General features: G+C 62.1%; 101 protein-coding genes, 2 tRNA genes and 1 pseudogene (1 of these 104 only partly in view). 39 read left to right on the plus strand and 65 right to left on the minus strand.

Going from position 1 to position 105,302, the window contains the following annotated elements:
* From CHB75_RS13460 to CHB75_RS13475, 4 genes are all read right to left on the minus strand, one after another.
* Window positions 1–886, minus strand: partial view of an acyl CoA:acetate/3-ketoacid CoA transferase gene (locus CHB75_RS13460; RefSeq protein WP_089271317.1) — the 5' portion only. The gene continues 686 nt to the left of window position 1, outside the view; 886 of the gene's 1,572 nt are visible here — the first part of the coding sequence; it begins with the start codon at window positions 884–886; its stop codon lies beyond the left edge, outside the window.
* Window positions 887–889: 3 nt separating this feature from the next.
* The gene (locus CHB75_RS13465) at window positions 890–1,891 is read right to left on the minus strand and encodes a Gfo/Idh/MocA family protein (RefSeq protein WP_089271499.1); all 1,002 of its coding nucleotides are present in this window, start codon (window positions 1,889–1,891) and stop codon (window positions 890–892) included.
* Window positions 1,892–2,167: 276 nt separating this feature from the next.
* Entirely contained in the window at window positions 2,168–2,446 is a 279-nt protein-coding gene (locus CHB75_RS13470; RefSeq protein WP_089271319.1) for a hypothetical protein, read from the minus strand.
* Entirely contained in the window at window positions 2,443–5,226 is a 2,784-nt protein-coding gene (locus CHB75_RS13475; protein WP_089271321.1) for a bifunctional [glutamate--ammonia ligase]-adenylyl-L-tyrosine phosphorylase/[glutamate--ammonia-ligase] adenylyltransferase, read from the minus strand. Before CHB75_RS13475 ends, CHB75_RS13470 begins: the two co-directional genes overlap by 4 nt.
* A gap of 111 nt (window positions 5,227–5,337) precedes the next feature.
* Here CHB75_RS13475 and CHB75_RS13480 point away from each other — a divergent pair, with 111 nt between their 5' ends.
* From CHB75_RS13480 to CHB75_RS13495, 4 genes are all read left to right on the plus strand, one after another.
* Window positions 5,338–5,805 carry a YbaK/EbsC family protein gene (locus CHB75_RS13480; RefSeq protein ID WP_089271323.1) on the plus strand — a complete coding sequence of 156 codons (468 nt, stop codon included), beginning with the start codon at window positions 5,338–5,340 and terminating at the stop codon, window positions 5,803–5,805.
* 281 nt (window positions 5,806–6,086) lie between these two features.
* The gene (locus CHB75_RS13485) at window positions 6,087–6,506 is read left to right on the plus strand and encodes a DUF2852 domain-containing protein (protein ID WP_089271325.1); all 420 of its coding nucleotides are present in this window, start codon (window positions 6,087–6,089) and stop codon (window positions 6,504–6,506) included.
* A 62-nt stretch (window positions 6,507–6,568) separates the two neighbouring features.
* Window positions 6,569–7,012: an RDD family protein gene (locus CHB75_RS13490; RefSeq protein WP_089271327.1), complete on the plus strand. Its 444-nt coding sequence runs from the start codon at window positions 6,569–6,571 to the stop codon at window positions 7,010–7,012.
* An 89-nt stretch (window positions 7,013–7,101) separates the two neighbouring features.
* A complete protein-coding gene (locus tag CHB75_RS13495) occupies window positions 7,102–7,911 on the plus strand; it encodes an arginyltransferase (protein ID WP_089271329.1) in 810 nt (269 codons plus the stop codon).
* A gap of 18 nt (window positions 7,912–7,929) precedes the next feature.
* Here the strand turns inward: CHB75_RS13495 and CHB75_RS13500 are convergent, their stop codons facing one another.
* Complete coding sequence (locus CHB75_RS13500; RefSeq protein ID WP_089271331.1) at window positions 7,930–8,595, minus strand: HAD family hydrolase; 666 nt, start codon at window positions 8,593–8,595, stop codon at window positions 7,930–7,932.
* 120 nt (window positions 8,596–8,715) lie between these two features.
* Between CHB75_RS13500 and glmU the strand changes: the two genes are divergently transcribed.
* The 4 genes from glmU to CHB75_RS13520 are packed head-to-tail and all read left to right on the plus strand — an operon-like array spanning window position 8,716 to window position 13,126.
* The gene (gene glmU, locus CHB75_RS13505) at window positions 8,716–10,071 is read left to right on the plus strand and encodes a bifunctional UDP-N-acetylglucosamine diphosphorylase/glucosamine-1-phosphate N-acetyltransferase GlmU (protein WP_089271333.1); all 1,356 of its coding nucleotides are present in this window, start codon (window positions 8,716–8,718) and stop codon (window positions 10,069–10,071) included.
* Window positions 10,071–11,888, plus strand: a complete 1,818-nt coding sequence (gene glmS / locus CHB75_RS13510) for a glutamine--fructose-6-phosphate transaminase (isomerizing) (protein WP_089271335.1) — start codon at window positions 10,071–10,073, stop codon at window positions 11,886–11,888. The genes glmU and glmS overlap by 1 nt, the downstream gene beginning before the upstream one ends.
* A gap of 9 nt (window positions 11,889–11,897) precedes the next feature.
* Window positions 11,898–12,452, plus strand: coding sequence for a pyridoxamine 5'-phosphate oxidase family protein (locus CHB75_RS13515; protein ID WP_089271337.1), 555 nt, complete (start codon window positions 11,898–11,900; stop codon window positions 12,450–12,452).
* The gene (locus CHB75_RS13520) at window positions 12,449–13,126 is read left to right on the plus strand and encodes a DNA alkylation repair protein (RefSeq protein ID WP_089271339.1); all 678 of its coding nucleotides are present in this window, start codon (window positions 12,449–12,451) and stop codon (window positions 13,124–13,126) included. Before CHB75_RS13515 ends, CHB75_RS13520 begins: the two co-directional genes overlap by 4 nt.
* A gap of 46 nt (window positions 13,127–13,172) precedes the next feature.
* Here CHB75_RS13520 and CHB75_RS13525 read toward each other — a convergent pair whose 3' ends face one another.
* The gene (locus CHB75_RS13525) at window positions 13,173–13,661 is read right to left on the minus strand and encodes a hypothetical protein (RefSeq protein WP_245840969.1); all 489 of its coding nucleotides are present in this window, start codon (window positions 13,659–13,661) and stop codon (window positions 13,173–13,175) included.
* Between the two features lie 78 nt (window positions 13,662–13,739).
* On the opposite strand from CHB75_RS13525, the gene moaA reads away from it, so the two are divergent.
* Window positions 13,740–14,747: a GTP 3',8-cyclase MoaA gene (gene moaA / locus CHB75_RS13530; RefSeq protein ID WP_089271341.1), complete on the plus strand. Its 1,008-nt coding sequence runs from the start codon at window positions 13,740–13,742 to the stop codon at window positions 14,745–14,747.
* 477 nt (window positions 14,748–15,224) lie between these two features.
* On the opposite strand, the gene CHB75_RS13535 is transcribed toward moaA, so the two are convergent.
* On the minus strand, window positions 15,225–16,316 hold the full coding sequence (locus tag CHB75_RS13535; RefSeq protein WP_089271343.1) for an anhydro-N-acetylmuramic acid kinase: 1,092 nt from the start codon (window positions 16,314–16,316) through the stop codon (window positions 15,225–15,227).
* Window positions 16,317–16,535: 219 nt separating this feature from the next.
* Between CHB75_RS13535 and tyrS the strand changes: the two genes are divergently transcribed.
* On the plus strand, window positions 16,536–17,789 hold the full coding sequence (gene tyrS / locus CHB75_RS13540) for a tyrosine--tRNA ligase (RefSeq protein ID WP_089271345.1): 1,254 nt from the start codon (window positions 16,536–16,538) through the stop codon (window positions 17,787–17,789).
* A gap of 61 nt (window positions 17,790–17,850) precedes the next feature.
* On the opposite strand, the gene CHB75_RS22375 is transcribed toward tyrS, so the two are convergent.
* Window positions 17,851–17,979, minus strand: a complete 129-nt coding sequence (locus CHB75_RS22375; protein ID WP_281253219.1) for a hypothetical protein — start codon at window positions 17,977–17,979, stop codon at window positions 17,851–17,853.
* 44 nt (window positions 17,980–18,023) lie between these two features.
* Here CHB75_RS22375 and CHB75_RS13545 point away from each other — a divergent pair, with 44 nt between their 5' ends.
* On the plus strand, window positions 18,024–18,905 hold the full coding sequence (locus tag CHB75_RS13545) for a GNAT family N-acetyltransferase (RefSeq protein ID WP_089271347.1): 882 nt from the start codon (window positions 18,024–18,026) through the stop codon (window positions 18,903–18,905).
* Window positions 18,906–18,998: 93 nt separating this feature from the next.
* Here the strand turns inward: CHB75_RS13545 and CHB75_RS13550 are convergent, their stop codons facing one another.
* The 3 genes from CHB75_RS13550 to CHB75_RS13560 all read right to left on the minus strand — a co-directional run bounded on the left by CHB75_RS13550 (window position 18,999) and on the right by CHB75_RS13560 (window position 20,982).
* A complete protein-coding gene (locus CHB75_RS13550) occupies window positions 18,999–19,619 on the minus strand; it encodes a class I SAM-dependent methyltransferase (RefSeq protein ID WP_089271349.1) in 621 nt (206 codons plus the stop codon).
* Window positions 19,620–19,931: 312 nt separating this feature from the next.
* Window positions 19,932–20,477 carry a peptidylprolyl isomerase gene (locus tag CHB75_RS13555; RefSeq protein WP_089271503.1) on the minus strand — a complete coding sequence of 182 codons (546 nt, stop codon included), beginning with the start codon at window positions 20,475–20,477 and terminating at the stop codon, window positions 19,932–19,934.
* A complete protein-coding gene (locus CHB75_RS13560; RefSeq protein ID WP_089271351.1) occupies window positions 20,470–20,982 on the minus strand; it encodes a peptidylprolyl isomerase in 513 nt (170 codons plus the stop codon). Before CHB75_RS13560 ends, CHB75_RS13555 begins: the two co-directional genes overlap by 8 nt.
* A 125-nt stretch (window positions 20,983–21,107) precedes the next feature.
* On the opposite strand from CHB75_RS13560, the gene CHB75_RS13565 reads away from it, so the two are divergent.
* Together CHB75_RS13565 and CHB75_RS13570 are read left to right on the plus strand one after the other, a co-directional pair.
* The gene (locus tag CHB75_RS13565) at window positions 21,108–22,295 is read left to right on the plus strand and encodes a phosphoglycerate kinase (protein ID WP_089271353.1); all 1,188 of its coding nucleotides are present in this window, start codon (window positions 21,108–21,110) and stop codon (window positions 22,293–22,295) included.
* 99 nt (window positions 22,296–22,394) lie between these two features.
* On the plus strand, window positions 22,395–22,697 hold the full coding sequence (locus CHB75_RS13570; RefSeq protein WP_089271355.1) for an FtsB family cell division protein: 303 nt from the start codon (window positions 22,395–22,397) through the stop codon (window positions 22,695–22,697).
* A gap of 13 nt (window positions 22,698–22,710) precedes the next feature.
* Here the strand turns inward: CHB75_RS13570 and CHB75_RS13575 are convergent, their stop codons facing one another.
* On the minus strand, window positions 22,711–25,347 hold the full coding sequence (locus CHB75_RS13575; protein WP_089271357.1) for an AAA family ATPase: 2,637 nt from the start codon (window positions 25,345–25,347) through the stop codon (window positions 22,711–22,713).
* Window positions 25,344–26,453 carry a metallophosphoesterase family protein gene (locus CHB75_RS13580; protein WP_089271359.1) on the minus strand — a complete coding sequence of 370 codons (1,110 nt, stop codon included), beginning with the start codon at window positions 26,451–26,453 and terminating at the stop codon, window positions 25,344–25,346. Before CHB75_RS13580 ends, CHB75_RS13575 begins: the two co-directional genes overlap by 4 nt.
* 372 nt (window positions 26,454–26,825) lie before the next feature.
* Between CHB75_RS13580 and CHB75_RS13585 the strand changes: the two genes are divergently transcribed.
* A complete protein-coding gene (locus CHB75_RS13585) occupies window positions 26,826–27,515 on the plus strand; it encodes a GntR family transcriptional regulator (RefSeq protein WP_089271505.1) in 690 nt (229 codons plus the stop codon).
* A complete protein-coding gene (locus CHB75_RS13590; RefSeq protein WP_245840971.1) occupies window positions 27,512–28,159 on the plus strand; it encodes a flavin reductase family protein in 648 nt (215 codons plus the stop codon). Before CHB75_RS13585 ends, CHB75_RS13590 begins: the two co-directional genes overlap by 4 nt.
* Window positions 28,160–28,222: 63 nt before the next feature.
* Here CHB75_RS13590 and CHB75_RS13595 read toward each other — a convergent pair whose 3' ends face one another.
* Window positions 28,223–30,514: an arginine/lysine/ornithine decarboxylase gene (locus CHB75_RS13595; RefSeq protein ID WP_089271361.1), complete on the minus strand. Its 2,292-nt coding sequence runs from the start codon at window positions 30,512–30,514 to the stop codon at window positions 28,223–28,225.
* Between CHB75_RS13595 and CHB75_RS22380 the strand changes: the two genes are divergently transcribed.
* Entirely contained in the window at window positions 30,513–30,644 is a 132-nt protein-coding gene (locus tag CHB75_RS22380) for a hypothetical protein (RefSeq protein WP_281253220.1), read from the plus strand. The two genes, CHB75_RS13595 and CHB75_RS22380, sit on opposite strands and share 2 nt — an antisense overlap.
* Before the next feature lie 228 nt (window positions 30,645–30,872).
* Window positions 30,873–31,430 (plus strand): CHAP domain-containing protein, encoded by a 558-nt coding sequence (locus CHB75_RS13600; RefSeq protein ID WP_089271363.1) that lies wholly within the window; start codon window positions 30,873–30,875, stop codon window positions 31,428–31,430.
* Window positions 31,431–31,465: 35 nt separating this feature from the next.
* Here CHB75_RS13600 and CHB75_RS13605 read toward each other — a convergent pair whose 3' ends face one another.
* Genes CHB75_RS13605 through CHB75_RS13615 form a run of 3 tightly spaced genes read right to left on the minus strand, consistent with a single transcriptional unit; the run spans window position 31,466 to window position 34,103 of the window.
* Window positions 31,466–32,110: a class I SAM-dependent methyltransferase gene (locus CHB75_RS13605; RefSeq protein ID WP_089271365.1), complete on the minus strand. Its 645-nt coding sequence runs from the start codon at window positions 32,108–32,110 to the stop codon at window positions 31,466–31,468.
* Window positions 32,111–32,115: 5 nt separating this feature from the next.
* Window positions 32,116–33,339 carry a BtaA family protein gene (locus CHB75_RS13610; protein WP_089271509.1) on the minus strand — a complete coding sequence of 408 codons (1,224 nt, stop codon included), beginning with the start codon at window positions 33,337–33,339 and terminating at the stop codon, window positions 32,116–32,118.
* A gap of 5 nt (window positions 33,340–33,344) precedes the next feature.
* Complete coding sequence (locus CHB75_RS13615; protein WP_245840973.1) at window positions 33,345–34,103, minus strand: UDP-2,3-diacylglucosamine diphosphatase; 759 nt, start codon at window positions 34,101–34,103, stop codon at window positions 33,345–33,347.
* Between the two features lie 463 nt (window positions 34,104–34,566).
* Between CHB75_RS13615 and pdhA the strand changes: the two genes are divergently transcribed.
* From pdhA to CHB75_RS13635, 4 genes are read left to right on the plus strand one after another with little or no spacing between them, the layout of a single operon-like run.
* Entirely contained in the window at window positions 34,567–35,568 is a 1,002-nt protein-coding gene (gene pdhA, locus CHB75_RS13620; protein ID WP_089271367.1) for a pyruvate dehydrogenase (acetyl-transferring) E1 component subunit alpha, read from the plus strand.
* Between the two features lie 10 nt (window positions 35,569–35,578).
* Entirely contained in the window at window positions 35,579–36,937 is a 1,359-nt protein-coding gene (locus CHB75_RS13625) for a pyruvate dehydrogenase complex E1 component subunit beta (protein ID WP_089271369.1), read from the plus strand.
* Entirely contained in the window at window positions 36,934–37,206 is a 273-nt protein-coding gene (locus tag CHB75_RS13630) for a hypothetical protein (protein WP_089271371.1), read from the plus strand. Before CHB75_RS13625 ends, CHB75_RS13630 begins: the two co-directional genes overlap by 4 nt.
* Window positions 37,196–38,479 (plus strand): pyruvate dehydrogenase complex dihydrolipoamide acetyltransferase, encoded by a 1,284-nt coding sequence (locus tag CHB75_RS13635; protein WP_089271373.1) that lies wholly within the window; start codon window positions 37,196–37,198, stop codon window positions 38,477–38,479. Before CHB75_RS13630 ends, CHB75_RS13635 begins: the two co-directional genes overlap by 11 nt.
* Before the next feature lie 144 nt (window positions 38,480–38,623).
* On the opposite strand, the gene cysE is transcribed toward CHB75_RS13635, so the two are convergent.
* From cysE to CHB75_RS13720, 17 genes are all read right to left on the minus strand, one after another.
* On the minus strand, window positions 38,624–39,433 hold the full coding sequence (gene cysE, locus CHB75_RS13640; RefSeq protein ID WP_089271375.1) for a serine O-acetyltransferase: 810 nt from the start codon (window positions 39,431–39,433) through the stop codon (window positions 38,624–38,626).
* Between the two features lie 176 nt (window positions 39,434–39,609).
* On the minus strand, window positions 39,610–43,512 hold the full coding sequence (locus CHB75_RS13645) for a baseplate multidomain protein megatron (protein ID WP_089271377.1): 3,903 nt from the start codon (window positions 43,510–43,512) through the stop codon (window positions 39,610–39,612).
* A gap of 3 nt (window positions 43,513–43,515) precedes the next feature.
* The gene (locus CHB75_RS13650) at window positions 43,516–43,956 is read right to left on the minus strand and encodes an NlpC/P60 family protein (protein WP_089271379.1); all 441 of its coding nucleotides are present in this window, start codon (window positions 43,954–43,956) and stop codon (window positions 43,516–43,518) included.
* Entirely contained in the window at window positions 43,953–44,837 is an 885-nt protein-coding gene (locus tag CHB75_RS13655; protein ID WP_089271381.1) for a DUF2163 domain-containing protein, read from the minus strand. The genes CHB75_RS13650 and CHB75_RS13655 overlap by 4 nt, the downstream gene beginning before the upstream one ends.
* Entirely contained in the window at window positions 44,837–45,469 is a 633-nt protein-coding gene (locus CHB75_RS13660) for a DUF2460 domain-containing protein (protein WP_089271383.1), read from the minus strand. Before CHB75_RS13660 ends, CHB75_RS13655 begins: the two co-directional genes overlap by 1 nt.
* Before the next feature lie 13 nt (window positions 45,470–45,482).
* Window positions 45,483–46,136, minus strand: coding sequence for a phage tail tape measure protein (locus CHB75_RS13665; RefSeq protein ID WP_089271385.1), 654 nt, complete (start codon window positions 46,134–46,136; stop codon window positions 45,483–45,485).
* A complete protein-coding gene (locus CHB75_RS13670) occupies window positions 46,129–46,338 on the minus strand; it encodes a rcc01693 family protein (protein WP_089271387.1) in 210 nt (69 codons plus the stop codon). The genes CHB75_RS13665 and CHB75_RS13670 overlap by 8 nt, the downstream gene beginning before the upstream one ends.
* Window positions 46,331–46,663, minus strand: a complete 333-nt coding sequence (locus tag CHB75_RS13675; RefSeq protein WP_089271389.1) for a gene transfer agent family protein — start codon at window positions 46,661–46,663, stop codon at window positions 46,331–46,333. Before CHB75_RS13675 ends, CHB75_RS13670 begins: the two co-directional genes overlap by 8 nt.
* A 3-nt stretch (window positions 46,664–46,666) precedes the next feature.
* Window positions 46,667–47,083, minus strand: coding sequence for a phage major tail protein, TP901-1 family (locus tag CHB75_RS13680; RefSeq protein ID WP_089271391.1), 417 nt, complete (start codon window positions 47,081–47,083; stop codon window positions 46,667–46,669).
* A gap of 78 nt (window positions 47,084–47,161) precedes the next feature.
* Complete coding sequence (locus CHB75_RS13685; RefSeq protein WP_089271393.1) at window positions 47,162–47,569, minus strand: DUF3168 domain-containing protein; 408 nt, start codon at window positions 47,567–47,569, stop codon at window positions 47,162–47,164.
* On the minus strand, window positions 47,566–47,904 hold the full coding sequence (locus tag CHB75_RS13690; RefSeq protein WP_089271395.1) for a phage head closure protein: 339 nt from the start codon (window positions 47,902–47,904) through the stop codon (window positions 47,566–47,568). The genes CHB75_RS13685 and CHB75_RS13690 overlap by 4 nt, the downstream gene beginning before the upstream one ends.
* On the minus strand, window positions 47,901–48,539 hold the full coding sequence (locus CHB75_RS13695; protein ID WP_089271397.1) for a head-tail connector protein: 639 nt from the start codon (window positions 48,537–48,539) through the stop codon (window positions 47,901–47,903). The genes CHB75_RS13690 and CHB75_RS13695 overlap by 4 nt, the downstream gene beginning before the upstream one ends.
* A gap of 173 nt (window positions 48,540–48,712) precedes the next feature.
* Window positions 48,713–49,894: a phage major capsid protein gene (locus CHB75_RS13700; RefSeq protein ID WP_089271399.1), complete on the minus strand. Its 1,182-nt coding sequence runs from the start codon at window positions 49,892–49,894 to the stop codon at window positions 48,713–48,715.
* A gap of 31 nt (window positions 49,895–49,925) precedes the next feature.
* Window positions 49,926–50,468, minus strand: coding sequence for an HK97 family phage prohead protease (locus CHB75_RS13705; RefSeq protein ID WP_089271401.1), 543 nt, complete (start codon window positions 50,466–50,468; stop codon window positions 49,926–49,928).
* A 74-nt stretch (window positions 50,469–50,542) separates the two neighbouring features.
* Entirely contained in the window at window positions 50,543–50,770 is a 228-nt protein-coding gene (locus CHB75_RS13710; protein WP_089271403.1) for a GTA head formation protein, RCAP_rcc01685 family, read from the minus strand.
* Window positions 50,763–51,947, minus strand: a complete 1,185-nt coding sequence (locus CHB75_RS13715) for a phage portal protein (protein WP_089271405.1) — start codon at window positions 51,945–51,947, stop codon at window positions 50,763–50,765. The genes CHB75_RS13710 and CHB75_RS13715 overlap by 8 nt, the downstream gene beginning before the upstream one ends.
* A 177-nt stretch (window positions 51,948–52,124) precedes the next feature.
* Window positions 52,125–53,501 carry a DNA-packaging protein gene (locus tag CHB75_RS13720; RefSeq protein ID WP_176439141.1) on the minus strand — a complete coding sequence of 459 codons (1,377 nt, stop codon included), beginning with the start codon at window positions 53,499–53,501 and terminating at the stop codon, window positions 52,125–52,127.
* A 572-nt stretch (window positions 53,502–54,073) separates the two neighbouring features.
* Between CHB75_RS13720 and CHB75_RS13730 the strand changes: the two genes are divergently transcribed.
* The gene (locus CHB75_RS13730) at window positions 54,074–54,850 is read left to right on the plus strand and encodes a fumarylacetoacetate hydrolase family protein (protein WP_089271409.1); all 777 of its coding nucleotides are present in this window, start codon (window positions 54,074–54,076) and stop codon (window positions 54,848–54,850) included.
* Window positions 54,851–54,919: 69 nt separating this feature from the next.
* Here the strand turns inward: CHB75_RS13730 and mltG are convergent, their stop codons facing one another.
* The 3 genes from mltG to CHB75_RS13745 all read right to left on the minus strand — a co-directional run bounded on the left by mltG (window position 54,920) and on the right by CHB75_RS13745 (window position 58,266).
* Window positions 54,920–56,083 (minus strand): endolytic transglycosylase MltG, encoded by a 1,164-nt coding sequence (gene mltG / locus CHB75_RS13735; protein WP_089271411.1) that lies wholly within the window; start codon window positions 56,081–56,083, stop codon window positions 54,920–54,922.
* Window positions 56,084–57,343, minus strand: coding sequence for a beta-ketoacyl-ACP synthase II (gene fabF, locus CHB75_RS13740; RefSeq protein ID WP_089271413.1), 1,260 nt, complete (start codon window positions 57,341–57,343; stop codon window positions 56,084–56,086). It lies immediately after the preceding gene.
* Between the two features lie 128 nt (window positions 57,344–57,471).
* Window positions 57,472–58,266 (minus strand): glycosyl transferase, encoded by a 795-nt coding sequence (locus CHB75_RS13745; RefSeq protein WP_089271415.1) that lies wholly within the window; start codon window positions 58,264–58,266, stop codon window positions 57,472–57,474.
* 169 nt (window positions 58,267–58,435) lie between these two features.
* On the opposite strand from CHB75_RS13745, the gene CHB75_RS22510 reads away from it, so the two are divergent.
* Entirely contained in the window at window positions 58,436–58,765 is a 330-nt protein-coding gene (locus CHB75_RS22510) for a DUF2934 domain-containing protein (RefSeq protein WP_176439142.1), read from the plus strand.
* Here the strand turns inward: CHB75_RS22510 and CHB75_RS13755 are convergent.
* From CHB75_RS13755 to CHB75_RS13775, 5 genes are all read right to left on the minus strand, one after another.
* On the minus strand, window positions 58,675–59,838 hold the full coding sequence (locus CHB75_RS13755; protein WP_089271419.1) for a M20 aminoacylase family protein: 1,164 nt from the start codon (window positions 59,836–59,838) through the stop codon (window positions 58,675–58,677). The two genes, CHB75_RS22510 and CHB75_RS13755, sit on opposite strands and share 91 nt — an antisense overlap.
* A gap of 112 nt (window positions 59,839–59,950) precedes the next feature.
* On the minus strand, window positions 59,951–61,294 hold the full coding sequence (locus tag CHB75_RS13760) for an NAD(P)/FAD-dependent oxidoreductase (protein ID WP_089271421.1): 1,344 nt from the start codon (window positions 61,292–61,294) through the stop codon (window positions 59,951–59,953).
* A complete protein-coding gene (argE, locus tag CHB75_RS13765) occupies window positions 61,291–62,454 on the minus strand; it encodes an acetylornithine deacetylase (protein WP_089271423.1) in 1,164 nt (387 codons plus the stop codon). The genes CHB75_RS13760 and argE overlap by 4 nt, the downstream gene beginning before the upstream one ends.
* 185 nt (window positions 62,455–62,639) lie before the next feature.
* Window positions 62,640–63,566 (minus strand): endonuclease/exonuclease/phosphatase family protein, encoded by a 927-nt coding sequence (locus CHB75_RS13770; RefSeq protein ID WP_089271425.1) that lies wholly within the window; start codon window positions 63,564–63,566, stop codon window positions 62,640–62,642.
* 129 nt (window positions 63,567–63,695) lie between these two features.
* Window positions 63,696–65,516 (minus strand): ABC transporter ATP-binding protein, encoded by a 1,821-nt coding sequence (locus tag CHB75_RS13775; protein WP_089271427.1) that lies wholly within the window; start codon window positions 65,514–65,516, stop codon window positions 63,696–63,698.
* 276 nt (window positions 65,517–65,792) lie between these two features.
* Here CHB75_RS13775 and CHB75_RS13780 point away from each other — a divergent pair, with 276 nt between their 5' ends.
* The 3 genes from CHB75_RS13780 (at window position 65,793) to CHB75_RS13790 (ending at window position 69,654) form a co-directional block, all read left to right on the plus strand.
* Window positions 65,793–67,499 carry a peptide ABC transporter substrate-binding protein gene (locus CHB75_RS13780; protein ID WP_089271429.1) on the plus strand — a complete coding sequence of 569 codons (1,707 nt, stop codon included), beginning with the start codon at window positions 65,793–65,795 and terminating at the stop codon, window positions 67,497–67,499.
* Between the two features lie 183 nt (window positions 67,500–67,682).
* Window positions 67,683–68,690 carry an ABC transporter permease gene (locus CHB75_RS13785; RefSeq protein ID WP_089271431.1) on the plus strand — a complete coding sequence of 336 codons (1,008 nt, stop codon included), beginning with the start codon at window positions 67,683–67,685 and terminating at the stop codon, window positions 68,688–68,690.
* A complete protein-coding gene (locus tag CHB75_RS13790) occupies window positions 68,683–69,654 on the plus strand; it encodes an ABC transporter permease (protein ID WP_089271433.1) in 972 nt (323 codons plus the stop codon). The genes CHB75_RS13785 and CHB75_RS13790 overlap by 8 nt, the downstream gene beginning before the upstream one ends.
* Window positions 69,655–69,791: 137 nt before the next feature.
* Here the strand turns inward: CHB75_RS13790 and CHB75_RS13795 are convergent.
* A pseudogene (locus tag CHB75_RS13795) lies at window positions 69,792–69,923 on the minus strand (transposase); the annotation flags it as partial.
* A 267-nt stretch (window positions 69,924–70,190) separates the two neighbouring features.
* Here CHB75_RS13795 and dusA point away from each other — a divergent pair.
* Window positions 70,191–71,219, plus strand: coding sequence for a tRNA dihydrouridine(20/20a) synthase DusA (dusA, locus tag CHB75_RS13800; protein WP_089271435.1), 1,029 nt, complete (start codon window positions 70,191–70,193; stop codon window positions 71,217–71,219).
* An 81-nt stretch (window positions 71,220–71,300) separates the two neighbouring features.
* On the plus strand, window positions 71,301–72,125 hold the full coding sequence (locus tag CHB75_RS13805; RefSeq protein ID WP_089271437.1) for a sulfite exporter TauE/SafE family protein: 825 nt from the start codon (window positions 71,301–71,303) through the stop codon (window positions 72,123–72,125).
* A gap of 278 nt (window positions 72,126–72,403) precedes the next feature.
* Here CHB75_RS13805 and CHB75_RS13810 read toward each other — a convergent pair.
* A tRNA-Leu gene (locus tag CHB75_RS13810) sits at window positions 72,404–72,487 on the minus strand.
* A 153-nt stretch (window positions 72,488–72,640) separates the two neighbouring features.
* On the minus strand, window positions 72,641–74,239 hold the full coding sequence (locus CHB75_RS13815; protein WP_089271439.1) for an NAD(P)H-hydrate dehydratase: 1,599 nt from the start codon (window positions 74,237–74,239) through the stop codon (window positions 72,641–72,643).
* 433 nt (window positions 74,240–74,672) lie between these two features.
* Here CHB75_RS13815 and CHB75_RS13820 point away from each other — a divergent pair, with 433 nt between their 5' ends.
* The 3 genes from CHB75_RS13820 to CHB75_RS13830 all read left to right on the plus strand — a co-directional run bounded on the left by CHB75_RS13820 (window position 74,673) and on the right by CHB75_RS13830 (window position 77,473).
* The gene (locus CHB75_RS13820) at window positions 74,673–75,011 is read left to right on the plus strand and encodes a P-II family nitrogen regulator (RefSeq protein ID WP_089271441.1); all 339 of its coding nucleotides are present in this window, start codon (window positions 74,673–74,675) and stop codon (window positions 75,009–75,011) included.
* 54 nt (window positions 75,012–75,065) lie between these two features.
* Entirely contained in the window at window positions 75,066–76,472 is a 1,407-nt protein-coding gene (gene glnA / locus CHB75_RS13825) for a type I glutamate--ammonia ligase (protein WP_089271443.1), read from the plus strand.
* A gap of 209 nt (window positions 76,473–76,681) precedes the next feature.
* A complete protein-coding gene (locus tag CHB75_RS13830; RefSeq protein ID WP_089271445.1) occupies window positions 76,682–77,473 on the plus strand; it encodes a lytic murein transglycosylase in 792 nt (263 codons plus the stop codon).
* A 55-nt stretch (window positions 77,474–77,528) separates the two neighbouring features.
* Here the strand turns inward: CHB75_RS13830 and CHB75_RS13835 are convergent, their stop codons facing one another.
* The 4 genes from CHB75_RS13835 to CHB75_RS13850 all read right to left on the minus strand — a co-directional run bounded on the left by CHB75_RS13835 (window position 77,529) and on the right by CHB75_RS13850 (window position 83,797).
* Complete coding sequence (locus CHB75_RS13835; RefSeq protein WP_089271447.1) at window positions 77,529–78,257, minus strand: heme-dependent oxidative N-demethylase family protein; 729 nt, start codon at window positions 78,255–78,257, stop codon at window positions 77,529–77,531.
* Between the two features lie 94 nt (window positions 78,258–78,351).
* Window positions 78,352–79,587: a glycerophosphodiester phosphodiesterase family protein gene (locus CHB75_RS13840; RefSeq protein WP_089271449.1), complete on the minus strand. Its 1,236-nt coding sequence runs from the start codon at window positions 79,585–79,587 to the stop codon at window positions 78,352–78,354.
* 145 nt (window positions 79,588–79,732) lie between these two features.
* On the minus strand, window positions 79,733–83,239 hold the full coding sequence (mfd, locus tag CHB75_RS13845) for a transcription-repair coupling factor (RefSeq protein WP_089271451.1): 3,507 nt from the start codon (window positions 83,237–83,239) through the stop codon (window positions 79,733–79,735).
* A 33-nt stretch (window positions 83,240–83,272) separates the two neighbouring features.
* Entirely contained in the window at window positions 83,273–83,797 is a 525-nt protein-coding gene (locus CHB75_RS13850) for a component of SufBCD complex (protein WP_089271453.1), read from the minus strand.
* Window positions 83,798–83,931: 134 nt separating this feature from the next.
* On the opposite strand from CHB75_RS13850, the gene hemB reads away from it, so the two are divergent.
* Together hemB and CHB75_RS13860 are read left to right on the plus strand one after the other, a co-directional pair.
* A complete protein-coding gene (gene hemB / locus CHB75_RS13855; protein ID WP_089271455.1) occupies window positions 83,932–84,930 on the plus strand; it encodes a porphobilinogen synthase in 999 nt (332 codons plus the stop codon).
* A gap of 120 nt (window positions 84,931–85,050) precedes the next feature.
* Window positions 85,051–85,608 (plus strand): lipid-binding SYLF domain-containing protein, encoded by a 558-nt coding sequence (locus CHB75_RS13860; protein WP_089271515.1) that lies wholly within the window; start codon window positions 85,051–85,053, stop codon window positions 85,606–85,608.
* Between the two features lie 213 nt (window positions 85,609–85,821).
* Here the strand turns inward: CHB75_RS13860 and CHB75_RS13865 are convergent, their stop codons facing one another.
* Window positions 85,822–86,088 (minus strand): usg protein, encoded by a 267-nt coding sequence (locus tag CHB75_RS13865; RefSeq protein ID WP_089271457.1) that lies wholly within the window; start codon window positions 86,086–86,088, stop codon window positions 85,822–85,824.
* A 196-nt stretch (window positions 86,089–86,284) separates the two neighbouring features.
* Here CHB75_RS13865 and gyrA point away from each other — a divergent pair, with 196 nt between their 5' ends.
* Entirely contained in the window at window positions 86,285–89,050 is a 2,766-nt protein-coding gene (gene gyrA / locus CHB75_RS13870; RefSeq protein WP_089271459.1) for a DNA gyrase subunit A, read from the plus strand.
* A gap of 55 nt (window positions 89,051–89,105) precedes the next feature.
* Here gyrA and CHB75_RS13875 read toward each other — a convergent pair whose 3' ends face one another.
* Window positions 89,106–89,693 (minus strand): hypothetical protein, encoded by a 588-nt coding sequence (locus CHB75_RS13875; RefSeq protein WP_141135112.1) that lies wholly within the window; start codon window positions 89,691–89,693, stop codon window positions 89,106–89,108.
* A 186-nt stretch (window positions 89,694–89,879) separates the two neighbouring features.
* Between CHB75_RS13875 and CHB75_RS13880 the strand changes: the two genes are divergently transcribed.
* Both CHB75_RS13880 and CHB75_RS21695 read left to right on the plus strand, forming a co-directional pair.
* Complete coding sequence (locus CHB75_RS13880; RefSeq protein ID WP_089271463.1) at window positions 89,880–90,230, plus strand: DUF6614 family protein; 351 nt, start codon at window positions 89,880–89,882, stop codon at window positions 90,228–90,230.
* Between the two features lie 221 nt (window positions 90,231–90,451).
* Window positions 90,452–90,967 carry a hypothetical protein gene (locus tag CHB75_RS21695; protein ID WP_089271465.1) on the plus strand — a complete coding sequence of 172 codons (516 nt, stop codon included), beginning with the start codon at window positions 90,452–90,454 and terminating at the stop codon, window positions 90,965–90,967.
* Between the two features lie 60 nt (window positions 90,968–91,027).
* On the opposite strand, the gene CHB75_RS13890 is transcribed toward CHB75_RS21695, so the two are convergent.
* Genes CHB75_RS13890 through CHB75_RS13900 form a run of 3 tightly spaced genes read right to left on the minus strand, consistent with a single transcriptional unit; the run spans window position 91,028 to window position 94,455 of the window.
* Complete coding sequence (locus CHB75_RS13890; protein WP_089271467.1) at window positions 91,028–92,503, minus strand: carboxypeptidase M32; 1,476 nt, start codon at window positions 92,501–92,503, stop codon at window positions 91,028–91,030.
* Window positions 92,500–93,654: a heme A synthase gene (gene ctaA, locus CHB75_RS13895; protein WP_089271469.1), complete on the minus strand. Its 1,155-nt coding sequence runs from the start codon at window positions 93,652–93,654 to the stop codon at window positions 92,500–92,502. Before ctaA ends, CHB75_RS13890 begins: the two co-directional genes overlap by 4 nt.
* Before the next feature lie 54 nt (window positions 93,655–93,708).
* Window positions 93,709–94,455: an RNA methyltransferase gene (locus CHB75_RS13900; protein WP_089271471.1), complete on the minus strand. Its 747-nt coding sequence runs from the start codon at window positions 94,453–94,455 to the stop codon at window positions 93,709–93,711.
* 395 nt (window positions 94,456–94,850) lie between these two features.
* Here CHB75_RS13900 and CHB75_RS13905 point away from each other — a divergent pair, with 395 nt between their 5' ends.
* Window positions 94,851–95,474: a thiamine phosphate synthase gene (locus CHB75_RS13905; protein ID WP_089271473.1), complete on the plus strand. Its 624-nt coding sequence runs from the start codon at window positions 94,851–94,853 to the stop codon at window positions 95,472–95,474.
* Here the strand turns inward: CHB75_RS13905 and olsA are convergent.
* The 3 genes from olsA to CHB75_RS13920 form a co-directional block, all read right to left on the minus strand.
* Window positions 95,471–96,307: a lyso-ornithine lipid O-acyltransferase gene (gene olsA / locus CHB75_RS13910; RefSeq protein ID WP_425439503.1), complete on the minus strand. Its 837-nt coding sequence runs from the start codon at window positions 96,305–96,307 to the stop codon at window positions 95,471–95,473. The genes CHB75_RS13905 and olsA overlap by 4 nt on opposite strands.
* Window positions 96,304–97,065: an L-ornithine N(alpha)-acyltransferase gene (gene olsB / locus CHB75_RS13915; RefSeq protein ID WP_089271519.1), complete on the minus strand. Its 762-nt coding sequence runs from the start codon at window positions 97,063–97,065 to the stop codon at window positions 96,304–96,306. Before olsB ends, olsA begins: the two co-directional genes overlap by 4 nt.
* A gap of 112 nt (window positions 97,066–97,177) precedes the next feature.
* The gene (locus tag CHB75_RS13920) at window positions 97,178–97,357 is read right to left on the minus strand and encodes a DUF3553 domain-containing protein (protein WP_089271475.1); all 180 of its coding nucleotides are present in this window, start codon (window positions 97,355–97,357) and stop codon (window positions 97,178–97,180) included.
* 26 nt (window positions 97,358–97,383) lie between these two features.
* On the opposite strand from CHB75_RS13920, the gene CHB75_RS13925 reads away from it, so the two are divergent.
* Window positions 97,384–97,986 (plus strand): histidine phosphotransferase family protein, encoded by a 603-nt coding sequence (locus CHB75_RS13925; protein WP_089271477.1) that lies wholly within the window; start codon window positions 97,384–97,386, stop codon window positions 97,984–97,986.
* A gap of 20 nt (window positions 97,987–98,006) precedes the next feature.
* On the opposite strand, the gene CHB75_RS13930 is transcribed toward CHB75_RS13925, so the two are convergent.
* The 7 genes from CHB75_RS13930 to CHB75_RS13960 form a co-directional block, all read right to left on the minus strand.
* Complete coding sequence (locus tag CHB75_RS13930) at window positions 98,007–99,272, minus strand: glutamate-5-semialdehyde dehydrogenase (RefSeq protein WP_089271479.1); 1,266 nt, start codon at window positions 99,270–99,272, stop codon at window positions 98,007–98,009.
* 58 nt (window positions 99,273–99,330) lie between these two features.
* Window positions 99,331–100,437, minus strand: a complete 1,107-nt coding sequence (gene proB, locus CHB75_RS13935) for a glutamate 5-kinase (RefSeq protein WP_089271481.1) — start codon at window positions 100,435–100,437, stop codon at window positions 99,331–99,333.
* Window positions 100,425–101,465 carry a GTPase ObgE gene (obgE, locus tag CHB75_RS13940; RefSeq protein ID WP_089271483.1) on the minus strand — a complete coding sequence of 347 codons (1,041 nt, stop codon included), beginning with the start codon at window positions 101,463–101,465 and terminating at the stop codon, window positions 100,425–100,427. Before obgE ends, proB begins: the two co-directional genes overlap by 13 nt.
* A gap of 69 nt (window positions 101,466–101,534) precedes the next feature.
* Entirely contained in the window at window positions 101,535–102,074 is a 540-nt protein-coding gene (locus CHB75_RS13945; protein ID WP_089271485.1) for a GNAT family N-acetyltransferase, read from the minus strand.
* A gap of 159 nt (window positions 102,075–102,233) precedes the next feature.
* A complete protein-coding gene (gene rpmA, locus CHB75_RS13950) occupies window positions 102,234–102,503 on the minus strand; it encodes a 50S ribosomal protein L27 (RefSeq protein ID WP_089271487.1) in 270 nt (89 codons plus the stop codon).
* A gap of 12 nt (window positions 102,504–102,515) precedes the next feature.
* Window positions 102,516–103,151: a 50S ribosomal protein L21 gene (locus CHB75_RS13955; protein ID WP_089271489.1), complete on the minus strand. Its 636-nt coding sequence runs from the start codon at window positions 103,149–103,151 to the stop codon at window positions 102,516–102,518.
* A 217-nt stretch (window positions 103,152–103,368) separates the two neighbouring features.
* On the minus strand, window positions 103,369–104,178 hold the full coding sequence (locus CHB75_RS13960) for a DUF2059 domain-containing protein (protein ID WP_089271491.1): 810 nt from the start codon (window positions 104,176–104,178) through the stop codon (window positions 103,369–103,371).
* Between the two features lie 171 nt (window positions 104,179–104,349).
* On the opposite strand from CHB75_RS13960, the gene CHB75_RS13965 reads away from it, so the two are divergent.
* Window positions 104,350–104,439: transfer RNA gene (locus tag CHB75_RS13965), tRNA-Ser, on the plus strand.
* A 236-nt stretch (window positions 104,440–104,675) separates the two neighbouring features.
* Here the strand turns inward: CHB75_RS13965 and CHB75_RS13970 are convergent.
* The gene (locus CHB75_RS13970) at window positions 104,676–105,212 is read right to left on the minus strand and encodes a tyrosine-type recombinase/integrase (protein ID WP_089271493.1); all 537 of its coding nucleotides are present in this window, start codon (window positions 105,210–105,212) and stop codon (window positions 104,676–104,678) included.
* Between the last annotated feature and the right edge of the window lie 90 nt (window positions 105,213–105,302).

Raw genomic sequence — 105,302 nt, forward strand, 5'->3', positions numbered from 1 at the left:
GCTTCAGCTCCATCGCGGCACGCCGCGCAATGACCTTTTCAATGCCATGTTCCGCAAGTTCAAAGGAGGACCAGGGCCGCATCACCTCGCCCGAAATCGCCGGATCATATTGGGTTTCGGTTGTCTGCTTCTGGTCCGGATCGACGACGATCAGATCCACCAGATGCCCCGGCACATGCACGTCGTGCGGGCGCAGGGATCCGTTGGCCGTGACCCGTTTCACCTGAGCGATCACCAACCCGCGATGGTTGCGCGTGGCAATGGCCTGATCGAGCCCACCAAGGTAGGCGCCTTCGTGTTCGTAGGTCAGATTGCCATGTTCATCAGCAGTGGTCGCGCGCAGGATCGTGACGTCTGGAACGATATTGGGAAAGTGTAGCCAGGTGTCGCCGCCGAATTCGACGCGATGCACGATGGGTGTTTCAGCCGCGCGGTCGTTCATCGCGCAGCCCTGCAATTCGGGATCGACGAAAGTCTCCAACCCTACCTTGGTCAAAACCCCGGGGCGGCGGGCAGCAACATCGCGGTGCATGTCGAACAGGATGCCCGAAGGCACGTTGTAGGCAGCGACACGGTTGTCCACGACCATATGCCAGATCGCCGGCATGGGCAGCGACGACGGCCCCGAGGGGTAAGACCCCCCGATGATGGTCGACAGCAACCCGTCCTTTGCAATGTGGTCCACGCCCTTGATACCGTACATGTCCCCCGCGGCGATGGGGTGCAGCGTGGTCAGATTGCGCGGATGGCCTTCGGAATCGAAGCGTTCCCCGATGGCTTTCAGCACCGCATCGGGACAGCCAAGGCCAGAGGAGGAGGAGACCGAGACGACCGCATTATCGGCAATCCGCGCAGCAGCTTCGGCGCTGGTGACGATTTTCGACATGGCTCAGAGCCCCTTGAAATCGACGGCGGTGCGCTGACCGGATTTTGCCGCCTGCGCCACGGCTGCTGCCACGGCCAGCGACTTGATGCCGTCCACGCCATCGGCGCCCGGGCGGCCCTTGCCTGCAAGCGCCCCTTCGAAGAGTTTGACGGCGTGGTCATAAAGGCCGTGACCGGAAAACGGCAGCGCGGCGCGACCAGAGGCCGTCACGATCTCAATCTCGCCCATCGGTGCCGGGGTCATCACATTGCGTGCAAGGATCGCGCCCTCGGTGCCGTAGACTTCGAAAGCCGTCTTGGCATATTCGTGCGTAAAGCTTTCGTGCGTCTGGACCATCACACCCGAAGGCATGTGCCAGATCGACATGCAGCTGTCCTCGACCCCCTGCCCCAACCCGGATTCGGCGGACATGGCGACAACATCCACCGGGTATTCGCCCAGTTGAAAACCGACCGTGTCGGCGTCATGCACGACGATATCGGCGATCACGCCACCACCCGCTTCGGGGCTGGTCAGGCGCCAGCCCTGCAGGTGTTTCGGCAACAGGACGGCATGGTGTACGCGGACAGAAAGCACGCGACCGATTTTTCCGGCCTTGATCGCATCGCGGATGGCGATGTGCGACCCGGCGTTGCGCAGATGGTGGTTGGTGGCAAAGACCAGCCCCGCATCCTTTGCCGCCTGCACCATGGTCACGGCGTCGTCGATGTTGGTCGCCAGCGGCTTTTCGCAAAGCACATGCTTGCCTGCGGCAATGGCGGCCATCGCCTGAGCGAAATGTTTTTCGTTTGTGGTCGAAATATAGACAGCGTCGAGGTCCGGGTCCGCCAGCATTTCGTCCAGAGAGGTCACGCCTTTGGCAATGCCATGGGTGTCGGCGTAGCTTTGCGCCCGCGCCGAGTCAGAGCTGAGCACGGATTTGATCGTGCCGCCGTTGCTGCGAAAAGCGCCGATCATTTGTTCGGCCGCGATGCTGCTGGCCCCTATCAGTCCCCAGGTGGTCATGGCGGTATCCTCTTGGATCATAATTTCTGGAACGTTCTTTTATGGAATAGGAACGTTCCATTATCATGTCAAGCGGCAAGGGAAGGCTGCTGGAAAACTCTGTATTCCGCCTGAAAGGCATCCAAAGCGCGGCGCCGATGCGGGGCCAGGCGCGCATGTCCCCCGACCAATAGAACCGGCGAAAGCCGACGTTGGACGGGAAGGATCAAACCGATTTCATACCAGATCGGCCAATGCAGATGTGGATCGGTATCCCCGAGATGCCTGAATAATTGCCTAACGCGCGCGACTGCGCCATCCGCCGCGGCGGCGCGGTGCGGCCATGCCGGTCAGGCCCTCGTGCAGCACGGTTGTCATCGGGTGGCTGTCGGTCCCGTTGTCCGCCGCCGCGTGCCGTTCGATCAGGGCGCGGATCATCGTCGAGGTATCGGCATCCACCGGCACCGCAAGTGCCCAGTCCAGAAAGATCGACCGGCATTCCCCGTAGGTGATGCCGTCGATCCGATAGGCTTCGTTTATCAGACCCTTGGGGTCGGTCGCGTCGCCCTTGATCATTCCGCCTCTCCTGCCTGTGGCAATGCGGCGTCGAGTATTTCCGCAGCCTGCAGGGTACGCGCCTGCAGCGTCTCGGCAAGAGCCTTCATGCTGTCTAGACCCGTGACACGCTGCAGAAAGGCACATCCGCCAAGGCCAAGCTTGTCCGGGTCCAGCTGTGCATCGCTGATCAGACGCGCGCCGACCTGCAGGCCCCAGCACAGCGCGTGCGTCTGGGCGAGATGCTCTGCCTCTGTGGGGATCAGCCAACCCTGTATGACGGCGGCGGAAAGTCCCTCACTTAATCCCATCGAACCCGCGCACGACAGAAGGGCCCCGGCCTGCGCCGCCAATTCGATATCCTGCATCCGGCCGCGCCCCAGCTTTGGGTCCCAGAATGCACCCGGCCCCTTGGCCCCGGCAATCCGCGCCCGCATCACCGCCACATCGCCCAGTACCGTTTTCTGATCACGCGGGGCCGCCAGCAATTCGGCCCGGAAGGCCGTGACGTCGTCAACCAGATCCCTAGGGCCCGCCACGACACGGGCGCGGGTCAGGGCCAGATGCTCCCAGTTCCAGGCATCTTCGGTCTGATAGGCGCGAAAGGCGACCAGACTGGTCGCCACCGGCCCCTGATTGCCCGAAGGACGCAGGCGCATATCGACCTCGTAAAGTTTGCCCTGCGCCATCGGGGCGGTCAGCGCGGTGATCAGCGCCTGGGTGAGACGGGCGTAATAAACCCGGACTTGCAGGGGTTTGGCGCCTTCGGACATCTCTGCCCCGTCGGGATCATAGATCACGATCACGTCCAGATCCGACCGGGGGTGGAGCCGCCCGGCACCAAGCGATCCCATGCCCAGAACGATCGCACCACGCCCCGGGGGCGCGCCGTGCTTCAGCGCAAATTCCGCCTGCACCACCGGCCAGAGAGTCGCCAGCGTTGCCTCGGCCAGATCGGCGTATTGAACGCTCGCCTCATCTGCATCTGTCAGTCCGCGCAGCAGGTGGACGCCCACGCGGAAATGCCATTCGTTCTTCCACCGCCGCGCCGCATCCAGCTTGCGTTCGTAATCCGCCTCTCGGGCCAGTTTGGCAGTCAGCTCATCGGTCAGGGCCTTTTTCCCCGGCCAATCCGAGAAGAATCCGCCGCCGATGACCGCATCAAAAACGCGCGCGTTCCGCGACAGGTGACGGGCCAGATCCGGTGAGGTTCCGGTGATGTCGACCAGCAGGTCGATCAGTTGATGATTTGCCTCGAACAGGGAAAAAAGCTGCACGCCGGCAGGCAGCCCGGCCAGAAAGCCGTCAAAGGCCAGCAGCGCCTCTTCGGGTCTGGCGGTGCTTTCCAGACGGCTGAGGATTTCCGGGCGCAGCCGTTTGAAAATTTCGACTGCCCGGGCAGAGCGCAGCGCCGGATAGCGCGGCCAGCGCGCGATGATCGGGCTGTTTTCAAGGGGGGTCGGTTCCGGTGCGGGGCTTGAATCGCTTGCGAAAAACCCTTCGGTCAACTCATGCACGGCATTCAGCCGTTCGGTCAGGTCGCGCCGCCAGACGGTTTCGTCCACGTCCATGAGACAGGCCAGCCGGGCAAAGCCTTCGCGCTGGTCAGGCAGATCGTGGGTCTGCTGGTCGTTGATCATCTGCAACCGGTGTTCGACCTCGCGGTGGCTGCGATAATGGTCGGTCAGCGCGTCGGCCACATCCGCGGGGATCCAGCCCTTTTTCGCCAGGACGCCAAGCCCTGCAACCGTGCCGCGCACCCGCAGTTCGGGATCGCGCCCGCCGGCGATGATCTGCCGGGTCTGGGTGAAAAATTCAATCTCGCGGATGCCACCGCGGCCCAGCTTCATGTTGTGCCCCGGCAGGGTGATCGCCCCGCCAAGCCCCTTATGTTCGCGGATGCGCAGGCGCATGTCGTGAGCATCCTGAATGGCCGCAAAGTCCAGATGACGACGCCAGACAAAGGGGCGCAGGTCGGACAGGAACCTGTCGCCCGCAGCAATGTCACCGGCGCAGGGGCGCGCCTTGATATAGGCGGCGCGTTCCCAGGTACGCCCGAGGCTTTCATAGTACCGCTCTGCGGCCTCCAGACCCATGCAGACCGGGGTTACGCTGGGATCGGGGCGCAGGCGCAGATCGGTGCGAAAGACATAGCCTTCGCCGGTCAGATCGCCCAGCGTCGCAGCCATGCGGCGGGTGGCGCGGATGAAACCGGCGCGGGCCTCGTGGAAATCGTCGGCGCTGTAGCGGGATTCATCGAACAGGCAGATCAGGTCGATATCCGAGGAATAATTGAGCTCTCCGGCGCCCATCTTGCCCATGGCCAGCACCACCATGCCGCCTGCCGTATCCAGCTGATCCTCACCCAGCCCCGGCAGCTTGCCACGCCGGACCTCTTGCATCAGCGCAGCCCGCAGGGCGCGCGCACAGGCCAGATCGGCAAGGTCGCTGAGCGTGCCGGTGACGGTTTCCAGCGGCCAGACGCCGCCCAGATCCGCGAGTGCGGTCAGCAGTGCAATCCGGCGTTTGGCCTGCCGCAGATCGTTCGCCACCTGATCCAGCGCGCCGTTGCGCAGGTCGGAAAAGAGCGTCTTTACAGCAGCTTCGGGATCGTCCAGCGCGGCCTCAAGCCAGGTGCCTTCCTTTTCGATCAACCCGCGCAGGAACGGGCTGCACCCGGCGGTTCCGGCAATCACATCCGCAACGGGACCTTTGGCCCAAGGGAGCGCTGCGCGCACGTCCTGGGCCGCGTCGGCGGCAAAGGGGCGGGGTGAGCGGGTGATGCGGCTGGCAAAGGTCATGGGGGTAGATGGCCATGACTGGCCCCCAAGCGCAATGGTCTGCCGTCTTGTCCGCCACGGCTGGCTGGCCTAGCGTCCCGCTGACACTGCCAAGAACAGAAAGACAAGCCGATGAGCAAGAGCCTGACCCGTGTCCGAAACGCCCTGATCGCCGCCGGGATTGAACCCGATATTCGCGAGGTCGGACAGGCCCGCACCGCGCAGGAAGCGGCGGATTCGGTGGGTTGCGCGCTGGATCAGATCGCCAAGTCGATCATCTTTCGGGGCGAGGAGTCCGGCGAGGCGCTGCTGTTTCTGACCGCGGGCGGCAATCAGGTGAATGCGGCCAAGGCTTCGGCCATCGCGGGCGAGGCGTTGGGCAAGGCGGACGCGGCGCTGATTCGCTCGCAGACCGGTTTTGCCATTGGCGGTGTGGCACCCGTCGGGCACCTGAGCCCGATCCGCGCCTGGCTGGATCCGCGATTGCACGAATTTGACGTGATCTGGGCCGCTGCGGGCACGCCACGGCATGTGTTTGCGCTGGACCCGGGAACGCTATTGTCGCTGACCGGGGCCCTTGAGGGTGATTTTACGGATTAGCTTTGTGATGGTAAGATGGGATGCGCCCCAGTTTACCAATCAGAATTGAAGCCCGATTATGTCAGTGTTGAGACAGAAGCCGCGCAGAATGGGCCGGCGTGGACCTCTCATTTTCTGCAGGTAATACCCCAAAAACCCCTAATTTCACCCCACACAGACCGCCAAATTCGAAAAATGTAAAAAACCTTCACATCGCCCCTTGAAGACTGCGCCCTGCGTCCCGATCTATTCGATGTGAAAGACATTCACATTAAAACGCAACGCAGACAACGGAGACCAACATGACATCTGCAACTTATACCGCCACGCTTCCCGCCAACGCCGGTTGGTTTTCGCGCGCTGAAGCCTGGCTTGACCGAAAGGGCAAAGGCGCCTGGATCGCCGCAATGGTCCTCGGCTTCGTCTTCTTCTGGCCGGTTGGCCTCGCCCTTCTCTTCTATATGATCTGGAGCAAGAAAATGTTCAGCACCTCCTGCCGTAAATCCTTCAAGTCCAGCGGTTTCAGCACCATGAAATCCAGCGGCAATTCGGCCTTTGACGCCTACAAGGCCGACACCCTGCGTCGCCTGCAAGAAGAGCAGGCAAACTTTGAAGACTTCCTTAAGCGTCTGCGCGACGCCAAGGACAAGGCCGAGTTCGACCAGTTCATGGACGACCGCGCCTCGAAGGCCCGCACGACAAACGCGCCTGCCGAGGCCTGAAGCCAACCATAACGACAGCATGGCCCCCGTTCGGGGCCGTGCGCCATTTCAGAGGGGACAACATGTACAGCCAAGCCTCATATCTTCCTGATCCGGTGCAGAACCGGGAGTTTTATGCCGACGTGCCGGTGAAACGCGCGATTGCCTGGATCATCGACGTGATCGTCGTTGCGGCGCTTGTGGTGCCTGCGGTGGTGTTCACCGCCTTTATCGGCCTGTTCTTTCTGGTGCCGCTTTATCTGGTGCTGAGCTTTGCCTACCGCACGATCACCATCGCCAACGGATCGGCCACCTGGGGCATGCGCCTGATGGCGATCGAATTGCGTGACGCGCTGGGTCAGCGCCTGAACCTGGGTCAGGCCTTTCTGCACACGCTGGGGTATAGTCTGTCGCTTTCCTTTATGCCGGTGCAGCTGATTTCGGCCGTTTGCATGTGCGCGACGGAACGTGGTCAGGGCGTGACGGACATGGCTTTGGGCACGGTAATGATCAACCGGCGCAGCTAAGTCGGGCATCTAAGACCTCGGCGGGGCTTGGCTCTGCCCGGTTCTGTTGCTAAGTTTTTACAAAATATTTGCCGGGACGTTAAATTCTCATGCGCCACTCGCTGCCTCTTGCGCCGCAATTCTATGTGACCGCGCCTCAGCCCTGCCCGTATCTTGCGGGTCGGATGGAGAGGAAATTGTTCACTGCACTACAGGGCGATCAGGCCGAAAAGCTGAACGACAGTCTGTCCAAGCAGGGATTTCGGCGGTCGCAGAATGTGCTGTACCGGCCGTCCTGTTCGGATTGCTCGGCCTGCCTTTCGGCGCGGATCAACGTTGCCGAATTCGCGCCAAGCAAAAGCCAGCGCCGCACGATCAGCCGCAACGCCCATCTGAAACGCCACGCTGCCAGCCCCTGGGCGACCGAGGATCAGTACAGCCTGTTCCGCCGCTACCTTGACCACCGCCACGCGGATGGTGGCATGGCGGATATGGATGTGTTTGAATTTGCCGCGATGATCGAGGAGACGCCGATCCGCAGCCGTGTCGTCGAATATGCCGATGAGGCGGGCAAGCTGACGGCGGTCTGCCTGACGGATGTTCTCGATGACGGGCTGTCGATGGTCTATTCCTTCTTTGAACCGGACCTGCCGAAACAAAGCCTAGGGTCCTGGATGATTCTGGACCACGTGAACATCGCCCGCGAAACCAAGCTGCCCTATGTCTATCTGGGCTATTGGGTGCCCGGGTCGCCGAAGATGGGGTACAAGGCCACGTTTTCGGGGCTTGAGGTCTACCGTCACGGTCGCTGGCAGAAGATGAAGGGGCTCGAAGAGTACGCAGAGGACACGCATCCCCTGTCGACCGATCCGATTGCCGAACAGGTGGCGAATATATCCCTGCCGGATTCGCGGGGATAAGGCCTGCGTCTGGGCCCCCTACCCCAGCAATTGCCCGACCACCGGCAGCAGTTCGTCGAAATGGCCGATCAGGGCCTCGGGCTCCAGCGCCACCATTTCCGCAGCCCCCAGCGGGCCGAATGTCACCAGCACGCAGGGCACACCGGCGGCGGCGGCAGTCTTGCGGTCGGTGACGGTGTCGCCGATCAGGCAGCTTTGGCCCACGGCCCCGCCTGCGCCTGTCACGGCGGCAACATAGGGCGCGGGGTCGGGTTTGCGCACTGGCAGGGTATCGGCCCCGATCATTGAGCCGAACAGATCGCGCACCCCAAGACAGCGCAGCAGGATTTCGGCCAGTCCCGCAGGTTTGTTGGTGCAGACGCCGGTGCGATAGCCGTTATCCAGCAGCGCCTGCACGGCTGTTACCGCGCCGGGATACAGCACTGTATGCACGTCGATCGCATCTTCGTAGGCGCGCAGCAGTTCGGGATACCAGCGGTCGACCACAGCGTCGTCCATCCGGCCGATCCGCGTGAGGCCAAGGGTCAGCATCGCACGCCCGCCGCGCAGGGCCGTCCCCGCATCGGTCGCCGGATCGAGCACCGCGCCCGCCCCCATCGCATCAAAACAAAAGTTGGCCGCCGCGATCAGATCGCCGCTTGTGTCGGCCAATGTGCCGTCGAGGTCAAAGATCACCGTGCGCATATCGCTCCTGTCCGGGCCGTGGCCCTGTCATAACCCGCAATCCAACGTGATCCAGTGTCACCTTGCCCTGCGCCACAGGACCGATAAAACGGGGGCGCACAAATAACAAAGAGAAATGCCATGAGCATCGCACTGATCATCCTGGCCGCAGGCAAGGGCACACGGATGGAATCGGACCTGCCCAAGGTCCTTCACAAGATCGCCGGTGCGCCAATGCTGGTGCATGCGATGCAATCCGGCATCGCGCTGACGCCAGAACGGATCATCGTCGTGGCCGGCCACGGCGCGGATCTGGTGCAGGCCGCAGCCCAGGAGTACGACGCCGAGGCCGAGGTGGTGATCCAGTCCGAACAGCTGGGCACCGCCCATGCCGTAGCGCAGGCCAAGGCGGCGCTGGAGGATTTTGACGGCGATGCGCTGGTTCTATATGGCGACACGCCGTTCATCAGCCACGACACGCTTGAGGCGATGGCCGTCGCGCGCGCGCATCACGACGTGGTCGTTCTGGGGTTCGAGGCAGTTGATCCTGCCCGTTACGGCCGTCTGGTCATGCAGGGCGAGACGCTGGAACGGATTGTCGAGTTCAAGGACGCCTCGGAAGAAGAGCGGATGATCACCCTGTGCAATTCCGGCGTGATCTCGGCGGATGCGAAAACCCTTTTCGATCTGATCGACGCGGTGGGCAACGACAACGCCGGCGAGGAATATTACCTGACCGACATCATCGGCATCGCCCGCGCGCGCGGGTTGTCGGCCACCGCCGTCACCTGTGACGAATCCGAAACGCTGGGCATCAATTCCCGGGCCGATCTGGCCCGCGCCGAGGCATCGTTCCAGATACGCGCCCGCGCCACGCTGCTTGAGGATGGCGTGACGATGCAGGCCCCCGACACGGTGTTCCTGTCCTATGACACGGTGATCGGACGCGATGCCGAGATCGAGCCGAACGTGATCTTTGGCCCCGGTGCCACCATCGAATCCGGCGCGCGTATTCGGGCCTTCTCGCATCTTGAGGGCTGTCATGTGTCGCGCGGGTCGGTGGTTGGCCCCTTTGCCCGTCTGCGCCCCGGCGCGGAACTGGCCGAGGATGTGCATGTCGGCAACTTTGTCGAGGTGAAGAACGCCATGCTGGCCGAAGGGGTGAAGGCGAACCACCTGAGCTATATCGGCGATGCCGACATCGGCGAGCGGACCAATATCGGTGCCGGCACCATCACCTGCAATTATGACGGCGTGTTCAAGCACCGCACCACCATCGGCGCGGATGCCTTTATCGGGTCCAACACCATGCTGGTGGCCCCGGTCACCGTGGGCAATGGCGCGCTGACCGGCAGCGGTTCGGTCATCACCAAGAACGTTCCAGATGGCGCGCTGGCGCTGGGTCGTGCACCGCAGGTGACGAAAGAAGGCCATGGGCGTAAGCTGTTTGAAATGCTCAAGGCGCGCAAAGCGAAACTGACAAAGGGGACCAACTGATGTGCGGTATTGTAGGGGTCCTTGGGACCCATGAAGTGGCCCCGATCCTGATCGAGGCGCTGAAACGGCTGGAATATCGTGGCTATGACAGCGCCGGTATCGCCACGGTGAACGACGGCGTGCTGGATCGTCGCCGCGCGGTTGGCAAGCTGGTGAACCTGTCCGATCTGCTGGTGCATGACCCGCTGGCGGGCAAATCCGGGATCGGCCACACCCGCTGGGCCACCCATGGCGCCCCGACCACCAAGAACGCCCACCCGCACCAGTCCGGCCCGGTCGCCGTGGTGCACAACGGCATCATCGAGAATTTCCGCGAGTTGCGCGCCGAACTGGCAGCCCTTGGGATGACACCGGTCAGCGAAACCGACACCGAAACCATCGCCATGCTGACGCAGCATTACATGTCACAGGGGCTGGGCCCGATCGAGGCGGCGAACGAGACCATTGACCGGCTGAAAGGCGCCTTTGCGCTGGTGTTCCTGTTTCAGGGCGAGGGTGATCTGATGATTGCCGCGCGCAAGGGATCGCCGCTGGCTGTGGGGCATGGGGATGGTGAGATGTATGTCGGGTCAGACGCCATTGCGCTGGCCACGCTGACCGACCGGATCACCTATCTTGAGGAAGGCGACCGTGCCTTTGTCACACGTACTTCGGTCGAGATCCGCGACAGTGAGGGACGGCTGGTCAACCGGGCGATCAAGCAGATCCACATGGATGCCGCCCGCGTCGACAAGGCCGGTTACAAGCATTTCATGGCCAAGGAGATCGCAGAACAGCCCACCGTTCTGGCCGATGCCCTGCGCGGATACCTTGACGGTGACACCATCAGCCTGCCGGGCGAACCGCTTGATTTCACCAAGATCGAACGGCTGACACTGGTCGCCTGCGGTACGGCATTCTACGCCTGCCTGACGGCCAAATACTGGTTTGAACAGCTGGCCGGGCTGCCGGTCGAGGTCGATGTCGCGTCCGAATTCCGCTACCGCGAGCCGCCGATCACCGCCCACACTGTCGCGCTGTTTGTCAGCCAGTCGGGCGAGACGGCGGATACGCTGGCGGCCCTGCGTTACTGCAAGGACAAGGCCGACAAGATCGTGTCGGTGGTCAATGTCGCCGAATCCTCGATCGCGCGGGAAAGCGATCTGGCCCTGCCGATCCATGCCGGGGTCGAGGTTGGCGTCGCATCGACCAAGGCGTTCACCTGCCAGCTGAACGTGCTGCTGTTGCTGGCGCTAAAGGCGGCTGTCGACCGGGGCCGGATGACGCCAGAGGCGCTGGCCGAAACGCTGGCGTCTCTGCGCGCGCTGCCGGGGGTTCTGAACGCTGCGATGGACCGCAGCGACGACATCAATCAGGCGGCCCGCCAGATTGCCGAGGCGCGCGATGTGCTGTTCCTGGGCCGGGGCCTGATGTATCCGCTCGCCCTTGAAGGGGCATTGAAGCTGAAGGAAATCAGCTACATCCATGCCGAAGCTTATGCGTCGGGTGAACTCAAGCACGGCCCCATCGCCCTGATCGACAAGTCGGTGCCGGTGGTGGTCATGGCACCGCGCGACGCGCTGTTCGACAAGACCGTGTCGAACATGCAAGAGGTGCTGGCACGCGGCGGCAAGGTGCTGCTGATCACCGACGCGGCGGGGGCTGCCGAGGCCGGTCAGGACGTCTGGAAAACGATCATCCTGCCCGAGGTGCCATCCATCCTGAGCCCGCTGCTATACGCCATCCCGGCCCAGCTGCTGGCCTATCACACGGCCATCGCAAAGGGCACGGATGTGGACCAGCCGCGCAATCTGGCAAAGTCCGTGACGGTCGAGTAGGAAGGCCCCATGGCCAAGCAATTCGACCGGATCAGCCCGGAACACCGCGCCTTTATCGAGGCGCAGCATATCTTTTTCACCGGCACCGCCGGGCCTTCGGGGCGTGTGAACGTCTCGCCCAAGGGGATGGAGTCGCTGCGCGTCACTGAGGATAATCGCATCCTGTGGCTGAACCTGACCGGGTCGGGCAATGAAACCGCGGGGCATCTGACGCAGGATCCGCGGATGACCTTGATGTGGTGTTCTTTCACCCGGCGACCGATGATCCTGCGCGCCTATGGCACGGCGCGCACCCTGCACCGGGATCACCCGGACTGGGCCGAAACGGTTGCCCTGTTTGGCGACCCGCTGGGCGCCCGGCAGATCTATGATCTGAGCGTCGAGATGGTGCAGAGCTCTTGCGGCTATTCCATCCCCTTCTTTGACCATGTCGGTGAACGCGACACGCTGAAGGTCTGGGCCGAGGACAAGGGCGAAGACGGCATCGAAACTTACTGGGATACGCGCAACCGCACCACCATCGACGGTGCCCCCACCGGCATAGAGGCGAACCTGAACAAATGACCATGGACGAGGCGCTCGACGCCCTGAAAGCCGCCGCCGAACCGGGCCGCGCAGAACAGATGGCCGCCTATCACAAGGTGGACCGTCCCTATCTGGGCGTGCCCAATCCGGCGATCAACACCATCGTTTCCGAGTGGCGTCAGGAGATGGACATCGACGCGCGGGTCGCCTTGGCGGCGGCGCTGTGGGAAACCGATGTGTTTGAGGCACGTCTGGCGGCGGCCAAGCTGCTGACACAGGCCCGGATGCGCCCCGACGAGGCCGCCTGGGATCTGATCCAGTCCTGGGTGCCCGATTTCGACAGCTGGGCGATCGCCGATCACGCCTGCATGGCCGGGCAACGGCGGCTGGTGGCTGACCCTGCGCGGCTTGATCAGGTGGAGCTTTGGACACAGAGCGACAATATCTGGACCCGCCGTGCCGCGCTGGTGGTGACCCTGCCCTGGACCAAGCAGAATTTCCCCACGGAACAGGAACTTGCGGCGCGCGAACGTATCCTTGGCTGGGCCGCCGGGTATCTGGATCGCAAGAACGGCATCATCCAGAAGGCCGTCGCCTGGTGGCTGCGCGATCTGTCGAAACACGCCCCGGACCGCACCCGTGCGTTCCTGGAGGAGCACGGCGGGCGGATGAAGGCCTATGCCGTGAAAGAGGCGCGTCGGCACCTTTCATAGGGCTGGCGGCTTCCGGATACGCCGCAACCGATGGGCGTCGGGGCGATCAGCCCCCGGCGTAGACCTTGATTGTGGGCAGATCCGTCAGCGGTGCCCCAATCAGGCGCATCGCGGACAGGGACAGACGGCTGCCGGCGGTGGCAGGCCCGTCGATAGGGATCAGGTCCACATTCGCCGATTTGCCGGTGCCGGGGAACACCACGCGCCCCTTGCCCGGTTCGCTGATCAGTGGTGTTTCCAGCCAGAAGCCGACCCGGGTCGGATCACCCAGTGACGCGACCGTGGTGCCAAGGGAGCGTTCCCCGGCGGGCTGCACGGATGCAGCGGCGGCGCGTTCCTGCGGGGTGGTCACGTCGAATTGCGCGGCGGTGCGGGCCCCTTCGGGGGCGCTGCGAAGCACGGGGCGTTGCACGGCAATCTCTTGCGCGGCCTGCTCGACCGGCGGGGTCACAGCCTTGGATTTCCAAGACAATCCGTCGGTGCATCCTGCAATCAGCGGCGGCAGGGTTATCAGGAGGATCCACTTAATATTCATTATCCACGACCTTAGTCTCATCATCAACATTCTGCACAATACTTGCTCATTGATCCGGGGAATACTAGGTTCACAGACATGACAGCCCCATTGATTGACCCGTTCCAGCGTCCCATCAGCTATCTGCGCGTATCTGTTACGGACCGCTGCGATTTCCGATGTGTCTACTGCATGTCCGAAAACATGACTTTTCTGCCTAAGAAAGAGCTTTTGACGCTCGAAGAGCTGGATCGCATGTGTTCGACCTTTGTGGATCTGGGGGTGCAAAAGCTGCGCATCACCGGCGGGGAACCGCTGGTCCGGCGGGACATCATGACGTTCTTTCGCGCAATGACCCGGCATCTGGAGTCGGGCGCATTGAAGGAGTTGACGCTGACCACCAACGGATCGCAGCTGGAACGTTTTGCCGATGATCTGTTTGCGGCCGGTGTGCGGCGGGTGAATATCTCGCTCGACACGTTGGACGAGCAGAAATTCGCCGATATCACCCGCTGGGGTCGCCTGCCGCAGGTGCTGCGCGGGATCGACGCGGCGCAAAAGGCAGGTCTGCGGGTCAAGATCAACACCGTCGCGCTGAAGGATTTCAACGAGGACGAACTGATCACGCTGGCCGAATGGTGCCACAGCCGTGACATGGATCTGACCTGGATCGAAGTGATGCCGATGGGCGACATCGGCAACGAGGATCGCCTTGGCCAGTATTGGAAATTGTCCGAGTTGCGTCAGACACTTGGACAGCATTACACCCTGACCGACCTGCCCGAAAATTCCGGCGGTCCGGCGCGCTATGTGCGGCTGGAAGAGACCGGCCAGAAGATCGGATTCATCACGCCGCTGACGCATAATTTCTGCGAAAGCTGCAACCGGGTGCGTCTGACCTGCACCGGCGAATTGTTCATGTGCCTGGGGCAGGAAGACAACGCCGATCTGCGGTCGGCCCTGCGCAATCATCCCGGCAGCAATGCCGCGCTGGAAGACGCCATTCGTGCGGCGATCCGGCTAAAGCCCAAGGGGCACGATTTCGACTATTCCCGCCAGTCGGTGGATGGCCGCGTGTCCCGCCACATGAGCCACACCGGCGGCTGATTAACCTTTCCTGAGACAGCGTGCGCGCAACGGCTGGGGTGTTTTGTGCCTCTGGCCGCTGTATGACCTGTTCAACCTACTGAATTTCATCGCTTTTTCCGGATATACCGCTGTATGGAAGGCGTATGGTTTTCGTATGGAAAGCGTATGGGTGCAGTATGGCATCGCGGGGTTCTGGCGGTCTGACCAAGTGTGTGGCCCCTCAGGTTAATGATCCGTGAGATAAGCGCGCAGAGGCCCTGCGGGGGTCGACATGCCCATGGGGAAAGCCGAAGCACGCCCCGCCCGGAATCAAGCCAAAGGCGCCGGGCAGCGCCTGCCCGTCCGGGCGGGCTGGCGCTTTGGTGACGTCAGGGCCTATATCAAGGCAACGACTGACCTTGCAGACATAAAGTTCGCCGCACGACCGATGCACACGCCATCCCACGGGCCGACGCTGCCCGGCTCACGTCACGCTATAGTCTCTGCGGACCGGCTTCATGGCTGGCTGATCTGTCCGCCACTGACCGGCGCGCCCACGCCTGTCGTACTGGGACAGGATGTCGGCAGCCCCCGCGCCACGCGCACGGCGAGATAGGCAAAGGCCTGCGCCTCGAGCATGTCGCCGTCGAGCCCGACGGATTCGACCGGCAGAACCTCGCACTCCAGACCGGCGGCGAGCAGTCCCATCATCACCGGATTGTGCCGCCCGCCCCCCGTCACCAGAAGCCGTGTGGGGGGCGTCGGGCAATGGGCCATACCGCGGATCACCGACCCGGTCGCCATGGCCGTCAGGGTCGCGGCGGCATCGGCGTCAGACAGGTCGCGCACCAGTTCCGGGATCTGCGGGAAATCATCGCGGTCGAGGGATTTTGGCGGCATCCGGTCGAAATATTGCGTCTCAAGGAAGCTGTCGAGGGCCGGTTGATCCACCTGCCCAGTGGCCGCCAGCGCGCCGTCGCGGTCACAGTCCTGCCCACGGCGGCGCGTCATCAGATCATTGATCGGGGCGTTGGCAGGGCCGGTGTCAAAGGCCAGCAGCGCGCCCGGGTCTTCGGGGCGGGCCTTTGACGGATCGATCCAGGTCAGGTTCCCGACCCCGCCGAGGTTCAGAAAGGCGAGAGGTGCGTCGGCCCCGATCCACTTGGCACAGGCGAAGTGAAAGAACGGCGCCAGTGGTGCGCCCTGCCCGCCCTGCGCCACGTCAAGGCTGCGGAAATCCCAGACGACCGGCACCCCCAGCGCCCGGGCCAAAGCCTGACCATCGCCCAGCTGATGGGTGCCGCGCCCGCCGGGATCATGGGCCAGGGTCTGACCGTGAAAACCGGCGATGGCCGCGCCGGGAAACTGCCCCAACGCCTGAACATGCGCCGATTGCACCACGCTCAACGCCTGCTCCAGCCCCGGCCCGGGCCAGCGGCCAAGGGCGGCGCGCAGCACCTCGCGTTCGCCATCGCTATAGGCGCGATAGCCCGAGGTGCCGAAATCGGTGATCACCTCTCCGTCGGTGCGCAGCAGCGCCGCATCCACCCCGTCCAGCGAGGTGCCCGACATCGCCCCCAACGCCCAGACCGCATCCTTGCCCAACATGCCTATGCCCTTTGTATTTTTGGCGCGCGTTTTGGTCCGAAAACCGGTTCCCACTTTTCGGAACGCGCTTGTTTGTCTTAACGCGCGTTTTGTCCCGAAAACCGGTTCCCACTTTTCGGAACGCGCTTGTTTGTCTTAACGCGCGTTTTGGTCCGAAAACCGGTTCCCACTTTTCGGAACGCGCTTTATAGCTACCGCCAATCTTAAAGGGGACCAACCATGACCTACCATCCCAAATCGGACTTCATGCGTGTCATGATGGAGCGCGGCTTTCTGGCTGACTGCACCGATTATCAGGGCCTTGACGAGGCGCTGATCCAAGGGGTGGTGCCGGGCTATATCGGCTTTGATGCGACGGCAAAGTCGCTGCATGTCGGATCGCTGATCCAGATCATGATGCTGCGCTGGTTGCAGAAAACCGGCCACCAGCCGATCACCCTGATGGGCGGCGGCACGACCAAGGTGGGCGATCCGTCGTTCCGTTCCGATGAACGCCCGCTGCTGACGCCCGAGCAGATCGCCGACAACATCGACGGCATCAAACAGGTCTTCGCCAAATATCTTGACTATGATCGCGCCGAAACCCCGGCGCTGATGCTGAACAATGCCGAATGGCTGGACCAGCTGAACTACCTTGATTTTCTGCGCGACATCGGGCGGCATTTTTCGATCAACCGGATGCTGAGCTTTGAATCGGTCAAGTCGCGGCTGGACCGCGAACAGTCGCTGTCGTTCCTTGAATTCAACTACATGATCCTGCAAGCCTATGATTTCCTTGAACTGAACCGCCGCTATGGCTGTCTGGTGCAGTTCGGAGGATCGGATCAGTGGGGCAATATCGTCAATGGTATCGACCTGACGCGCCGGGTGCTGGATCATCAGATCTTTGGACTGACCACGCCGCTGCTGACCACCAGCGACGGCAAGAAGATGGGCAAATCGGCGGATGGGGCGGTCTGGCTGAATGCCGATATGCGTAGTCCTTATGAATTCTGGCAGTTCTGGCGCAACACCACCGATGCGGATGTGGGCCGGTTCCTGAAGCTGTACACCGAACTGCCGGTCGAAGACTGTGACCGGCTGGGTGCGCTGCAGGGGTCCGAGATCAACGAGGCCAAGATCGTGCTGGCCAATGAGGTCACCACCCTGTGCCACGGGGCCGAAGCCGCGGCCGCCGCCGAGGCGACATCGCGCGAGGTGTTCGAACACGGCGGCACCGGCGACGATCTGCCGACGTTGGAGCTGAGCGCCGGTGAGTTGTCGGAGGGCATTTCCATCGTGCAGGTGCTGGTGCGCGCGGGTCTGGCAAAGTCGGGCAAGGAGGCCAAGCGCCTGATTTCCGAGAATGGCGCGCGGCTGGATGATGAGCCGCTGACCGACGCGGGGATGATGCTGGACGCCGGTGCCCTGAGCCAGCCGCTGAAGCTGAGCGCGGGCAAGAAGCGTCACGCGCTGGTCAAGCTGGCCGACTGACACGGGCGGGGGCGTTTGCGCGCCCCCTGCTCTTGTCAGATACGCGAAATTGGCCGCCAGTTCAGAACAGCAGCTGCACCAGCGCAATCACCACAAATGGCAATGACAGAACCGAGGCCAGCAGCAGCGCGGCCCCGAGGGTATAGCGTGGGCGGCGCGCGGACGGCCCTTTGGCGGTGGATTCGGTCATCCGGGCATTAACCGGTAAGAAACTTGTCACATGGTTAATGAGGTATGGATGATCTGCCCCTGCCCCTGCCGCAATCCCCGGAATTCGCCCGCACCTGCGCGGCGCTTGGCCTGCCGCACCGATGCCACGATGAGGACGCAGCCGTCTGGCAGATCCAGTCGCGCCGCCTGCCGGTGCTGGGACAGGTCGATCTGCTGTCGCGCGGGCCGGTGTGGCGCGATCCGTCGGATACAGCGGGTTGGCTGCGCGGTGTTGGTGCGATGCAGCGTGGGCGGCCGCTGATCCTGAATGCTGACGGGCTGTCGGGAACTGAGCTGCGCGCGGCCGGGTTCTGGCCGCTGGTCACGCCGGTGACGCTGGCGATGCTGCGCCTTGGGCCGGAAGCCGCGATGCGGGCCGCGCTGCGGCAGAAATGGCGCAACCGGCTGAACCGGGCGGAACAGGCTGGGCTGAAGCTGGATTGGAGCGAGCTGGCGGGGGATCGTGATCACTGGCTGTTGCAGGCCGAAGAGGCGTTGCAGAAACACCGCGGCTATCGCGGATGGCCGCCGACCCTGTTGCGGGCATTCGGGGCGGCGAATCCGGGCAAGGCGCGCATCGTCACCGCGCGGCGGAACGGGCATCCTGTGGCGGCGGCGCTGTTCCTGTGTCACGGCGCGATGGCGACCTATCAGATCGGCCAGAGCCTGCCCGAAGGGCGGCGACTGAATGCCATGAACCTCGTGCTGTGGGAAGGTATGCGCGACCTTGCGGCGCGCGGCCACAGCCTGCTCGACCTTGGAACGCTCAATGCTGACGATGCGCCGGGCCTTGCGCATTTCAAGCTGGGGACCGGGGCCGATGCGGTGGTTCAGGGCGGCACATGGCTGTATCACCGGGCGCTTGCGCCAGTGGCCCGCCGTCTGCCGAAGTTTTTCGCCGCCTGAGCCGGAGATTGCCGGGAGTTGCGGTTCATCTGCCCGTGAATATCAGCCATGTCGTGAAACTGAGCCGGGTGTCGACCAGTGTCAGGCGCGCATTCAACAGGTTCGGCGGAAAAGGCTGAACTGGAAGGACTGAGTTTTGCCCCATGGGGTTTGATGCAGATGGGGGCGATGCGCCACAAGTTCGAAGCCTTCGCCAAGCACTTCAGCAAGGTCTGTCGGACTGTATCGGGCCACCGGAAAACCACTGCATGTCTCCGGCCCGTCTGGCGCAAAGGTGGCAATGATCGCATGGCCGCCGTTGCCCAAGCCCCGCGCAAGGCTGTCCAGATAGGCCGCGCGCTCGGGTGCATCGACGAGGAAATGGAACACTGCCCTGTCGTGCCACAGATCGTACTGGCGATCAGGGGTCCAGGAGGTGATGTCCGCCGGGATCCATGTCACTGACTGACCGGGCTGTCCCAGCTGATCCCGGGCTGTATTCAGGGCGACCTGCGACAGATCGAGAACTGTCACGTCGCGAAGCCCCATGGAAAGCAAGGCTGCCGCAAGTCGGGACGTCCCGCCGCCGATATCGATGACGGAAGACGCCGCAGTGACGCCAGCCATCGCGATCAGCTCAAGCGAGAGCTTTGCCTCAGCCTGATGCCAACTCAACTGGGCCTCGGACTTCTGGTCATAGACGGTGTCCCAGTGTGTCTTTCTGTCGACTGTCATGTCTGTGCGCTCTCTCAGATCATCGTGACGCATGGAACCTGGGACAGGACCGCATGACGTCAGCGTAACGACAGTGTACCGCGTTCATATTCATAAAGTGAAATGTTTTCTGCATGCGCCACTTGCACCGCTTGCGTGCCTCATTTTGCCGTTTTTGGTTCCGAAAAGGCACTATTGGCCGGTTTCGCCCAAAAACAGGCGACCAGCACAGTTTGGCGACATGGCGTAATCGTTGGGGGGGTCGTGTTCGACCAGAGGCCGCAAACGCGACGGGGGCAGCCCCCCATCGCGTCAGTATCATCCGCGCAGGCGTCAGTCGGTGACGCGCACTGCGGTCATGCGGTCGGGTGCGCCGATAACGGCGCCATTGGCACCGGTGCCGCGCTTGATTGCGTCGACCAAATCCATGCCCTCGGTCACTTCACCCACAACGGTGTACTGACCGTTGAGGAAATCGCCCGGGGCGAACATGATGAAGAACTGCGAATTGGCCGAATCCGGATTTTGCGAACGGGCCATGCCGATCACGCCCCGTGCAAAGGGGATATCCGAAAATTCCGCCGCGATGTCAGGCAGATCAGATCCGCCCATCCCGGCCATGCGGGCATCTTCGCCTTCCTTGCCGTACTGAACATCGCCAGTCTGGGCCATGAAGCCGTCGATCACGCGGTGAAAGGAGATGCCGTCATAGGCGCCCTGTTCGGCCAGCGTGGTGATCTGGGCGACGTGGTTGGGGGCGACATCCTCGAACAGATCGATGGTGATGGTGCCGTTCGCCTCGCCCGCGATGTCGATCTGAAGACCGGTGGCCAGCGCAGGGCTGGCAACCAGTGTCAGAGCCAGAGCGAGCTTATGCATCTGCATCTGCCGCCACCTTGACCGAAATCATGCGGTCGGGGTTCACGGGCGGTTCGCCCTTGGCGATGGCATCAACGTGTTCCATGCCCGAAATCACGCGGCCATAGACGGTGTACTGACCGTTGAGGAAGTTGTTGTCGCTGAAGTTGATGAAGAACTGCGAATTGGCGGAATTCGGGTTCTGGCTGCGCGCCGCACCAATGGTGCCACGGTCATGCGGCAGTTTGGAAAACTCGGCCGGCAGATCGGGGTGTTCGCTGCCGCCGGTGCCGGCTGCGCGCAGGTTGAAATCATTTTCCATGTTGCCGTTGGCCACATCGCCGGTCTGGGCCATGAAGCCCGGGATCACGCGGTGAAAGCAGACGTTGTCATAGGCACCGGCGCGGGCGAGGGTTTTCATCCGCTCGACGTGCTTGGGGGCGACGTCGGGCAGCAGTTCGATTGTGACGGTGCCGTCCTTCAGTTCCAGAAGGATGGTGTTTTCGGGGTCTTTGATATCGGCCATGTCATACTCCGTTGATTTGAACTTGGCCCACTAGGTAATGCGCGCGCCGCCGAATGCCAAGGTGGTGGATTGACCTCTCGGGCGGGGTCCGTCAAACCTGCGACCGAGAAATTTAGGAGGGTATCATGGCCTGGAAGACACTGGATCAGATGGAATTGAACGGCAAACGCGTGCTGGTGCGGGTCGATATCAACGTTCCGATGAAAGACGGGCAGGTCACCGATGCCACCCGGATTGAACGGATTGCCCCGACGATTGCGGATATTCTGGCCCATGGCGGGATGCCGGTGCTGCTGGCGCATTACGGTCGTCCCAAGGGACAGGTCGTCCCCGAAATGAGCCTGCAACAGCTGGTACCGGCGCTGGAAAGCGTATTGGGCGTGCCTGTTGTCTTTGTCGCCGATTGCGTGGGTCCTGCGGCCGAGGCGGCGGCGGGTGCCTTGCAGCCCGGTCAGGTGCTGCTGCTGGAAAACACGCGTTTCCATGCGGGCGAGGAAAAGAACGATCCAGATCTGGCCGCCGGCATGGCGACGCTGGGCGACATCTATTGCAACGACGCGTTTTCGGCGGCGCACCGGGCGCATGCCTCGACCGAGGCGCTGGCGCGGCTGCTGCCGTCCTGCGCGGGCCGTCTGATGCAGGCCGAGCTGAGCGCGCTGGAAAAGGCGCTGGGGAATCCGCAGCGCCCGGTTCTGGCGGTTGTGGGCGGTGCGAAGGTGTCGACCAAGCTGGAACTGCTGAGCAACCTTGTGGAAAAGGTCGACATTCTGGTGATCGGCGGCGGGATGGCGAATACCTTTCTTGCGGCGATGGGGCTGGATGTGGGCAAGTCGCTGTGTGAACACGACATGACCGACACCGCGAAAGAGATTGCCGACAAGGCGGTCAAATCCGGCTGCGAGATCCTGCTGCCGCGTGATGTGGTGGTGGCCTGGGAGTTCAAGGCAGGGGCCGAGAACAAGGTGGTCAAGGCCGAGGAATGCCCGGCGGATGCGATGATTCTGGATGCGGGTCCGGATTCGGTGTTCCATGTGGGTCAGGCGCTGGAACGTGCCAAGACGCTGATCTGGAACGGGCCGCTGGGGGCGTTCGAAATCGCGCCCTTCGATGCGGCGACCAATGCGGCTGCGGCCCATGCGGCCAAACTGTCGCGTGAAGGCAAGCTGGTGTCGGTTGCCGGTGGCGGTGACACGGTCGCGGCGCTGAACAAGGCGGATGCGGCCAAGGATTTCACCTATATCTCGACCGCCGGGGGTGCCTTCCTTGAGTGGATGGAGGGCAAGACCCTGCCGGGTGTTGCGGCCCTAAGCTAAGACCTGCGGGAATTCCCCTGCGGGGGGATTCCCACAGCGGCCCGGTTATGCCATACTGCGCGGGCGCGCCCGTCAGAGGCGCATCCGTGAGGCACGTTCATGAGCATTCTTCGTACCCCCCCGGCGCTTGGCGCGCTGGTGTTCTTTGCGATCACCTTCAGCCTTGGGGCCTATTTCACCTTTGCCGCCGTTCAGGGCGACTTTGGCGTGTTCCGGCGTGCCGAGATCACCGTGGAATCGCAGCATCTGGCCGAAGAATTGCGCGAGGTGCAGGCCGAAGTGGCGCGGATGGAGAACCTGACCACGCGACTGTCTGACGACTACCTCGACCTTGATCTGCTGGATCAGCAGGCGCGGGATGTGCTGGGCCTGATGCGCGCGGACGAGATTACCGTTCGCTAGATCGGTCGCGGCGTCAGTCGGCATCCTCGATCGAAATCTGCGGGCGTTCCCCGCCAAGGCCGGCAAAGGCCAGCTGGCGGCAGGAAAAGACGATGATCTGCTGGTCTGCCGCGACGCGGTTCAGGGCGGTGAACATCTTTACGATGCGGTCGTCGTCGGAATAGACCAGCGCATCATCCAGGATGATCGGCAGATGCTGGCCGCGCCGCGCGAACAGCCGGGCAAAGGCCAGCCGGGTCAAAATCGCGATCTGTTCCTGTGTGCCGCCCGAGAGGGTGTCAAAGGCCTCGACCTCGCCCCCCCGGCGCAGGGCACCGGGCATCAGGCTGTCGCTTTCCCAATCCAGTCCCGCGTCGTCGTGCAGGATGCGCAGCAGCGGGCGAAGTTCGGCCTGAACCGGTTCGAAATACGCCTCGCGCGCGCCGTCGCGGGCAGTTTCCAGCGCATCGCGCAGGCGGGTCAGGCCCGCGACTTCGGCCTCATACCTTGCGGCGGTGGCGCGGGCGGTTTCCAGCGCCTCTTTCACCTCGTCACGGCGTTCCTCGATCCCCTCATCGGCGCGGGTGTCGATGCGGGCCGACAGGTCAGCGCGACGTTCGGCCAGTTGCGCGCGGCGTTTGCGGGCGCCGTCAAAGGCGGCTTCGGCGCGTTTGAGATTGGCAAGGGCGGTGGCGGCGTCGGGGGCGTCTGTTTGCAGGGCGATGAGCGCGTCCGTGAGGGTCTGAACTGTGGACTGCGCCGCCGTGGCTGTCGCGGCCAGAGCCGTGGCGCGGTCTGTGCGGGTTTCCATCGGACCGGCCTGTGCGTCGGCGCGGTCCCTGTCGCTGCGCGCAGAGGTCAGCGATGCCTCGGCGGAGGCAAGGGTTTCGCGGGCGGTGGCGACCTTTTCGCTGCACTGGGTCAGGCGGGTGCGGGCCGTGGATTCGGTGGTCTGGGCGATGTCGAGTTCGGGCTGGATCGCGTCGCCCATGCGCGGGGGCGTTTCGGGGGCGGCGTCCAGAACGCCACGCGCGCGGGCCAGCGCCTGTTCCAGCGCATCGGTGCCCTGTGGTGCCAGCGTACGCAGCATTTCGTCGGCAAGATGCGCGGCGTTTTCATCGGTTTGACGCGTCTGGGCGTTTTGACGTGCCTCTGCCAGCGTCTGCGCGGCGCAAGCGTTCAGGGCGGTGGTTTCGGCAATGAGAGCCGCAGCCAGCGCGGTTTGGGCGTTTTCCCCGGTGCCGTCCGATGGCAGGTCGAACCTGAGCGATCCGATCCCCGGCATGGTGATTTCGGTGCCGTCTTGCAGGGGAATGGCCGTGTCGCCCGGCAGTGGTTCCCCGGCGATGGTCAGCTGCTGTGTGCCGCTGTAGCGGATCGTCACATGGGCGGCGCGGGCGGCGGCGGCGTGGCCTAGCTGGGCGGCTGTGGCCACGGCGGTTTCTGCCGCTGTGAGGTTTGCCGCTGTGGCGGGGTTGTCGGCGATGCGGGCCTGCGCCTGTGCCCGGGCGGTGGTGTGGGCGCGGGCCTGTTTCAGGGTCTGTTCGAGCCGGGCGATGTCATCCCGGGCGCGCTGTGCCCCGGCCGCGCGGTCGGCCAGTGCCAGCTCATCGCGCAGGTTCTTGGTGATGCCTTCGGCGGTGGTCAGCGCGGCGCGGGCCTGGGTTTCGGCCTCGCGTGCCTTGGTCAGTTGCGTGGCGGCGGCGGTGCGGCGGGTTTCTGCATCGGTGAGGGTCTGGGTTGCCGCCTTCGCCGCAGTCATGGCCTGTGTCAGGGTCGCGCTTGCGCGTGTCGCCTCGGTCAGTTGCAGGGTCGCGATGTCGCGTTCGCGTTGGGCGGCTGTCACCTTTTGCGCGTGGCTTTCGGCGGCCTGTGCGGCGGCGCGGGCGGTTGATACGTCGCGATCACGGCGGGCCTGTTCGGCGGGGTCGTCAAGGCGGCGAAGTTCATCCTCGGCCGCGCGGCGTTCGTTCAGCGCCCCGTCAAGTTCGGCGCACTGGCGTTCCAGCAGGTCGAGTTCGGTTTGCAGATCGCGGGCGGTATCGACCGCCTCTTTCCACGGGCCACGCGGGGCGAGGGTTTTTCCGGTGGCGATCTGGCCGAGATCGTCAAGGCAGCGGCGCAGGATACGGTCCATCGTGCGCCCGCCGGTGACCTGATCAATCTCGCCCGCGACGGAACTGAGCAGATCGCGGCGCACCTCGGTCAGGCGGTCGCGTTCGGTGGGTTTGGCATCGGCGGGTTCAAGGCCGACAACCCCCTGCCGGACCCAGAGCAGCCCGGTCGGCCCGTGATCGGCGGGGCCGATGTGGCGGGTCAGCCAATCTTCGGCCTCACCATCCCGGGCGATCACGGTGCCGTGGGACAGGTCGGTGACGCTGGCACCCTTTTGGGTCAGAAAGCGTTTTTCGATAGTATAGCGCGCGCCGTCCACGTCGATATCGGCGCTGATGCGCACGGCACCGCCGGCGTGGGGGCGCAGCGACTGGATGCCCTTTCCGGTGGCTGTGTGCTTTTCAAAGAACACGGCGTGCAGGGCGTCAAAGAAGGTGGATTTGCCGAATTCGTTGGCCTCGGAGACCACGGTGATGCCGTCGCCGATGTCGCGGATGGTGACGCGTTTGCCGCCGAATTTGCGCACGTTGTGCAGGGTAAGGGCGCGGATCTTCATTTCAGCTCCTGCGCATAGGAATAAAGCCGACGCAGCGCCATTGCGGCGGCGGGGTCGGTGTCGGCGGCTTTGGCCAGTGCTTCGGCGGCGTCGCGCACCGCGCCACGGTCGTCGATCTGCGACAGGTCGGTGAGGTCGTGGGTCACGGCAAGGGCGGTGAGGTCACTGTCGGCCCACAGGAAATCCGGGGTCACGTCAGTGATGGCCTGCACAAGGGCTGCATTGGCGGCCAGCCCTGTGTGGCCCGTGGGGCGGATGTCGATCAGCGTGCGGTCCCGCCGGGCAAGGTCCGGCAGGGTGTCAGCGAGCCGCTGGGCGGCGTCGTCACCATCGAGCAGGTCGAGCATCGGGCGGTGCCATGCGATCTCGCCGGTTTCGACCTCCTGCACCACGGGGCGGGCACCCTGCCCCGCGACCGTAACCAGCAGCGCGCCGGCCGGGCGGTGCGGTTTGAAGCTGTCGGGTTCCGGGGTGCCGGAATACCATGTGTTGGGCGTGACTTCGATGCGCCCGTGCCAGTCGCCAAAGCCGAGATAGTCGAGCCCTGCGCGCGCCGCCCGGTCGGGGGCGATGACGCCGCTGCCGGTATCGGACAAGTTGTCCGCCCCGGCGAATTCGCGGATCGAGCCATGGGCGAGGCCGATGCGGATGGCCGTGCCGGTGTCCGCGCTGTCCATCCATTCTGACAGGTCGCGGCCCGGTGCCTTGGCGGTGCAGGGCGCGGGCAGCAGCATCGCAGCGTCGCCCATGGGCATCGGGACCGGTTCCAGCGCCAGTATCACGTTCTGCGGGCGTTCGCGGGCCAGCACGGCCCAGATTTCGGACGCCTTGAGGTGGTCGTGGTTGCCGGGCATCAGCACCCAGGTCAGATCCGGGGCGGCGGCCATGGCGTTCATCGCCTGACGCAGGGTGCTGCGCTGGGGCGTTTCGGCATCAAAGGTGTCGCCTGCCAGCAGGATATGGGTCGCGCCCCCTGCCCGCGCCGCATCGGCAAGCCGGGCGATACAGTCCTGCCGGGCCTGACGCAGGCGGTGGCGGACATCCTCGGGGAAGCGGCCAAAGGGTTTGCCAAGGTGCAGGTCAGAGGCGTGGAGAAAGCGGATCATGCGCCAGTCTTTCGGTCGGGTGGGATAGGCATTGCCGCAGTGGCGGCCCTGCGGGGGGGTGATTGGAATTGGCATCTTAGGGCGCGCGGCGGGTCGGCGGAAGGCCATTTTCCGACGCGCTGTCCGGGGGCGGTATACAGGATGCGGGCGGCGCCGCGATGCCAATCGGGACGGATCTGGATCTGTGCGGGTTTGCGGGGCCGAAGCCGGGTGTCGGTGTCGTTGTCGGTGGTCAGCAGGCCTGTGGGTTGCCACTGTTATCGTATCCGATAATTGACAGTATTGGATACGATGTTATGAGAGCGAGGGATTGGATACGATTTTGCGTCACGACGGTATCCGATTGATAGAGGAATGCAGGCATTGAACGGCATGAGTGACAGCAAGACGACCCTGACCGACGCGGTGCATGATCTGCTGCGCCGGGCGATCATCGAACAGGCGCTGAAACCCGGCATGCGCCTGCCCGAGGACACTGTGGGCGAACAGTTCGGGGTCAGCCGTACCATCGTGCGACATGCCCTTGTGCGGCTGGAAAATGAGGGGCTTGTTGTGACCCGTCGAAACCGGGGGGCCTTTGTGGCTGAGCCGTCGCGCGAGGAGGCGCAGCAGATTTTCGAGGTGCGTCGCTGTCTGGAAAACGAAGTGATCCGAATGCTTTGCGCCCGGATGCCGGACAATGGATATGACCAGCTTGAGGCGCATGTCCGCCGTGAACTGGCGACGAAGGGCAAGGATGGGCCGGTGTCCATTCGTCTTGCCGGTGAATTCCACATTTTGCTGGCCGATCTGACCGGGAATGATGTGCTGGCGCGCTATGTGCGCGAGGTGGTGCTGCGCTGTTCGCTGATCATGTCGATGTATGCGCGCAGCCATTCGTCGGACTGCGCGGTGGATGAACATTCCCGGATCATCGAATCCATCCGCGCGGGGGACCACACCCGCGCCATCGAAATCATGGGTCATCATCTGGGCGCGGTCGCAGGCCGGGCCGATCTGATCCCCGCACCTGACAACATCCAGTCGATCCTGTCACATTACCGAAAGGAACTGCCCCTGTGAGCCGCAGCCACCACGAGCTTGATTTTTCCGCCCTTTCGCCGCGCGAGGCCTACAAGGTGATGATCGGCACCATCCTGCCCCGCCCGATCGCATGGGTCACGACGATTTCGCCGGATGGGGTGGTGAACGCCGCGCCCTATTCGTTTTTCAACTGCCTGTCGGCTGATCCGCCGATCCTGGCGCTGGGGGTCGAAAACAAACCGGACCGGAGCTTCAAGGACACGGCCTATAACATCCGCATGACCGAATGTTTTACCGTCAACATCGTGGACCGCGCCAATGTCGAGGCGATGGCGGCCACCGCCGCCGGGTTTGCGCCGGATGTGGACGAGTTGCAGATGGCCGGTCTGACAGCCAGTCCCGGCGTCAAGGTCGCCTGCCCGCGCATCGCCGAGGCACCGGTGGCCTTTGAATGCGAGCGTTACCTGGGGATCGAGGTCAGTTCCGCACGCGAAATCATTCTGGGACGGATCGTCATGGCGCATATCCGCGAGGATATTCTGGACCCGGCGACGCATTATTCCGATCACGCGCGGCTGGATGCCATCGGGCGGATGGGCGGCAATGGCTATGCGGGAACGCTGGATTATTTCGACCTGCCCACGCCCTCTGTCGATGAGGTGCTGAGCCGTCAGCCCAAGTGAGCAGCTGTCGGCGGTGGGCAGAGCAGGACCGTCGGCGGGGCGTACCCGCCGACGGGAGGCAGATCAGGAGGCGACGCAATCCGCGAAGTAATGGATCGTGCCGTCGGTGCCGACCTCTTGCACCAGACCGTGGATGTCGGTTTCAAACCCTGGGCATTCGTGGGCGAAGGCGCGGTTGAAACGCAGGTATTCGACGATCTTGCGGTTGAACACCTCGCCCGGGATCAGCAGGGGAATGCCCGGCGGATAGGGGGTGACGAGGCTGGTGGTGATACGGCCCTCAAGTTCGTCGATCGGCACGCGCTGGGTGGTGCGCTGCGCGATATGCGAAAACGCATCCGTAGGCTTCATCACCGGGGTATGATCGCTGAGGTACATGTCGGTGGACAGGCGGGCGACGTCATATTTGGCATAGAGCGTATGCACATGCTGGCAGAGGTCGCGCAGGCCCATGCCCTCATACCGGGGATGCTTGGCGCAGAATTCCGGCATGGTCCGCCACATCGGCTGGTTCTTGGCGTGGTCGTCCTTGAACTGCTGCAAGGCCGTCAGAAGCGAGTTCCAGCGGCCCTTGGTGATGCCGATGGTGAACATGATGAAGAAACTGTAGAGGCCGGTCTTTTCCACCACGACGCCGTGTTCGGCGAGGTATTTGGTGACGATCGACGCCGGGATGCCGTCGGTTTCAAACAAGCCGTCCATGTTCAGGCCGGGGGTGATGATCGTCGCCTTGATCGGGTCGAGCATGTTGAAGCCCGGCGCCATGTCGCCAAAGCCGTGCCATGCCTCCTTGTTGTCGAGCGGCTGCACGCCGTCGGCATCGGTGCGTTTCAGCACCCAGTCATCGGTGCTACCGACACCTTCTTCGGCGAGGTCATCCGGGCCCCAGACCTGAAACCACCAGTCGCCTTCGCCGTATTCTTCGTCGACCTTGCGCATGGCGCGGCGGAAATCGAGCGCCTCCATGATGCTTTCTTCGACCAGAGCCGTGCCGCCCGGAGGTTCCATCATCGCGGCCGCCACATCGCACGACGCGATGATCGAATATTGCGGGCTGGTCGAGGTGTGCATGAGGTAGGCTTCGTTGAACAGATGCCGGTCGAGTTTGGTGTCCTGGCTGTCCTGCACCAGAACGTGGCTGGCCTGCGAGATGCCTGCCAGCAGCTTGTGGATCGACTGGGTGGCATAGGTGACCGAATGCTTGGTCTTGTCCCGCTTGCGGCCCATGGCGTGGTAGGTGCCATAGAAGTTGTGGAACGCGGCGTGGGGCAGCCAGGCTTCGTCAAAGTGCAGGTTTTCCACATAGCCATCAAGCAGACCCTTGATGGTTTCGGTGTTGTAAAGCACGCCATCATAGGTCGATTGCGTCAGCGTCAGGATACGCGGCTTGACCGTATCGGCATCGATATGCGCCAGCAGCGGATTGGCACGGATCTTGTCGCGGATCGATTCAATGCTGAATTCGCTTTGGGGGATCGGGCCGATGATGCCGTAGTGGTTGCGCGTGGGTTTCAGGAACACCGGGATTGCGCCCGTCATGATGATGCTGTGCAGGATCGACTTGTGACAGTTGCGATCCACCACAACGACATCGCCGGGGGCGACGGTGTGGTGCCAGACCATCTTGTTGCTGGTCGAGGTGCCGTTGGTCACAAAGAAACAGTGATCCGCGTTGAAGATCCGCGCGGCGTTGCGTTCGGATGCGCCTATGGCGCCGTTGTGATCCAGCAGCTGGCCCAGTTCTTCGACGGAATTGCAGACATCGGCGCGTAGCATGTTTTCACCGTAGAACTGGTGATACATCTGCCCGATGGGCGATTTCAGGAAGGCGACGCCGCCCGAATGCCCCGGACAGTGCCAGGAGTAGGAGCCGTCTTCGGCATAGTTCAGCAGCGCCTTGAAGAACGGCGGCTTGATGCCCTCAAGATAGCTCTTGGCCTCGCGGATGATGTGGCGGGCGACGAATTCCGGCGTATCCTCGAACATGTGGATGAAGCCGTGCAGTTCGCGCAGGATGTCGTTGGGCAGATGGCGCGAAGTCTTGGTTTCGCCGTAGATGTAGATCGGCACATCTTCGTTCTTGCGCCGCACTTCCTGAATAAAGCTGCGCAGGTTGACGACGGCGGGGTCAAGGTCCGGCCCGGGGCTGAATTCTTCGTCATCGATCGAGAGGAGAAAGGCACTGGCGCGCGACTGCTGCTGGGCAAATTGCGAAAGATCGCCGTAGCTGGTCACGCCCAGCACTTCGAACCCTTCGCTTTCGATGGCCTCTGCCATCGCGCGGATCCCGAGGCCCGAGGAGTTCTCGGAACGGAAATCTTCATCGATGATGACGATGGGAAAGCGGAATTTCATGTCTTTTTCCTCCGGAGAGACAGTGACCGTGACAGCCCCGATGCGGGTTGGTCAGGTTCAGAATCCGAACCTGTTTGTTTCTGTTCAGGCGGGCGACGTCAAGGGCCGCCGACAGGACAGGGCCGTTTGACGCGCGGTGGCCCGCAGGCAAAACGCCGCTTTTGAAACTGATCTTGCCCGGGTTTTGGAGGGCCTTTTGCAGTTCCGTTTGTGACCGTTCAAGAGGCACTGGGCGCAGCTCTGGGCGGGTTTCTGCCGTCGTCCAAAAATATTTCTTGTTTTTTAACGAATATCGTCAAGAAATTGAGATGCTTTGATTGAAAATTGAAGCCCATGATAACAAAAAACCGAGGGACGCATGAGCGTGAAAAACGCCACACCGTCATTGCGCAAACTGAGCAGTCTTTGCGTTTTGCTACTACTCTGTGCCGCCTGTTCCGGGACGGCACCCACAGTTTCCACCCAGTCGTCGCGCGTCAGTCTTGATCCGGCGCGGCAGGCGATGGCGATTTCCGAGGCCAAGGCCCTGCGCGCCAAGGGCCAGCGCGTCTGGTGCGTGCCGTTTGCGCGCAACGTCAGCGGCGTCGAAATCCGTGGAAATGCCGAAACATGGTGGGCCAAGGCGCGCGGGTTGTACGACCGGGGTGACGAACCCGCAGTCGGCGCGGTGATGGCGTTCAAGCCGACCGGCGGTATGCCCATGGGCCATGTCGCCGTGGTGTCGCAGGTTGTCTCGCCCCGCGAAGTGCTGGTCGATCACGCCAACTGGAGCCGCAACGAAGTGTCCCTGAAGATGCCGGTGATCGATGTGTCCGAGCGCAATGACTGGTCGGCGGTGCGTCTGGCCAGCCAGCCCAGCGCATTCGGCAGCGTCTATCCGGTCAACGGTTTCATCTATCCCGCCAGCAAGAGCTGAGTGTTCTTCCCCGGGTGCCAGCCGCGTCCGGGGAGTCAGATCGCCGGACGGGTCAGGACGCCATAGCGCGCATAGTCCCGGTAGAGCGGGCGAAATGTCAGCGCCATCCCCTGCTCCTGCGCAATATCCTGCATACGCTCCAGCAGATCGCGGCGTGGCGTGACATGGAAGCGCGACAGCCAGTGGTGCAGGCCCCGGCGGAACCAGCGCGGCAGTTTGTCCTGATCCCCGAAATCAACCACATGCAGTTCCCCGCCCGGGCGCAGTTGCTGCGCCGCGTGACGCAGGGCGCGGCCCCAGTCTGGGATCATCGACAGGCTGTAGGACATCACCACACGGTCAAACCCGCCTGCCCCGAACAGCGCATCCCCGTCAAAATCACAGGCATCGGCCCGGGCCAGAACCGCCTGCCCGCCCAGTTTGGAATGGGCCGAGCGCAGCATTTCGTGGGAGATATCAAGGCCGAACAGCGCACAGCCGGGATAGTGCCGCGCGATCCGTTCCAGATTGCGCCCGGTCCCGCAGGCGATTTCAAGCACGCGCGCGCCCGACGGTGGTGCCAGATCTGCCACCAGCCGGTCCCGGCCCAAAAGGTAGTATCGCCGCGTGATGTCATAGAACAGCCGCTGATAGCGGTAAGTGCTGTCCATCAGCGCCGCATGAGCGCGGGTGTCGGTCATCTGCGCTATCCCTGAAACCGGTAGAGGTGGAAGCCGCCATAGATCGCCGAGCGGTCATTCACGAACCCGGTCTGCGAGGCCTTGGCGTCATAGGCCCAGCGGTCCAGCAGCGCGGGCGACAGCCGGCCCGGCAGGATATCGTCGGCCCCGCCGGTGCGAAAGATCACCCGTGCACCGGGGCGTGCGGTGCGGCTGATCTGTTGCCAAAGCGCGTTCAGCTGGGCGTCGTTCATCCAGTCCTGCGCATCCAGCAGCACGTAGGCATCCAGCGATCCGGCGTTTCGTTCACCCAGCAGGTCGGTCATCGAGCGGTTCAGCACGGCGACATTGGCAGCACCCGCCCGGATGGCGGCAAAGTTCTGCGGTTCAAGATAGGGCGGCAGAGATCCGGGACCTATGGGCGCATATTTGCGGCCAAAGGCCTGCCAGGCAAAGTAATTTTCGGCAATCGGGAAATCGCAGGCCAGTTTGCGCACACGTTCCTTGAGCACCGGCAGCACCGCGCCGCCGCCATCAGCGGCCAGCTTGTCATATTGCGCGGGCGGAATCCCGAGACCAAAGAGCGAGGCACGCCGCCGCGCCATCCAGCGCACGGGGCGTGAATCAAGCACCGGCAGGATGCGGTCCTCATAGAACTGCTTCTGCTCATCAAGGCTCTGAGCGTTCAGCAGCGGCGCATATGTCAGCCCGCCCAAGCGCGAAACGACATGCAGCGTGCCGATGAAACGGCCCAGCAGGCCGAAGCGGTGGAACCCGCGTGCAAACAGGGTGATGCGGCGGCGGCCCATGGACCGCCCCTCCCAATAGGCGCGGCTGTCGGCGTCCAGATGCGGCGCGATCAGCAGGTCATAGACGCCGACGTTTGCAGCGCTGTCCGCGCCACCGAAGAAGGCCAGGAAATCCGCCTGGGTGAGGTGCTGCGCCGCCGTGACCTTGAGCCTGCCCAGCGCCACATGCGCGGGTGACAGATCGACCGCCGTGACCGAACCGGGCCGCGCCGTAAGATAGGACATGGCGTTGCATCCACCCGAGGCGATGCAGAACAGGTGTTCGCCTGGCCGCAGGTTCAGCGCGGCCATGTCGACCACGGGATCCTCCCATATCTGGGGATAGACCAGCCCGTGAAACAGGCGGGAAAACAGACGTTCCAGCAGGCCCGTGCGGTTCAACGCGCTGTTCTGGTGCACGGCGGCACCAAGCTGGCGGGGGATGTCGGGGGTATGGATCATGTTATTCACGCCACTTCCTTGTGCTTTGATCTGCCCGCTGGCTGTTTCGGTCTGCTTGCCGCGCCGCGCCGCGCGGTCGGTGCCTGGCGCGCGCGCATTTCGGCGGCCCAGTCGATCAGATGCAGGGTACCGTCCATGGATTCGACCACGGCCGTGCAGCTTTCGACCCAGTCGCCGGTATTGATGTAGTCGAGCCCGTCGATCTGCCGGATGCAGGCGCTGTGGATATGGCCGCAGACGATACCGTCGAACCCCTTGCGGCGCGCCTCATCGGCCAGCACCGCCTCGTATTCACTGATGAAGCTCACGGCCTGCTTGACCTGCTGCTTGGCCCAGTTGGACAGCGACCAATACTGCCCGCCCCAGAGCCGCCTGCCCCGGTTCAGCCAGGTGTTCAGCCAGAGCGCGAATTCATAGGCCCGGTCGCCCAGATGGGCGAGCCATTTGGCATTGACCACAATCGAATCGAACTGGTCGCCATGGGTAATCAGCAGACGGCGCCCATCGGCGGTGACGTGGGGTGCGGTATCCATCACCTCGACCCCGCCGAAATGGGTGCCAAAGTAGTTGCGCAACACCTCGTCATGGTTGCCGGGGATATAGCAGATCCTGACCCCGTCATGGGCGCGCGCCAGCAGGTCCTGCACCACGTCGTCATGGGCCTGCGGCCAGAACCAGCCGCGCCGCAGCCGCCATGCATCGACGACGTCGCCGATCAGGTAGATCGTATCGGCCCGGTTGTGCGACAGGAAGTCCAGCAGCATGCCCGCCTGGCACCCCGATGTACCAAGGTGAACGTCGGAAAGGAATATTGTCCGGTGCTGCACAGATCCGTCCACGCTTTTGCCCTCTTGCCTGAGGTCTTAGCGGGCGCAGGACTCGGAATTGTGACAGGTGTGCATTTCAGGACAGGGCGAGCCGAGCCGGGGGCCCGTGCGCATGTCTGGATTGGGGCCTGCCTGACCGGGATCGGGCGGCGATCATCTTTCTCTAGCGTGCGGATTACACGGACTTTTCACTGACACGGATGGGCCGGGGCCAAAGCATTTTCTTAGATAAGAAAATGCAGCGGAAAATTATGAATTTTCCGGACAAAATTCTTGGAAAGAATTTTTCGCCGCGCCCGGTTCCGACGTTCGGCGCGCTTTACTCGGGCGCGCGGTGGTTTTAGCCTGCAACTGGTTTAACGCTAAACCATCTGACACACCCCGGGGGAGGAACCTGCGCATGGCGGTCCGCAAAAGCACCACGCCAACAGATGTCCCGGCCAAGGTCCTGACTGCCTATTACCGCGACATGCTGATGATCCGGCGGTTCGAAGAGAAGGCTGGCCAGCTCTATGGCATGGGTCTGGTTGGCGGCTTCTGTCATCTCTACATCGGACAGGAGGCGGTCGTCGTCGGGCTTGAGGCCACAGCCAAGGAGGGTGACAAGCGCATAACCTCCTATCGCGATCACGGGCATATGCTGGCCTGCGGGATGGATCCGAACAGGGTGATGGCCGAACTGACGGGACGCGCGGGCGGCTATTCGGGTGGCAAGGGCGGCTCGATGCACATGTTCTCAAAGGACAAGCATTTCTACGGCGGCCACGGCATCGTCGGCGCGCAGGTGCCGATCGGCGCGGGGCTGGCCTTTGCGGACAAATACAAGGGCAACGATAACGTCACATTCGCCTATTTCGGCGATGGCGCGGCCAATCGGGGCCAGGTCTATGAGACCTACAACATGGCCAACCTCTGGGACCTGCCGGTGATCTTCGTGATCGAGAACAACCAGTATGCCATGGGCACCAGTGTCAGTCGCTCCGCCCATGCGCCCTCGCTCTGGGAACGGGGTGCCGCCTATGGCATCAAGGGAGAAGAGGTGGACGGCATGGATGTGCTGGCGGTCAAGGCCGCCGGGGACAAGGCGGTCGCCCACTGCCGGGCTGGCAAGGGGCCCTATATCCTTGAGGTCAAGACCTACCGCTATCGCGGCCATTCGATGTCCGATCCGGCCAAGTACCGCACCCGCGAAGAGGTCCAGAAGATGCGCAGCGAACGTGACCCCATCGATCATGTGCGCGACCTGCTGCTGGGCGGAAAACACGCCAGCGAAGAGGACCTCAAGGCCATCGACAAGGAAATCAAGGGCATCGTCAACGCCAGCGCCGAATTCGCCCGTGAAAGCCCCGAGCCGGATGCAGCCGCGCTCTGGACCGATATCACCGCCGAAGCACAGGCCTGAGGAGAGCGCGATGCCTACAGAGATCCTCATGCCCGCCCTGTCCCCGACGATGGAAGAAGGCACGCTGGCCAAATGGCTGGTCAAGGAAGGCGATGCCGTCACCTCTGGTGACATCCTGGCCGAGATCGAGACGGACAAGGCGACGATGGAATTCGAAGCCGTGGATGACGGTGTGATGGGCACGATCCTGATCCCCGAGGGGACCACCGGGATCAAGGTCAACACCCCTATCGCGGTGCTCAAATCCGGCAGCGACGACAGCGCGAAACCTGGCGGCCGGGCGCCGGCGACCGCCAAGGTCGCCGCGGCTGCCGAGGCGGCCCTGAAAGGGGCCCCCGAGAAGGCCGCCCCCCCGGCCCTTCAGCCCGACTGGCCCGAAGGCACCAGGGTCAAGAGCCAGACCGTCCGCGAGGCCCTGCGCGATGCCATGGCCGAAGAGATGCGCCGCGACGACACGGTTTTCCTGATGGGCGAAGAGGTCGGTGAATATCAGGGCGCCTACAAGATCAGCCAGAACCTGCTCGAGGAATTCGGCTCCAAACGCGTGATCGACACGCCGATCACCGAACACGGGTTTGCTGGTATCGCGGTCGGCGCGGCCTTTGGCGGTTTGCGCCCCATCGTCGAATTCATGACCTTCAACTTTGCCATGCAGGCGATGGACCAGATCATCAACTCTGCGGCCAAGACGCTGTACATGTCCGGTGGCCAGATGGGGGCGCCCATGGTGTTTCGCGGACCCAACGGTGCCGCGGCCCGCGTCGGTGCCCAGCACAGTCAGGATTACGCCGCCTGGTATGCGCATATTCCGGGGCTGAAGGTGGCGATGCCCTATTCCGCATCCGACGCCAAGGGGCTGCTCAAATCCGCGATCCGTGATCCGAACCCGGTGATCTTTCTGGAGAACGAAAACCTGTACGGCCGTGCCTTTGATGTGCCGGTGATGGATGATTTTACCGTCCCCTTTGGCAAGGCGCGGATCTGGCGCGAAGGGTCGGACGTGACTCTGGTGAGTTTCGGCATCGGCATGAGTTATGCCCTGGAGGCCGCTGAAACCCTCGCACAGGATGGTATCAGCGCCGAGGTGATCGACCTGCGCACCCTGCGCCCGATGGACCTGCCCACGGTGATCAGATCGGTGCAAAAGACCAACCGCCTGGTCACCGTCGAAGAGGGCTGGCCGCAGGGGTCCATCGGCAGCTACATCGCCTCCGAGGTGATGCAGCAGGCGTTCGACTATCTTGATGCGCCGGTCATCACCTGCACCGGCAAGGACGTGCCGATGCCCTATGCGGCCAATCTGGAAAAGCTGGCGCTGCTCAGCGCGGATGAGGTGGTCGCTGCCGCGAAAAAGGTCTGTTACCGATGACTGGGGTCGAGGTTCTGGGCCGGGACGTGGCGAGCGAGGCCTACCGGGTGCGCGTCGACATGGCCCCGGGCGGTGTCACGGCGCAGGTGCCCGAGGTGCTGATGGAGGGCCTGCGCCCCGGTGACCGGCCCACGCATCAGGAAGCCTATGAATGGATCGCCCGCCATGGTCGCCAGATACAGGCAGCCATTACAGCGTTGCGTGCGGGCCGCACGCCGCGCCTGCCGATGGATCTGATCACGCTGGAGGCGTTCACCGATGCCCGTTGAAATCCTGATGCCGACCCTGTCCCCGACGATGGAGGAAGGCACCCTTGCCAAGTGGCTGGTGAAGGAGGGCGATAGGGTGACGTCTGGCGACGTGATCGCCGAGATCGAGACCGACAAGGCGACGATGGAATTTGAGGCTGTGGATGAGGGCATCCTGGGCGCGCTGCTGGTGAGCGAGGGCACATCGGGCATCAAGGTCAACACCCCCATCGCCACCCTTTTGCAGGAAGGCGAAAGCGCCGCGCAGCCCCCTGTTGCCAAAAAGCCCGTGCCGGAAGCGCCACCCGCCGCAGCCGTTGCGCAGGCCCAGACCGAGGCACCAGTGCCCCGTGCCGAAGGCGAGCGGATCCTGGCATCCCCCCTCGCCCGCCGCATTGCTGCGAAACGCGGGATTGACCTTGGGCAGATCACCGGCAGCGGGCCAAGCGGCCGCATCGTTCGGGCCGATGTGACCGGTGCAGAGGCGACGGAGCGGCCAAACACGACAACACCAGAGGAAGAGGCCCGCGTTGCCATGCCCATGCCCCCACCCGCGCCGACGGGCGCGAGTTTTGACAGCGTCGCGAGGCTTTACGTCGACCGCGCCTATACCGAGGTCACGCTCGACGGGATGCGCAAGGTGATCGCCGCCCGCCTGACCGAGGCCAAGCAGACCATCCCGCATTTCTATCTGCGCCGGAGCATCCGTCTGGACGCGCTGCTGGACCTGCGCAAAGAGATAAATACTCAGCTTGCCGCCCGTGGCATCAAGCTGTCGGTGAATGACTTCATCATCAAGGCCTGCGCGCTGGCGCTGCAACAGGCGCCTGCCGCCAATGCCGTCTGGGCCGGTGATCGCATCCTGCAGCTGGAGCCGTCGGATGTGGCCGTCGCCGTCGCGGTCAGGGGCGGCCTGTTCACCCCTGTGCTACGCGATGCGAATACCAAGAGCCTCTCGACCCTCTCGGCCGAGATGAAGGACCTCGCCTCTCGTGCGCGCGACCGAAAGCTTGCGCCGCACGAATATCAGGGCGGCAGCTTTGCGATCTCAAACCTTGGCATGTACGGGATTGAAAGTTTCGACGCGGTGATCAATCCGCCCCATGGCGCAATCCTCGCCGTGGGCGCGGGCATCCGCAAGCCGGTGGTGTCAGTCGCAGGCGAGATCGAGGTGGCCACTGTCATGTCTGTCACGCTCAGCGTTGATCACCGGGTCATCGACGGCGCGCTTGGTGCCCAGCTGCTCAAGGCGATCGTGCGGAATCTGGAACACCCGGTCACGATGCTGGTCTGAGGCCTGCACTTCATCTGCCGATAAATATTCTGGGGTGAATGGGGGTCCTTCCCTGCAGGACCCCCAAAGGGGCAAAGCCCCTGAATCTGAGCATAAAGCGCGCCCCCAAAGGGGGCGCTCCGCTGGATCAAACCAGTTGGGCGGTCAGGTTTCGCTGTGCAGGATCTGGTCCATGCTGACCGAAGGCTGCGCGCAGCCCGCTTCGCCCACGATCCGGGCAGGCACACCTGCGACGGTTTTGCAGGGCGGGACTTCTTCGAGCACGACAGAACCGGCCGCGATGCGCGAGCAGTTGCCGACCTTGATATTGCCCAGCACCTTGGCACCCGCACCGATCAGGACGCCATTGCCGATCTTGGGGTGGCGGTCCTCTTCTTCCTTGCCGGTGCCGCCCAGCGTGACCGAATGCAGCATCGACACATTGTCGCCCACCACGGCAGTTTCACCGATGACGATGGAATGGGCGTGGTCGATCATGATGCCCCGGCCCAGACGGGCGGCGGGGTGAATGTCGACGCCGAAAACTTCGGAACAGCGCATCTGGAACAGATAGGCCAGATCGCGACGACCCTCGCGCCAGAGCCAGTTGGCGACGCGGTAGGACTGGAGCGCCTGAAAGCCCTTGAAGAACAGCAGCGGCTGCAGGAACCGGTGGCAGGCCGGATCACGTTCATACACCGCAACGATATCGGCGCGTGCGGCCATGGCCAGTTCGGGATCGGATTGATAGGCCTCATCGCAGATTTCGCGCAGGATCTGTTCGGACATCTCGCCCGAAGCGAGCTTGAGCGAGGTGCGATAGGCCAGCGCCCGTTCGATCGTTGGGTGGTGCAGCACCGAATAGTGCACAAGCCCCCCGAGCAGCGGCTCTGCGGCCACGGCATCTTCGGCCTCGTGCATGATGCGGGCCCATACCGGATCGAGTGCGGCGATTTTTGCGCGTGTCTCAGCCATGGCGTCTCTCCTTTGACCCTCAGGTTATAGCAGATAGAGTCGCGACTGGAAAACGCAAAGGGGTGATAGGGATAATCAGCGCGCTGAATGGCCCGAACCGCCAGCCCCGAGTGATGTCGCACATCCCCGGCGTGGCGCGTCGCGTCAATTTGCAAATCACCGCCAATGGCCCGGCTTCAGACCGTCACGGGAACCGAAGTGAACGGCCCCGCCCCGAACCGGGCCGACATCTGGGCCACGGCAATGCTATAGTCGCTGCCCGGTTCGTCCATCGCCTGCATCGCGGCGGTGTAGGTCCAGGCCGGGGTCGTGGTCTGAGCCTCGCGCAGGATCGTGTCGTCGCGCAGCACCCGGATCAGATAGCGTTCGCTTTCCTCACCAAGGGGCACCTCTTCCAGATCCCAGCTGTCGCCTTCGATCCGGGTGCGCCGGATCCAGCTGACGGCCAGATCGCCATCAAGGCGGCGCGCCGTCAAAGACACGGGGCTGTAGGGCCGCAGGCCGATGCCGTCAAAGGCGTGCGTTTCGTACAGATAGGCCGGATCATCAATGGCGCGCTGCGCCGGACCAATGCGGAAATGCCGGGACAGGCGGCGGTTCGACGCCGCAAGCGCGATTTGCTGCGGCACGCCGTCCAGCAACACCACCTGCGACCCTGCGGGCCACACCGGGGGCTGAATGCCGTCGGTGCCAAGCTGACCCCGCAGCCGGTGGCTGAGCAGCCAGGTATCCGCGCCGGTCATCACCGCATCGCGAAACTGGAACAGCTCCCAGTTTCCCGGTGTGCCGTCGCCGATGGCCATGAGGTTTCCCCCCGCGAGCAGTGCGGCATCACTGATTGATTCCAACGTGCCGTGGGCCATCTTGACCTGCAGCGCATCGCCCCGGTCAATCTTTCCCGAACGCATGGCCGTCAGCGGCGTTTCGGTTGTGCCGATGGTCGCCCGGGCGGCAATGATTTCGTTCAGGGCATAGTCGGCATCAATGGTCGAATCGTAGACCGCGACGCTACCCGGCCACGGTTTGGCATAGACGGCAATGTGGGGCGCGTGCGGCACCTCTTCGCCGGTCAAAAGCGGCAGATCTAGGAAGAGCGGCAGAACCGGCCCTGCAGAAGTGACGGGCCGCATGCTGACCGGTTGGTCGGGAAACTGCGAAGGTTCATAGAGGCCCGGGTCGATGCGCACCGCTTCGATCATCTGGTGCGAGGTCACCTCGACCCGGTCGATCCGCGCCAGGGTCGGCCCAGAGGGCGACGGCAGCGAAACGATGTCACCCGCGCCCAGCGCCAGTCTTGATGGCGGCAGCGCAAAGCGCAGTGTATCGCGGGCAAGGCGTGCTTCGGCCAGCCAGCGTTCAAGCGTCTGGCGCCCCTCGGCCCGGGTCAGCGAAAGATCCAGATCGCTTTCTGCGACGGCGTGGGTTTCATCGGTGGGCAGAACGGTTTCTTCGGCAACGATCTGGTGATCCCCATCGGCCTGAACAAAGCGCAGGCGGATACGTCCGGCCATTTCTACGGTGGGGCTGCGGGTTTCCTGTAGATCGCCGTCGATTTCGTGGGTGACGGCAAGGTCGTCGCGCGTCAGGGCAATGGGATTCAGACCATTGCGCATACGAAATTCCAGCGTGCCGCCGCGTTCGATCGCATCAAACCCATAGGCCAGCATCAGCGGCTGTAGCGCACGCCGTCCATCGGCGACGTTGGACACGGTGTAGCCACGCACAAAGCCGAACAGTCGCGAGGTGTCATAGGCATGAAGCCCGGCGCGTTCGCAGATTTCACCCACGACCGAAGCGAGTGTGCGCGCGGATACACGCCCGTTCATCCAGTGCCCGCGGCGGTAGTTCGGCCCGTCCGACCACAGCGTTTCGTTGCCAGGGAACCACGGATAGGGCCGTGCATCCCAAGCCCAGACAAAGGCACGGGACATGTCGATCATGCGGCCATCATAGACGCCGGATTCCGGGTTGTTCGCCGGATCGTTCCAGTAGCCGTGCACCGCGCGCAGATACTGGCGCTGGATCAACTCGTCCCGCAGCCCGTTGCTGAACTTTGGCAGGGTTGATTCCGAGGATTTCGCGTCGATGAACTTGTTCGGCTGGTTGGTGGCCTTGTTGACAGCAGCGCACCCCAGTTCGGTAAACCAGACCGGTTTCGACCCCGGGATCCAGCTGGTGGGTTGGGCCTGACGCAGCCCGCCCAACCGTTCGTGATGGGGCTGGGACCACCAGTTGCGGATGTCCTTGTAGCGGAACACCCATGGTTCGCCATAAGCGCCATCGGTGATCGGTGCGCGGTTCTGTGCCTCTTCGTCGGCGGGCGAAGGATAGTACCAGTCGTACCCCTGACCACCCGCCACATTGGCGCGCAGATAGTCGAGGTTATAGATTGCCCCGGCCCCTGCATCGGCATGTTCGTCGCCGTCCCGCCAGTCCGACAGAGGCATGTAGTTGTCGATGCCGATGAAATCGATTTCATCGTCGCTCCAGAGCGGATCGAGGTGAAAAAACACATCGTCGCTGCCGTCCTGCGGCTGATGGCCAAAGTATTCCGACCAGTCGGCGGCATAGCCAAGCTTGACGTCCGGCCCCAGCAAAAGGCGGACTTCGGCCGTCAGGGCGCGCAGGGCTGCGACTGCCGGATAGCCCGCATGGTCGCGGATCTGGGTCAGGCCACGCATTTCCGAGCCGATGCAAAAGGCATCAACCCCGCCGGCCGCCGCGCACAGGGCAGCATTGTGCAGCACGAAGCGGCTGTAGGACCAGTCATCGGGCCCAGAGTATGTGACGGTGCCATCGCCCACGGTAAAATCCGCCGCAGTGACGTTGCCGAAAAAATCCGCGACCTCGGCCTGCGCTGCGGTTGTGCTGTCAGACGACCCGGCGCGCCCCGGCGCGATGTCGAGCGTGATGCGTCCGCGCCATGGCAAGGCAGACTGATCGGCGGCATCGGAATAGGGATCCGGCAGGCCGTTGCCCACCAGCTGGTCCATCAGGATGAAGGGATAGAACATCACCGACAGGCCGTCTGCGTTCATCCTGCGGATCGACTGGATGACCGACCCGTCTGCGGGCGTACCGCCATAGATCGGGCGTCCTGCTTCCTGCGGCACCAGTGTGGCCGCGCTCCGGTTCAACCCTGAAACCTGCCATGGCATGTCCCTCGCGTCGAATTCGGATTGTTCGACCTTTGGCACGATCTCGCACCGGCCACAGCGCAGGTCCGACCCGAACCAGCTGACGACCAGCGACACCGCCTTGCAGTTGGGCAATTCGTCTTCGAGCGATTTGAGCGATGTGTTGAAGTCCGGCTGAGCCGAGGGAGAATTGACGTTCTGGACCCCATAGTTGCCGCTGCCGTAGCGCAGGAACTGCGGCGATGTGGACAGAGCGTATTCACCCGTTCCGGGGATCATCGCGACGCCCTGAATCGCCAGCGGCACATCGTCGGCATCGCCCAATTCGGGTCGGGTGACTTCGAAATTGAACTGCGGGACGCGGTTGCCGAAAGCGGTCAACACCAGATCCTCGATCACCACATAGGCGGTGCCGCGATAGGCGGGCACCTGGCCCACGCCTTCGACCGCCTCGATACGCGGATCGGGCAGCTGATCGGCGCTGCCGGAATAGACCCGCATGTTCAGATCCTTTAGCGGCAGCTCGACCCCATCGGCCCAGACGCGGTTGACGCCGGTGATTTCGCCTTCACACAAGGCGAGCGCGAGGCTGACCTTGTAGCTGAAGCTCTTGACCTTCGGCTGAGGCGCGCCGCCCTTTCCGCCACCGCTTTTCTTGACGATCTCGGAAAACTCGGTGGCCCAGATCACATGTCCCCCGACCCGCATACGGCCATAGACCTGTGCAATCGGCGCACCTTCGCCCGCGCCGGTCAGACGAAACCGGTCGACCCGGCCAGTTTCGACCGTTTCGGCCCCCTGCCCCATAAGCCGCTGATCCAGCGCACGACCCAAGGTGGCACCGGCAAAGCGCCCGATGGCCGCCGCCGACAGCCCCATGACAGACCCGCCGATGGAACCGCCGATGGCCGCCCCGGCCACGGAAAGAACAAGTGTTGCCATCAGTCAGACCTCCTGCGGAAAGGCAAAGCGCGCCACGATGCGTCTTTGCCAGGGAGCGCTAAGCGCGCTTTCGATTACGCCATGCCCGGAATAGGCATGGATAAAGGCAGCTTGGGCACCGATGCGCGACTGCAGGCCAAGGTGTTTGGCGACCGAACCGTCGCGCATCCGAAACAGCAGCACATCGCCCTCTGCGGCCTGCGCCAGCGGTTTGGGCGTAAAGTGCCGGTGCCCCGCGCGCAAAAGCGCCTCGTCACCCTGCGGTTCGGACCAGTCCATGGAATAGGCCGGGATCGGTTCGGGTTCGCAGCCGTAAAGTTCGCGCCAGATCCCGCGCAGTAGACCAAGGCAATCACATCCCGCGCCACGGCAAGAGGCCTGATGCACGTAAGGCGTGCCGATCCAGCTACGAGCCCGGGTGATGATGCGTTCGCCCGCCGTCATCTGCGGCTGCCGCTGTCGGTGGCGCTGACACGACTGGGGGTAGCCATCTGCCAGTCATCTTCGGGAAGATCCGGAAAGCCTTGGAAATTCAAAACATTGTGGAATTTTTTTCGGCAGGTATCGAACCGTTTGTCGCAGCCGGCTTCCAACCGTACGAGATCGCCTGCCACAAGATCGGCACGCAGCGGTTCCCAGAGTTCGATACGGCGCTGGCCGTCTTTGACGTGGTCCCGCTTGATCGGGCTGCTCAGCCCCTGGGCGGTACCGCTTTGCACCATAACGCGCCCACGCAGGAACCAGTCTGGCGAAAATTCTTCGAGCAGATCAAAGATCAGCGTGGTCTTGCCCTCGACCGCCACGACAGCACCCGCATGAAAATATCCAGGGTCGGCCAAATCCAGACCGCAGGAGGAATCGCCCAGAACAGCGGTGCAGGGTTTCTGGAAAACCCGGCCATTGGGACGGTTGAGGGCCTCGGATAGACCGCGCAGTTCCGCCTGAAACGCGCCGCCAGAGCGGCGGATTTCACCAATCGTGCCGCGAAACTGGATCTCGCGTTGCGCCACGTCCGCCCAGTTGACCAGCCAGGCGACCACCTCGGCGTTGTCATATCGCCCGGCAGCAATGTCTGCCTCGGTGATGGCATCGGCGCACAGGGCACCCATGGCTTCGGTATTGTCCACCGACAGGCCTGTGCCCTGCTCAAGCGCCATGGCCGAGAGGCCCGTATCCGCGCGAAAGGTCAGCCCGTCGAAGGCCAGATCGACGTCGTGATCGGTAAAGCCGAACTTTGCCCCGTCGGTGCGAGATACCGACCAAGCGCGCGCGACCGTGGTCAGACCACTGGCAAGATGTGCCGCGAATTCAGGTGAAAGCGCCATCAGATCCGCACCTCGACCACCGGCACATCCGGCACCTCGCCAGCCTGAAAGCTGGCCACGCTGGTCAGGATCCGATCAGCATCGAACCGCACGGGCACGTCGAATTCATAGCCTGCGCTGATTTCGGCACCGAACTGCGGCGGTACAGTAAAAGTGACGACACCCGACGCGGGATCGACGGTGAAATCCGTACCTTCAGTCTGAGCAAGCCCCTGAATGGCGGTTCGCACTGTCCCGGCGACCGGCTTTTTGATCGGGCGTTCATAGCTGCTGGCCCCCGACTGGTAGGTCTTGGTCAGTTGAAAACTGGAGGTGGCACCATCGCCGATGGCGATAATCTGGTCGTCAGGGCTCGGCGTGGAGGAGGGTACGCAGGATTTATAATCCGCCCAGTCCTTCCAGCGAAAACCGAAGAGTTGCCCGCGTCGTGCCTCGAAAAAGGCAGTCAGCATCGCGATATCGTCAAGGGATCGCAGGCCCATTCCGGCGTCGTAGCGGCGGCGGGAATGCGCCCAGGGCGTGTTGCGTTCCTCGTGCCCGCTGGCGAGCGTTACGACGTCAGTACGCCGCTCGGGTCCACCGACAGACCCAAAGCTGAGGGTTGCCGGAAATCGTATCTCGTGAAAGCTCATTTGAAGCACTCCCTTAGCGATTGCGCTGGCCACGGCCCAAAGCGCGACCCATCTGGGCGGCGATCTGGCTCTGACTGCGCTTGAAACCCTGCGCGTCCGGGGTCGAGATGTTCATCACCACCGTGACAGGCGCACTGCCGCCCCCGGCGCGGACGCCCAGCTTGCCATCCGGGCCGCGCGCCAAGGGCATGATCGCCTCGGGTCCCGCCTCGCCCATCAGGCCCATGCCGCCGCGCATGGGAAAATGCGTCGCACCCGACACGACACCGCCGGTCGCAAATGGCATCACCCGGCCTTGGGAAAAGCTCGCGCCATTCGCAAAAGGCGACAGGCCCCCGGCAAGACTGCCCAGACCCGCTGTAATCATGCCGCTGAAGTGATCCGTCACCGGTTTCACGGCAGCCCGATAGGCGGCCGTGATCATGCCATTGGCAACGGTCTGCAAAGCACCGGACAGCTTCATCCCGTCCAGCACGACACCGTCGATTGCCTTGGAAAGGCCACGGCTCAGCGTTGTCTCAAATCGACCAGCGCTGCGGCCCGTATCCGCAAAGGTCTGGTGTATCCGGATCATTTCGGCGTTGAACCCCGCCGCCATGCCGCCTGCCCCCTGTAGCGAGGTTTCCAGGGCATCCAGCTGCTCTTCCAACGTCTCTCTATCACTCATCGTTCGATCCTCTTTTGTCCGGGTAAGCGGCGGCCAGTTCTTCCAGCCGCGCCCGCCCCATGGGCTCAGAACCCGTGCTGTCACCCAGCAGCACCTGCAATTCCGCTGGCGTCAGCGCCCAGAACTGATCGGGTGTCAAACCGAGACCGCGCAGGCCCGCACGCAACAATGCAGCCCAGTCAAAGGGCCGGGATTCAGCCATTTCCGGCTGCTTCTGTTGGCAACATGAACGCTCGGGCCAGCAACTCCGCGGCCCCCCGCGCCGCCGCCATCGGCCCGCCTTCGATCTCTGCTGCCATCAGGTCGGCAGCGCGGCCCTGCCAGCCGCCGCCCCTCAGGCCCGCCACAATCAGCGCCAGGACATCACGCGTTGTGAAATTTCCGGCCTCAAACCGCTCGACCAGAGCCACGAGTGACTTGCTTTCCAGCCCGGCCTCAAGCTCGGCCAACGCCCCGAGGGTCAGCCGCATGACATGCGGGGTCCCGTCAATGACAATCCCCACCTCTCCCCTCCATGGATTGGCCATGGCTCAGACCACCGCTACAAAGCTGAGGCTACCGGCCGATGCGAGCGACATCTCATAAGTCGCCTCGCCGTTGTGCGACCCGGCATATTCCAGGCTTGTCACCTGAAATGCACCCTCGACGACGCCGAAATCCGGGATCACGACCTGAAAATTCGGAGTTTCGCCATCAAAGAAGATCTGCCGGGCGCGTTCGTCCGTGCTCGCATCCTTGAAAACACCCGAACCCGAGATGGCGGCCGTCTTGACCCCGGCTCCGGCGAGCAGTTCGCGCCAGCCTCCCTGGCTTTCCAATGATGTCACATCCACCGTATCGGCGTTGAAACTCACCCGCGTCGCCCGCAGGCCGGCGATTGTCTGGAACTGACCGTTACCGGTCAGATCCACCTTGATCAGAAGATCCTTGCCATTCTGGGCACCCATATCCGTCACTCCTTTTTACTGAATTGGTTGGCCGGGGCTCACCCCGCCATCTATGCAAGAACGTTCCGACGCCGCCGATCACGCATCTTCGACACGTGCGCGAAAGGTCATTTCGACACGGCGCAATCCGCCGCTTTGCCTTCGTGCCTGTGCGCGCGAAAAACGCATGCTGACCAGTCGCCCCCGGGAAAGCGTCAAATCAGCGTCATGAAGCGCATCGCTGATTGCCACCCCGACCTCTTTGGCCGCGTGGAAACCTGACTGATCAGTGACCACCGCAACAATCAGGTCGTGCCACGCACCACTGCCGGACACATCAGAGGCGTCGCGCACCTTTTCCGATCCCAAGGTCACGTAAAGCGCTGGCAACTCACCCGATGGAAACGAGTCAAAGATATTGCTGCCCACCTGAGCGTAGACAGCGACGTCGGCGAGCAGATGTTGATAGACTGCCGCCTGCAATGCTGCTGAATTCGCATAACTCATACCGCCAGCTCCTCTTCCGCAAGGCAGGTCAGGTAACGGCCCCGGACATCGGCTTCGGTCACGGCCAGAATGCGAAACCTGCGTGCGCCCAAAAGCATGCGCTGCCCCGGAACGGGACGTTTAGACTGCCCGGGCGGCGCGTCCCGTACCGTGATCCGATAGCTCGCAGTGGACAGAGGGCCAGCCGCACCCGTCGTTTCACGGCCTGAACGCGGTTTCAGTTCACCCCAGAGCGTTCCCAGAACAATCCAGCTGGCAATCTGGCCACCCGCACCGTCCGATGCAGACACAGATGCTTCGAGCACCAGCCTGCGGTTCAGGTTCGGCGGCTTCATGAGCTGAACCCGATCCGCATCGGGCAATATCGCGCAATCAGACTGGTCACGCCAAACGGCATGCAGCCCTGGCTCAGCCCGACATCGTTGCGGTATTCGTCATAGTGCCCGGCCAGCATCAGCACCGCCTGAGCCATGTCCGCCGGAAGGTCCTGAAACGTTGGCGCGAGACCCCCGGAAAAACGGATCACAGCCATCCCGTCATTGGGAATCGTGGGAAAACAGCCAGAGCGCATTCGCAAGCATGGAACATGGGTATCAAGTTCGAGACGATAACGCATCGGATCCAAAATCTGCGACGTGCCCTGCTCTGATATGATGTTCAACTGCTCCAGATCCGTATCCGGCAGGATCGGTCGACACAGGCTGACCTGACCCACCGCAAGCACCGGTGCCACCGGCAGCGGCTGTCGGTCCACGCTGGCCCATTCTGTCAGGAGCAACTGAAAGCTACGCTGCAACAGTACCTTTCCGGTTCGCGCCTCGATTGCAGCCATTGCCGCGCGAAGGAATGAGGCCAGCAATTCATCCTGGGAACCATCTTCAGCAAAGCCTGTGCCCATCCGCATGTGCCGCTTCAATGCATCGACAGGCAGTGCCGCGTCGGGCAAAGAAGTCTCTTCAATTAACATCATGATCTTTCTCCGCATACCTCTCAGGTCCCCCCCCGGAACCGGAGGAAAGGTGGGCGCGCACCACTCACGTTGCTCGGACGGAGGGGAGCAGCTAGACAACGCAAGCTCTCTCACGGATGCGCGCCCCATGTGACCGGACCTTTCGGCCCGATCACATGTTCAGGCGATCAGGCTCAGGCTACGGCGCACCGCAGCAGCTTGATCGCGGCAAAGTCGCTGACATCCCCGCCCACACGCTTGGTCGCGTAGAACAGGACGTGCGGCTTTGCACTGAAGGGGTCGCGCAGAACACGCAGGTCGGGGCGTTCCGCGATGGTGTAGCCGACCGAGAAGTCTCCGAAGGCGATGGGGAAGCTGTTGCTTTCGATCTCTGGCATGTCTTCTGCGATCAGCACTGGGTAACCCAGCAGGCGCGCAGGCTCTCCGGCGCTGAACCCATCCGACCACAGGTGCCGCCCGTCACCGTCCTTCAGCTTGCGCAGACTTCCGGCCGTCTTGGAGTTCATCACGAAACTCGCACCGGCGCGGTACTGTGCCCCGAGGCTATAGACGAGGTCGATGATCGCATCGCCATCGCCGATGCCGCCCGCGGTGCCGGTGGGCACATAGCCCAGATTGCCCCACGTCCAGACGTCATTGTCAACCGTGGCGTGGCTCAAAAAACCGCGGGGCTTGTCGATCCCATCGCCCGCCACAAAGGCTGCCGCTTCTGATCGCGCAAACTTGTCGGCAATCCGGCCCGCCAGCCAGGCCTCGATATCAAAGGCGGAATCATCCAGAAGACGCTGGCTTGCCTTCGGCAACGCATTGAGCTCGAACAGCGGGATCGAAATGCGCTCGATCTGAGGCGTCCCGGTTTCGGTGGTCGAAGAAGTCTCGTTCGCCCAGCCGGCACCGGCATCGTTGCGGTCGATCAACACATCAAAGGACGACGCTTCGACATTGACCACATTGGCAATTGCCCGGATTGATGCGGTTGACGCCAGCACTGATTTCACCGTCTCCGAGGTCGCCGGATCGACCAGATAGCCGCCGTCGCTGTTTACGGCGGTCGACATCGCCTTACTCTCGATCTCAAGGCCGCGCAGCCCGTCATCGTCACCCGAACGCAGATAGGCATTGAACGCCTTCTGGTGCGGTGCCGACACGTCGGCAGAGGAGGCCAGCGCAGGGCGGGCAGAACGGAGGGATTTTCGATCAAGCATGGTCAGTCGCTCTTCCTGTTGTTGAAGTCTTCCGTAAAGTTCGGTTTTCAAACCTTTGATATCCCCGATAAGTCCCGTGATTGCGGCGCTTACCCGGGTGGCCGAGGACAGATCTTCCCCGGTCCGAGAATTGGTCTCGGCTGTTGTCATCTCAGTGTTGTCCTTTGCTAAAAGGCTGGCGTCAGGTGCCGGCCATTTCCCGGCGCGCACCTTCGAGCGCGATCGCCAACTTGCACAGGGCGGCGTCGTTCAGGGTCTCCCCTTTGGATGCTACCCGGGCACTGGGAAGCATCGGGAAGGTCACCAGCGACACCTCCCAAAGCTCCAGTTCGGTCAAGAGCCGTTGGCCCTTGTCATTTTTCGCGGCCCGCACGGTCCGATACCCGATCGAAAGACCATCGATCGCCCCTGCCGCGATCAACGCCGCGGCCTCGCGGCCCTTTTCGACGCTGTCCAGCAGTCGACCTTTGACGTAAAGGCCGCGCGAATCTTCGTGTACCTCGTCCCAGATCCCGATCGGCTGAGCCGGATCGTGCTGCCAAAGCATCTTCACCGCCCGTCCTTCGCTCTTGAGCCGTTTCAGTGAAGAGAGATAAGCCCCAGCCGCCACAACGTCATTGCCCTGATCACAAGCACCGAACAGCGACGCGTAGCCTTCGATCTTAGTTCCCTCGATCACCGTCACCTCAGCGTCGAAGCGACAGAATTTGTGTTCCAGATCCATGACCCAGCCTTTCCAGCTCTGATGCCCAAAACTTTCTCAAAGTTCTGGCCGATGTTTCGATAAAATCTTGCCTGTCAGGGGACCGCATCAAGCAAACCCTGAAAGGCCTGCGCCATGATCACGCCCACCACGCCGTAAACCGTCAGCCACAACCGCCGCTCCAGCCGCTCCATGATTACGGCAATGCGGTCCAGCCGCGCGTTCAACGTTTCGTAATGTAGCGCCGACAATCTCTCATGCGCCTCAAGACGGAGCCCCGGGGCACAGTCGAACGACTCGAACCCGACCCGACGCTCAGACATCCTGCGCCTCGTCCAATGCCGGAAGCCCCAGAAGCCTGCGTTTCTCTGCCGACGTCAGGAAGTCGGCACCTGAGACACGCGCCCATTGCGCATCGCGTTCTGACGACAAGGCGGGGACCTGATCCAGATCCGGCTTCAACTCGAAATCCTCTCCGGCATAGGCCGACAGCCAGGCCGAAACAGACGCTGCCACCCGTGTCGCCAGTGGCAGCACCGTCAGACGATAGAACGCCCTGTGCGCCTCTTGATAATTGGCGAACGTCGCCTCACCAGGAATCCCCAGCAGCATCGGAGGCACGCCAAAGGCCACGGCAATTTCTCGGGCTGCGGCTTCCTTGGTCTTTTGGAACTCCATGTCGGCGGGCGAAAACCCCATCGGCTTCCAATCAAGGCCGCCCTCGAGCAACATCGGCCGCCCCGCATTGCGCGCCCCCTGATGATGGGTCTCCATCTCAGATACCAACCGTTCGTACTGATCCCGGCTCATGGCACCGGCCCCGTCCGTCGACTTGTAGACAATGGCGCCAGACGGACGTGCCGCATTGTCCAGCAAACCCTTGGACCAGCGGCTGGCTGAATTATGCACATCCAGCGCCGAGGCCGCCGCCTGCATCGGCGAAAGACCATAGTGGTCATCCTGCGGGTGAAAGCTTTTGATGTGGCAAATGGGCGAGGTCTCACCAGTCACATCGAACCGGTGTTTGCGGCCACCCACCGCATATTCGTAGGCCACCGGCCAACCGTCCGACCCAGGCACCAGCCGCATCCGGTCGCTGCGCAGCACGTGTAGTTCCAGAGGGACCTGCTGATCCCCCATCACCGCCTCAAGATAGCCATCCCCGGACAACAGCAGCTGACCGTACAATGCCTCGAACAGTTCGGCCCGTCCCTGCGCCCCATTCGGGTGGCGCACCAGCGACATCACCGGATGATCCTCATAGCGACGCTGGCGATCCTGCAGAACCAGCGGCAACGCTGCCGCTGCTTCGGCGATCAGCTTGACCGCTCGAAATCCCACCGGATTGCCGACAAAGCCCGTTCGGGTCAGCGTTACAGTATCACGCGGGCTCCAGGCCACGCGTCCGGCGCTCAGATGCGCCACCACTGGCCCGGTTGCGCTTGCCTTCACCTCCGGCACATCTGCCTCGGCGCTACGTCGCAGGAATTGAAAGACCATTCGTGTCGCTCCTCAGGTTCCGGTGTCCTCGGGGCACACATTCGCCCCGCCGGGGCCATCACAGGCCCCCGCCCGATCCACATACTCTCTTGGTGAAATGCCCTGTTCGGGCTGTATGACAGGTCTAGCTGCCAACCTCTGAAATCAAGTTAAATTCAGTTAGTTAACAACGATTTATCATAGCGTACGCACCTGCGGCCGGCGCCAACTTGCCGCCGGCACAATCAGAAGATCGCTCAGTGCCCAGACCAACGCATCAACCCGATCAGGGCTACCCTTGCCAGCATAACCCTGCTGACTCATACGGCACATCTGGTCCTCAAGCAGCCCCAGGCCGCGCAAATGTCCGACCCGCCCCTGCTCGTAAAGCGCGGCAACTGGTTCGGCACGTGCGACCTTGCCCTTGGCCGCATGCACCTTCGTCACCGGAAGCATGGCATCCACCTGCCGCAGAACGGTCTCGACCATATCGCCGCCTTGGTTGACCTCAGCCACGAGGCGATCCGCCCCCCATTTTTCCATGGCCCGCACCGCTGCATGGGCCCAGCCCAGTGGCCCCACCCCCTGCACACTACAATCATCAAGCACGACGGCCCGCCAATCCTGCGGCGGCCCGTTCGTCTGTGCGCCGACCACGATGATCCCACACTCATCCGACCCCACCTTGCCCGTTACAGGCGGGTCAACGGCCACGACGATACGGTCGAACTCGGGCAAATCCTCCACACGCAGCGCCTCCAGGCTCGCGCGCGTCCACATCGCACCCTCGACATCCTCCATCAGTATGCCGTCCAGTTCCTGCCGGCCCAGACGTGTACCGTCATAGCGCGCGCGCACCTCTTCCATAAAGGACTCCGCCAGATTGGCTTTGTTCGCTTCGGTGCTGGCACGGGTCACCACTGTCGATGGCGATGCAAGAAGCGCCTTTAGTACACCGACATTTCGTGGTGTCGTCGTCGCGCAAACCTGGGGGCTTTCCCCCAGTCGCAGACCGAATTGCAGCATGTCCCAGGTGTCCTGCCCCTTTTTCCACTTGGCCAGTTCGTCCACCCATGCCGCATCAAACTGCGGTCCGCGCAGAGCTTCAGGATCATGCGCCGAAAACGCCATTGCTTCGGCACCATTCGGCCAGCGCAGTGTCTTGCGGGTTGCTGACCAGACCGGGCGCCGATCCGGAGGTGAACACGCCAGAATTCCGCTCTCGCCAAAAATCATGACTTCGCGCACCTGGGCCAGCGTTTCGCCAACCAGTGCCACGCGTTTGCAACGCCCGGCATCCAGAGGCCGCGACCCTTCGACTTGCGCGCGCACCCATTCGGCTCCGGCGCGGGTTTTACCCGCGCCACGTCCGCCCAGGATGACCCAGGACCGCCAGTCGCCTTCTGGCGAAAGTTGATGGTCCATCGCCCAGAACTCGAACAGAAAGGGAAGAGCCAGCAGCTCTCCCTCGCTTAATTCGGATATGAACTCATCCCTCACCGCAGCATCTGCGGAGGCGAGCCAGGCGGCACCCGACCTCAGATCGTGCAGTTTCAAGGTCAAGCCCGTAGTCATGGACAATACCTGCCCGTTGCTTTTCGACATGATTAATCTCAGCCTCTGTTTCCCTGGCCGCCCTCAGCCAATATCGAGTGTCGGACAAAAGTTGCCCGACCTCCTTTGTCTGCCCCACATTGCCCGCTTCGGCCCGGGATCTCAGTTCGACGATCTGAACAGTTATGCTCTTCAGCGTGTCCGCAATATGAGACCGGGTATTCTCCAGCTCCGAGAGCCGTATTTCAGGCGATATTAACGTCATGGTCTGCTCGATGCCTTCTCTCGTGGTTCTCCGCCCTCGAGTGAAACAAAAAAGCGGCCTCCGGGGGGATGACCCCGGGACCGCTTGCTCGCCTCTTCCAGCATGTCCAATGTGTACCGCCCAGCGTTCGAAAAGTCAATCAAATTTGACAGCGCTCTATGAGTTAAGTATTTGTTTTATATATATTATCAACGTGTAAACGCACCGCACTCAGCATCAAACCGATCAGATATTCCGCCACAGAAGCCTCGTCCCAGACCTAAGTCTGCTTTCGCTCTCGGGCGTTATCTGAAATTGTCTGCCCCAAACAAGAAGGAGGGAAAACACCATGGAATGGGCCCGCGCAACATGTGCCGACGGACGGATTGTAACCGGAGTAATCAGCGAAGGGATGCTTCACCCACGCCTGTACCTCGGCTCTGACGAGGCAACCGATATGCCCGAGGATCTCGCCGCCGTGACGCTTCTCCCCCCCTGCGTGCCGGGCAAGTTCATCGGCCTCTGGAACAACTTCCACGCCGCCGCCACCCGCAACAACTGGACGCCCCCCGAACATCCGCTCTATTTTCTCAAGCCCGACACATCCCTGTCCGGCCCCGCAGCAACCGTGACCATTCCTGCAACCGCAGGCCGCATCCTGTTCGAGGGAGAGTTGGGCATTGTCATCGGCCAGACCTGCCGCAACATCAGTGCCGAAGATGCCGCAGCGGCGATCATGGGCTATACCTGCGTCAATGATCTGACCTCGATCGACATACTGAACGCCGACCCGTCTTTTCCGCAATGGACTCGTGCCAAGGGGTTTGACGGATTCGGCGTCATCGGCCCGGTCATCGCCACCGGCCTCGACTGGCAGGACCTGACCATCAAGGTGCTGGTGAACGGCCGCGAGAGGCAGTCCTATCCGGCCGCAGACATGATCATCCCCCCCTCCCAGATCGTCAGCGCACTGTCGCAGGACATGACCCTGAACCCCTGCGATGTCATCGCCTGCGGCACATCCGTCGGCGCCCGCCCGGTAAAGGCTGGCGATCAGGTCGATGTAGTGATCGAAGGCATCGGAACGCTGGGCGTGACCATGGCGGCAGAAGAAACGCAGGGTTGAGCTGCCCCCATGAACGAAAAGGCGGGCTTCACTCGAAGCCCGCCTGATATCCGTCCAATCGGGATCAGCCTACTGATTGGCGCGCTGCGCCTCCAGCCGACGGTACGCCGCTACGTTGGAGTTATGCTCATCCAAAGTCGTCGCAAAGACATGACCATCCTTGGGGTCCAGCGTCTTGGCCACAAAATACACGTAGTCCGCGGTGTCAGGATTCAGCGCCGCCTCGATGCTCGCCCTCCCCGGGTTCGCGATCGGCGTCGGCGGCAGCCCCGGAATGACATAGGTGTTATATGGCGTCGCGGCATCCAGTTCGGACCGGCGCAGACCACGCCCCAGAATGCCTTCGCCCTTGGTGATGCCATAGATCACCGTTGGGTCAGTCTGCAACCGCATCCCGGCGTTCAGCCGGTTGACGAACACCGCAGCCACCTGCTCCCGCTCGGTTGGGATGCCGGTCTCTTTCTCGACGATCGAGGCCAGAATCAACGCTTCTTCGGGCGTCTTCAGTGGCAGATCGGACGCCCGGTTCTGCCAGGCGGTCGCAAGGATCAGCTCCTGCGCGCTCTGCATCCGGCTCAGGACCGACTCAAGCGTGTCCCCCGGCCGCACCTCATAGCTGTCCGGCGCCAGCGACCCTTCGGGCGGCACCTCGGTCACATCACCTTCAAGCACATCAACTTGCCGCAGCTCGTTGACCACTTGCCAGCTGGTCACACCCTCTGCCAGCGCCACGCGAAACCGCGTATCCGCCTTCTGCTTCACACTTGTGTATTCTTCAGGTGCCTCGCCCTGTGCAGGGTCAAACTCGGCCACTTCCTCGAACCGACCCGTCACCGGGTCCAGTTCGCGCACCTGCACCATTGCCTGATTGATGCCGACGCGAAAGACCACCTCTGTTCCGCAGGTGCTCGCGCCGCCGCGGGTCACGATATCCACGATCTCGGACATGGAAGACCCTTCGGGCACCAGATAGCTCCCTGCCTTCAGCTGCCCTGCCTTGTCTGTGTAATCCGCCCCCATGCGGAACAGCGCCCCACTGCTCACTGCGCCCTGGCTCACCAGTTCATCCGACACACGCCGCATGTTCGACCCGCTCTGCACGCTCAGGCAGATCGGCACGGCCAACGGACCGGCATCAGAATATTCCTGTTTTGCCCAGATCAATGCTCCGCCGGCAAGAAAGACCAGAACAACAAGGAATGTCATCGCGTTAGAAGCGATATTACGCCACATTCAGTCGACCTTTCCGAATAGAACGGACGCATTTGTGCCACCAAACCCGAACGAGTTCGACAGAGCATAGCGCACCTTCCGCTCGCGTTTTACATTCGGTGCCAGATCGACCTTGCTCACGACTTCGGGATTGTCGAGGTTGATCGTCGGCGGTGCCACCTGATCGCGGATCGCAAGGATGGAAAAAATCGCCTCAATTGCGCCGGCAGCACCCAGCAGGTGTCCGGTCGCCGATTTGGTCGACGACATGGTCACATTGGGCGCCGCATCGCCCAGCATACGTTCGACTGCGGCCAACTCGATAGTATCAGCCATTGTCGACGTACCATGCGCGTTGATGTAATCCAGATCGGAGGGTTGCAGGCCCGCCTTCTTCAGCGCCATGCGCATCGACCGTTCGGCACCGTCGCCGTCCGATGCAGGTGCCGTGATGTGATAGGCGTCGCCTGACAGACCATAGCCCAGCACTTCGGCATAGATATGCGCGCCACGGGCCTTGGCGTGTTCATATTCCTCCAGCACAACGATCCCCGCACCTTCGCCCATGACGAAACCGTCGCGATCGCGGTCATAGGGACGGCTCGCTGTTTTCGGGTCGTCTGCGCGCCCCGTGCTCAGCGCCTTGCAGGCGTTGAAACCGGCAATGCCAATCTCGCAAATCGCGCCTTCGGCACCACCGGCGATCATCACGTCCGCATCATCGTCACGAATGATGCGCGCCGCATCGCCAATGGCATGGGCACCTGTGGAACAGGCCGTCACAACCGAATGGTTCGGCCCGCGGAATCCAAAGCGGATCGACACCTGACCCGAGATCAGATTGATCAGCGCCCCGGGAATAAAGAACGGGCTGACGCGGCGCGGGCCCTTTTCCTTGATCAGCAGCGCCGTTTCCGCAATCGAATTCAGCCCGCCGATACCCGAGCCGATCATGACACCGGTGCGGTCCAGGCTCTCGCGATCCTCGGGGGACCAACCGGAATCCTTGACGGCCTGCACCGCCGCTGCAATCCCGAACAGAATAAAATCATCGACCTTGCGGCGTTCTTTGGGCGCCATCCAGTCATCGGCGTTGAACGTGCCGTCGCTGCCGTCACCCAACGGGACTTCGCAGGCATAGGTGGTGGCCAGCTTGCTCGCATCAAACCGGGTGATCGGCCCTGCCCCGGATTGCCCGTCCAGCAGACGGCTCCAGCTCTCTTCGACCCCGCAGGCCAAAGGAGTCACAAGACCCAGGCCCGTTACCACTACTCGACGCATGCCTATGCCCCTTCCTTTAAGTTGCTCTTGATCCCGCTCTTACCCTGCCAACGGGTTATGGGGCAAGACCGCGCAGGCGTCGCGTGGCCAAGTTCCGCCCGTGGCAAACCTGTGCAACCGCAGCAATTTCAGGCGTAAGAAGGGCCCAGATCGGCAGTTGCCCTCTCGACCCAATGCTCCTGCAACCAGTCGCAGGGTTTGGAATAGCGGATCAGCGACCCGGTATAGCCCGCGATGGCCTCGGGCATCTTTGGATGACCGTGGAAACAAACGACCCGCGCATCTTCGGGTAAACGCGGTTTGTGGAAGTAATTACCGGGGAACGGGTTGCAGTCATATTTGAAACTCACCACCCAGGGTTCGGGAATATAGACAAACTGCCCGCGATCCATCGCCTTGTGGCTGGTATAGCGCTGTTCCGACCCACGTGCGATTTCGACCTCTCTGTAGGGGTCCTTCGCCAATTCCTCGTATAGGTAGCCGTGCAGCTTCGGATCATACCGAAACACGGACCCGTGCCCGGTCGGCCTTCCCTTGCGCTTTTCCGTCCAGTCGTGACGCATGGCCACTTTGCCCGGTTCCAGCGCCAGCAGCGGATCTAGCGGCCCGGTGATCACCACATCAAGGTCAAAACCCAGAAACGGTCCCTCCAGATCCGGCACCAGCCCGGGGCGGAACAAAGAGGTCTTGCGCATCGCGCCCTGCCGGTTGGCCACAGCAAGCGCCGCGTTCATCTGTTGCTGATAGGGTTCGACCGGCAGGGGCAGCACCTCGATATCCGGGTGAAATCCGTCGCTGTTTTCGGTCATGCAGAAGAACCGCACAGGAACCGACAGGTTCCTCCGCACACCGGAATAGAGGCGGTTCACATATTCCGGGCCGAACAGCGTGCCCCATTTGATGCAGATGATATTGGCAACCACTGGCGATCCCTCCGAATTGCCTTGGACCTATCGCGGAACGAACAGGCACACCACCCCCGGAACGGCTGGCAAGAACGTTCCTATGCCATGGATTATTGCGCGCCCGCGCCGCTTGGCCCTACGCCCGACACCATCGACTATCTCTTTCACACAGAGCCAGAGGAAAGATATGCCACGGCCAGACGACACCAAGATCGCTCAAGCCGCCCATCAGATCTGGCTTGATGAAAACCAATCCGAAGGGCGCGATGAAGAACACTGGCATCGGGCCAAGCTGGCGCTGACCGGGAAAAGCACCCGCAAGCGCGCCCCGAAAGCTGCGCCCATAGCCTCTGGAAAACCTGCGGCGACGAAAACCCGGGCAACGTCCAAATCGAAATTGCCCGGGCAAAGCTCTGTGGCCTGCACTCAGGCGGCGGGCATACGCCGTTCGACAATCTCTGCCCACCAGCTGCAGCCGGCCGGGATCGCCTCATCGTTGAAATTGTATTCGGGGTGATGGACCGAGGCCGTATCGCCATTGCCCACAAGGATGTAGGCTCCGGGCCGCTCTTCCAGCATAAAGGCGAAATCCTCGCCGCCCATGACCAGCGGCGCCTCGGCGCAGTCCCCGGACACGGCGCGTGCCACATCGGCGGCGAATTCAGTCTGCTCGTCGCTGTTCACCATGACCGGATAGTTGCGCACATAGTTGACGGTCGCAGTCGCCCCCATCGCCTCAGCCACGCCGTTGCAGATCTTGGCGATCCGCTCTTCGGCCAAATCGCGGTTCTCGTTTGCCAGCGTCCGTACCGTACCCTTGAGCATGACGCGCTGCGGGATCACGTTATAGGCCTTGGAGGAGGATTCGATCGAAGTGACCGACACCACCAGCTGACTCACCGGGTCGGCGTTGCGGCTGGTAATGCTCTGCAGCGCCGTCACCACATGGGCGGCAACAAGGGTACTGTCGATGGTCTCATGCGGCTTGGCGGCATGACCGCCTTTGCCTTCGATCGTGATGTCGAAAAGGTCAGTCGCCGCAAAGAACGGGCCGGGCCGGATAGCAAAGCTGCCCAGCGGCTGCCCGGGCCAGTTGTGCATGCCATAGACTTCCTGGATGCCGAACCGCTCCATCATCCCGTCGTTGCACATCTCACGACCGCCGCCGCCGCCCTCTTCTGCGGGCTGAAAGATCACGGCGACGCTGCCGTCAAAGTTCCGCGTCTCTGCCAGATACTGCGCCGCGCCCAGAAGCATGGCCGTGTGCCCGTCATGCCCACAGGCGTGCATCGCGCCGGGGTTGGTCGAGGCGTATTCCACCCCGGTCTGTTCGGTAATCGGCAGGGCATCCATATCGGCGCGCAGGCCAAGAACGCGGCCCTTGGTGTCAGTCTTGCCCTTGATGACCCCGACGACGCCTGTACGTCCGATGCCCTCGACAACCTCGTCGCAGCCAAAGGCCCGTAGTTTGTCAGCAACCAGCGCGCTGGTGCGGTGTGTGTCGAAAAGCACCTCGGGGTGGGCGTGAATATCACGGCGCCATTCGGTGATATCGGAATGCAGTTCGGCAAAGCGGTTCTTGACCGGCATGAAAAGTCTCCTGAGTCTGAATTTGGCGCCAAGTTGCATGAGCACCGGGGTGCCCGCAAGGCGACAAGGCAGTTCCATAGGGTTGTTGTTCGAACACAAATTGGCGTGGTGCCTAAATATTTGGCCCCGGCACCATCCGGCTGCCGTCAGAAAACCGTGACATCCGGAAACGCGACAGGTCATGCCCCGGCGCGGTGCCCTGCACCAATGCGGCGGCGATGCGCCCAAAGGCCGGGCCGATCCCGAATCCATGCCCGCACATCCCCGTCGCCACCGTCAGCCCAGGCAGCGCCGCCACCCGATCAACCAGCGGGACAACATCCGGCAACACGTCAATCATCCCCGCCCAGACCCGGCGCGGCTTGACCGGGCCAACCTCGGGAAAGGCTGCGGCAAAGGCATCACAGGCGGCCTGCGCCTTGGCCACATTCGGTGGCGGGTTCAGGATACGCATCCGTTCGAACGGTGTTTCCTCGTCGTCTGCCCATTTGCGCGGCGTGCCCCAGGCATCGGGATACCCGGCCGGTGCACGCGGAAGAAGACGCACATCAAATCCGCCCGATTTCAGCACCACAAGGTACTTGGCCAATGCACGCACCGCATCCGGCCCGACATATAGCTCGGACAGGGTCGAAGGGGCCACGGTATATCCCCCATCGGCCCGCGGGCGGAACGCAGTGCGATGGTCCACGCCTGCTCCGTCTGTCACCGGCGGTAAGGGCCCGGTTTCCAGCACGGTAGAGCCGACCGAGAGTTGCGGAATGTTCACGCCGTGGCGGCGCAGGAAAAGCGATGACCATGCCCCCCCGGCCAGCAGCACTTCTGCGGTCCGGATCCGGCCCTTTTCGGTCTGCACCCCGGCCACGCGGCCCGCTTCCATGTCCAGGCCGCGTACGGCGCAGTCCTCGACGATCACCGCACCTGCATCACGCGCAAGCCGCGCCAGTTCCGGCACGGCGACCCAGGGTTCGCCCTTCATGTCCGATGGCGTGTGCAATGCACCGGGCCAACTGCCCTTGATCCCCGGCAGCAGCTGACTCAGCTCGGCACGGGACACCATGTGACTGTCCAGCCCAAATCCCGCAGCGGAACCAAGCCAGTCCTCATAGGCCGCAAGATCCGATTCGCGTCGCGCAAGGTAGGTCACACCAACCGTGCGCACCCCAAGCCGCCCCTGACATTCGCGGTCGAGATCCCGCCACAGCCCCCGCGCTTCCAGCGCGATGGGAATTTCGGCCACGTCGCGGCCCTGCGTCCGGATCCACCCCCAGTTGCGCGAACTTTGCTCTGCCGCGACCCGGCCCTTCTCAAGCAATGTCACCTGCACGCCCTGACGCGCCAGAAACAGAGCCGCCGACACGCCAATGACGCCGCCGCCGATCACCACGACTTCGGATGCCCCCGGCAGGTCCGCGACGTGTTCGGGGGCGCCATCCCGAGTAAAGGGAAATGTCATGCAGAAAGATGCGCCAGAAGCCGCTCCATGAACGCCTGCCCGGCCTGAAACTGTGCCACGGTGATGTATTCATCGGGCTGATGCGCCTGCGCGATATCACCCGGTCCACAGACCACGGCAGAATAACCGGCGCGCTGGAACTGGCCCGCTTCGGTCCCGTAGGAAACGACATTTGTCGTATTGTCTCCGGTCAGCTTTCTGACCAGCATCTCGGCCTCGCCGTCCGCTTCGGGGACAAGGGCGGGCACGTCGAAACGTTGTTCGACGTCGATCCTCGCGTCGGGGTGGACGGCTTGCATCTCTGCCTCAACCGCGCGCAGTTCGGCGAAATAAGCGTCGCGCCAGTCCTCAAGGCGTTCGCCCGGCACCGCCCGAAAATCCATGCTGAACCGGCAATCCTTGGCGGTGATGTTATGCGCTGTCCCGCCCGAAATCGTGCCGACATGCGCCGTCGTCCAGGGCGGCACAAAGGCGGCGGCCAGATCGCTGGGGGTAGCGGCCCGGCTTTCCGCGTTGCGCACGTTCGCCCAGTCGATCAGCTTGGCCGACCACATGATCGCGTTGACCCCGGTATGCATGAGCGACGAGTGCACCTCGAACCCGACCACATGGGTCCAGAACCCTGCCCCGCCCTTGTGACCTGTCACCGCCTTCATCATCGACGGCTCGCCAACGATCACGGCGGATGCCTTGGGCAGCGGCCCCTGCATCGCTTCGATCATCGGCGGAGCACCCGTGCAGCCGATTTCCTCGTCATAGCTCAGCGCAATCTGCAATGGGCGTTTCACCCCGCGGTAGTGCGCCTCGACCATGGCCCAGATCGCCAAGGCATCGAAACCTTTCATATCCGTGGTGCCGCGCCCATAAAGTCTGCCATCCCGCTCCTCGACCACATAGGGGTCCGAGGCCCAGGGCTGACCGTCCACCGGCACCACATCCGTATGACCCGACAGCACCAAACCACCTGCAACATCAGGTCCAACATGGGCAAACAGCGCAGCCTTTTCACCAGTCTCGTCATAGTGGCGGTGGGCAGTGATTCCGTGGCCCGCAAGATACTCCTCGACCCAGTCGATCAATGGCAGATTGCTGTCGCGGCTCACGGTCGGAAAAGACACAAGCTTGTCGAGTAGATCGCGCGGAGTCAGACGAGGGTGCATTGGGGGCCTTTCTGCATTATCTGCGCTGCAGCATAGCCCCATAAAATGCAGAGTCACAGGGGTACAGGCGGCGAAATGCAGGCCTTGTGCCGATCGCGATTCATCTTGCACGCTAAACTTTTGCCGACGTGAATTTTGCGCGTCCAATCGCGCTGCAACCACTCACCAGAGGTTGGATATCCGGGCTATTTCAATGGCAGCACAAAGTCAGAAACCACCGGATAATGATCGCTTGGCCATTCCCCGTCGAACTGCCGACGCAAAACGACAGGCTGACCCACAGGCCGAATGTCCGGCGTCGCCCCAATGTGATCGATCGCACCAAACAGGTTGAATCCACGGTCAAAATGATAGGTCGCCCCCTCGACCGGGACAAAATCCACACCGGCCCGCGACAGGATTTCATAGGCCTCGCCGCCCACCCGCGCGTTTAGATCACCAACCAGAAATACCGGCTCTGCGGCATCGATCCGGGCCCTCATCCGCTCAGCCACCAGTGCTGCGGACAGCCGCCGGTTGGACCCGCTCTTGTATTCGAAGTGCACATTGTAAACCGTGAAGGGCCTGCCACCCTCCCGGTGCTGAAACCGTACCCAGGAACAAAAGGCCGGATAGGAACCATTGAAGGTGCGCGAATAGATCACATCCGGGGTGTCAGAGAAAAAGAACCAGCCCTGATCCAGTACATCCAACCGGTCGGTCCGATAGAAAACCGGCTGGGTAGAGGGAAAATCACGCCAGTCGCCACTTGCCGCGGCCCGGTACGCGGGGTTCTGTTCAAGCAGATAATCCCGCGCCAGATTGACCGAACCATCGTCACCGCGCTGAAAGCTCTCCAGCTCCTGAAACGCCACGACATCCGCGCCAAGCGCCTTGAAGGTCGCGTCAAAGGCACCCTTGCGCTGATTCCAATTACCCAGGGACCAGGCGCCCGTCTGCTGACCCAGATTGATGTAGTGAGAGTTGAAGGTCGCCACGCGCAGCGCCCCATCTGGACGGGGCGGGACCGCAACCCGTTCAGAGTTGGACAGATGCATCGCGCAGGCGACAAGGGTCAGCGCCGCGATTAGCCCCAGCAGACCCTTGATCAACACAACCGTCACACGCCGCATCGCACCCTCCAGACCAACGTCAACACGCTTAAACGCAGCAACCTTCGGGTTCCGTCTGCTCAGTATCGTCCGGGGGCCTCTGAGAAAATCAGAATGTCCAGCGCGTGACGGCCTGCGCCCTGCCCCGGATCAGTACCCGCTGTCAGAGGTCAGAACGTAATGCCCCGGGCTGGCTTCGGAAAAGACCGACGGCCCGGGTTCATACCCGACGGGGTGGATCGGTGACGGGATCGGCTTGAAATTCAGGTCCTTCTCGGATTTGCGCCGACGTGGATCGGCAATCGGAACGGCCTTCATCAGCGCCTGAGTGTAGGGATGCTGAGGGTTTTCGAACACTGCGGCCCGCGGCCCCAGTTCAACGATCCGGCCCAGATACATCACGCCAACCTTGTGGCTGACCCGTTCGACCACGGCCATGTCATGGCTGATGAACAGGAACGACAGCCCCAGATCGGCCTGCAACTCCATCATCAGGTTGACCACCTGCGCCTGCACCGACACGTCCAGCGCCGATACCGCTTCGTCCGCGATGATCAGCTTGGGATTCAGCGCCAGCGCACGGGCAATCGCGACCCGCTGGCGCTGCCCGCCAGACAGTTCGTGCGGAAAGCGGCGCAGGAAAGAGCGCGGCAGTTCGACCCGATCGAACAGCATCGCGATTCGGTCGTCCATTTCCGACCCCTTGTGGGTGCCGAAATTCCGCATCGGCTCGGCCACCTGATCGCTCAGGTTCATCTGCGGATTGAGCGATGCGAACGGATCCTGAAAGATCATCTGCATGTCCAGCCGCGCCGTGCGCAGATCATGCTGGTTCAAGGCCATGATGTCCTTGCCGCCCAGCTCGATACTGCCCGACAGCGGCTCGATCAGGCGCAGGATTGAACGCCCCGCCGTCGATTTGCCACAGCCGGATTCGCCAACCAGCGACAGCGTCTGACCCTTCTGGATATCAAAGGACAGATCCTCGACCGCATGCACATTCGCCACCGTGCGACGGAAAAAACCGCCCTTGACCGGGAATCGTGTCGTAAGGTTGCGCACCTTCAGCAGAACATCGTCCGAGCCGCGAATGGGCTTTGGTTCATGCGCATCCGAACCCAGCAGTTTCATCGGTTCGGGAAATGCCTTGCCCGTCATCTCGCCCAGCTTTGGAACGGCAGCCAGCAGCGCCTGAGTATAGGGATGCTGCGGGTTCTCGAATATCTCCTCGACCGTGCCTTCCTCGACCTTGTTGCCGCGGAACATCACCACCACGCGGTCCGCCATCTGCGCCACCACGGCCATATCGTGGGTGATGAACATCACCGCCGTGCCGGTTTCACGTTTCAGCCGGTCGATCAGCGCAAGGATCTCGGCCTGAATGGTCACGTCCAGCGCCGTTGTCGGCTCATCCGCGATCAGCAGGCGGGGCTTGCAGGCCAGCGCCATGGCGATCACCACCCGCTGACGCATGCCGCCAGAAAGCTCGTGCGGATACTGCTTCAGCCGCCGTTCGGGTTCAGGAATACGAACCTGCTGCATCAATTCTAGCGCGCGGGCCTCTGCCTGTTCGCGATCCATGCCGCGATGCACCCGCAGCCCTTCGGTCAATTGCTTGCCGACGGTGAACACCGGGTTCAGCGCCGTCATCGGTTCCTGAAAGATCATGCCGATCTCGTTGCCGCGAATCGTGCGCATCAGATCCTGACTGGTCTGCGCCAGGTCGATCTCTCCGCCTTCCTTGCGGTCGAACAAAAGTCGGCCGTTCGCGATATCACCGCCGCCATATTCGATCAGCCGCATCAGCGACAGCGACGAAACCGACTTGCCCGACCCCGATTCCCCGACCACACAGACCGTCTCTCCCGGGCCGATCTCAAAGGATACATCCTCGACCCCCACCACCGGGCCATCTTTGGTTTCGAATTCGACGCGCAGATTTTCGATCCGGGCGATGGCGTGGTCCAGCATGCAGGTCCCCTTGGACTGAGAGATTGCGCCGGGAACTCCGGCGGTTGCCAAAGGTAAAGGCACTGTCGGAGCAGTGTCAAACCCATCCGGCCTGTTTCCGTTAGGCAAAGCCTTGCAATTTCCGCAAAGTCTGTTTCGATGGCGCCACCGTGTGGGGATAACGGTTTAGGATCATCCAGTTCCACGTCCAATGGCCGTGAACAGGGATGGTGCCGTGATTCCCGCACAACTAACAGTGGCCCCGGGCTAACCGGACGCCCAACAGGGAGTATTGATATGAAAATGAAAACCCTTTTGCTGGGGGCCGCGGCGTGTTTTGCCATGGCGCCCGCAGCGATGGCCGAACGCGGAGAAGACGGCAACGTCAACATCATCTATTGGCAAGCACCGTCGATCATGAACCCGTTCCTTTCGGGCGGCACCAAGGATATCGAGGCGGCCAGCCTCGTGATCGAACCGCTGGGTCGCTATGACCCGACCGGCGCTCTCGTGCCCTTCCTCGCCGAGGAAATTCCGACAGTCGAAAATGGCGGCGTGTCCGAAGACCTGACTTCGATCACATGGAAGATCAAAGCTGGCCTCAAGTGGTCTGACGGCACAGACTTTACCGCCGAGGACGTCAAATTCACTGGCGACTACTGCATGAACCCCGAAGGCGGCTGCGCGCAGCTGGCCAAGTTCACGGGCGTTGAAGTGATCGAAGTGATTGATCCGCTCACCGTCAAGGTTACTTTCGGCGCGCCCACGCCGAACCCCTATGGCCCCTTCATGGGCGGCCAATCGCCGATCCTGCAAAAGGCTCAGTTCGAAAACTGCACCGGTGCCGCAGCATCGACCTGCACGGACCAGAACTTTGCGCCCATCGGCACGGGCCCGTTCGTGGTGAAAGATTTCCGTCCCAACGACGTGATCTCGCTCGAAGCGAACCCCAACTATCGTGACCCAGCCAAACCTGCCTTTGCCACGGTCAACTTCAAAGGCGGCGGCGATGCTAATGCTGCTGGCCGTGCAGTGATGGAAACGGGCGAATTCGACTACGCCTGGAACCTGCAGCTGGCGCCCGACGTGCTGGCGCAGATGGCCAAAGGCGGCAAGGGCGTAGCTGTTGCAGCATTCGGCACACTGGTCGAGCGGATCGAGATGAACATGACCGATCCGTCGCCCGAGCTGCCCGAGGGCGAGCGGGCAACCGTTGCACACCCGCACCCGATCCTGTCCGATTTCAACGTACGCAAGGCGCTATCGATGGCGATCGATCGTGAACTGCTTGTCGAAATCGGCTATGGTCAGGCCGGCCGTGCGACCTGCAACCTGGTCCCTGCTCCTGATCTTTATGCTTCGGAGTCCAACACCGACTGTCTGGTTCAGGATATCGACGGCGCCAAGGCTCTGCTGGAAGGCGCCGGCTGGACCGACACCGACGGTGACGGCATCCGCGACAAGGATGGCATGAAGCTCTCGCTGCTTTATCAGTCCTCGACCAACGCTGTCCGTCAGGATTTTCAGGCACTGATCAAGGATTGGTGGAGCCAGATCGGGGTTGAAACCGAACTGCGTAACGTCGATTCGTCGGTCTTCTTCGGTGGTGATGCCGGTTCGCCCGACACCTTCCAGAAGTTCTATGCCGACGTGGAAATGTACGCCAACAACTTCGACGGCACCGATCCGCAGTCGTACCTGTCGATGTACCGCTGTGGCAACGAACCCAAGCCGTCTTCGCAGTGGCAGGGTGAGAACATCAACCGCTTCTGCAACGAAGAGTATGACGCCCTGCTGGACGAACTCGCCAAGACAGGCGAACTCGGCAAGCGTGGCGAAATTGCCAAGCGCCTGAACGACATCATCACCAAGGAAACGATGACCATCGTTCCGCTGGTTGATCGCGGTCGTGTCTCGGCACATTCCAACTCGCTCGGTGGTGTTGCGCTCAACACCTGGGATTCCGAGCTTTGGAACGTTGCCGACTGGTATCGTATCGACTAAAAAAACAGCACTTTGGACGCGGCGGGCCTTGCCCTGCCGCGTCTGCGCTGTCAACTGGGGCGCAATCAGCCTAGTCTGACAAATCCACGCGTCCGCGCCATGCGATCCGGACGCCCATAATAACGCCGCTCAAGCGCAGGAACTGATGCCCATACTCCCCAAACTCATGACCCGAGGCGCCGCATGCTGACCTTTGCAATCCGACGACTGGCCCTCTCCGTCCCGACGCTTCTGTTCATCAGTTTCGCGATCTTCATGCTGCTGCAACTCGCCCCCGGCGATCCGATGTCGCAGGTCCCCCTGACCGTCCCGCCCGAGGTCAAGGAAAAGATGCGCCAGGCCCTTGGTCTGGGTGAACCGCCTCTGATCCAGTACTGGAAATGGCTGGTCCAGATGTTCTGGATCGAACCGCAGGTTCTCTGGGACCACATGTTCGGCACCTCGTTTGCCGAAGGTAAGCTGCGCGTCATCTCCTGGCAGACCCGGTCCCCGGTGATGGACATCGTGCTACAGCGTATTCCGCAGACGCTCTGGGTCGTTGGCCTGTCCTACGTGGTCGGCGTGCTGATCGCCCTGCCCATCGGCATCTATTCCGCCTACCGGCAGTATTCGGTTTTCGACCAGTCGGGCACATTCATCACGATGATCGGCTTTTCGATCCCGCCGTTCTTCACCGGACCGCTGCTGATCGTGGTCTTTTCGGTGCAACTTGGCTGGTTCCCGTCGATCTACGACACGACGCTTGTGGTCGACAGCTGGGCGAACTTCAAAATCCAGCTACAGCAGATGATCATGCCCGTGATGGTGCTGGCCCTGCAAACCACAGCACAGCTCAGCCGCTACATGCGTGCCTCCATGCTCGACAACCTCAATCAGGACTACGTGCGCACCGCCCGCGCCAAGGGCCTGTCCGAGGCGGTCGTCGTCATGGTGCATGTGCTGCGCAACTCGATGATCCCGGTGGTCACGGTGATTGCGCTTGGGGTGCCCGCGATCTTTGGTGGCGCCATCATCACCGAGAACGTGTTCAAGGTGAACGGTATCGGCCAGTTGCTGATCACCGCGCTCTTTGCCAATGACCTGCCGATGGTGATGACGCTGACCTTCATCTTTGCCTTCCTCATCGTCATGTTCAACCTTATTGCCGATATCCTCTACGGCGTCCTCGACCCAAGGATCCGCTATGACTAATCCCACTCCCGCCCCCATCGGCGCCCTCACAGACACCATTCCCGGCAAGCCGCCCCGCTCCAAATGGGTTGATGTCTGGCATCAGTTTTCCAAGCACAAAGGCGCGCTCATGGGCGCGGGCTTTCTGATCTTCATCACCCTTGCGGTGATCTTCGGGTCATGGATCTGGTCGCTGGACCCGCAGAAGCTGGACATCCGCAACAAGGATCTGCGCCCGATCTACACCGCCCTCTGGGACAGCTCGGCCAAGGTTGATATCGGCCATCCCCTGGGCACCGACAATCTGGGCCGTGACGGGCTGGCAAACCTCATCGCCGGTGGTCGCGCCTCAATGGCCGTGGGTTGGGCTGCAATGCTGCTGTCGCTGTTCATCGGCACCGCCGTGGGCGTGATTTCGGGCTATTTCAAGAAAATCGACGGGCCGCTCATGCGCCTGACGGACCTCTTCCTGTCCCTGCCGATCCTGCCGCTGCTGCTGGTCGCCGTGACCCTGTTCCGCCAGCCCCTGCGCGCCAACTTCGGCCCCGAAGGTGGTATGTTCATCCTGATCGTTGCCGTCATCGGCGTGACCTCGTGGATGCCCACGGCGCGCATCGTGCGCGGCGATGTTCTCGCGTTGAAAGAGCGGGAATTCATCCTCGCCGCGCGCTCCATCGGCACCACGCCGTTCAAGATCATCCAGCGTCACCTGCTGCCCAACGTGCTCTCACCCATCATGGTTTCGGCCACTCTGGGTCTCGCCACGGCTATCATCACCGAAAGCGCGCTGTCCTTCCTCGGCGTCGGATTTCCGTCCGACTTCCCCACATGGGGCAAGATGCTGGCCGATGCCGTGCCACGCATGAACGACTTCCCCGAACGTGTGCTGCTGCCCGGCATCATGATCTCGCTCACCGTGCTGGGTGTGAACTACCTCGGCGACGGGTTGCGCGACGCATTGGATCCCCGCATCCGCGGCCGCTAAGGTCGCGGGAGGCGGAGCCAGAGCTTTGATCCCACGGCTTGATGGCCTGAACCAGTCCCGCTCGCGGTGCTCGTTCAGGCCACCTTCGGTTCGAATGCTTTTAGCCACTTTCCGCCGCTGACATCTATGCCGCCTTACCCGGCCTTCCATTTGCGGACCATCGCATCGCTGGCACCATGCGTCCGGTACAAATCAGCGACGGAAATCCCCGCCTCCTGCTCTTTCAGCACCCCAATAATCTGCTCTACGGTAAACCTGCTGCGCATCATCTCTGATCCTTTCGATAGGACCAGAGGCGGCATCAAACTGGATTGGGTGCCCGGGGCAATGTCAGACCCGCGCGCAAGGTTCAATTTCTCATCATCAATGCGTTAACGGAACGGGGTTCGGCAGGGGGACGTGGCCTTTTCCAACCGGGAAAACGGCTGAAAGGACCCCGCATTCCCGATGCAACATTCCGGGTTCAATGCAACAAATTGTTGCACTCAGGGCAAGAACAGGGGCAAACGGGCCCGAAATCGAGGAAGACGGAAAAGATGGCCGAGCAGAGGAACCTGATAAAACAACGGAATTCGGATGTTGTCCGTGCCGCTCGCCTATCCGTTGCCCCGATGATGGATTGGACTGACCGCCATTGCCGGTATCTGCACCGGCTGCTGTCTCGAAATGCGCTGCTTTATACAGAAATGGTGACGTCGCCCGCTTTGGTACGTGGAGGAGCGCTTCATCTCCTGGACTTTCATGCCGAGGAGCATCCCGTGGCGCTCCAGCTCGGGGGCTCTGATCCAAAAGAACTGGCTCAGGCGGCGCGATTGGGCGCAGACGCGGGCTATGACGAGATCAACCTTAATGTCGGCTGTCCATCCGACCGGGTGCAGTCGGGCACGTTCGGCGCAATCCTGATGAAGCAGCCGGGGCTCGTGGCGGAATGTGTCGCGGCGATGCAAGCGGTCGTGAATGTCCCGGTGACCGTCAAATGCCGTATCGGGGTCGATGATCAGGACGCGACCGAGGTACTGCCCGAATTCATTGCGCGCGTGGCCGCCGCCGGGTGCGAACGGTTCACCATCCATGCCCGCAAGGCCTGGCTGCAGGGGCTCAGCCCCAAGGAGAACCGCGATATCCCGCCGCTGGACTATGATCTGGTGATGCAGATGAAGGGTCTTTTCCCGGCCCTGCATCTGTCGGTCAATGGCGGCATCACGTCGCTTGAGCAGGCAAAGGCGTTCCACGATGCGGGGATGGACGGCGTCATGGTGGGCCGGGCGGCCTATCATCAGCCATGGGATATTCTGGCCGGGGCGGATGCCCTGATCTTTGGTGCTGATACCGCCGCGCCCGATCCGGTTGAGATCTCTCTGGCGATGATCCCCTATATCGACGCCCACCTGAGTACCGGCGGCCGTCTGCATCAGATCACCCGCCACATGCTGGGCCTGTTCGCGGGACGCCCCGGGGCACGCGTCTGGCGGCGTGTGCTGTCCGAAGGCGCATCGCGAAAAGGTGCCGGTCCGGAGCTGATCCATGAATCACTGGCACAGATGCAGGCGGCGCAACCGGTCTGATTGCGGGCTGTCCCGCCTTTCAACTTGCCATCCCCAGCACGAGCCTGTCTACAAAAGGCGAAATCTCAGACGGATTTGATCATGCCCGATATCGCCACGCTGTTGCCGCTGATTGCCTTGCTCATGCTGGCCGGCGCCTTTGCCGGGTTGCTGGCAGGGATGCTGGGGGTCGGGGGCGGCATCGTGCACGTTCCGGCGTTTTTCTACGTCTTCCAGACGCTGGGATATGACAGTCCGCACCTCATGCGCATCTGTCTGGCTACATCGCTTTCGGCAATCATCGTGACTTCGGCCCGCTCTGTGATGGCGCATCAGAAACGCAAGGCGGTCGATTGGTCGATCCTGCGCACATGGGCACCGGGCATCGCTGCCGGTGCGCTGTTCGGGGTGTTGATCGCCTCTGCGCTGCGCACGACCACGCTGCAGGTGATCTTTGGCGTTACGGCGTTCATCGTGGGGATTTATCTGGCCTTTGGACGGCAGCACTGGCGGTTGGGATCGCAAATGCCGCGTGGGTTGGCGCGTGCCGCGCTGTCGCCTGCGGTCGGGTTCCTGTCTGTGCTGATGGGCATCGGCGGTGGCAGCTTTGGCGTCCCGCTGATGTCACTGTTCGGGGTGCCGATGCACCGCGCGGTGGCGACGGCTGCGGGCTTTGGTGTGCTGATCGCAGTACCCTCGGTCGCGGCCTTTCTGCTGGTCGGCGTGCCCGAAGCCGCACGACCGCCCTTCATGCTCGGATCAGTCAACCTTGCCGCCTTTGCCGTTGCAGTGTCGATGACGCTGATAACGGCCCCACTGGGCGCGCGGCTGGCGCATGCGATGGATGCACTCGTGCTGCGCCGGGTCTTTGCCGTCTTCATCCTGTTCGTCGCCCTGAACATGCTGCGCAAGGCGCTCTGGGGGTAAACGGCTGTCCCGGGATTACGTTTGATCCCGCCACGCTATCCTGCGCCAAGCCCCCGCAGCGCGTCGGTCTGGCAATGGCACAAGATCCAAAGATACAGGCCCGGCGCACCGCACCGGATGCCCCGTGCCGCACGGCTGGCGCTACATTGCAGCTGCCAAGGCCGGGTGCCGCGCGCGCAACGGGAAAGAATCGTGTAAATGCAAAACAAGTTGCACAACTCAGACGCCAAACGATATGGCCGCCCCGCAAATTCCATAATTTTCAAACAATTTCAAAGTGGTGCGGGTGAAGGGACTCGAACCCCCACGCCATAGGCGCCAGAACCTAAATCTGGTGCGTCTACCAATTCCGCCACACCCGCACTTGACCTCAGGCATCGCTGCCCGGGTCCGGCGTTCTCTAGCAAAGGTTGAAACCGGATGCGAGCAGAATTTCCATGCTGACGTCATGACAGGTCAGGGTGCGGTTTCCACGATCTGCTCCATGCAACTGAAACAGATCGCCCGGCCCCGGCTCAGGCACCAAGGGCGCGCAGTACCTTGGGCAATTCTTCGGGCAGATCCTCGGCGATCAGACCGGGGCCCAAGCTGCGGGCGCATTCTACGTGCAGCCAGACCGCAACCTCGACCAGATCGCGCAAATCCCCCGCATCCTGCGGTGCGGCAAGGCCCGCAATCAGACCGGCCAGCACATCGCCAGCGCCCGCCGTCGCCAGCCAGGGCACACTGCGCCCATAGACCGCCGCATGGATCGAAGCCCCGCCATCAGGCCCGGCAATCACCGTATCCGCGCCCTTGAGCAGAACGATACATCCCGCCCTTGCCGCAGCCATGCGCACCACGTCCACCTTCGAAAGCTCCCCCCGGACTCCAGCCGCAAGATCGGGAAACAGCCGGGCGAATTCACCTTCGTGCGGGGTCAGCACCACCCGTTCGTGGGTTGCGGCAAACAGCGTCGCGGGGTCACCGGCAAAGCTGCTGAGCGCATCGGCGTCCAGAACCACCACCGGATCACGCCGCGCCAGTACCGCCTGCACCATGTCGCGGGTCCGATCGGACACGCCCATGCCGGGGCCAAGGCAGAAGGCGCTGACCCGCTCATCCGCGACATCCTCCAGCGCCTCGGGCCCGCGCACCGCGCGCAGCATGATGGCATTCAGCTGGCAGGCATTTTCCTGCAACGCCGCAGGCGGGCACAGCAGCGTGACCAGCCCCGCCCCGCTGCGCAGGGCCGCACGTGCCGCCAGCCGCCCTGCACCGCCGCGCCCCACGCCACCGGCAAAGACCATAACGTGACCGTGGTCGAACTTGTGCCCGCCGCGCCGCGTCTTGCTGATCAGATCCAGCGGCCAGTTCGGGGATGGCATCGAGTCACGTGTCACATGCCGGATCCGCCCGCCGTCCCGGCCTGCACCGCCCTGCGCGTCGCCAGCCAGACCGATATCGACAACCCGCACCGCACCGCACAGCCCCGGTCCCGACCCAAGGTAATGCCCCGGCTTGGCGCCATGAAAGGTGACGGTCAGATCCACCGCATTCATTGCCCCCGCAGTACCCTCTGTCGCATCCCCCTGCGGCACCATCCCGGAATCAAGGTTCAGCCCCGAGGGGCAATCGACCGCCACGGCAAAGACGGTCGGCCCATCCCCCCAACTCTGGAATCGCCCGACCGTCAGCACCTGCGCAACAGCCTCGGGCAATGGCCGTGTCAGCCCGATCCCGAACACCGCATCGACGATCAGATCGGGCCGCGGACCCGACAGGATCGCCGCACTATCCCAGGTCTGGATCGTTCCAATTCCGCACCACACGTCGTGATTGCGTCGCGCATCGACAGGTAGCTTTGTCCCATCACCGTATAGCCAGACATCCACGTCCCAGCCCCGCGCCTGCAACCGCCGCGCGATGACAAAACCGTCGCCGCCATTATTGCCCGGTCCGCAAAGCACCAGCGCCCGGTGCGCGCCGGTGGCAAATTGCGGCCATTCAGCCAGCACAGCATCCACCACACCCCGCCCGGCCCGTTCCATAAGTTCAAGCCCGGTCACGTTGCCGCTGTCGATTGCGTCACGTTCAAGCACGCGCATCTGTGCCGCTGTCAGAAGGTCACTCATCCGGGGCTCTTTCCTGTGCTCGATACATTGCTACACCGCCCACAAAGCTATCGGCAGCCTCCGGCGATTACCACCTTGATGGGTCGGATCGCCCAAGACGGTATCACCCATTTGGCTGTTCGGGTCTAAATACCAGCGCCCCGTTCCGCGAAAGACCTCCGCCAGTCCCGTCATCGTGTTCGACGCCCCTTGCCCGAGGACCAGCTGGTGATTTCCACCCTGCCCGGCACCCGATTCCGCCCCTATCACCCGGCCCGTCAGCGACACCGGAATACCGACTCCAAATCGCACACTATTTAATCACATCGCATAAAATTTGAACTTGGCGCGCGAATTGCATTGCGCTTGGCGGTGCAACCACGGTCTATCGAATTGTGACCCCAGACCCGAGATGGTCTGAGCGTCATCCAACGGATTTGCGAGGAGACGGGCGATGAAAAAGATCGAAGCGATCATTAAGCCTTTCAAGCTGGACGAGGTCAAGGAAGCCCTGCAAGAGGCTGGCATCCAGGGCCTGAGCGTGATCGAAGTCAAAGGTTTTGGCCGCCAGAAGGGCCATACCGAGCTTTATCGCGGCGCCGAATATGTTGTCGATTTTTTGCCCAAGGTCAAAATCGAGGTTGTTCTTGATGATGATCAGGTTGATGGGGCCATCGCGGCCATCATTCAGGCGGCGAAAACCGACAAGATCGGCGACGGCAAGATCTTTGTCACGACCGTAGAACAGGCAATCCGCATCCGCACCGGTGAATTCGGCTCGGACGCGCTATAAACCACATTCAAAAAACGTACCAAGTACGAACCAAGACAGAAAGGGAGCCAGGGAATGAGCGTAGAAGCAGTTCTTAAGATGATGAAGGACGAGGAGGTCGCTTACGTCGACATCCGTTTCACCGACCCGCGCGGCAAGCTGCAGCACGTCACGCTGTGCGAAGACCAGGTCGATGCCGATTTCCTCGAAGAAGGCTTCATGTTCGACGGTTCTTCGATCGCCGGCTGGAAATCGATCGAAGCGTCCGACATGAAACTGATTCCGGACACCAACAGCATTTATATCGACCCCTTCTATGCGGAAAAGACCCTGTGCGTACACTGCACCGTGGTCGAGCCCGACACGTTGGAAAAGTATGACCGTGACCCGCGCGGCACCGCGATCAAGGCCGAGGAATACCTCAAGGCCTCCGGTATCGGTGACGTTTCCTACTGGGGTCCCGAGGCCGAATTCTTCCTGTTCGACGACGTGCGCTATTCCAACACGATCAACAAGGTGTCCTACGAAGTCGACGCACTCGACGCATCCTGGAACACCGACACATCCTACGAGATGGGCAACACTGGCCACCGTCCGGGTCTCAAGGGCGGCTATTTCCCCGTCAACCCGATCGACGACGCGCAAGATATCCGTGGCGAGATGCTCTCGACCATGAAGCGGATGGGCATGAAGGTCGACAAACACCACCACGAAGTCGCCTCCTGCCAGCACGAACTTGGCCTGATCTTCGGCTCGCTGACCCATCAGGCGGACGAAATCCAGAAGTACAAGTACGTCATCCACAACGTCGCTCAGGCGTATGGCAAGTCGGCAACCTTCATGCCAAAGCCGATCTATGGCGACAACGGGTCCGGCATGCACTGCAACATGTCGATCTGGAAGGACGGCAAGCCGCTCTTCGCAGGCGACAAATACGCTGACCTGTCCCAGGAAGCCCTGTGGTACATCGGCGGCATCCTGACCCACGCCAAGTCGCTGAACGCCTTCACCAACCCGGGCACCAACAGCTACAAGCGTCTGATCCCCGGCTTCGAAGCACCCGTTCTGCGCGCCTATTCCGCACGCAACCGCTCGGGCTGCGTCCGGATCCCGTGGACAGATTCGCCCAAGGCCAAGCGCGTCGAAGCACGTTTCCCCGATCCTTCGGCAAACCCGTATCTGTGCTTTGCCGCACTCCTGATGGCCGGCCTTGACGGCATCAAGAACAAGATCGATCCGGGCGAAGCCATGGACAAGAACCTCTATGACCTGCCGCCCGAAGAGCTGGCCGGCATCCCCACGGTCTGCGGTTCGCTGCGCGAGGCCCTCGAAGAGCTTCAGAAGGACCACGATTACCTGCTCGCAGGCGACGTGTTCACCAAGAGCCAGATCGAAGGCTATATCGAGTTGAAGACCGAAGAGATGCAGAAGTACGAGCACACGCCGCACCCGGTCGAATTCGGCATGTACTACAGCTGCTGATCCCAACGGATCACGGCAAGCATTGGGCGTCCCCTGTTGGGGGCGCCTTTTTTGTTCCAGCATCACACCTACCCGCACGGGCCTGCCCCCCATGATCACGCGGACGTGAATCACAACCGGCAAAACGACTACAAGTCGCGGGAATCCCGACTTTCCGGCGCAGCCATATCCCGCTACCGTCTCCTCCAGTCCGAATTCAGGAGAACCCAATGCGCCGTATTCTGTCGATCCTCTTTGCAACCTGTCTGGCAGCGCCGGTCCTTGCCGCCCCCTGCGGCAATTCCGGCGGGGGATTTGAGGCATGGAAAACCAGTTTTGCCCGCGAAGCGCAAAGCGCCGGCGTCGGTCAGCGCGGCTTGCAGGCTCTGGCCAATGCCACCTACGCGCAGGGCACGATCAACGCCGACCGCAATCAGAAAAGCTTCAAATACACCTTCGAAAAATTCATGCAGATACGCGGTGCCGACACGATCGTCGCACAGGGGCGCAAGCGCAAGGCGCGCAATCCGGCGTTTTATGCCTCGCTTGAACAGCACTACGGTGTGCCCGCAGGCATCCTGATCGCGATTCACGGCATGGAAACCGCCTTTGGCGGCTTCATGGGTGACAGTTCGGTCGTCTCGGCCATCACGACGCTGGCCTATGACTGCCGCCGCACGGATTTCTTTGTCCCCCACGCCATCGGTGCGCTGAAACTGGTGGATCACGGATCAATCACCCCCGCGACGCGCGGCGCGAAACACGGTGAACTCGGCCACACGCAGTTCCTGCCGGGCAATGCGCTGGCCTTTGGCGTTGACGGCAACGGCGACGGGGTCGTGGATTTCTACAATGAAACCGACGCGCTAGCCTCGACCGCGAACTTCCTGCGGCAAAAGGGATGGCGTCCCGGTGTCGGCTACCTCGAAGGGCAGCCGAATTTCCAGGTGATCCAGCAATGGAACGCCGCCGGCGTCTATCAAAAGGCGATTGCGAACATGGCGTCGCGCATCGACGGCTGAGAAAACTTCGGTTTCGGGGTCAGCGCAGGGCCCCGAAACCAATCACTGGAACGTTCTAATTCACCTCGACCACCGCGCGCTCCACCACATAGGTGTGGATCGAAAACACCACGGCCCGGGTCAGCGGCAGGCGCAGCAGGCACTGCCGCTCAGAGCGGAAATATGGCGCCACCTGAGCGGCTGCGCTTGATCGCTCGGGCCGCGGCCCCGGCTGGTGCAGCGTCGGATCATCATCCCAAAGCGTGTTGAAACGCCAGATCGGCCGCCCCACCTGCAAACCGTCGAACAACCGCTGCACCCGCTTGGCAATATCCGCATCATAAGACGGCACCGGGTCATGGATCGCCACCATGGGACGCATGAATTTGTCCGCCAGACGCCAGCGCGCCGGAAAACACAGGATCGCCCCCGCAAGCACATGCACGCCGTCCCGTGGCAGCATCAGGCACAGATCCTCCTGCACCAGATGCCCTAAGGTGATCAGCGGATTGGAACGATCCAGCGTCACGCTCACCCCATCGGGCCGCGTGACCCGCGCACCGTCCCGCACAAACCCGGCAGGCAGTGCCGTCAGCACCGTATCGAACAACTCTTCTGCAGCAGGTCGGGCGCTGTCATCCAGTGCATGTACGGCGGCGCTGTCCCGCGCGATCAGACGCGCACGCTCGGCCATCTGGGCGCCATAGGCATCGTCCACCAGCAGCCAGTCACCCTCCAGCGGGCGCACCCCCGGCAAGCGGCGCTCATGGCTCACATCATAAGGAATTTCGGTTTGCAAAATCATGCCCCCCGCATAGCGAAAGGCGCGCCCCCGGAAAAGGGCCGCGCCTCCAATTATCTACAGATAGGACAAGGCAACCGCCCTGCCCCGGATCAGGTCACAGACCCATGCAGTTCGCGTAGTAGGTGACGGTTGCAGGCCAGTCACTGAACACACCAGCAACCTTGGCTTCGGTGTGCAGGGCGTCCAGCAGGGTAAAGTAATCACCGTCGGTATCGACCACATCGTTGACCGACTGGAAATACCAGCCACCACCGTTGTTCAGCGGCCCGGAACGTTCCAGCGACCAGGCGATCAGCTTCAAACCGGCCTCGTTCGCCGCATCCGCATAGGGCGACGCAACCATCTTGCCGTCTTTGACCGTCAGCATCATCCACAGCGGCGGCGCGATATAGTTCACGCCCATGTCCGCCAACTCCTGCATCGTCGGCTTGAAGGTCGCGGGATCCATCGGATCAAGCAGACCTTCATCCTCGTCCGACGCCTCGTAACGGTCGTCCAGATACACCGCCTGCGCACCAAATTCCGGCTCGTTCGCGATCCAGTATTGAATGTCAGACAAATCGAATGACTGCGCCCAGACGTCCGACGCGGGCACACCGGCGGCCTTGTATTCGTCCACCAGTTTCTGCGCGTACATTTCCTGGGTGAAGCCATCAAAAGGCATCTCGACCGAAGCATTCTTCAGCTCGGGGGTGAACTTTGCCCCCAGATCACGGAACAGCTTGATCGATTCCGCATGTGTCATGATCTGCGCGGGCTGCTGGGCGTATTCAGTGCTGCGGAACGATGCAACGCCGCCCTGAAACTCCTCGGCTGTCGTGGCCGTGGCATCCGACGAATCCATCTTCGGTGTCAGCGACTTGTACTGCTCCAGCGTGATCTCAGAGGTGCGGCACTCGGCCTTTGCCTTTTCATCACCCGACGCCGCAGCGAATGGTGTGACGCAAGTCTCGCTCAGATCGCTGACCAGAATGTTGGTCGTCGTCGCCAGATCGTTCTGCGCGTGACGGCAGACCAGTTCCTTGTCCTTGGTAAAGGTCACGTCGCATTCAAGGATGCCCGCCCCCATATGCGCCGCCGCAACATTGGATTCGACCGTGTGTTCGGGAAAGAACAGCGGCGCGCCGCGGTGACCGATGGAAAACAGCGTCCGTTCGGGCGCCTGCCCGCGGCAGGACATCAGCTTGTCCTTCAGCGCGCCGTCGTCCATTTTGTCCATCAGGTAAAAGGGCCGCACGCCGTAGGTCAGCCCCTGCTCATTCGCCTGCACCGGCATAGCCGCCGCCAGCGCCCAAAGCGCCCCACATCCCAGAACAGTAAGTTTTTGCATTTTCGTCTCCAGCAGGTTTGATCTGCTGGGGGCCTATCCCGCCGCGACACACAGTTTGATGACAGCGGGACGACAGTTCGCTGACAGTCATCCCGGCCCCCGGTTTCATCTGTTCGAAAATGCTCCGGGGGCCTTGCGCCTGCCCTTACCCTTTGGCGCGGCGCTTCTTTTCTTCCGCCAGCTTCTCGGCCAGATCTTTAGCGATGCCAAAGGCGCCCTGAATCTTGTCCTTTTCGCGCGACCAGTCGCGAAGCAGCACGATCTTGTTGTCCTTGACCTTGGCCTTGCCGTTTTCGGCCTGGATGAACTCGACCAGCCCCTGGGGCGATGCGAACTTGTCGTTGTAAAACTGCACCGTCGCCCCCTTGGGCCCGGCGTCCAGCTTGGCGATCCCGGCGCGCTTGCACATCGCCTTGATCCGGACCACCAGCAGCAGGGTGTTGACCTCGCGCGGCAGCTTGCCGAACCGGTCGATCAGCTCGGCGGCAAAGCCTTCCAGCTCGACCTTGGTGGTCAGGGCCGACAGCCTGCGATACAGCCCCAGCCGCACATCCAGATCGGGCACGTACTCCTCGGGGATCAGCACCGGAACACCCAGATTGATCTGCGGCGCCCACTGGCCCTCATCCTCGGTCAGGCCTTCCATCTCGCCGGACCGGATCTTGGCAATCGCCTCTTCCAGCATCGACTGGTACAACTCATAGCCCACATCGCGCATCTGGCCGGACTGTTCCTCGCCCAGCAGGTTACCCGCACCGCGAATGTCCAGATCCTGCGACGCCAGCGTGAAACCCGCCCCCAACGTATCCAGCGACCCCAGCACCCGCAGGCGTTTCTCGGCCGTAGTGGTCAGCTTGGCCCGTGGTTTGGTGGTGAGGTACGCATAGGCGCGGGTCTTGGATCGCCCCACACGCCCCCGGATCTGATAAAGCTGCGCCAGACCAAACATGTCCGCGCGGTGGATCACCATCGTGTTGGCCGTCGGAATATCCAGACCGGATTCAACGATGGTCGTCGCCAGCAGCACATCGAACTTGCCGTCATAAAACGCGTTCATCCGGTCATCCAGCTCGCCCGCGGCCATCTGGCCATGGGCAACCACGTAACTCAATTCCGGCAGCTGCTCTTTCAGGAATGCCTCGATCTCGGGTAAATCTGAAATGCGCGGCACAACATAGAACGACTGCCCGCCGCGATAATGTTCACGCAGCAGCGCCTCGCGGATCGTGACGGCATCGAATTCGGACACATAGGTGCGGATCGCCAGACGGTCGACCGGCGGCGTGCCGATGATCGAAAGGTCCCGCACCCCGGTCAGCGACAGTTGCAAGGTCCGCGGGATCGGCGTCGCCGTCAGCGTCAGCACATGGATATCCGTGCGCATCGCCTTCAGCCGCTCTTTGTGGCCGACACCAAAGTGCTGTTCCTCGTCGATGATCAACAGGCCAAGGTTCTGGAACTTCACGCTTTTGGCCAGCAACGCATGGGTGCCGATCACGATATCGACCGTCCCCTTGGCCATGCCGTCCCGTGTCAGCGCCGCATCCTTGGTCGACACGAACCGCGACAGCGGGCGCACTTCCAGCGGAAAGCCGCGGAACCGTTCGGCAAAGGCCTTGTAATGCTGGCGCGCCAGCAGCGTGGTCGGCGTGATCACCGCGACCTGCACCCCGGACATGGCGGCGACAAAGGCGGCGCGCATCGCCACCTCGGTCTTGCCAAAACCCACGTCGCCGCAGATCAGGCGATCCATCGGCTGGCCGGACTGCAAATCGGCCATCACATCCTCGATGGCGGTCAGCTGGTCATCCGTTTCCGTATAGGGGAATCGCGCGGAAAACGCATCCCATGCCCCCGGCGGCGGCTCCAGTATCGGCGCACGGCGCAGGGCGCGCTCCGCCGCAATCCGGATCAGCTTGTCCGCCATCTCGCGGATACGTTCCTTGAGCTTGGCCTTCTTCGACTGCCATGCCCCGCCGCCCAGCCTGTCCAGCAGCCCCTCTTCGTGACCATAGCGCGACAGCAGTTCGATATTCTCGACCGGCAGGTAAAGCCTTGATCCTTCGGCATATTCCAGCAGCAGGCATTCATGCGCCGCCCCCAGTGCCTCGATCACTTCCATGCCCTGATAGCGACCGATGCCGTGGTCCACATGCACCACCAGATCGCCGGGCGACAGGCTTTGCGTCTCGGTCAGGAAATTCTCGGCCTTGCGGCGTTTCTTGGGGGACCGGATCAGCCGGTCGCCCAACACGTCCTGCTCGGAAATTACGGTAAGATGTGACTTGCCTTTTTGGCCTACCGCTCCGCTACCTAAGGCCGGATCAAAGGGCGCCTCGAACCCCGCCTCCAGCGCCCAGACCGCCAGATACAGCCCGCGCTTGCCGATGCGGGTGCCGTTCGGAATCGGGATCGCCTCGGCCAGCCCCTCATCCTCGATCAACCCGGTCAGACGTTCGCGCGCGCCCTCGGAATAGGACGCGATGACAACCGGCCCCTCGTGCAACTTCGTCTTGATATGCGCCGCCAATGCGCCAAACAGGCTCAGGCTTTCCTGCTGCCGCTCGGGCGCGAAATTGCGGCCAATCCGCCCGCCGCCGTCCACCACACCGGGGCCGCTTGCCTGCGCCAGCGGATGCATCTGCAACACGCGCCGATCCGCCAGCGCCTTTTCCCAGGCCGCATCGTCCAGATACAGCAACGCGGGCGGCGCGGGTTTATAAACCGAATCCATCCGGTTTTTTTGCTGCATCGCCAGACGGCGGGTTTCATACTGATCGGCGATCGTATCCCACCGCGCCAGCCGCGACGGCGTCACCTGATCGTCCAGCAACACGGGGGCGTCGGGCAGATAATCAAACAGCGTCTCAAGCCGTTCATGGAAAAACGGCAGCCAGTGTTCGATTCCCTGATGCTTGCGCCCCGCGCTCACCGCCTCGTACAGCGGATCGTCGGTGCCGGCCGCGCCGAATTCGATCCGGTAATTCTGCCGGAACCGGGTGATCGCCGCCTCGTCCAGAATGACTTCGGACACGGGGGCAAGCTCGACCAGCTCCATCTTTTCCGTGGTGCGCTGGGTTGCGGGGTCAAACCGCCGCGCGCCGTCCAGAACATCGCCGAACAGGTCCAGCCGCACCGGACCGCCCTCGCCCGGCGGATAGATGTCGATGATGCCGCCACGCACGGCGTAATCGCCGGGCTCCATCACCGTCGGCGCCTGCGAAAAGCCCATCCGCACAAGGAAATTGCGCAGCGCGGCCTCATCCACCAGCCCGCCCACTGTTGCGGTAAAGGCCGCCTCGCGCAGCACTTCGCGCGCGGGAATACGTTGGGTTGCGGCATTCAGCGTGGTCAGCAGCACGAACTGCCCCGGCATCCCATGCACAAGCCCCGCCAGCGTCGCCATCCGCGTGGCCGAAATATCGGCATTCGGCGACACCCGGTCATAAGGCAGGCAATCCCAGCCCGGAAAACTGATCACCGGCATGTCGGGTGCCCAGAACGCCAGCGCGTCGCGCATCTGCGCCAGCCGCTTGTCGTCGCGCGCCACATGCACCACAGGCCCGCCCGCGCGGGACAGTTCCTGCAAGATCAGACGGGCGTCAAAGCCTTCCGGCGCGCCGCCAAGGACGAGAGGTTTGAGATGAGCCATGGCGCGATGACATGGCGCGGAACGCAGCGCCCGTCAACCAAGGATGCCGGCAGACAGGTTCTGATACATGCCCCAAAGCGACGTCACAAAGATCGAAGTCATGCCAATCGCCTGCGTCGCGATCCGCAGATGCCCCAGACGCGTCTGCACCACCTCTCCGGTGGCACCTTCGGCCCGGATCCGGCTGGCCACACGCAGCGTCAGCAACCAGACCAGCGTCAGTGGAAAGCCCAGCAGGAACACCGCCTGCGCCAGTTCGATCCAGTAGACAAAGGCCAAAAGCGCCAGCATCACAATCACGAAACACCCCAGCGCCAGCAGCCAAAGCCCCGCACCATCAATGCCGCGCAGCATCCTGTTGGCATTGATGCGCACCAGCTCGTCCAGATCAATCTCGGCCTGACCACCCTGACTGCGGGCGCGCGTGACCATATCAAACGGCACGCCCATGACGCGGTGGCTGGCAGCGGACCAGATGACCGCCACCGCGATCCAGAACCAGAGACTGGAAAACGACCGCATGTCGATCACTTCCAAGACAATGAGATGCCAATCCAAATGCCGCCCCTTCGATCCCGCAGACAGACCCGCGCCCCGCGCCCTTCGCCCGGGCGAAGGTTTTGCGCAACGCAGGCCTTGAGATAACCGCCATTCCATGCCACCCAAAGGCGGCGTTTACAAGGACCAGACCGATGAAGCCCACTCTTGCCGCCTTTCCCGCCACCCGTCTGCGACGCACCCGCCGCACGCCCGCCCTGCGCGACCTCGTGCGCGAAAACTCCCTGACGCCCGGCGATTTCATCTGGCCGGTCTTCGTGCGTGATGGTGAAGGGATAGAAGAGCCCATCGCCTCCATGCCCGGTGTGATGCGCCGCTCGGTTGACAAGGTGGTCGAAGCCGCGATCGAGGCACATGCCCTTGGCATCCCCGCGATCTGCCTGTTCCCCTATACCGATCCGTCGAAACGCAGCGAAGACTGCGCCGAGGCCTGGAACCCGAATAACCTGTCCAACACCGCGACCCGCGCAATCAAGGCCGCCGTTCCCGACCTCGCGATCATGACCGATGTAGCGCTTGACCCCTATAGCGACACCGGCCACGACGGCTTTGTCGAGGATGGCGAAATCGTCAACGACCGCACCGTCGAGGCGCTCGTGAAACAGGCCATCAGCCAGGCCGAGGCCGGCGCCGATATCATCGGCCCCTCGGACATGATGGACGGCCGGATCGGCGCCATGCGCACAGCCCTTGAACAGGGTGGTTTTGCCAACGTTCTGCTGCTCAGCTACGCCGCCAAATACGCCTCGGCCTTTTACGGCCCGTTCCGCGATGCGGTGGGCGCTGCGGGTGCGCTCAAGGGCGACAAGAAGACCTACCAGATGGACCCGGCCAATTCGGACGAGGCGATGCGCCTGATCGAACGCGATCTGTCCGAGGGCGCCGACATGATCATGGTCAAACCCGGCATGCCCTACCTCGACATCTGCCGTCGCGCCAAGGACATGTTCGGCGCGCCGACCTTTGCCTATCAGGTGTCGGGCGAATACGCGATGCTGGCAGGCGCCGCACAGAACGGTTGGGTCGATGGCGACCGGGTCATGCTGGAATCCCTGATGGCGTTCAAACGCGCGGGCTGCGACGGGGTGCTGACCTATTTCGCCCCCGCAGCCGCCCGTCTGCTCAACGGATAGCGGTCGCACGCCGATCCTGACCCAAGGATGGTGACACAGGGGCACTTTCGCGGTATGATCCCAGACAACCGGCCACACGACCGGACCCGAGGCATTGCCAACAACAAAACGAGCATCCCAATGACGAAAATCACCCGACGCGGCATCACCCTTGCGCTAGGCGCGACAGCTTTCCTGGCGGCCTGCAACAACGGCGTCGGCGGCTCTGGTGCCGCGACGATCGATGCCCGTGTGGATGCCACGATGGCCCAGCTCTACAGCCAGTATCCCAACACCCGCCAGCTCCAGTCCAAATCGACCGGCGTTCTGGTCATGCCGCTGGTGACCGAGGCAGGCCTGGGTCTGGGCGGGGCCTACGGGCGCGGCGCGCTGCGGGTTGGCGGCGTGACGGTCGACTATTACTCGACCACCAAGGCTAGCGCGGGCCTTCAGATCGGCGCGCAGCAATATGCGCATGTGCTGTTCTTCATGACCCAGGACGCATTGATGAATTTCCGCCGCTCGCCCGGCTGGGCCGCCAGCGCGAACATCGAATACGCCACGCCGGATCGCGGCGAAACCCTTGCGGCCGAGACGACGACATCGCTCTCTCCGGTCATTGCGATCATATTCGGCCAGTCCGGCCTGCGCGTCGGCGCGACCCTGGACGGCGTGAAATACAGCCGCATCATTCCCTGATACGGGCCCTGATACGGGCGCAGATCAGAACCTGATCCCAAGGCGCGCCTGCGGCGCACAGGTCTTTTCATTTCAGGGGCGATGCCCCCTCTTGAGCCCCTGCCGGGGCTCAATTCACCCCTTGGAAATTCCGCAGTGAATCGCAAAATCGCCAAGGCCGGTTTTGACTGAGAGGGGGTTGGCCCCCTCCTCATTTTCCCGACAGTACGAACTTCAGTGATACCTGAATTCGCCCACCACGTTGCGCCATTCCCCGGGCGAGATCATCTTGCGATGGGTAAAGCGGACCGAATGCAGCGGGCCTTCGATACTGCCCTGCCAGAATTCGATGAAATCGAACAGTTTCTGATGATCCGGGGCCAGATCGTAGTCCTGCCAGATGTATGTGTTCAGCACGTTCTTGTAGTCGGGCATCCGGTAAAAAATCTCGGCCGTGGTCAGCCCGTATCCACGCAGCATGAGTTCCGTTTCGCTTTGCATTTTGCGACTCCTGGTGTTCACCTCAACAACACGGGAATCATGCCAAGCATAAATTTACTTTTCAATAAAAACAAAATGTTAGCAGTCACCCCCGGTGGCTGCCAGAATTGCATCCCCGCGACCATTGCGCCCCGCATCCTGCGTCTGATATACACACCTCAACAACATATAGAATAATGACTGACAGGTAGATCACGTGAGCGATACGCCGGAAACCCCTGAAAACGAAGACGAAAATCGCCCCCAGCGCGCAGTGCACGCCGGACCCTCGATTTCCATCGTCGACGAAATGAAGACAAGTTATCTCGATTACGCGATGAGCGTGATCGTGAGCCGCGCGATTCCCGATCTGCGCGACGGGTTAAAACCTGTGCACCGGCGCATCCTTTATGCGATGTATGAAACCAACAACGCGCATGACAAGCCCTACCGCAAGTCTGCCCGCCCGGTTGGCGACGTGATGGGTAAGTATCACCCGCACGGCGATTCCGCGATCTATGACGCACTTGTGCGGATGGCGCAGGACTTTTCGATGTCACTGCCGCTGCTTGACGGTCAGGGCAACTTTGGTTCGATGGATGGCGATAACGCCGCCGCCATGCGTTACACCGAAGTCCGCATGGACAAGCCCGCCGCCTATCTGCTGGCCGATATCGACAAGGAAACCGTCGATTTTCAGGACAACTACGATGGCAAGGACCGCGAACCCACCGTTCTGCCAGCGCGTTTTCCCAACATGCTGGTCAACGGCGCGGGCGGTATCGCCGTCGGCATGGCGACCAACATCCCGCCGCACAACCTTGGCGAAGTCATTGATGCCTGCCTCGCGCTGATCGAGGAACCGGATCTGACATCCGAACAGCTGATCGAATACGTCCCCGGCCCCGACTTTCCGACCGGTGGCCTGATGCTGGGCCGTGCTGGTGCGCGCAAGGCGTATCTTGAAGGCCGCGGCTCTGTCATCATCCGCGCCAAGACCCGGGTCGAGGAAATCCGCCGCGACCGGTTTGCGATCATCATCGAAGAGATCCCCTATCAGGTGAACAAGGCGACGATGATCGAACGCATCGCCGAAACCGCCCGCGACAAGAAGATCGACGGCATCGCCCATGTTCAGGACGAATCCGACCGTGACGGCGTGCGCGTTGTCATCGAACTCAAACGCGACGCCACCGCCGAAGTCGTGCTGAACCAGCTGTTCCGCTTTACCCCGATGCAGACCTATTTCGGCTGCAACATGCTCGCCCTCAACGGCGGGCGCCCCGAACAGCTGACCCTGCGCGCCTTCCTCACCGCCTTCCTTGATTTCCGCGAAGATGTCGTCGCCCGCCGCACCGCCTACCTGCTCCGCAAGGCGCGCGAACGCAGCCATATCCTCTGTGGTCTGGCCGTGGCCGTCAGCAATGTCGACGAAGTCGTTGCCACCATCCGCGCCTCGCTTGATGCCGCCGAGGCGCGCGTCAAACTGATGGAACGCCGCTGGCCGGCGGGTGAAATCCTGCCCTTCATCGCCCTGATCGACGATCCGACCCACCCGGCGAACGAAGACGGCACCTATAACCTGTCCGAAATCCAGGCCCGCGCCATTCTTGAACTGCGCCTGCAGCGCCTGACCCAGCTGGGCGTCAAGGAAGTCACCGACGAACTCGAAGAGCTCGCCGCCAAGATCAAGGAATACCTTGAAATCCTTGGCAGCCGCGAACGGATCATGGGCATCATCTCGGACGAGCTGCGCGAGGTGCGCGAACTTTTCGCCGTGCCGCGCCGCACCGAGATCCTCGACTGGTCCGGCGATATGGAAGACGAAGACCTGATCGAAAGCGCCGATATGGTCGTCACCGTCACCCAGTCCGGTTACATCAAACGCACGCCGCTGGCCGATTTCCGCAGCCAGAAGCGCGGCGGCAAGGGTGTCTCGGGCGGTGGTCTGAAAGAGGATGACGTGGTCACCACGCTCTTCGTCGCCAACACTCACACCGCGTTGCTGTTCTTCACCACCGCCGGCATGGTCTACAAGCTCAAGACCTGGCGCCTGCCGCAGGGTGGCCGCACGTCCAAGGGCAAGGCGATCGTCAACATCCTGCCAATCCCGACCGGCGTTTCCATCGCCGCCATCATGCCCGTCGACCGGGACGAGTCAGACTGGGACGACCTGCAGATCGTCTTTGCCACGTCCAAAGGCTCTGTGCGCCGCAACCGGCTGTCGGATTTCACCAACGTCATGCGCAACGGCAAGATCGCGATGAAGTTCGAGGGCGACGACGAGAATACCCGCCTGATCAACGCGCGCATCTGCTCTGAAGATGACGACGTGATGCTGGTGACAAACTCGGGCCGCGCCATCCGCTTCCCGGTGCCGGATGTGCGGGTGTTCAACTCGCGCGCGTCGACCGGTGTGCGCGGCATCCGCCTGTCGGGTGACGACGAAGTCGTGTCGATGTCGGTGATCCGCCACTTCGACGCCGAATCTGACGAACGCGCCTCCTACCTCAAGATGCGCCGCGCCATGGCGGGCATCGCCGACGACGCCGAAGTGTCCGAGGCGGACGAGGAAGAAGGCAACGCCAACAGCCAACTGCCGTCAGAGCGCTATGCTGAAATGTCGGCAGCTGAAAACCTGCTGCTGACAGTCACCGCCAGCGGTCTGGGCAAACTGTCGTCCAGCCATGACTACCCCGTTCGCGGTCGCGGCGGCATGGGCGTCACCGCATGGGAAAAATCCATGCGCGGCGGCGAAATTGTCGCCTCGTTCCCGGTCGAGATGGACGATCAGATCATGCTCGCCACCTCAAAGGGCCAGTCGATCCGCGTGCCCATCGAAGGCATCTCGTTCCGCTCGCGCAGCGCCGGTGGCGTCAAGGTGTTCAATACCGGCAAGGGTGAAACCGTGGTCTCTGTCGCATGGATCGCCGATCAGGGCGACGAAGATGGTGACGAGGTTCTTCCAGCCACCGAAGAGTAAGAATTGCGCGGGCTGCCCCGGGGTTACCCCGGGGCGGCCCCTGCACCATTGCGGATCAGGACCGGAACAGGTGGTTCGGGTCGAAACGGCACCATTCTGAAATCTTGAGATAGGTCGCCGTGAACCCGGAAAGCGAGAATTCGTCGGCGACAAAAGGTGGCTCGCCGTAATGCAGGACTTCCACGGCGACACTGTTCGCGCCACGGAACGTCCCTATCAGATCAGGCACGAAACCATCGGTCATTCCGGCCGCGACCATATAGCGGCCATAGCTGTCCATACTGTCATAGAATCCCATTTCCGGGCCGAAATCTGACATCTGGTGGTCGATATACAGCTCGAACTCGTCATCCTCCCGCAGCGGGATCGGGTAGTTGCTGTAGACAATCGGCAGATAGCTCGCCGAGGCGTTATAGCCGCCCATGTCGACTTCAATCTCGAAGATACCCGACCCGTCGCCCCCGGTCCAGATCGCGCAGCGCCCCATCTCGTAACCGGCGCTCCATTCCTTGTGTGACCACACCAGTTCGGGATCGTCCATGGCAGAAACCGATGTGCCACCCAGCGCAAAGATCAATGCGGGCATCAGGCCGCGCGAAACAGCACGCCGAATAACGCCACCATTGGACATATGAACAGTCATGAAATGTCGCTCCCTGGAAATCTGCGCCTATTAGAATCAGGAGACGTAAACATGGAGTTACGCGTGGCGCTTGCGCGGTGCCGCCCTGTTTCATCCCGCCAAATTCTGATTGTCGGCTGTTTACCGAATGGTCAGCTTTCGGGCGCAAGCTGCCGCCGAAGTCTGCCCCATGCGGAGAAGCGGCATATGAATCTCTATCACTGCCAGATCGACATCCATCACGCGGCCAAGGCGCTTGCCTTTGCAGAGGCGGTTGAACAATGGATGGAATACCTTAAAGGTCGGGATGCCATCAAATCCTGGCGTCTGCTGCGACGCAAACTGAACCTTGCCAGCGACAACCACCGCGATTTCCTGCTTGAGGTCGAGTTCGAAAATCTGGGTCAGCTCGATCAGGCCTTCCGCATCCTCGGTGAACATGACGAAGAGGTGAAACGCCTCTACGCCAATGTAAACGCCTTGATTTCTGACAACGACCTCGGCCTATACCGCCCCTTCCCAGACCCTGAACGGGCGGAACGAATGGCGCTGATCTGACGCCCGCCCAACAGCGCTTCCCGGGCCAAAACAGCCCGGGGATAAGGCAACAAAGAAACTGCAACCACCTCTCGTGGTTGCTGAGGGTCACGCCTAAATAACCGTAACAATTGATATAAATACCCTTTCTTAAGCCGGGTTAAAGATTTCTTACCTAAAACAAACCGGCCAGCCGCGCAGCCACGCCGCTGGCTGGTTTGTTTTTGCACGGAGACAATGAGATGATCAATTCAGCAACAAACAGCGGCGTGATGCTGTCACAGAACCGACAGAATTCCCCCCTGACCCAGAACCAAAGCACCAAACTGGCCGAAACTCTCTCGCGGTATGATGCCGACAACCTGTCAGACGACGACGCCAAAGCGCTGGTGACCTCGATCCGCGAACTGGGGATCAAAGCTGGCTCTGGTCTGGCCGATGCGCTGGGCGCCGCCGGTATTGATGCGGGTGATCTGGCACAAAAGGCCGGCATCGGCGGTCCGGGCGGTCCTCCGGGTGGCAAGGGTGGCCCCGGTGGCCCTCCTCCGGGCGGCAAAGGCGGCCCTCCTCCCGGCGGTGGCCAAGGGGCAAAAGGCGTGGAGTCAGTGGACGAGGCCGTGGTTTCGCTGATCAAGGACGCCGCCGAAGCCTATGAGGCCAGTGAGGACGAAGAGAGCAGCTTTGCTGATATCCTGGCGGCCAAACTTGAAGAAGCCGGCTATGATCCCAGCCAGCCGGTCGTCGACTTCTACGCCTGAACACCGCACAGAACCCGGGCGCGCCAGACCGGCGCGCCTGTTCTGCAATTCGGCCCGGTCTCAGATCCCGTAGATTTCACCAAACTTGGTATCAAGGTAATCCAGCAACGGGCGCTCATTCGGTTCGAACCCGCAGGCCTTGGCAATCACCTCGCGCGGGCGATACAGCCCGCCGTGACGCTGCACGTTCTGCCCCAGCCAACCGGTCGCCTCGGCCAGATCGCCGCGCGCCAGCTGGTCGTCCAGATCCGGCACGGCGGTGCGCAGCGCCTGATGCAGGCAGCCGGCATAGACATTGCCCAGCGTATAGGTCGGGAAATACCCGAACAGCCCCACGGACCAATGCACATCCTGCAGCACACCGTTCGATGCCTTGTCCACGACAAAGCCGAAATCGTCCAGGAACCGCGCATTCCAGGCATCTTCAAGGTCCTTGACCGCAAGCGCGCCGCTGATCAACTCACGCTCCAGATCGAACCGCATCAGCACATGCAGGTTATACTGCACCTCATCGGATTCCGTCCGGATGAACCCGTCGTGCACCCGGTTGACGGCGGCGTGGAACCCATCGGCGTCCGCAATTCCGATATCGCCAAAGGTGTCGACCATCTGCCCGAACAGCCAGCCGGTAAAGGCACGGCTTCGGCCCAGCTGGTTTTCATAGATCCGGCTCTGGCTTTCGTGCACACCCATCGACACGCCCTCGCCCAGCGGGGTCAGGTGATAGTCCTGCGAAACGGTCTGCTCATAGCAGGCATGACCGACCTCGTGGATGGTGGAATACAGGCAGTTGAACGGATCGGTCAGGCTGGTCCGCGTGGTGATACGCACATCATTGCCCGACCCGGATGAAAACGGATGCACCGCCTTGTCGATGCGCCCCCGGGTCGTGTCATAGCCAAAGACCGCCGCGATCTGGCGCGTCAGCACCATCTGCGCCACCTCGTCAAAATTGCCCTTCAGGCCGGCGGGTTGCGGCCGTTCCAGAATCCGCTGGCGCAGATCCACCAGACGCGGACGCAGGGCGCCGAACATCTGCTGCAGACTGTCGGCCGTGGCGCCGGGTTCGTAATCGTCCAGCAGCGCGTCATAGACATCACCGCCTTTGGACAGCGCCTCCCCCTCTTCGCGGCGCAGCGCGACCACCTTCTTCAGCGTCGGCACAAAACCGGCGAAATCGTCGTTCGCCCGGCACTCGGCCCAGATACCCTGTGCGGCACTTGTGACCCGCGCCAGTTCTTCGGCCAGATAGGCAGGCACACGCCGCGTCCGCTCATACGTCCGCCGGATATGGCGCAAGTTCGCCTGCCCGACTTCGTCCAACTCGGCATCGACAATCACGTCCAGCCATTCGCCCACACGCGGATCGGCGCGGCGCGCATGCAGCACACCTTCCATCGCGGCCATCTCTTCGCTGCGCTGCCCACCGGCGCCACGCGGCATGACCGTTTCCTGATCCCAGCCAAGCCGCCCGGCAATCTGGCCAAGCGCCGAGGTATCGCGTTCAAACGCCATCAGATCATCATATGCACTCATCGCGCGGCCCCCCTTACGGATTGAAATGTCGGATACTGCGCGGCAAACCGCCCCCGCAGGATCAGTACCCATAGAACGACGGCACCGATCTGATGCACGATGGCGATGTGCCATGGCGCACCGTAAATGACCGTAGCAATGCCCAGCACCATCTGCAGCACCATCATCGCCAGCATGGCGTTGAACCGGAACCGCGTGTCGGCGTTGGGCGAACGACGCGCCCGGAGCCAAACAACGACACCATGACCCAGCAGCAGATAGGCGGTCATCCGATGCACGAACTGCACCAGCCCGTCGTTTTCAAAGAAATTGCGCCAGACCGGCGTGATCTCGAACGGCGTCGGCGGCAGGAACTCGCCCGCCATCAGCGGCCAGTCGGTGTAATTGCGCCCGGCATCGATACCGGCCACCAGCGCGCCCAGCAGGATCTGCACAAAGGCCAGCCCGGCAAGAACGGTAACCAGCCTCACCAGCCGCGCCTCACGCGACCGTCGCGCCTGCATCATCTCGCGTTCTTCACGTCCCAGCGCAAAGACATACCAGGCGATAAACCCAAGGATCACAAAGGCCAGCCCCAGATGCGTCGCCAGCCGATAGCTCACCACGTCAAGCTGTTCGCCGCCCAGCCCCGAGGACACCATCCACCAGCCGATCGCCCCCTGCGCACCACCCAGAATGCCCAGAACGAACAGCCGCCCGGTCCAGCCGCGCGGGATCTGCCGCGCCGCCATGAACCCGAAAAATCCCAGCGCCCAAACAAGGCCAATCACCCGGCCCAACTGCCGATGGCTCCATTCCCACCAATAGATGAACTGGAATTCACCCAGGGTCATGCCGTTGTTCTGCAACTGGTATTCCGGGATCGCCTGATATTTCTCGAACTCGGATTGCCAGCTTGCCGCATCCATCGGCGGCAGCGCGCCCGTGACGGGCCGCCATTCGGTGATCGACAACCCGCTGTCGGTCAGCCGCGTCAACCCGCCCACGGCGATCATCACCATGACCAGCGCAAACAGCAACATCAGCCACAGCCGGATGCCCCCGCGCGCGCCACGTTTGCCCGCGTCGATCATTCCACCCTTGGGCGGTGTCGCCTTTGCCTTGGCCGGTTCCGCGCCAACTTCTTCAAAGATACTGCGTTTTCCGCTCATATCCCGCTCCTTTTGTCGGCTTGGACAGTAGGCCGCGCACCTCGGGCCTTCAAGTCAATCACCACGTTCTTTCCAGCGCACCATTTGACGCATGACGCCGTGCAGCATCCGCACATCCGCCTGAGTCAACGGCATCCGCGACCACAGGTTCCGCAGGTTCAGCTTCATGCTCTCGGCCTTGTGCTCGGGGAAAAAGAAACCGGACTCCTCCATCCGTTCCTCGTAATGCTCGGACAGCTTTTGCACTTCGGTCTGGCTCGCCCATTGCCCGCCGGCCAACTCAACAGTCTCTTGCGTGATCTCGACCGCGTGGCGCTGCCATTCATAGGCCGTCAGCAGCACACATTGCGCAAGGTTGAGCGAGGCAAACTGCGGATTGACCGGCACCGAAATGATCGCATTGGCCAGCGCGATATCCGGGTTCTCCAGCCCCGCCCGTTCCGGCCCGAACAGCACGGCCACCTTTTCACCCGCCGCGATGCGGTCCCGCGCGATCTGCATGGCATGTTCGGGCGCATAGATCGGTTTGGTCAGGTCACGATTGCGCGCCGTGGTCGCCATGACGAATGTGCAATCCGCCACCGCCTCGGCCGTGGTCTGCATCAGCTGCGCCTCGTCCAGCAACCGGCCGGCACCTGCAGCCATCGCCACGGCGCTCTGGTTCGGCCAGCCATCGCGCGGCGCCACCAGCCGCATCCGGTCCAGACCAAAGTTCCACATCGCCCGCGCCGCCGCGCCGATGTTTTCACCCATCTGCGGATTAACCAGCACAAAGGCGGGTTGCGGCGTATCTGTCGGCATGGCTCGGCTCCTGTCGGTCTGCTGCCGCCTCATACCACGCAGGCGCGCGGCTGCAACGCGTCGTCCCGCAACTCCCCCGCCCGGACCCAAGCGCATAAACCGGCACCCATACCGCCAGCCATACGAAAACCATACGCTTTCCATACGCCTGCCATACGCCTGCCATACGCCTGCCATACGGCCATTCTGGCCCTGTTTCAGGACGGTTTGACATGGCAGCCGCCCCCGGACCTGCGGACCTCACGCCGGGTGTTTCTGCCCGCTGGGCCGTGCCATACGGCTTGCCATGGCCTGCGACTTAACCGGCGCGCTCCCGGCGAAATCGCGCTAAGGGCAATGGTCAAAACGGTTTTTTCCCTTTATAGCGGGCAAAATTCTATCAGGAGCCTGCCAAGATGGCCGAAACCGAAAAGCCGCAGATCTATCTCATCACACCGCCAGAATTCGACCTGAACACATTCCCGCAAACCCTTGCGGGCGTTCTGGATTCCGCCGATGTCGCCTGCATCCGACTGGCCCTCGCCACCCGCGACGAAGACCGCATCCTGCGCGCCGCCGACGCTGTGCGCGAAATCGCGCATCAGTATGATATCGCTCTGGTTCTCGACACCCACGTGGTTCTGGCACAGCGCCTCGGCCTTGATGGCGTGCACCTTCTCGACGGTGCCCGCTCGGTCCGCTGGGCACGCAAGGAACTGGGCGACGACGCCATCGTCGGCGCCTACTGCGCCCAGTCCCGCCACGAAGGCATGGCCGCCGGCGAATCCGGCGCCGACTACATCAGCTTTGGACCCGTCGGCCAGACGGATCTGGGCGATGGCGCCGTGGTCGATCGTGATCTGTTCGAATGGTGGTCCGCAGTCGTCGAACTACCCTGCGTCGCCGAAGGCGCGCTGGGTGAAGAAGAGGTCAGAAGTCTTTCGCCTGTCGCAGATTTCTTTGCCTTTGGGGAAGAAATCTGGAACAAGGACGACCCTGCCGCGGCCCTTGCCCGCCTCGCCGCAGCGATGGCCGTCTAGGCCTGATGCGCATCTGCTAGGCCATGGCCGATGCGCACCTGCGCCTCCACATGGCTGGCCAGTGACTTGCGGTTCGGGAAGGCATCGACCCGGACCGGCGCGTGGTAGATCAGCTCGACACGGCCCTGCCGCCGCGCCGCCAGCGTCTTGACCAGATGCTCACCAAAACTCATGTCGCCCCACCAGCCATAAAACCGTGGATCTTCGCCCTCGGGCGCATGGTAGATCACGCTGACCGGTTGGATCTTCAATTCATGCTTCAGCCCATCCGCGAAGAACGCCGCAAAAAGCGTTGATTTAAATGGCAGAACCCGCAATCCGTCGGTTGATGTACCTTCGGGAAAGAACAGTAGACGGTGCCTGTGCAGCAGGCGTTCCTCAAATAGTTTCGCCTGACTGGCGGCCTCTTTCGGATCACGACGGATGAACACCGTGCCGGTCGCCCGCGCCAGCCAACCGATACCGGGCCAGCCTGCCACCTCGGATTTTGAAACGAAATAGACGTTCTTGCGCGAATTCAGCGCAAAAATATCGATCCAGGACGAATGGTTGGCCACAACCGCCCCGGGTCCGACAATCCGCGGCCCGCGCGCGGTGATCGGCAACTGCAAAATAATGAACGCCGCCCGGCAAACGCCCTGCGTGATATAGGGCGTGACGGGCCGGTCAACGCCGCAAAGCGGCCGCTCGATCAGACGCGCGACCACCAGGATCAGCAGCCCGCCAAAGGTCACCCCCCCAAGCACGGACCCGCGCAGCAGCACCCGCAGCCAATCCATCACCCCCAGGTGCCGCGCAGGCGGCATGTCGGGCGTCGTCCAGGTGGGACTCACCCGACAACGCCTTTCGTATAAAGGCTTTTCTGCCGTTCATTCATTCGTGCCGTGTCCATGATCAGACAGACGTCGGTGGTGTTGAAAGCATGATCCACATAGGCACCGTCACCGACGCACCCACCAAGCCGCAGGTAGGCCTTGATCAGCGCTGGCGTCTCGATCATCGCGCGTTTGCGATCGACCTCGGGTTCCGCCAGCAGCGCCATTGGCTGATATTCGCGGGCGCGCACACGCAGGGCTTCGGGGGCGCTGTGACGATAGCTCAAATGGCTGAGCGGGTGGGCCAGAGCGTTGATATCGGTGCCATGAAAGCTCGCCACACCAAAGAGTATTTCGATCTCGCGTTCAGCAACATACGCTGCCAGCGCCTGCCACAGATAGAACATCGCCGAACCGCCGCGATACTCCGGATGCAGGCAGGAACGCCCCAATTCCAACAGGTTGCGCCCTGATCTTCGCAGCGGGTCAAGGTCATATTCGGCTTCGGAATAGAACCCTCCGGCGGTCTCTGCGCGGGTCCCCGGCAAAAGACGGTAAACGCCGATCACCGCGCCATGGCGGGCTTCGTCTCGTAACAGAAGATGGTCAAAGAAGGGATCGAAACGATCCTTTTCAAGCCCGTTTTCGTGGTCCACCTGCCCGCCACCACCGCCGAGTTCGCGAACGAATACGTCGTATCGCAGCCTCTGTGCGGCCTGCAGATCCTGGTCGGTCTGCGCAAGATGCGCGCTGAACTGGGGGGCTTGGGTATTCATCTGCGACATTTCCGCTACGTGAAACCGTTTGCTCGCTTCTAGGCAAGCTGCGCAGGGTTGGCAACAGCACCGAGTTCCGCGTTAATTGTCAGGTAAGCAAGTTTACCTAGTTTCATTCGAAAATGGGCACTAGACTGACACGGCTACCTTCGATGACGACTTTACCTTCTTCCCGAAAGTTTACAGTAATGCGCCCGCCGATATTCGACTGCACCTGGCCCGTTCCCCAATCTGGACGATCAGGATGGGTCACTAACATACCGGGTTCCAGCAGTGCGTTTAGATTGTTCATTTTCTGTTCTTCAGCCCGAGGTGTTCATGCAAAGTGATAGCGTCGATCTGGCCGCATTGATAGCGTCCAGAATTTGCCACGACCTGATAAGTCCAGTGGGTGCGATCAGCAACGGGCTTGAACTTCTGACGCTGAGCGGTGCAACAGGCATTGGTCCTGAATTCGACCTGATCAGCGACAGCTGTTCCAGTGCAACTGCGCGAATACGCTTCTTTCGCATTGCCTTTGGTACCTCCTCCGATAGCCAGATGCTCAGCCAGAACGAGGTTCGCCGCATTCTCCAAGATGTCAGCCAGGGCACAAGGCTGCGCACGGAATGGCTCCCGGTCGGTGACCAGACCCGGCGCGAGGTACAACTGGCATTCCTCGCACTCCTGTGTTTGGAGACGGCTTTGCCACTGGGCGGAACGGTAAAGCTCGACCGTCAGGGTGAGGTCTGGCACATCGAAGCGACAGCGCCGCGTATCAACGTGGATCCGGACCTGTGGCAAATGCTGACGGAGCTGACCACCAGAGTCGAGATTTCACCGTCACGGGTGCAATTCTTGATGCTGCAGACCATTGCACGAGAGCTAAAGCGCAAATTCAAAGTTTCGCACACCGTCGATTCTCTCAAGCTGGTGTTCTGAACCAAAGCGCCGGTGGCACCCTAGCTGCGCACCGTGCCATCGCCTGTGACCAGATATTTGAAACTGGTCAATTGTTCGGCCCCGACCGGTCCGCGCGCGTGCAGTTTGCCCGTGGCAATACCGATCTCGGCCCCCATGCCGAACTCTCCGCCATCCGCGAACTGGGTCGAGGCGTTGTGCATCAGGATCGCACTGTCCACCCGGTCAAAAAACCGTGCGACCGCAGCGGGATCCTCGGTCAGGATACACTCGGTGTGCTGGGATCCATAGATGCGGATGTGGTCGATTGCGGCGTCGATATCGTCGACAACCTTGGCTGCAATGATGCTGTCAAGGTATTCGCGGCCCCAATCGTCAGCCGTGGCCGCCACAGTGCCCTCGATCGCCTGAAGCGTCTCATCGGCACGCACCTCGACCCCTGCATCCATCAGGGCACGAATCACGCCCTGCCCGATCGTGTCGATCACATCGCGGTGGATCAGCAGGCATTCCGCCGATCCGCAGATACCTGTGCGGCGGGTCTTGGAGTTCAGGATCACGTCCAGCGCCTTGACCGGGTCAGCCGCCTTGTCGACGTAGATGTGCACGATCCCTTCGAGATGCGCAAAGACAGGCACGCGCGCCTCTTTCTGCACAAGTCCGACAAGGCCCTTGCCGCCGCGGGGCACGATCACGTCGATGCTGTCGGTCATGGTCAGCATGGCCGACACCGCAGCGCGGTCGCGCGTGGGCACAAGTTGTATCGCGTCTTCGGGCAGGTCGGCGGCGCGCAGACCTGCGACCAGTGCGGCGTGGATTGCTGTTGAAGAATGGAAACTTTCCGACCCGCCGCGCAGGATCACGGCATTTCCGGACTTGAGGCACAATGCACCCGCATCCGCCGTCACGTTAGGGCGGGATTCGTAGATCACCCCGATCACCCCCAGCGGTGTGCGCACTCGTTGAATATGTAGACCCGAAGGTTGATCCCATTCGGCCATCACCTGCCCCACCGGATCATCCTGCGCCGCAATTGCGCGCAGACCATCGCATATGGACTGGATGCGGTCCTCGCTCAGCAGGAGTCTGTCCAGCATCGCATCCGACAGGCCCTTGTCGCGGCCATAAGTCATGTCTTTCGCGTTTGCAGCCAGAACAGCGTCCCGCGCGGCCCATAGCGCATCGGCGGCGGCCGTCAGCGCTGCCTTTTTCGAGGCGCCAGTTGCATGGCTAAGCTCAGCCGCAGCCGCCCGTGCACGGGCGCCGATATCGGCCATGAGGGCGGGGATGTCTGTCATGTCCTGCATGGTTCAAGCCTTTGACTGCGTATCATTTTCGTATTTGGAAAGAGAAGAAACCCGTGGTTCAGAGCGCCATGTCATCGCGGTGAATCAGCGCCGCGCGGCCTGGATAGCCAAGCAGGGATTCGATGTCCTGACTTTGGTGCCCCTTGATCGCGCGCGCCTCGACCGCGGTGTAGCGGCTAAGCCCCAGACCCAGTGCACGGCCGTCAGCGGCCCGGATCGCGACCGGATCGCCCCGCCCGAAACTGCCTTCGACTGCCGACACGCCAGCCGGCAAAAGCGATTTCCCCGAAGCGAGGGCCTGCGCCGCGCCATTATCGACCACCAGAACCCCCTGCGGTTTCATCGCGGCGATCCAGCGTTTGCGGGCAAGGTGCGGGTCCAGATGCGGTGTGAACCATGTGGCATTGGCACCATTTTCCAGCGCGCTGAGCGGGTTCAGGACAAATCCGTCGCTGATGGCCAGCGCACAGCCCGAGGCAGTTGCGGTCTTGGCGGCCATAAGCTTGGTCTTCATGCCGCCCTTGGAAAGCCCGGAACCCGCATCGCCGGCCATGGCCTCGATCTCGGGCGTGATGTGGTCGATCACCTCGTACCGGGTGGCGGTCGGATCGGTCTGGGGGTTGCCGGTATAGAATCCGTCCACATCCGACAGCAAGATCAGCTGATCCGCGCCAACGGTCACCGCGACCTGCGCGGCCAGCCGGTCATTGTCGCCATAGCGGATTTCGTCCGTCGCCACGGTGTCGTTCTCATTCACGATCGGCACCACGCCAAAACTGACGAGGGTCTCCATGGTCGCGCGGGAATTGAGATAGCGGCGGCGGTCGGCGCTGTCCTCAAGGGTCACAAGGACTTGGGCGGTGGTGATCCCATGCGGCGCCAACGCCTCTTCCCAGGCGCGGGCGAGACGGATCTGACCGACGGCGGCAGCCGCCTGAGACTGCTCCAGCGGCAACACCGTGGCGGGCAGGTTCAGAACCTGCCGCCCCAACGCGATAGAGCCGGAAGAGACCAGCACAACATCGGTGCCACGGGATTTGATCCGGGCCACATCCTCGGCCACCGAACGCAGCCAATCCAGACGCAGCGCGCCAGACTTGCGGTCCACCAGCAGGGCCGAACCAATCTTGACAACCAGTCGGCGTGCGGTTGTCAGGGACGCCAAGGCGCGTCCTCCTCCGCATCCGCGTCGCGATTGCGCAGACGATTGGCGTCGATTTCGGCACGCAGGGCGCGCAGCACCTCGACAGTGCCTTCCTTGCTGACGCCCGACATCAGCATGACCTTGCCACCGACAGCTTTTTGCAGCTCATCGCGCAGGAATTCGCGTTCCTCGGCATCCAAAGCGTCAACCTTGTTGAGAACAGTGATCCGAGGCTTGTCGTTCAGCCCCCCGCCATAAGCCTCAAGCTCATTGATGATGGTATGGTAGTCTTCGATCAGCGTGCCCGAAGTTCCATCGACAAGGTGCAGCAGCACAGCGCAACGTTCCACATGGCCGAGGAACTGATCGCCCAGACCGCGCCCCTCGTGAGCACCTTCGATCAGGCCGGGAATGTCGGCCACAACGAATTCCACATTGTCCACGCCCACGACGCCCAGGTTGGGGTGCAGCGTGGTAAAGGGATAGTCGGCGATCTTTGGCCGCGCGTTGGACGTGGCAGCCAGAAAGGTCGATTTCCCGGCATTGGGCAGCCCCAGCAGACCAACATCGGCGATCAGTTTCAGCCGCAGCCAGATCGTGCGTTCGACCCCCGGCTGCCCCGGATTGGCCCGTCGCGGGGCCTGATTGGTGGCGGTCTTGAAATGCAGGTTGCCCCAGCCACCGTTGCCGCCGCGCGCGAGTTGTACGCGCTGACCAAGTTCGGTCATGTCTGCCAGAACCGTCTCTTCGTCCTCGTCAAGGATCTCTGTTCCGACGGGCACGCGCAGCACAATGTCTTCGCCGGTCTTGCCGGTGCGCTGCTGGCCCATGCCGGGCTGCCCGCTGTGGGCAAAGAAGTGCTGCTGATAGCGGAAGTCGATCAGGGTGTTCAGCCCGTCAACCGCCTCGGCCCAGACCGATCCGCCGTTGCCGCCGTCACCGCCATCGGGGCCACCGAATTCGATATACTTTTCACGACGAAAGCTGACAGAGCCGCCGCCACCGCCGCCAGAGCGGATGTAGACTTTACATAGATCGAGAAATTTCATCTTGGGCGTCCTGCATTGCGCATGCGCGCGGGTGTAGCCTGTTCCCGCGACCGCCTCAAGCGGTGTGGATCAGCGCAGTTTTCTGAGATAGGTCCAGGTGGCAACTTTCGTATTGCGCGCCACCGAAAAGGCCTCAGCCTCACCGATGTATTCGAAACCGCAATTTGTCAGCACCCGGGCCGAGGCGAGGTTTTCCTGAAAAACGCTTGCGAACATCGTGGCGCTGCCCATTGGATTGGCATCAACCAGCGCCCGCACGGCGTCTGACGCAAGGCCGGTGTTCCAGAAGGCCGGAGCGACCCAATAGGAAACTTCGGACTGTTCGTGATCCATGCGTTCGAGCGAAATCACCCCCATCACCTCGGGTCCGTCTTCCTTGGTCCCGTCCATGGCCCATACATCCTCGGACCGGTCGGACGACATGACACGGGCAACATAGGCCTCGGTCGCGCCCGGTGGCAGCGGATAGGGAATGGAGGTCGTCATGTCCGCCAGACGTTTATCACCTGTGTAATAGGCGATCAGACCCGTATCCGACTGGCGCAGCGGGCGCAGGTCGAAACGTTCGGTCTGGATTGTCGGCTGTACGACGGATTGATCTAGGCTCATGTGTTTTCACCTCCAAAACACGGCGATGGTTAAGACGTCAGGTTTGCGCGGTCCCTCTTACGGAAACAGTGCAGCGCGCCCATGACGTTTTCCAAGATAGAAAAAGGGGACCGGCTGTGGTGCCGATCCCCTTAATGTCTCTGAAACCTTAAGGTCGGCTTATTCAGCGGCCTCCGCCACTGGCAGAACCGAAATAAAGGTACGGCCCTTGAGGCCCTTGTGGAAGGTCACGGCGCCTTCGGTCATGGCAAAGATCGTGTGATCCTTACCAAGGCCAACGCCCTCACCCGGCCAAAACTTCGTGCCGCGCTGGCGGACGATGATGTTGCCAGCGATAGCCGCCTGACCACCGAAGAGTTTCACGCCAAGACGGCGACCGGCAGAGTCACGTCCGTTGCGGGAGGAACCGCCTGCTTTTTTGTGTGCCATGGGTTGGTCTCCTTATTTCGCAGCCAGATCTTTGGCTTGTTCGATCCAGCCTTCACGCTCGATCCGGCCTTTGAACGACAGCAGCTCGCCGAACTTTTCGACGTCTGCATCTGTCCATGCAGCGATCTGCGCATAGGTGGTGATGCCTGCATCATGCAGCTTTTTCTCAAGCGCCGGGCCAACACCCGAAAGCACCTTGAGATCGTCGCCGCCTGCGGCTGCAGCAGCAACCTTGGGCGCAGCGGCCTTCTTTGCAGCCTTGGGCGCCGCAGCGACCGGAGCAGCAGGAGCCGAACCCGAACCAATCGCGGCCTTCATGCCGGAGTCACCGCCACCCGAGGCGAGAATTTCCGTCACGCGGACCAGCGTCAGCTTCTGACGGTGCCCCTTGGTGCGCTGCGAACCGTGCTTACGACGACGCTTCACGAAGTGGATGACCTTGTCACCCTTGATTTGGTCAATGACTTCGGCCTGAACAGCCGCGCCCGCCACAAAGGGGGCGCCGACGGTCAGGTTGTCACCGCCAAGCATCAGAATCTCATTGAACTGGACTTTTTCACCAGCTTCAGCTGCAAGCCGCTCAACCCGGAGCGTATCGCCCGACTGAACCTTGTACTGCTTGCCACCGGTTTTCATCACCGCAAACATGCGTCTCTTCCTTTATCTTCCGCGTTCTGTGGCCCCTGCCCGTTTGCAGGTGTTTTCTGGCTTGCGCCGCCTCGAACTGCGCGCCCGCTATGGGCGTCATGTCAATAACCTCTACCGCCGATGCACATGCGTCGACCCGAGAGCCGCGCTTATGTTGCCGAAAGCGGCGATTGTCAAGCGGCCCCAAGGCTTAATCAGGCCGACAGCACAAAAATGCCTAGAGGTCCTGCGCCTGCATCTGACGGGCTGAGGCCAAACCCAGCCGGTGCGAAATCTCGTCGTACATCTTGTTGAACCCGGCAAAGAGCGCGCGGTTCATCACACGCCCCTCCTCGCTTGAGGAAATATCGATATAATCATCCAGCGTTTCATCGCTGAGCGGCCCATAGGCCAGCAGCAGAAAGCCATAGAGCCATTCGCGCGTATCCTGACGAGTCTCGTCTTCCTGCTCCCAAACGTCAGCGATGATCTCTGCTTCCGACAGATCGATCGCACCGCCATCAAGAAGCCCGGTGTAGAAGTGGAAACTTGCATTCAGCGCGCCCGCGACGTTGGACTCGATCAGATCGTTTGCCTCGACAAAGGTTTCCAACTGTCCGAGCCGCGGATCGCCGGTACCATCAAGGTCGCGAAAGGTCGCGCGTGCAACGTCCTCGACATCCCCTTCCATCATCGCCTGCCGTGCCTCGAGTTCAAGCGCAACAACGCGTTGACCGTCCTGGGTTGCGAAATACTCAAGCAGTGGGGCAACATCCTGATCGCCCATAGATTCGGAAAATTTGGCGCGCACGATCTCATACATACTGTCGGTGTCGTAAATCGAAGACACCACAGCCGACCAAGCTGCGGACTTGCCCCCAGGCAACAGATCCCGCGCCAGTTCGTCACCGTAGTCCAGCCCCTCGGTCCGCATGACGTCCACGATCTGTGCTACACCCAGCACATTGATCAGATCGTCGACCGGTGCGGCCCAGACGGGAAAGGCAGTGACTGCGGCAGCAGCGATGACGCTCAGTCTCGCGAACATGGCGGCGGGATCCTTTGTTGTGTTGCGCGGTAACTATTCTGCCTGCCAGTGATTTCCAAGCCGCAACTGGGCACGTCCCTGTGATCTATCAGCCCGGATTGCGCAAATTTCTGATTTTCCCTGTTGCGCCCGCCCCCAACATGAGGCTAAACGCCCCCACCAGGCCCCCGCGGAGAGATGCCGGAGTGGTCGAACGGGGCGGTCTCGAAAACCGTTGAGCCTTCACGGGTTCCCAGGGTTCGAATCCCTGTCTCTCCGCCATCGTCTATTTTTTCCTTTATTTCCAAGTGCTTGCAGGTGCATTTTGGCGAACCTCGAAAGAGGTTCTCCAGTTGTTTGTTGTGGACCGTTATCAGTTAACTGCCCGCTTGGCCAAGCCGACTGTGGTCCCTGCCAATGTTAGGTTACCTGTCAGTTCTTCATGCAAACGCCTGACGCGATCACGATTACTTTTTCGTCCTCCCGGGGGCAAGCCGGTACACACAGACATTTAGGCGTCACTCACCCACTGATCTCGAAAGCTTGTTCATTGCATCGTCAGCCATCTTCGCTCGGTTGGCGTCCCTTGTGTACCGTTCGACTTCTCTCAGGGTCTTATGCCCCGTAACAGCCATGATTTCATGGGGCGACGCTCCAGACTCGGCCAATCGACGGGCTATGGCCCTCCTGAGACCATGGGAGGAACACTGGGGGAGCCCAGCCGCGTTGCACCATTTGCGCATATCTTTGCCAAGTCCCTTTTCAGATCGAGCTATACCGGAATTCGTTTGCAGAAAGGTTGAGTGTCCTCGCGGAATCCGGTCGATCATCTGCCGGAGATGCGGATGGATAGGAATATTTATTTCCTGCCCGTTCGTATTTTCCGTCTTTTGTCGTACATATACGATCCGGTCTCCAAAAATATTTGACGGACCAAGCTTGACCGCATCAACTCGAGCAGCTCCTGTGTTGAGCATCAAGACCACAGCATTGCGCGGCACAGTTCCTGGTTTATAGAAATCAAAGAAACGAGAAATTTCATCCTCGGTCGGCATTGTTGCACAACTCTGACTATGGACGATTCACAACGTGAATCTATGCGGTTAGAGGGTCTTTATGAGCAAGCCACCTCCCGCCCGCTACCG

The sequence above is a fragment of the Puniceibacterium sediminis genome, assembly GCF_900188035.1.
GTDB classification, from domain to species: domain Bacteria; phylum Pseudomonadota; class Alphaproteobacteria; order Rhodobacterales; family Rhodobacteraceae; genus Puniceibacterium; species Puniceibacterium sediminis.

Bases quoted from the DNA above. Each gene is read 5' to 3' on its own strand.
- CHB75_RS13465 (WP_089271499.1), bottom strand. From the start codon at position 1,891: ATGACCACCTGGGGACTGATAGGGGCCAGCAGCATCGCGGCCGAACAA.
- CHB75_RS13470 (WP_089271319.1), bottom strand. From the start codon at position 2,446: ATGATCAAGGGCGACGCGACCGACCCCAAGGGTCTGATAAACGAAGCC.
- CHB75_RS13475 (WP_089271321.1), bottom strand. From the start codon at position 5,226: ATGACCTTTGCCAGCCGCATCACCCGCTCACCCCGCCCCTTTGCCGCC.
- CHB75_RS13480 (WP_089271323.1), top strand. From the start codon at position 5,338: ATGAGCAAGAGCCTGACCCGTGTCCGAAACGCCCTGATCGCCGCCGGG.
- CHB75_RS13485 (WP_089271325.1), top strand. From the start codon at position 6,087: ATGACATCTGCAACTTATACCGCCACGCTTCCCGCCAACGCCGGTTGG.
- CHB75_RS13490 (WP_089271327.1), top strand. From the start codon at position 6,569: ATGTACAGCCAAGCCTCATATCTTCCTGATCCGGTGCAGAACCGGGAG.
- CHB75_RS13495 (WP_089271329.1), top strand. From the start codon at position 7,102: ATGCGCCACTCGCTGCCTCTTGCGCCGCAATTCTATGTGACCGCGCCT.
- CHB75_RS13500 (WP_089271331.1), bottom strand. From the start codon at position 8,595: ATGCGCACGGTGATCTTTGACCTCGACGGCACATTGGCCGACACAAGC.
- glmU (WP_089271333.1), top strand. From the start codon at position 8,716: ATGAGCATCGCACTGATCATCCTGGCCGCAGGCAAGGGCACACGGATG.
- glmS (WP_089271335.1), top strand. From the start codon at position 10,071: ATGTGCGGTATTGTAGGGGTCCTTGGGACCCATGAAGTGGCCCCGATC.
- CHB75_RS13515 (WP_089271337.1), top strand. From the start codon at position 11,898: ATGGCCAAGCAATTCGACCGGATCAGCCCGGAACACCGCGCCTTTATC.
- CHB75_RS13520 (WP_089271339.1), top strand. From the start codon at position 12,449: ATGACCATGGACGAGGCGCTCGACGCCCTGAAAGCCGCCGCCGAACCG.
- CHB75_RS13525 (WP_245840969.1), bottom strand. From the start codon at position 13,661: ATGAATATTAAGTGGATCCTCCTGATAACCCTGCCGCCGCTGATTGCA.
- moaA (WP_089271341.1), top strand. From the start codon at position 13,740: ATGACAGCCCCATTGATTGACCCGTTCCAGCGTCCCATCAGCTATCTG.
- CHB75_RS13535 (WP_089271343.1), bottom strand. From the start codon at position 16,316: ATGTTGGGCAAGGATGCGGTCTGGGCGTTGGGGGCGATGTCGGGCACC.
- tyrS (WP_089271345.1), top strand. From the start codon at position 16,536: ATGACCTACCATCCCAAATCGGACTTCATGCGTGTCATGATGGAGCGC.
- CHB75_RS22375 (WP_281253219.1), bottom strand. From the start codon at position 17,979: ATGACCGAATCCACCGCCAAAGGGCCGTCCGCGCGCCGCCCACGCTAT.
- CHB75_RS13545 (WP_089271347.1), top strand. From the start codon at position 18,024: ATGGATGATCTGCCCCTGCCCCTGCCGCAATCCCCGGAATTCGCCCGC.
- CHB75_RS13550 (WP_089271349.1), bottom strand. From the start codon at position 19,619: ATGACAGTCGACAGAAAGACACACTGGGACACCGTCTATGACCAGAAG.
- CHB75_RS13555 (WP_089271503.1), bottom strand. From the start codon at position 20,477: ATGCATAAGCTCGCTCTGGCTCTGACACTGGTTGCCAGCCCTGCGCTG.
- CHB75_RS13560 (WP_089271351.1), bottom strand. From the start codon at position 20,982: ATGGCCGATATCAAAGACCCCGAAAACACCATCCTTCTGGAACTGAAG.
- CHB75_RS13565 (WP_089271353.1), top strand. From the start codon at position 21,108: ATGGCCTGGAAGACACTGGATCAGATGGAATTGAACGGCAAACGCGTG.
- CHB75_RS13570 (WP_089271355.1), top strand. From the start codon at position 22,395: ATGAGCATTCTTCGTACCCCCCCGGCGCTTGGCGCGCTGGTGTTCTTT.
- CHB75_RS13575 (WP_089271357.1), bottom strand. From the start codon at position 25,347: ATGAAGATCCGCGCCCTTACCCTGCACAACGTGCGCAAATTCGGCGGC.
- CHB75_RS13580 (WP_089271359.1), bottom strand. From the start codon at position 26,453: ATGATCCGCTTTCTCCACGCCTCTGACCTGCACCTTGGCAAACCCTTT.
- CHB75_RS13585 (WP_089271505.1), top strand. From the start codon at position 26,826: ATGAGTGACAGCAAGACGACCCTGACCGACGCGGTGCATGATCTGCTG.
- CHB75_RS22380 (WP_281253220.1), top strand. From the start codon at position 30,513: ATGTCTTTTTCCTCCGGAGAGACAGTGACCGTGACAGCCCCGATGCGG.
- CHB75_RS13595 (WP_089271361.1), bottom strand. From the start codon at position 30,514: ATGAAATTCCGCTTTCCCATCGTCATCATCGATGAAGATTTCCGTTCC.
- CHB75_RS13600 (WP_089271363.1), top strand. From the start codon at position 30,873: ATGAGCGTGAAAAACGCCACACCGTCATTGCGCAAACTGAGCAGTCTT.
- CHB75_RS13605 (WP_089271365.1), bottom strand. From the start codon at position 32,110: ATGACCGACACCCGCGCTCATGCGGCGCTGATGGACAGCACTTACCGC.
- CHB75_RS13610 (WP_089271509.1), bottom strand. From the start codon at position 33,339: ATGATCCATACCCCCGACATCCCCCGCCAGCTTGGTGCCGCCGTGCAC.
- CHB75_RS13615 (WP_245840973.1), bottom strand. From the start codon at position 34,103: ATGCTGCTGGACTTCCTGTCGCACAACCGGGCCGATACGATCTACCTG.
- pdhA (WP_089271367.1), top strand. From the start codon at position 34,567: ATGGCGGTCCGCAAAAGCACCACGCCAACAGATGTCCCGGCCAAGGTC.
- CHB75_RS13625 (WP_089271369.1), top strand. From the start codon at position 35,579: ATGCCTACAGAGATCCTCATGCCCGCCCTGTCCCCGACGATGGAAGAA.
- CHB75_RS13630 (WP_089271371.1), top strand. From the start codon at position 36,934: ATGACTGGGGTCGAGGTTCTGGGCCGGGACGTGGCGAGCGAGGCCTAC.
- CHB75_RS13635 (WP_089271373.1), top strand. From the start codon at position 37,196: ATGCCCGTTGAAATCCTGATGCCGACCCTGTCCCCGACGATGGAGGAA.
- cysE (WP_089271375.1), bottom strand. From the start codon at position 39,433: ATGGCTGAGACACGCGCAAAAATCGCCGCACTCGATCCGGTATGGGCC.
- CHB75_RS13645 (WP_089271377.1), bottom strand. From the start codon at position 43,512: ATGGCAACACTTGTTCTTTCCGTGGCCGGGGCGGCCATCGGCGGTTCC.
- CHB75_RS13650 (WP_089271379.1), bottom strand. From the start codon at position 43,956: ATGACGGCGGGCGAACGCATCATCACCCGGGCTCGTAGCTGGATCGGC.
- CHB75_RS13655 (WP_089271381.1), bottom strand. From the start codon at position 44,837: ATGGCGCTTTCACCTGAATTCGCGGCACATCTTGCCAGTGGTCTGACC.
- CHB75_RS13660 (WP_089271383.1), bottom strand. From the start codon at position 45,469: ATGAGCTTTCACGAGATACGATTTCCGGCAACCCTCAGCTTTGGGTCT.
- CHB75_RS13665 (WP_089271385.1), bottom strand. From the start codon at position 46,136: ATGAGTGATAGAGAGACGTTGGAAGAGCAGCTGGATGCCCTGGAAACC.
- CHB75_RS13670 (WP_089271387.1), bottom strand. From the start codon at position 46,338: ATGGCTGAATCCCGGCCCTTTGACTGGGCTGCATTGTTGCGTGCGGGC.
- CHB75_RS13675 (WP_089271389.1), bottom strand. From the start codon at position 46,663: ATGGCCAATCCATGGAGGGGAGAGGTGGGGATTGTCATTGACGGGACC.
- CHB75_RS13680 (WP_089271391.1), bottom strand. From the start codon at position 47,083: ATGGGTGCCCAGAATGGCAAGGATCTTCTGATCAAGGTGGATCTGACC.
- CHB75_RS13685 (WP_089271393.1), bottom strand. From the start codon at position 47,569: ATGAGTTATGCGAATTCAGCAGCATTGCAGGCGGCAGTCTATCAACAT.
- CHB75_RS13690 (WP_089271395.1), bottom strand. From the start codon at position 47,904: ATGAAGCCGCCGAACCTGAACCGCAGGCTGGTGCTCGAAGCATCTGTG.
- CHB75_RS13695 (WP_089271397.1), bottom strand. From the start codon at position 48,539: ATGATGTTAATTGAAGAGACTTCTTTGCCCGACGCGGCACTGCCTGTC.
- CHB75_RS13700 (WP_089271399.1), bottom strand. From the start codon at position 49,894: ATGACAACAGCCGAGACCAATTCTCGGACCGGGGAAGATCTGTCCTCG.
- CHB75_RS13705 (WP_089271401.1), bottom strand. From the start codon at position 50,468: ATGGATCTGGAACACAAATTCTGTCGCTTCGACGCTGAGGTGACGGTG.
- CHB75_RS13710 (WP_089271403.1), bottom strand. From the start codon at position 50,770: ATGTCTGAGCGTCGGGTCGGGTTCGAGTCGTTCGACTGTGCCCCGGGG.
- CHB75_RS13715 (WP_089271405.1), bottom strand. From the start codon at position 51,947: ATGGTCTTTCAATTCCTGCGACGTAGCGCCGAGGCAGATGTGCCGGAG.
- CHB75_RS13720 (WP_176439141.1), bottom strand. From the start codon at position 53,501: ATGACTACGGGCTTGACCTTGAAACTGCACGATCTGAGGTCGGGTGCC.
- CHB75_RS13730 (WP_089271409.1), top strand. From the start codon at position 54,074: ATGGAATGGGCCCGCGCAACATGTGCCGACGGACGGATTGTAACCGGA.
- mltG (WP_089271411.1), bottom strand. From the start codon at position 56,083: ATGTGGCGTAATATCGCTTCTAACGCGATGACATTCCTTGTTGTTCTG.
- fabF (WP_089271413.1), bottom strand. From the start codon at position 57,343: ATGCGTCGAGTAGTGGTAACGGGCCTGGGTCTTGTGACTCCTTTGGCC.
- CHB75_RS22510 (WP_176439142.1), top strand. From the start codon at position 58,436: ATGCCACGGCCAGACGACACCAAGATCGCTCAAGCCGCCCATCAGATC.
- CHB75_RS13755 (WP_089271419.1), bottom strand. From the start codon at position 59,838: ATGCCGGTCAAGAACCGCTTTGCCGAACTGCATTCCGATATCACCGAA.
- CHB75_RS13760 (WP_089271421.1), bottom strand. From the start codon at position 61,294: ATGACATTTCCCTTTACTCGGGATGGCGCCCCCGAACACGTCGCGGAC.
- argE (WP_089271423.1), bottom strand. From the start codon at position 62,454: ATGCACCCTCGTCTGACTCCGCGCGATCTACTCGACAAGCTTGTGTCT.
- CHB75_RS13770 (WP_089271425.1), bottom strand. From the start codon at position 63,566: ATGCGGCGTGTGACGGTTGTGTTGATCAAGGGTCTGCTGGGGCTAATC.
- CHB75_RS13775 (WP_089271427.1), bottom strand. From the start codon at position 65,516: ATGCTGGACCACGCCATCGCCCGGATCGAAAATCTGCGCGTCGAATTC.
- CHB75_RS13780 (WP_089271429.1), top strand. From the start codon at position 65,793: ATGAAAATGAAAACCCTTTTGCTGGGGGCCGCGGCGTGTTTTGCCATG.
- CHB75_RS13785 (WP_089271431.1), top strand. From the start codon at position 67,683: ATGCTGACCTTTGCAATCCGACGACTGGCCCTCTCCGTCCCGACGCTT.
- CHB75_RS13790 (WP_089271433.1), top strand. From the start codon at position 68,683: ATGACTAATCCCACTCCCGCCCCCATCGGCGCCCTCACAGACACCATT.
- dusA (WP_089271435.1), top strand. From the start codon at position 70,191: ATGGCCGAGCAGAGGAACCTGATAAAACAACGGAATTCGGATGTTGTC.
- CHB75_RS13805 (WP_089271437.1), top strand. From the start codon at position 71,301: ATGCCCGATATCGCCACGCTGTTGCCGCTGATTGCCTTGCTCATGCTG.
- CHB75_RS13815 (WP_089271439.1), bottom strand. From the start codon at position 74,239: ATGAGTGACCTTCTGACAGCGGCACAGATGCGCGTGCTTGAACGTGAC.
- CHB75_RS13820 (WP_089271441.1), top strand. From the start codon at position 74,673: ATGAAAAAGATCGAAGCGATCATTAAGCCTTTCAAGCTGGACGAGGTC.
- glnA (WP_089271443.1), top strand. From the start codon at position 75,066: ATGAGCGTAGAAGCAGTTCTTAAGATGATGAAGGACGAGGAGGTCGCT.
- CHB75_RS13830 (WP_089271445.1), top strand. From the start codon at position 76,682: ATGCGCCGTATTCTGTCGATCCTCTTTGCAACCTGTCTGGCAGCGCCG.
- CHB75_RS13835 (WP_089271447.1), bottom strand. From the start codon at position 78,257: ATGATTTTGCAAACCGAAATTCCTTATGATGTGAGCCATGAGCGCCGC.
- CHB75_RS13840 (WP_089271449.1), bottom strand. From the start codon at position 79,587: ATGCAAAAACTTACTGTTCTGGGATGTGGGGCGCTTTGGGCGCTGGCG.
- mfd (WP_089271451.1), bottom strand. From the start codon at position 83,239: ATGGCTCATCTCAAACCTCTCGTCCTTGGCGGCGCGCCGGAAGGCTTT.
- hemB (WP_089271455.1), top strand. From the start codon at position 83,932: ATGAAGCCCACTCTTGCCGCCTTTCCCGCCACCCGTCTGCGACGCACC.
- CHB75_RS13860 (WP_089271515.1), top strand. From the start codon at position 85,051: ATGACGAAAATCACCCGACGCGGCATCACCCTTGCGCTAGGCGCGACA.
- CHB75_RS13865 (WP_089271457.1), bottom strand. From the start codon at position 86,088: ATGCAAAGCGAAACGGAACTCATGCTGCGTGGATACGGGCTGACCACG.
- CHB75_RS13875 (WP_141135112.1), bottom strand. From the start codon at position 89,693: ATGACTGTTCATATGTCCAATGGTGGCGTTATTCGGCGTGCTGTTTCG.
- CHB75_RS13880 (WP_089271463.1), top strand. From the start codon at position 89,880: ATGAATCTCTATCACTGCCAGATCGACATCCATCACGCGGCCAAGGCG.
- CHB75_RS21695 (WP_089271465.1), top strand. From the start codon at position 90,452: ATGATCAATTCAGCAACAAACAGCGGCGTGATGCTGTCACAGAACCGA.
- CHB75_RS13890 (WP_089271467.1), bottom strand. From the start codon at position 92,503: ATGAGTGCATATGATGATCTGATGGCGTTTGAACGCGATACCTCGGCG.
- ctaA (WP_089271469.1), bottom strand. From the start codon at position 93,654: ATGAGCGGAAAACGCAGTATCTTTGAAGAAGTTGGCGCGGAACCGGCC.
- CHB75_RS13900 (WP_089271471.1), bottom strand. From the start codon at position 94,455: ATGCCGACAGATACGCCGCAACCCGCCTTTGTGCTGGTTAATCCGCAG.
- CHB75_RS13905 (WP_089271473.1), top strand. From the start codon at position 94,851: ATGGCCGAAACCGAAAAGCCGCAGATCTATCTCATCACACCGCCAGAA.
- olsB (WP_089271519.1), bottom strand. From the start codon at position 97,065: ATGAATACCCAAGCCCCCCAGTTCAGCGCGCATCTTGCGCAGACCGAC.
- CHB75_RS13920 (WP_089271475.1), bottom strand. From the start codon at position 97,357: ATGAACAATCTAAACGCACTGCTGGAACCCGGTATGTTAGTGACCCAT.
- CHB75_RS13925 (WP_089271477.1), top strand. From the start codon at position 97,384: ATGCAAAGTGATAGCGTCGATCTGGCCGCATTGATAGCGTCCAGAATT.
- CHB75_RS13930 (WP_089271479.1), bottom strand. From the start codon at position 99,272: ATGCAGGACATGACAGACATCCCCGCCCTCATGGCCGATATCGGCGCC.
- obgE (WP_089271483.1), bottom strand. From the start codon at position 101,465: ATGAAATTTCTCGATCTATGTAAAGTCTACATCCGCTCTGGCGGCGGT.
- CHB75_RS13945 (WP_089271485.1), bottom strand. From the start codon at position 102,074: ATGAGCCTAGATCAATCCGTCGTACAGCCGACAATCCAGACCGAACGT.
- rpmA (WP_089271487.1), bottom strand. From the start codon at position 102,503: ATGGCACACAAAAAAGCAGGCGGTTCCTCCCGCAACGGACGTGACTCT.
- CHB75_RS13955 (WP_089271489.1), bottom strand. From the start codon at position 103,151: ATGTTTGCGGTGATGAAAACCGGTGGCAAGCAGTACAAGGTTCAGTCG.
- CHB75_RS13960 (WP_089271491.1), bottom strand. From the start codon at position 104,178: ATGTTCGCGAGACTGAGCGTCATCGCTGCTGCCGCAGTCACTGCCTTT.
- CHB75_RS13970 (WP_089271493.1), bottom strand. From the start codon at position 105,212: ATGCCGACCGAGGATGAAATTTCTCGTTTCTTTGATTTCTATAAACCA.